The sequence below is a fragment of the Serratia sp. Res13-Sevr-LER1-36-b genome (genome assembly GCF_015673035.1).
GTDB lineage: Bacteria > Pseudomonadota > Gammaproteobacteria > Enterobacterales > Enterobacteriaceae > Chania > Chania fonticola_C.
In genome coordinates, this window is sequence record NZ_JADACK010000017.1 from 227333 (window position 1) to 340678 (window position 113346).

A 113346-nucleotide genomic window follows, 5' to 3' on the forward strand; every position below is an offset into this window, starting at 1 on the left:
ATCGATTCAGCTAATTATTCATCACTGGGTGAGGACATGCTCTGATGGAAGTAAAAGATCTGATTGCGGCCATGACGCCGGAAATCTACCAGCGGCTGGTGCTGGCTGTGGAATTGGGCAAGTGGCCGGATGGTGTGGCATTGACGCCAGAGCAGAAAGAACACAGCCTGCAGGCGGTGATGCTGTGGCAGTCGATGAACAATGCGGACCCACAGCACATGAGCATTGGCACCGACGGGCAAATCGTGATGAAAAGCAAACAGGAGCTGAAGCAGCAGTTTATGGCCGAGCCGTTGGCCAAGCTGAAGCCGCAGTAACCTGTTGCTGATAGGGCGATGCTGTCATCGCCCTCAAGGTTTTATTGCTTCTGCGGGCTCAAGCCTAAGCTTTCCGCCAGTTGATGGGCCAAGCGGTTGTTATCGTCCGCGCCATACTCCCAGAACATCGCCCCTCCCAATCCTTTGCTCTTGATGTACTCGGCCTTGATGGCTACCGAGCGTGGGTTTTCATAGCTTATCGCGAACAGCGGCTTGCCTGCGGCTGACTTCATCATCAGATAGGGCACCTTGGCCTCGTTATCCCAATGCGCGGTGAAGCGCCGTTGTGGGTCTTTCAGCATCTTGTTCACGATATCGTTGTACTTGATGTAGCTGTCTTTATCCAAATCCACGCCCAGCGACTTGAAGACGTCTTTTTCACGTGTGGTGAAATAGGGCTGGGTGACGGGATGCTTGGCCGCATCTGCCACATCCCAATCAATACCTGGCTCGGTGGCGCGTTTAGGTACTCGGCCATAGAAACCGATCCCCAGATTGAGTTGAGCAGGCTTCAGCCCGGCGGCCAGATAGTTGTTAACCACAAAGTCGGCGCTGTACTTGTCGGCGGCGGCCACGGTTGGCCACTCCTTGGAGTCATAGAGATTGGAGTTGAAATACTGGGTACCGTACGCCATGTCGTAGGTCATCAGATTGATGTAGTCCAGATAGGGCGCGATAGTCTTAACGTCGACCCATTCCTGCGGACTTTTGACGTTGGCCCCTACGGCGATGGTCAGCAGTTTTTCTTGCCCCAGCGCCTGATGCAGTTCGCTCAGTAGGGCGGTGAAATTGGCTCGGTCGGCCGGTTGGCTTTCCACCAATCCCCAGGCACCGTTAACCGGGTATTCCCAATCCAGATCGATACCATCTAGCTGATACTTGGCAATCACCTCCTGCACCGAACGGATAAACACCGCCCGGCTTTCCGGTGTGGCTGCCGCGCCGGAGAACCCACGGGCTCCCCAGCCACCAACGGACAGCAAAACCTTCAACGCCGGGTTTTGTTGGCGCAATACGGGTAAGCGCTTTAAGTCTGCTTCGACTTTTGGGGAGAGATAGATTTGGTGCAGGTGGGAGGGATCTTTCAGTGCCGGGTTGGTTTCCTCTTTTTCAGCGTTATAAATCAGGCCAAAAGAGTAGTTGAGGTGGGTGATCTGGCTGACATCCAGCTGGTTGATATCACCGCCCGGCCCGGCGGTCACGTCGCCACCACCGTTAAAGTAGCCAACAGAAAGATAAGGTGCGGCGTGCGCGATGCCCGCGCCAGCAATACCGAGTTGTACCGCTACCAGCAAGGGCAGCAGTTTACGGGTTAAAGCCATGTTGTCTCCTTTGGTCAGCAAGGCCGACCTGAACCGCCTGGGGCGGTATCAATAAAGCCGGGCTCGGTAGGCCCCGGATGCGTATAACTTATTGATGCCAATGCATCAGCGGCCATAACAACAAAAGAGATGCGAGGGGACAAGGTGAGCGCGTAGAAGAATGGTGAGAATGTGAGCAGCGTCGAAAATAAAATGTTTGGCGGAGATATGGGGCGCTAAGGTCAAGCAGCCCCAAAAACCGTTAACGCTGAGTAAATTGTGACAGTGTAACTAATTGTGCGCCAGCCGACTGCATTTCGGCTAACGCCTGTTCGCTGTCGTCGGGACGCAAATTGACACCTCGGCAGCCATCGGTAATGACCTGAGTCTGATAACCCAAACGCAAGGCATCTAACACGCTGAACTTGACACAATAATCGGTGGCTAGCCCCATCACGGCGAGATGAGTGATGCCGCGCTCCTTCAGCCAGCCATCGAGTGCCGTTTGCGCCCGGAGCCCGTTATCAAAAAAAGCACTATAGCTATCGATATCCGGGTTCTCACCCTTACGGAATATCGCTGCGATGTGCTGCTTATCAAGCTGAGGGTGAAGCTCTGCGCCAGGGCTGCCCTGAACGCAGTGCACTGGCCACCAAATCTGGGGCAGCCCTTCAAGTTCCCCAAGCGTGCCAATCTGTGCGTTGGAGTTAATGGCGAAGCTGCGATGATCCATCGGGTGCCAGTCCTGGCTGGCGACCACCGTTTCGTTACGGGCCAGGCTGGCTGCGATAGCCTGATTGGCGACGGCAATGGTGGCATCACCTTCTGCCACGCCTAAAGCGCCGCCGGGGCAAAAGTCGTTTTGCAAATCAATCAGCAGCAGTGCTGTTTTCATCAGAATTCCTACTTCGGTTAGCCCGCAGCGCTTAATTCGCCACGCAGGTCTTGTTGCATCAGGCTGCGGATCTCTTCTGGGGTTAACGGCTGGCTCAACAGATAATGCAGCTTGGTCAGCGCGGCTTCCACCGTCATATCAAAACCGCTGATCACACCAGCATGGGCCAGGGCATTACCGGTCGCATAGCCCTCCATATTGACCCGGCCGGAGATACATTGTGTCAGGTTGACCACTACGATGCCACGCTCGGAGGCGTCACGCAATTCATCCACCAGTTCGGCCTTTTGCGGCGCGTTACCGACGCCGTAAGAGCGCAGGATCAGTGCTTTGACCGGCTGCAGCAGGAAGTTACGCACCACGGCACCGGAAATCCCCGGATAAATTGTCACCACGCCGATGGGCTGTGGCGTGATGTTATGCACGATCAATTCCCCATTGCACACTGGAGAGGCGATGCCGGTCTGGCGGCGTATGTGGATACCTGCTTCCAGTAAGGGCGGGAGATTAGGGGAGGCGAAGGCATCAAAGCCGTCGGCATGTGCCTTGGTCGTGCGGTTGCCACGAAACAGCTTGTTGTTGAAGAACAGGCTGACCTCGTTCACTGGATGATTGGCGGCCAGATAGAGGGCATTCAACAGATTGGTTTGGCCGTCGGAGCGCAATTCTGCCAGCGGGATTTGCGATCCGGTGACGATCACCGGCTTATCCAGGTTCTCCAGCATGAAGGATAGGGCTGAAGCGGTAAATGCCATGGTGTCGGTGCCGTGCAGAATAACAAAGCCGTCATAGCGGGTGTAATTCTGTTTGATGTCGTCGGCGATATGCTGCCAGTCTTCGGGGGTCATATCCGAAGAGTCGATCAACGGGGCATATTCATGAATGGTGAAATCCGGCATTTCTGGCCGATGGAACTCGGGCATCAGTGCCAACTGGCGCTGAAGGTGGCCGGAAACCGGGATGTAGCCCTGTTCGGAACGCTGCATACCGATAGTGCCGCCGGTATAGGCGACGTAAATGGATTTCTTTTGCATGGCTTTGATCTTGTGGCTGTCAGATAGGCTGAATTATAGGGAGATGGCAGGAGAAAAAAAGCCCGGCGGGTGCCGGGCTAGAGATTTATTTGTTAACGGACCTCTCCGCAAGTCAGGCATATGGCATAACGATGCTGCGGATCGTTCAGGTTATTAAACAGGCCAGGCTGCTCTTTCACCGCCAGCGCCACCGATGCCAACGGGGCGGGCAGCATTGACTGGATCGCCGCAGGCAGCATAGCGTGGATAGAAACGCCAAACTGGCTGAGCAGCATATCCGTCATGCTAGGAGCATCGATAAACCAGTTGAGTTGCCACTGTGGCAGCTTGGCCAGCTCTGCCGCTTTCTTCACGGCGTCGTCAAAGTCGCCCAGTTGGTCGATCAGGCCATTTTTCTTGGCGTCGCTACCGATCCAGACATGACCCTGAGCAATTTGATCGACCTGCTCCGGCGTCATTTTCCGGGCGGTTGCCACCAGGTCGATGAAGTTCTTGTAACCGTTCTCGATGTTCAACTGCATCATCTGCGAGAACTCTGGCGGCAGTGCTTTCGTCACTGCCAGATCGGCCAGTGGTGATGTCGCGACGCCGTCGGTGTGTACCCCAACGCTATCCAGCGTGTTCTCATAGGTGTTGATCACGCCGAAGATACCAATGGAGCCAGTAAGGGTACTCGGGCTGGCAATAATGTAATCTGCTGGTGTCGACACCCAGTAACCGCCAGACGCAGCCATTCCGCCCATGGAAACCACCACCGGCTTACCTGCGGCGCGAACCGCGGCCAGCTCGGAGCGGATCACTTCTGAAGCGCTGACGCTACCGCCAGGGCTATTGACGCGCAGAATGACGGCTTTGATTTTCGGATCCAGACGTGCCTGACGCAGTTGTGAGGCAGTGGTGTCGCCACCGACCGATCCTGGCGTCTGTGGGCCATCCATGATCGCGCCATTGACGAAAATAACGGCGATCTCACCACCCTGATCCGGTGACGGTTGCGGCTGGTAATCGTAGATGCTGACCGCATTGAAGTCATTGCTCTGCTTGTCCCAACCGAAGGTTTTCACCAACTGTGTTTCTATCGTAGTGCGAGAGGCCAGTTCATCGACCAATTTGCTGTTCAGGGCGAATTGCGCGGTGTCGCCACCCGCTGCCTTTAAGCCACTGAGAATATCTGCTGCGCCTGGGAACAACTGATCTGGCGTGAGTTGACGGTTAGCCGCCACCGTATCCAGATAGTTTTGCCACAGCCCGCCGACCCAGCGGCTATCGGCTTCCCGCGCTGCCGGTGACATATCGTCACGGATCAGCGGTTCTACGGCAGATTTATAGGTGCCCACGCGGAAAATATTGGTGGTGACCTTCAGCTTTTCCAACAGGGATTTGTAGTAAAGGTTGTTGGTGGCAAAACCATGCAGATCGACGGCACCCTGAGGTGACAGGTAGATCTTGTTGGCATAGCTGGCCAGGTAGTATTGCGTCTGGTTATAGCTGTCGCCGATGGCATAGATCGGTTTACCGCTGTCGCGGAACTCGCGCAGTGCCTTACCGATGTATTGCAGGGACGGCTGATCTGCCCCGGCAAAATCATTCAGCTGCAACACCATGCCGGTGATGTTTTTATCATCTTTGGCTTTGCGAATGGTATCCACCAGGTCAAACAGTGAGTTTTCCTGCAGACGGTTGCTGGAGGCACCCAACAGTTCGCGGCCCCACTGACGAACCCGGTTGTTCACCGAAGGTTGATCGACCACCACGCCGCTGAGATCGACCAGCAGTGCACCATGCGGGGTTGCTACCGAAGAGTTGCCTTGGAGTGAGAGATAAATACCGACCCCGACCAGGATCAAGAAAATCAGGAACAAGTTCAGGATAAGTTCCCTGACAAAATTCAGCAGACGCCACGTCCATCTGAAAATGCCTGCAATAATTCGCCCCAATGTGCGCATGTGCTCTCCAACAAGAGTCTAGAATGTTCCGCTATCCTAATGAGCGGCCGAAGAAATGTCAGCTTTAAATCACCTGCCATTTACCCCCATGCAGCTTGAATGGCACCGGGTATAGACAGTATTACAGAGGCTGTAACTCTATGTAGAGCTATGTTAACGTGATTTAAACGAAAATTGTTATCAGGAGTTAATGATGGATGCACTGGATCTTTTACTGAATCGCCGTTCTGCGTCACGCCTGACCGCCCCGGCACCCGCAGGTGAAGTGCGTCAGAATATCATCAACGCCGGGCTGCGCGCGCCGGATCACGGGACGTTACAGCCGTGGCGTTTTATCCTGATCGAGGATCAGGGTCTGCAACGTTTCAGTGAATTACTGCAAGCGGCTGCCAGACACGATGAGCTAGATGAGAGTGCGGTAGAAAAGGCCAAACAGGCACCTTTTCGTGCGCCACTGATTATCACGGTGGTTGCCCATTGCAGTGAAAATCCGAAAGTGCCGCGTTGGGAGCAAGTTGTCTCTGCCGGTTGCGCGGTGCAGGCGATGCAAATGGCCGCCTTGGCGCAAGGCTTTAATGGCATCTGGCGCAGCGGTGCCTGGACAGAGCATCCTCTGGTGCGCGAAGCCTTCGCCTGCCGCGAGCAGGACGAGATTGTCGGTTTCCTCTATCTGGGCACACCGCAGTTAAAAGGTTCCACTAAAGTGGTCGCTCCGGACAGTACGCCTTTCGTCCGCTACTTCTGATCCGCCATGCGGGAACTCGCTTGAGAATGCGCGAAAACCCGCAGTTTTGTACTGTTTCTGAGCAGGTCGCACGCATAATGCCAACCTGCTCTTATCAATCCCCTCGGCAAGCGCTACCCTATATCCCATTGTGATATCCTTACGTTCGTTTGTTACCCAGAGGGAGTGGACTATGACATCGCCGGCCATTCGTTTGACCCAGTACAGCCACGGCGCTGGCTGCGGCTGTAAAATCTCACCCAAAGTGCTTGAAACGATACTGCACAGCGAGCAGGAAAAGTTTATCGATCCCCATCTGCTGGTGGGTAATGAAACGCGTGATGATGCCGCGGTGTATGACATCGGTAACGGCGTGGGCATTATCAGCACCACCGATTTCTTTATGCCGATCGTCGACGATCCGTTTGATTTTGGCCGTATTGCGGCAGCCAACGCCATCAGCGACGTGTATGCCATGGGCGGTAAACCGATCATGGCCATCGCTATTCTCGGCTGGCCGATTGCCAAGTTGCCCGCAGAGGTTGCCCAACAGGTGATCGACGGTGGCCGCTATGCTTGCCAGCAGGCGGGGATTGCATTGGCGGGGGGCCATTCTATTGATGCCCCAGAACCGATTTTTGGCTTGGCCGTGACCGGCATCGTCAAAACCGAGCTGGTGAAGAAAAACAGTGCAGCGCAGGCAGGTACCAAGTTATTCCTGACCAAACCGCTAGGCATTGGCGTACTGACCACCGCAGAGAAGAAAAGCAAACTGCTGGCCGAACATCAAGGCTTGGCTACTGAGGTCATGTGCCAGTTGAACAAGCCTGGGGCGGACTTTGCCGAAGTTGCTGGCGTCACGGCGATGACCGATGTTACCGGCTTTGGCCTGCTTGGCCACCTTAGCGAGATGTGCCAGGGTTCCGATCTTCAGGCAACCGTATGGTTCGAATGCGTGCCGAAACTGCCGGATGTGGAACGTTACATCAGCGAAGGCTGTGTGCCGGGAGGTACCGGGCGTAACTTTGAAAGCTATGGTCACCTGGTGGGGGCCATGAGCGATCTGCAACGTCAATTGCTGTGCGATCCGCAAACCTCCGGCGGTTTGCTGCTGGCGGTCTTGCCGGAAGCTGAAGCCGAAGTGCAGGCGATAGCGGCCCGACATGGCATCACGCTGAACGCGATTGGTGAACTGCAGGCCGCACAGGCGGGTAAACCACTGATCGAGGTTGTCTAGTGTCAACGGTGCAGACTCGACAGGATACGCAAGACTACCAGCGCCTTTTTCTACAGGATGTGCCGCTGATTGACGTGCGCGCGCCGATAGAGTTTACGCAGGGGGCATTCCCCTGTTCAGTTAACCTGCCGCTGATGAACGACAGTGAACGTCAGGCGGTGGGCACCTGCTACAAGCAGCATGGTCAACAAGCTGCAATCGCTCTTGGGCACAGTCTGGTCAACGGTAAACTGCGTGAGCAGCGCACGCAGGCTTGGATCGAGCAGTGTGTCCGGCAGCCGGAAGGTTATATCTACTGTTTCCGCGGTGGTCTACGTTCGCAATTAGTGCAACAGTGGCTGCGAGAGACGGGTGTTGACTACCCACGCGTGATTGGCGGCTACAAGGCACTGCGCAATTTTTTGCTCGGTGCGCTTGAGGCCGCCGCTGTGTTGCCTATGCTGATCGTTGGCGGTAATACCGGCTGCGGCAAGACGCTGCTGATTAATGAATTGGCGGCAGGTATCGATCTGGAAGGGATCGCCCATCATCGTGGCTCCTCCTTTGGCCGTACGCTGGTGAAACAGTCCAGCCAAATTGATTTTGAGAATCAGCTGGCAACGTGCATGTTGAAGAAACAGCACGGCGGTTGCCGCCATTGGGTGTTGGAAGATGAAAGTCGGATCATCGGTTCGAATAATCTACCCTTAGGGCTGTTCAATGGTATGCAACAGGCAGCCTTGGTGGTGATTGACGATCCGTTCGACGTGCGCGTGGCACGGCTGCAAGATGAGTACATCGACCGGATGCGCATTGCCTTTGAGCAAGCCTATGGCGAGCAAGACGGCTGGCGGCAATATGATGAATATCTGCATCATGGCCTGTTTGCCATCCGCCGCCGCCTGGGGCTGGAACTGTTCCAGCAGTTGACGTTGCGTCTGGAATCGGCGCTGCAAGTGCAACGGCTCAGTGGCCAAAGCGAAGCGCATCAGCAATGGCTGGTGCCGCTGTTGCAGCACTATTACGACCCGATGTATCGCTATCAACTAGAGAAGAAAACCCAACGTGTGATCTTTCGCGGTAATTACGCGCAAGTCAGAGAGTTCCTGATGACGTATAGCCAGAATAACGGTGAATAATGCGACTGTTTATAGCCGAAAAACCGAGTTTGGCCCGCGCCATTGCTGATGTATTACCCAAGCCCCATCGTCGGGGGGATGGTTTTATCGCCTGTGGCAGCAACGACGTGGTGACCTGGTGCGTTGGGCATCTGTTAGAACAGGCCCAGCCGGATGCTTACGACAGCCGTTACGCGCGCTGGTCGCTGGCTGACTTGCCGATAATTCCACAGAAGTGGCTGTTGCAGCCGCGCCCTTCGGTCAGCAAGCAGCTGAACGCGATCAAAAAGCTGTTGGCAGAGGCTGACGAAGTGATCCACGCAGGTGACCCGGATCGGGAAGGGCAGTTGCTGGTGGATGAGGTGCTGGATTATCTGGCACTGACGCAGGATAAACGCCAGAACGTGCGGCGTTGTCTGATTAACGATCTTAACCCACAGGCGGTGGAGCGAGCGGTACAGCGTCTGCGTGATAACCGTGACTTTATCCCGCTGTGCGTTTCCGCGTTAGCGCGTGCGCGTGCCGACTGGCTTTACGGCATCAACATGACTCGGGCTTATACGCTGCTAGGGCGTAACGCGGGCTACGACGGCGTGTTGTCGGTGGGGCGGGTACAGACGCCGGTGTTGGGGCTGGTGGTGCGGCGCGATGAAGAGATCGAAAACTTCGTCTCGAAAGACTTCTTTGAGGTGAAGGCGCATATTGTCACGCCGAAGGAAGAGCGCTTTGTCGCCCTGTGGCAGCCGAGCGAATCCTGCGAACCTTACCAGGATGAGGAAGGGCGCTTACTGCACCGGCCATTGGCCGAACACGTGGTTAAACGCATCGAGGGCGCACCGGCGCTGGTCACCTCGTATAATGATAAACGGGAATCAGATACCGCTCCGCTGCCGTTTTCCCTTTCCACGCTGCAGATTGAAGCGTCGAAACGCTTTAACCTCAGCGCCCAACAGGTGTTGGACGTTTGCCAACGGCTGTATGAAACCCACAAGTTGATCACCTACCCGCGTTCTGACTGCCGTTATCTGCCAGAGGAACACTTTGCCGGACGCCATGCGGTGTTGAATGCCATCAGCGTACATCAACCGGATCTCTATCCACAGCCGATTATCGATAGCGAGCGCCGTAACCGCTGTTGGGACGATAAGAAGGTCGATGCTCACCACGCGATTATTCCTACGGCGCGTGCCAGCAAGGCTAGCCTGAGCCAGGATGAACTGAACGTTTACGGTTTGGTGGCCCGACAGTATCTGATGCAGTTTTGCCCGGATGCGATGTTCCGCAAGTGCGTTATTGAGCTGGATATCGCAGGCGGCAAGTTTATCGCCAAGGCGCGTTTCCTGGCCGAAGCGGGCTGGCGCACCCTGCTGGGAAGTAAAGAACGGGATGAGGAAAACGAAGGTGCACCGCTGCCTGTTGTTGCCAAAGACGATGAGTTGCTTTGTGAGCGTGGCGAAGTGGTTGAACGCCAGACTCAACCCCCACGGCCCTTTACCGATGCCAGCCTGTTATCGGCTATGACCGGGATTGCGCGGTTTGTGCAGGATAAAGCGCTAAAGAAAATCCTGCGAGCGACCGATGGTTTAGGGACAGAGGCAACGCGCGCAGGCATTATCGAGCTGCTCTTCAAGCGGGCGTTTCTCTACAAGAAAGGGCGCTATATTCATTCCAGCGAAACCGGGCGGGCACTGATCCATTCATTGCCGGACCTGGCGGCACGCCCTGATATGACGGCGCAGTGGGAGTCTACGTTGACGCAAATCAGCGAAAAATCCTGCCGTTATCAGGACTTTATGCAACCGCTGGAGGGCACACTGCAACAGCTGATCTATCAGGCTAAGCAGAGCCGGGCCAGTATAGCGTTTCGTGGCTTGTCGCCTGCACCGTCAGCCGGGGCCAAAAAGCGTAAAAAAAGTGCCGGTAAGGCACGGGAGTAAAGTGAATGAGCCGCATACCCTTGTTGATTGGTTGTTTGGCACTGTTTTCCACTGGCGTATTGGCCAATCGCGGCAATGTCGATGTCGTCGTGCCGGTTTCCCCTGAAATATGGGGTACCGCACGTACCACGACAACGCCGCCGCCCTGCAACCGTTGCTGCATTTATCAGAATCAAAACTATTCTGAAGGTGCGCTGCTGAAAGTGGGCGACGAGATGATGCAGTGCGCGCGCGACCCTAACGTCACGGGCACCAATCCGTTAATCTGGATCCGCCTCAAGCGGTGATTTTAACTGCCTGATTTCTGTACTCACCTTAACCGTGCTGACAATTGATTTCAATTCCTGACAACGGCGCTATTACAGCGCCCTCTTACTGTGGGAGAGGGGCGGGGTGAAGCGGATATAGCTTTCCAACAGGGGAATATCGGCGGGGGCTAGCGGGTAATCTCTGGCTTGCTCGGGCGTCACCCAAGCAAATGCGCTATGGCAATGTAGCTGCAATTCCCCGCTGAAGGAGACAACCTGCCAAGCATGTAGCCGAATAATCCTCTCCTTTTGCGGCCACTGATTGCTAGCCACAAAACTCCCCACTTTGGCGATAATGCCCAACTCTTCTCTCAATTCACGGGCGAGCGCCTGGGGCTGGCTCTCAGCCATTTCGACCTTCCCGCCGGGAAACTCCCATAGGCCAGCTTGATCGCTGCTGCTATCGCGTTGAGCTAGCAGGATCTTGCCGTCTTGTTCGATAATGGCGGCAACGACATCAATGATTTTCATAGCTTGGATTCAATGTTGCCCCGACGTGCATCGGGGCAGGGAGATTACAGTGCGAATTCGGCCCAGACGGGAGCATGGTCTGAAGGCTTCTCCATGGCACGGATCTGATAATCAATGCCGGTGGCGGTACAGCGCGCAGCCAATGAGGTGTTAGCCAGCAGCAGATCGATGCGCAGACCACGGTTTTCATCAAAACCGCGCGAACGATAGTCAAACCACGAGAACTCATCGTTACGCTCAGGGTTGGCATGACGGTAGGTATCTACCAGACCCCAGTCCAGCAGGCGGCCCATCCATTCACGCTCTTCCGGCAGGAAGGAGCATTTGCCAGTGCGCAACCAACGTTTGCGGCTCTCTTCACCAATACCGATGTCCAGATCGCTTGGGCTGATGTTCATATCGCCCATGATCAATACCTGCGACTCTGCCGGCAGTTGTTGCAGATAATTTTGCAGATCTTGATAAAAGCGGGTTTTGGCTGGGAATTTGATAGGGTGGTCGCGGCTTTCTCCTTGCGGGAAGTAACCATTAATCACCGTCAATGTACCTTGTGGTGTCGCCAGGTCGGCCATGATGATACGACGCTGTGCATCTTCTTCATCAGTAGGAAAACCGCGGCGTACGGCAAGAGGTTCATCTTTAGTCAGCAACGCCACGCCGTAATGGCCTTTCTGCCCATGATAGAACACGTGATAGCCGTGTTGGCTAACGTCTTCCAGCGGGAACATATCGTCGTGAACTTTGGTTTCCTGCAGGCCGATCACATCCGGCTGATGCTGCTCGATAATTGCTGCCAGTTGATGCGGACGTGCACGCAGTCCATTGATATTAAAAGAAACAAACTTCATGAGCGCTGCCGTTTTATCCGAAAAAATGTGTTCAGATAGTAGCAGAGTTTGGCCGAAAATGTAACGCGGACCAGCGGCGGTTTGCCGCTGGTAGCCAGGGATTATTTCGCCCAGCGGTCGTAATTCTGCGGCTGATAGTCATCAAACAGCTGGATTAAGGCTGCCGGAGAATCGCTGATATGCAAGGTCTTGAGATAATCATGCCGCATAAAGCCTTGATCGGCGACATGCTGTAAAAACTGGCTTAGCGGGTGGTAAAAACCGTTAACATCCAGCAGTCCGACCGGCTTGCTGTGGTAACCGATCTGCCCCCAGGTCCAGATTTCGAACAGCTCTTCCAGCGTACCGATGCCGCCAGGCAGGGCAATAAAGCCGTCGGCCAGTTCGGCCATCCGCGCCTTACGGGTGTGCATGTCGGGGACGATTTCCAACTCGGTCAGGCCACGGTGCGCCGTTTCGGCCTCGACCAGCCGTTGGGGAATGATGCCTATTGCTTCACCACCGGCCTCTAGTACCGCGTCTGCTACCACACCCATTAATCCTTTTTTACCACCGCCATACACCAGACGCCGCCCTTGGGTGGCAAGCAGATGACCTAGTTGGCGGGCATGTTCGATATAGGCTGGATTATTGCCCTCGCTGGCACCACAAAAGATACAAATGTTGTTACGCATGACTTTCCCTTGCTGCTTTTAACGAAGCCAGTGGTATAGCGAATTGTGGGATTTAGTTCAAGGGGAATTGGTATTGCGATGGAGCTGGGAAGGATGACTTCTTACAGTCGAAACTCGTTGTCTGAGTAAGGGTGTTTTATACCGCGACACCCAAGCTTGAAGCTGGTGGGAGTCATTGCAGGTTAGCCAACCGTTGAGCGCATGGATGCGCGATTTCGGCGGTGCATGGGAGTGAAATGATGATTTTAAGTGTGGGAGGTATATAAAGAGATGGTGGTGGGGAGGATGACCGCGCAAGCGCGTTGTCCACTGTGTGGACTCGAACCTTGGTCGAAGCTTCTCATCCTTCCCAATTCGGTGGCGCATGAGAGTGAAGTGATGATTTTAAGTGCGGGATGTATATAAAGAGATGGTGGTGGGGGAAGGATTCGAACCTTCGAAGTCTGTGACGGCAGATTTACAGTCTGCTCCCTTTGGCCGCTCGGGAACCCCACCATGGTATTCATGGTTGCTAATTTTAAACAGAAAGTTGGCAAAGTCTTTCTGGTAGTGCTGATTCATCCATCTCTTTGGCCACGGTTACGGTGGTGGTGAGAAGGATTACCGCGCAAGCGCGTTGTCCACTGCGTGGACTCGAACCTTGGTCGAAGCTTCTCATCTTTCCCCCTCAGTGCTAAATGAAACTCATAACTACATTTCATTTTAGTGGTCGAGGAGAAGATGGTGGTGGGGGAAGGATTCGAACCTTCGAAGTCTGTGACGGCAGATTTACAGTCTGCTCCCTTTGGCCGCTCGGGAACCCCACCATGATGCTCATGGTTCACTACTATTTACTGGGAATCGGCTAGATCCCTCGATACTACGTAATTGCTTGCGAAACATCTGTCTCGGTAAGCGGGGCGCATCATATCAAATGAAGCGCTTGTGTAAAGCATTGAAATGCAGAAAATGAATTGTTTGTCGCTTTTTTATTCTCAGCGGTGCTTCCGTGAACGAAAGACACCGCTTTGTTAACCAATTACAGGATCACCGTGCGGTTACCGTAGACGAACACGCGTTGCGCCAGCACACGATACAGTGCGCGGCTAAGTACGTTTTTCTCCACGTCACGCCCGGCACGCATCATATCTTCTGCAGAATAAGTGTGATCGACATGAATAACGTCTTGCATAATGATTGGGCCTTCATCCAGGCTGTCGTTCACGTAGTGCGCCGTTGCCCCGATGATCTTCACGCCACGCTCATAAGCTTGGTGATAAGGGCGTGCACCGATAAAGGCTGGCAAGAACGAATGGTGAATATTGATCACCTGGTTCGGGTAATGCTGAACGAAAGCCGGGGTGAGTACACGCATATACTTGGCCAAGACCACGTAATCCGGTTGGTATTGGTCGATCTGAGCGATCATCTGTTGATCATGCTGTTCACGCGTCAGGCCCTCGTGGCTGACCAGATGGAACGGAATGTCAAAACGTTCAACCAGCGTCTGCAACGTGGTGTGGTTGCCAATGACGGCGGCAATCTCAACGTCCAGGCCGCCATAGGCGCTTTTCATCAGCAGATCGCCCAGGCAGTGGGCTTCTTTGGTGACCAGCACCACAATACGGCGGCGGCCTGCACTGTGCAGTTCGCGCTCCGAACCCTCTGGTAACGCGCCGTCCAGATCGGCCAACAGCGTCGTGTCATTGAAGATCCCTTCCAGCTCGGTACGCATAAAGAAACGACCGGTGAGGTGATCGACAAACTCATTGTTCTGCACAATGTTCAATTCGTGCTTGTAACAAATATTGGTGATCTTGGCGATCAGTCCTTTGGCATCGGGGCAGATGGTGCGTAAAATTTTTCTTTGTACGTTTTGCTGTGGCATGAGTGTGTCGATTCCGTCTGATTCTGAACCCGCAGGCTTATTGCCCGCAGCACTTTTTATATTTTTTGCCTGAACCGCAGGGGCAAACGGCATTCCTGCCCGGTTGAGGTTTGGTTCCGTCGATATAGTACCAGCGTTGTTCAAGGCGAAGGAAGCGGGAACGCTCATGCATGGCACTCTCGCATTCCCCATCGCGCGATCGGGCGATGAATTCCACAAACCCCTCATCAGCGCTATTGCCAGCGGTTTCCGCTACCACCGTCAGCCCAAGCCATTCGGTATCGCCAAAGCTGCTGCTGATGGCGCTGCGCCACTCTTCGGGGTTGCAGTCTGGGTGCCAGGTCGCAATAAGATAATCCACATCCCGTTTTACATAGGCGGAATATCTAGAACGCATTAATATGCCCGGTGACATAGCGTATTGAGTACCTGTTATATAGGGCGCACAGCAAACGCTGTAGTCCTGCCCGCTGCCGCAGGGGCATAGCTCAGTCAAAATAACGCCTCTCAGTGGTTAGCTCGCGCGATGTATAGCCACGGCTAAAATGAATTTAACGCATATGTTACCTAACATCATTCGTTGATGACAATGTACCCTGCGATTGAGTTGAGTGAATTCACCGAGCAAAGGATAGGCGAAGCATGCGGAAAGTAAAAATCGGATTGGCATTAGGGGCCGGTGCCGCCAAGGGGTGGGCGCATATCGGCGTGATTAACGCACTGCGTAAGCTGGGTATCGAAGCCGATATTGTTGCAGGATGTTCCGTGGGAGCACTGGTTGGGGCGGCGTTTGCCAGCCATCGGTTGCCAGCGATGGAGAAGTGGGTACGCTCATTCAGCTACTGGGACGTGATCCGGCTGATGGATCTCTCCTGGCAGCGCGGTGGGTTATTACGCGGCGAACGCGTATTTAACGTCGTTGGCCAAATACTGAAAATTAACGACTTTACCGACTGCTCATTGAAATTCGGTGCGGTGACCACCAACCTCAGTACCGGCCGTGAGCTGTGGATGACCAAAGGGGATATCCATCAGGCCATTCGTGCTTCCTGCAGCATGCCGGGCTTGTTGGCCCCGGTCTGGTTTGACGGATATTGGTTGGTGGATGGCGCCTTGGTCAACCCGGTTCCAATTTCATTGGCCAGGGCGATGGGGGCAGACATCGTGATTGCCGTGGATTTGCAACATGATGCGCACCTGATGCAGCAGGATCTCTTTTCGGTACGTAATGACGCTGGCGAGCAGAGTGAAACAAGCATTAGCGATGCCAATAACTGGCGCGACCGCCTGCGGGAACGCATGAATAAAATGATGCTGAAAAAAACTACCTTCACCCCCACGGCTATGGAGATCATGAGCACCTCGATTCAGATGCTGGAGAATCGGGTGAAGCGAACCCGTATGGCCAGTGATCCGCCGGATGTGCTGATCCAGCCGTATTGCCCACAGATATCTACCCTGGATTTCCATCGCGCCAGCGAGGCGATAGAGGCGGGCCGCTTGGCAGTCGAAAAACAGATAGATGTTTTGGCACCATTGATAAAAAATAAATGATTACCATTTGTTAGGGTGGAATGATGCTATTGGGCGTGTTTTCGACAGGCACAAGTGCTCATTATGAGCCACTATTACAACATCAAAAGGGAAGAGGCTGGGTCGATGGCATTACCACTGATAAGCAAGCGCATCTTAATCGTTGAGGACGAACAGGTTTTCCGTTCTGTGCTTGTAGGTTATCTTGCATCCTTGGGAGCACAAACCAGCGAGGCGGCCAATGGTCTTGTGGCGTTGAGTGCGGTTGAAGAGTTTGCTCCCGATCTGATCCTGTGCGATCTCGCCATGCCGGAAATGGACGGCATCGAGTTTGTTGAGCATCTGCGCTTGCAAGGGATAAAGATCCCGGTCTTGGTGATCTCGGCGACCGATAAGATGGCGGATATCGCCAAGGTGCTGCGGCTCGGCGTACAGGATGTGCTGCTGAAACCGTTGAGCGATCTCAACCGGCTGCGTGAAGCGGTACTGGCTTGTCTCTATCCTAATATGTTTACTTCGCAGGCGATCGAAGAGGCCGAGCTGTTCCAGGATTGGCAGGCATTAAGCCAAAACCCCTCCGAGGCCGTGAGATTACTCAAGCAGTTACAACCCCCCGTGCAGCAGTCTATTGCCGGTTGCCGTATTAATTATCGGCAATTAACCACCAGCGAAAATCCGGGGTTGGTGCTGGATATCGCGGCGCTATCGGATAAAGACCTGGCGTTTTATTGCCTGGATGTCACTCGTGCGGGAGATAATGGCGTGATGGCTGCTTTGCTATTGCGTGCTTTATTCAACGGCTTACTCCAAGATCATTTAGCCAATCAACAGCATCGTCTGCCGCAAATGTCCGCATTGTTAAAACAAGTTAACCAATTATTGCGCCAAGGCAAGTTGGAAGGCCAATTTCCGCTGTTGGTGGGCTATTATCATGCCGAATATAAGAATCTGGTGCTGGCCTCTGCCGGTTTGCATGCCAATGTAAATACAGGAGATAACCTGATTCAATTAAGTAATGGCGTACCCTTGGGAACGCTTGGCACCACTTACATGAATCAAATTAGCCAACGCTGTGATGCCTGGCAGTGCCAGGTCTGGGGTAGCGGTGGCCGGTTACGTCTGATGCTGAGTGCTGAATAAATCATCGATGGAACACCCGCTATTGCCTCTGCCTATTCTCCATTAACGTCGTTTCCATAGGTAGTTGTCTTAATTTATTGCTATTTGAGCTTGGGGTAATACTCAACGGATTTAAGCTGGTATACTTTGCGGGTTTTTCGTATGGCGGAGTAAGTGCGCAATTTGAGAGTGAAAATAGAGCTACTTAGATAGAGCGACAGGACCTCAGTAGCCATTTACGGGTGATAAGCCCGTTTGCGAGCTCTTTGACCCCTAGCGTGTCGAGACGAAAAGGCCACCCAATACGGGTAAAGAATTGTTGGTTTGGCTGCTACCTAGGGTGGCAGACAAACAGAAGTAGCTTGATAACTTTTTGTTAAATTTGAAAATTAGGACTTCCCGATGAAAGTAACCGTTTTCGGTATTGGCTATGTTGGCCTGGTACAGGCAGCCGTGCTGGCTGATGTGGGTCATGATGTCATGTGTATCGACATCGATGAACAGAAGGTCGAAAACCTCAAGAAAGGCAATATTCCGATCTTTGAACCGGGCCTGACTTCGTTGGTACAGCAAAACTATGAAGCCGGTCGCCTACATTTCACTACCGATGCGAAAGCCGGTGTTGCTCATGGCGCGATCCAGTTTATCGCCGTGGGAACGCCTCCGGACGAAGATGGTTCTGCCGATCTGAAATATGTCACCGCCGTGGCACGTACCATCGCCGAACATATGACAGACCGCAAAGTGGTGATCGATAAGTCAACCGTACCGGTAGGTACCGCTGATAAAGTTCGTGAAGTGATGACCGAAACGCTGCGCAAGCGTGGCAGCGACTTGGCGTTTGATGTTGTCTCCAACCCGGAGTTCCTCAAGGAAGGGGCAGCTGTTGCCGATTGTATGCGCCCTGAGCGCATCGTGCTGGGTACCGACAACAAAGACGTCATCGAGCCGCTGCGTGAGCTGTATGAGCCGTTCAACCGCAACCACGACCGTATGATCCTGATGGATATCCGCAGCGCAGAGCTGACCAAATATGCCGCCAACTGCATGCTGGCGACCAAAATCAGCTTTATGAACGAAATCTCTAATCTGGCAGAGATGTTGGGTGCGGACATTGAAAAAGTGCGTCAGGGGATCGGTTCGGATTCACGTATTGGCTATCACTTCATTTATCCAGGTTGCGGCTACGGCGGCTCCTGCTTCCCGAAAGACGTTCAGGCGTTAATCCGTACCGCAGAGCATATCGGTTATCAACCGAAACTGTTGCAGGCGGTAGAGCAGGTGAACAACCAGCAGAAATATAAGCTGACCCAGTTCATCAAGCATCATTTTGCTAATGATGTAAAAGGGAAAACCTTCGCGCTGTGGGGCCTGGCATTTAAACCTAACACCGACGATATGCGTGAAGCTTCCAGCCGTGTGCTGATGGAGACTCTGTGGGAGTTAGGTGCCAGCGTGCAAGCCTATGACCCGGAAGCCATGGCCGAAGCGCAGCGTATCTATGGGCAACGTGCCGATCTGAAACTGATGGGGACCAAAGAGGCGGCGTTACAGGGAGCCGATGCGTTGGTGATCTGTACCGAATGGCAGAATTTCCGCGCCCCGGATTTTGATGCGATTAAGGCAGCCTTGAAGCAGCCCGTCATTTTTGATGGCCGTAACCTGTTTGATCCAGAACGTCTGCAAGCTCGCGGCTTTACTTATTATGGTATTGGTCGCGGCGCATCGATTAAGCCGGTCATCTAAGAGGTGAGCATGAAATTCCTGGTAACAGGTACTGCAGGGTTTGTTGGTTATCACGTAACGGAGCGTCTGCTAGCCATGGGGCATCAGGTTGTCGGTATCGACAACCTGAATGATTATTACGCTGTCAGTCTGAAACAGGCGCGGCTCGACATGCTGGCTAATCAGCCAGCATTTGAGTTTATCAAACTGGATTTGGCCGATCGCAATGGAATTGCCGAGCTGTTCGCTGAACATCAGTTTGAGCGAGTCATTCACCTCGGCGCCCAGGCCGGGGTGCGTTATTCGCTGGATCACCCCTTGGCTTATGCGGATTCCAACCTGATTGGCCATTTGAACATTCTTGAAGGGTGTCGGCATAATAAGGTTGGGCATTTGCTGTACGCGTCTTCCAGCTCGGTTTATGGCCTGAATCGCAAGCTACCGTTTTCGACGGATGACTCGGTCGATCACCCAATATCCCTGTATGCGGCGACGAAGAAAGCCAATGAGCTTATGTCGCACAGCTATTCGCATTTATATGGTCTGCCAACCACCGGCCTGCGATTTTTCACCGTATATGGCCCTTGGGGCCGTCCTGACATGGCGCTGTTTAAATTCACCAAGGCGATATTGGCCGGTGAGAGTATTGATGTATATAACCACGGTGAGATGCATCGTGACTTTACTTACATTGATGATATTGCCGAGGCGGTAGTACGCTTGCAGGCCATTGTTCCTCAACCCAATGCCAATTGGACGGTGGAAAAAGGGTCTCCAGCCAGCAGTTCTGCGCCTTACCATGTCTATAATATCGGCAATAGTAGCCCTATTAAGTTAATGGAATATATTCATGCTTTGGAGGCTGCGTTAGGTATCACGGCGCATAAAAATATGCTGCCGATGCAGCCTGGTGACGTTTTGGATACCAGCGCGGATACCGAGGAGCTATACCAGACTATCGCGTTTAAACCAGAGACCAGCGTTGATGAAGGGGTTAAACGGTTTGTTGATTGGTATCGGGCGTTTTATAACGTTCAGTAACCGAGCGATAGACGGGGAAAATAAAGGGGCTTAGGCCCCTTTTTCTTTTCCTGTACATGAGAATTTTGCTAGTCAACCGGGATAACGCGCGTGAAGGTCAGGGTGAATGCCGTGGCTGCAAAGCAAAAAGGCTCCCATAGGGAGCCTTTTGAAGGTAACTAAAATGCTATTACAGCAGGAAATCGTCCAGAGATTTGCCTTGCTCTTCGATAGCTTTTTTAATCACGGCTGGAGTACGGCCCTGGCCAGTCCAGGTTTTCATTTCGCCGTTTTCGTCTTTATAGTGGTATTTAGCTGGGCGTGCAGCACGCTTGGCTTTACCAGCGGCTTTGGTAGCAGCCATAGTTTGCAGCAGTTCGTTTGGATCAATACCGTCTGCAATCAGCATTTCGCGGTATTGTTGCAGTTTACGAGTGCGCTCTTCAATTTCTGCTTGAGCCTGGCTGTCTTCTTCGCGGCGTTCGTTAACAACAACTTCCAGCTTCTCCAGCATCTCTTCCAGTGTTTCCAGGCTGCATTCTCTTGCCTGTGCACGTAGAGTACGGATGTTGTTCAAAATCTTCAATGCTTCGCTCATTGTTCTAGTCTCAAATTATATTGGTGGGGGGGCGTGACGATAATAATAGAGTGCTCCTTTCTTTTCTGCAATAGCCAAATTGAAAGAGTGACTAAATTTATCTTTAAAAAACCGATATTGAGAACTGTCCGACTAATAACATAGGGGAATCAGGCTTTAATCCCCCCCGGTTTTTATGCCAAATTCTCCAGCCGGAAGGCATAATCGCCGAGCTTAAAGTCATTTTGGCCCGCTTGACATAATTATGCTCTATAACAGTATCAGGAAGGATTTGTGTCCATAATCACTTCCCCAAAAGGACTAGTACTGTAAAGAATGGGGGTATAGTGGTAAACAGCCTGTCAGGAGCAAGTAAGTTGTTAAGCGTTCCAATTAACCGGGCAGTCATCGCTCAAAACACATTTAATTGCATGACTGGTGGGAGGGGCTGGGCAGGCTGTTTGCTCGCTGGCAGGACATATGCGTTTGAGCATTAATGAATTTAGTTAATCATTAACAATAATTAATTGTGCTTGATAAACCACAGTAATCTGTAAATAGATGTAAAAGTGTCCGCTGCGCGTGTAAAATGTTTCACATGAAACTTGGCTGATGGCTATTTTCTTAGGCCAAGATAATGTCAGCTCGCTTGCTGAGTCTGACCACGGTCTATGCTACACTGTCAACCTGCACCTTCTGACAGTATATACCCGTCGTCTCTCAGGCCGCAGCGTTGTTAACCGCAACAGACTCATCAACCGGGGGCGAATATATTCTCCCTTATTGGCAAGGGCGCAGTGAAGCGTGCCAGCAAGACCAGGGGATGAGTCAGCGGGGGGCTCAGCTGCAACCAGAAAGCCTTAGGGTATATATTTTAAACCATTGGAGTCGCGGCCACATGGCTCAGCTTTATTTTTATTATTCCGCTATGAATGCGGGGAAATCGACGGCACTGTTACAATCTTCATATAATTATCAAGAACGTGGTATGCGCACGCTGGTGTTCACCGCGGAGATCGACCACCGCTTCGGCGTGGGCAAAGTGAGTTCGCGGATTGGGTTGTCGTCGCAGGCACAGCTTTATAATAACGCCACTCAGCTGTACGCCATGATTAATCAGGAGCATCAGCAGCAGCCCGTACATTGCGTGCTGGTGGATGAGAGCCAGTTTCTGACCAAAGAGCAGGTTGAAGAACTTTGCGAGGTGGTCGACCAACTGGATATTCCGGTGCTGTGTTATGGCTTACGCACGGATTTTCTTGGGGAACTGTTTGTTGGCAGCCATCATCTGCTGGCTTGGGCCGATAAACTGGTCGAATTGAAGACCATTTGTCATTGTGGGCGTAAAGCCAATATGGTGCTGCGCCTGGGGGATGATGGCAAGGCGATGCATATGGGGGAGCAGGTGGTGATCGGGGGTAACGAAAGCTATGTTTCGGTATGCCGCAAGCACTACAAGGAAGCGATCAAAGCTCCAGAGTGATATTGCGCCATAAGCGCCGCAGAAGGCCTATGCGGCGTTTTTTGATGCCACCCTGTAGGTCAGCTGGGATTGCTGTCCAAATAGCGTGGTGCTCATTGGGTGCAATTTATCTCACGCATAAAAAAACCCGCCTTTCGGCGGGTTTTGACCATTCAGAGAACGGTTATTTCTTGGACTTTTTTTCCGCTTTAGCTGCAACCGGTGCTGCAACTACCGCCTCTTCTTCAGTCGCTTCGCTGAATTCGCGACCGTAGAAGGTATCCATCAAGATTTGCTTGAGTTCGGCAATCAGCGGATAACGTGGGTTAGCACCGGTACATTGGTCATCAAACGCATCTTCAGACAGTTTGTCGACCTTGGCCAGGAAGTCGGCTTCTTGTACGCCAGCTTCGCGGATCGAGGTTGGAATACCCAGCTCTGCCTTGATTTCGTCCAACCATTTCAGCAGTTTTTCGATCTTCTGTGCGGTACGGTCACCGGCAGCGCTCAGACCGAGGTGGTCTGCGATTTCCGCGTAGCGACGACGTGCCTGAGGGCGGTCATACTGGCTGAAGGCGGTCTGCTTGGTCGGGTTGTCGTTGGCGTTATAACGGATAACGTTAGAGATCAACATGGCGTTAGCCAGGCCGTGCGGGATGTGGAACTCAGAACCCAGTTTGTGGGCCATTGAGTGACAAACACCCAGGAAGGCGTTGGCAAACGCGATACCGGCGATGGTAGCGGCGTTGTGTACACGCTCACGAGCAACCGGGTTTTTCGCCCCTTCGTGATAGCTGGCTGGCAGATATTCTTTCAGCAGTTTCAGCGCTTGCAGCGCCTGGCCGTCTGAATATTCGTTGGCCAGTACGGAAACGTAGGCTTCCAGGGCGTGAGTGACCGCATCCAGGCCGCCGAAGGCGCACAGGGATTTAGGCATGTTCATCACCAGGTTGGCATCGACAATCGCCATGTCCGGGGTCAGAGCATAGTCAGCCAGTGGGTATTTCTGGCCGGTGGCGTCATCGGTCACAACCGCAAACGGTGTCACTTCTGAACCGGTACCTGAAGTGGTGGTGACGGCGATCATTTTCGCTTTCACGCCCATTTTCGGGAACTTGTAGATACGCTTACGGATGTCCATAAAGCGCAGCGCCAGATCTTCGAAGTGGGTTTCAGGATGTTCGTACAGCACCCACATGATTTTCGCAGCGTCCATCGGTGAACCACCACCCAGCGCGATGATCACGTCTGGTTTAAAGGAGTTCATCTGCTCGGCACCTTTACGTACGATGCTCAGCGTTGGGTCAGCTTCAACCTCAAAGAACACTTCAGTTTCAATACCGTGCGATTTCAGAACCTTGGTGATCTGATCGGCATAGCCGTTATTGAACAGGTAGCGGTCGGTAACGATGAAGGCGCGTTTTGCCCCGTCGGTAGCCACTTCTTCCAGCGCGATTGGCAGTGAGCCACGGCGGAAGTAGATCGATTTAGGAAGTTTGTGCCACAACATGTTTTCTGCTCGCTTCGCTACAGTTTTCTTGTTGATCAAGTGTTTTGGACCGACGTTTTCAGAGATGGAGTTACCACCCCAGGAACCGCAGCCCAACGTCAGTGACGGAGCGAGTTTAAAGTTGTACAGGTCACCGATACCCCCCTGAGAAGCCGGGGTGTTGATCAGAATACGTGCGGTTTTCATTTTGTCGCCAAAATACTCTACGCGTGCAGTCTGGTTATCTTGATCGGTGTACAGACAAGAGGTGTGACCGATACCGCCCATGGCGACCAATTTCTCGGCTTTGCTGACGGCATCTTCAAAATCTTTGGCACGGTACATCGCCAGGGTAGGTGACAGTTTTTCGTGAGCAAATGGCTCAGATTCGTCAACCAGTTTCACTTCACCGATCAGGATTTTGGTGCTGGCAGGCACTTTGATACCGGCCATTTCAGCGATTTTTGGTGCAGACTGGCCAACGATAGCGGCGTTCAGGCCACCGTTTTTCAGGATGATATCCTGAACGGCTTTCAGCTCTTTGCCTTGCAGCATGTAGCCGCCGTGGGAAGCGAAGCGTGCGCGCACTGCATCGTAGATGGAATCCACTACGATCACGGACTGTTCAGACGCACAGATCACACCGCTGTCGAAGGTTTTTGACATCAGGATGGAAGCAACAACGCGTTTGATGTCGGCAGTTTCATCGACTACAACTGGGGTGTTACCGGCACCAACGCCGATAGCCGGTTTACCAGAACTGTAAGCGGCTTTAACCATGCCTGGGCCACCGGTTGCCAGGATCAGGTTGATGTCTGGGTGATGCATCAACTGGTTGGACAGATCAACCGTTGGCTGGTCGATCCAGCCGATGATGTCTTTTGGTGCGCCAGCAGCAATAGCAGCCTGCAGCACGATATCTGCGGCTTTGTTGGTGGCGTTCTTGGCACGTGGGTGTGGGGAGAAAATGATGCCGTTACGGGTCTTCAGGCTGATCAGCGCTTTGAAGATTGCGGTAGAAGTTGGGTTGGTGGTTGGTACGATACCGCAAATCAGGCCAATTGGCTCTGCAATGGTGATGGTACCGAAAGTTTCATCTTCGGAGAGGATCCCGCAGGTTTTTTCGTCTTTATAGGCGTTATAGATGTATTCTGAAGCGAAGTGGTTTTTGATGACTTTGTCTTCAACGATACCCATGCCTGATTCTTCAACGGCCAGTTTAGCCAGAGGAATACGGGCATCTGCGGCGGCGAGGGCAGCGGCGCGGAAGATCTTATCAACTTGCTCTTGTGAGAAGTTGGCATACTCGCGCTGGGCTTTTTTGACACGTGCAACTAGCTCGTTCAATTCAGCGACATTCGTTACAGCCATGATGCTCTCCTGATAAATGTTAAACTCTTTCAGTAAATAAGCCGTTCGAGGAACTAGTATAGACATCTGTCAGGAAGGCGTCTGTTAGATCATGAGACATTTCCCGCAGTTAGCGACCCATACTGCTGATTTACTTAAAGAGCTTTACCAAGTGCAAGTTGGTAGTAGGCAAGCGAGACAGAAATCGGTATCCATACCTCGTACTACCTTTTGACTACGACTAAGAGCTTAACTATTCCTGAGTAGATATTTTGTGATGTACATCATAAAAATCGCAAGCTGACACCTTTCAGCTTGCGGTTGTTGAGAGTTATTATCAACAAGGTGTTTGGTGATGACCTGATGATACTGAATAACAGCAGGTAACACACAAGGAATTAACAATAGCGAATTGTTTTGTAACATTCTGTTGGGGTAGGGAAAAATGCTGGCCGGGTGGATGGATTAGCTGGCGCAATTCCATTACATTAGCGCGCATCGGCAGTGTCTCTTTTTACAGCTATTTATGCGGAGTTTTTCGTGGGCCAATCTCTGTTGGATTTTTCCGGCTACATCAAGTTCTTTGTCGGCCTGTTTGCGCTGGTCAACCCGGTAGGTATTCTGCCGGTGTTTATCAGCATGACCAGCTATCAGGCCGAGGTCGGGCGTAACAAAACCAACCTGACGGCTAACCTGTCGGTGGCGATTATTTTGTGGACCTCGCTGTTCCTGGGGGAGGGCATATTGCGTATGTTTGGTATCTCCATCGACTCTTTCCGTATTGCCGGCGGCATTTTGGTGGTGACCATCGCCATGTCGATGATCAGCGGTAAGCTGGGTGAAGACAAACAGAACAAGCAGGAAAAGTCAGAGAGCGCGATCCGTGAAAGCATCGGGGTCGTTCCCTTGGCGCTGCCGCTGATGGCCGGGCCGGGTGCCATCAGTTCGACCATTGTCTGGAGCTCTCGTTACCACAGTTGGCAGAACCTGTTAGGTTTTACCGTGGCGATCGCTTTGTTCGCTTTCTGTTGTTGGCTCTTGTTCCGGGCAGCTCCGCTGCTGGTGCGTTTGCTGGGGCAAACCGGCATCAACGTCATTACCCGTATCATGGGGTTGTTGTTGATGGCGCTGGGTATAGAATTTATTGTCACCGGCATCAAAGCCATTTTCCCTGGGTTGTTATAACCTTAATAAAGCCGCGGATAATCCTGTTTGCGGCTTAAGTTATTTTTAATTTTTCAAATTATCTCAGCTTATGCATTATTAAAGTGCATAACCTGCCTGCTTTTCATTCTATTGCCCCAGCCTGTGGCACAAATCTCACTTTATCGGTTGATAAAGCACCAAGATGTTATTTTCTCCACTTTTAAAATCCGAGTGACGGGGTTTTTGTCTCCCTATGGGTAAAATTGTTGTTAATTTAATCACATCATTCTGTAGGGCTTGTCTCCGTTTCACACAGGTGTTATTAGTGATTAACCACGCATAGGCAGGTGTTTATTCTCTGAACGGCATTTTTGTTAACTGAATGTTTCTTTTGAGTGGTTTTTTTCATCCTGGAAGAAAAGGTTAAAAGTGAAGCCGCTATTTATCCAATAAAATCATGGCATTAATCGTTGTCTAAGCAGGTGGGAAGGCTAGGTGTCTGTAGGGCTATGGGATAATAAAAGAGAAATGCTTAACATTTCTGTAAAAATTATTAGCTATGAATTTTTGCTTCTGCTAATTTCCGAGCAACTTATCAGAAGGAAAAATCTTATCTTTGGCGCGCCAAGTAGGAATGATTTTTGCTGGTATCCGTATATTTAGCCCGCTTGATAACTATTTCACAATTATTGCTTAGCCGTGAAAAGGAGCCTGTACTATGCCGCAAACCACGAAGCATCAACCGTTGACCGTTATCATCGCCGCCGTGTTGGGGATGATCGCCAGCCAAAACCTGCAGGCCGTTGAGGTTCCGGCCGGTGTGCAATTGGCACCACTGCAGCGCATGGTGATCAACAACGGTTCAGAAGTCGCTTCGTTGGATCCGCATAAGGTCGAAGGAACGCCTGAAAGCAATATTATCCTCAACCTGCTAGAAGGGTTGGTCAGCACCGATGCCAATGGCCATCTGGCCCCTGCGGTGGCGGAAAACTGGGAAAATACCGATTACCAGACGTGGACTTTCCACCTGCGTCCAGGGGCGGTATGGAGTGATGGCTCTCCGGTGACCGCGCAGGATTTCGTGTATAGCTGGCAGCGGCTGGCGGATCCTAAGACCGGTTCCCCTTATGCCAGCTATCTGCAATACGCCCGAATTGAACATATTGACGCTATTCTTGCCGGTAAGAAACCGCCTGAATCGCTGGGTGTCAGCGCCATTGATGAGAAAACGTTGAAGGTGACGCTCAGTGAGCCGGTGCCCTATTTTGTCAGTATGCTGTCCCATACCTCAATGAAGCCGGTCAAACAGTCGGTAGTCGAGAAATTTGGCGATAAGTGGACACTGCCACAGAACTACGTGGGTAACGGGGCATATCGCTTATCTGAGTGGGTCGTCAACGAACGTATCGTGCTCGAACGCAGCCCGAGCTACTGGAATAACAGCAAGACGGTGATCGAGCAGGCCACGTTCCTGCCGTTGTCCTCCGAGGTCAGCGACATTAACCGCTACCGCAGCGGTGAAATCGATATTACCAATAGCGCCATCCCGCCGAATCTGTATGCCAAAATGAAACGCGAGATCCCAGAACAGCTGCACGTTAACCCTTACCTGTGCACCTTCTATTACGAGATCAACAATCAGCGTGCGCCGTTTACCGACGAGCGCGTACGTGCGGCAGTCAAGTTGACGCTGGATCGCGACATTATTGCCAACAAGATCATGGGCCAGGGCCAAATCCCCGCCTACAGCTTTACGCCAACCTTTACCGAGGGGGGTAACTTCAGCCAGCCTGAATGGGCAGGGTGGACGCAGGAAAAACGCAACGAAGAAGCGAAGAAGCTGCTGGCGCAAGCAGGGTTCAACGCTGAGAAACCGCTCAAATTTACCCTGTTGTACAACACCTCCGATCAAAATAAGCAGCAAGCCATCGCTGCTGCCTCAATGTGGAAGAAGAACCTTGGCGCCCAGGTCACATTGCAAAATCAGGAATGGAAAACCTCGCTGCAGAGCCGCCATGAAGGGCAATTTGATGTGGCCCGTGCCACCTGGTGTGGTGATTACAATGAACCGAGCGCGTTTCTGAATATGCTGCTTTCCAACAGCAGCAATAACACCTTCTTCTATAAAAGCCCGGCGTTCGATGCGCTGATGGCCAGCACCCTGCAAGCGCCTGACGCTGCTGCACGCGGGGCCATTTATCAGCAGGCGGAGACCTTGCTGGACAAAGATTCTGCGCTGATCCCGGTTTATTATCGGGTCAGTGCGCGGCTGGTCAAACCTACGGTTGGCGGTTTCACCGGCAAAGACCCGCAAGACTATATCGATCTGAAAAACTTTTACATCATCAAACAGTAATCAAGGGTATTTCCGGCGGTGATAGCAGCCGGTAATACACAGGAAAGGCAGCGCCGTTTCGTTCCACGGCGTCCAGCCATAGCAACCCCCGGTTAACGGGCAACGCAACTCCCACGACGGAGTTGTGATAATAAAAACTGGAGTTTATACACATGACCAACATCACGAAGAAGTCCCTGCTGGCAGCAGGCATTATTGCGGCGCTAGGCTTGACGGCGGCAGGAACTGCTTTTGCGGCCGATGTGCCAGCGGGCGTTCAACTGGCAGACAAGCAGGAAATCGTTAAGAACAACGGTTCCGAAGTACAATCCCTTGACCCGCACAAGATCGAAGGCGTGCCTGAAAACAACGTCACTCGCGATCTGATTGAAGGCCTGGCGAATAACAGCGTGGACGGTTCAGTGGTGCCGGGTGTCGCAGAAAGCTGGGATAACAAAGATTTTAAAGTGTGGACCTTCCACCTGCGCAAAGACGCCAAATGGTCGAACGGTGAGCCGGTAACGGCACAAGATTTCGTGTATAGCTGGCAGCGTTTGGTTGATCCGAAAACGGCTTCTCCTTATGCCAGCTATCTGCAGTATGCCCATGTAGAAAACGTAGATGACATTATCGCCGGTAAAAAAGATAAATCGACCTTGGGCGTGAAGGCCATCGACGATCATACCTTCCAGGTGACGCTGACCGAGCCGGTTCCATATCTGGTGGAAATGACCCCGCACTACGCCATGAAGCCGGTGAATAAAGAAGCGGTAGAGAAGTTTGGTGAAAAGTGGACCTTGCCAGAGAACTACGTGAGCAACGGCGCATACAAGCTGAAAGACTGGGTGGTAAACGAACGTATCGTGCTGGAACGTAACCCGCAATACTGGGATAACGCCAAAACTATCATTAATAAAGTCACCTTCCTGCCGATCGCTTCAGAAGTCACCGACGTCAACCGCTACCGCACCGGTGAAATCGACATGACCTATAACAACATGCCGATCGAACTGTTCCAGAAGCTGAAAAAAGAGATCCCGAACGAAGTGCACGTTGATCCCTACCTGTGTACTTATTACTATGAAATCAACAACCAGAAAGCACCGTTCACCGATGCTCGCGTACGTGAAGCGCTGAAGCTGGGGATGGATCGCGACATTATCGTCAACAAGGTGAAAAACCAGGGCGATCTGCCAGCTTACAGCTTTACTCCTCCTTACACCGACGGTGCCAAGTTGACCCCGCCAGAGTGGTTTGGCTGGACGCAGGAAAAGCGTAACGAAGAAGCCAAGAAACTGCTGGCCGAAGCCGGTTATGGCCCGGGTAAACCGCTGACCTTCTCGCTGCTGTACAACACCTCCGATCTGCACAAGAAGCTGGCCATTGCAGCTGCGTCTATCTGGAAGAAAAACCTGGGTGTGGACGTGAAGCTGGTGAACCAGGAGTGGAAAACCTTCCTGGATACCCGCCATCAGGGCACTTATGACGTGTCACGTGCTGGCTGGTGTGCGGACTACAACGAACCAAGCTCCTTCCTGAACATGATGCTGTCTGACAGCAGCAGTAACACCCCGCACTATAAGAGCGCAGAATTCGACAAGCTGATGGGCAACGTCTTGACGGCGAAAACCAAAGAAGAGCGAGCCGATCTGTATCAGAAAGCCGAAGTTCAGCTGGATAAAGACTCTGCTATCGTTCCGCTTTATTACTATGTGAATGCTCGCCTGGTGAAACCTTACGTGGGAGGTTATTCAGGCAAAGATCCACTTGATAACGTTTACGACAAAAACCTGTACATCATCAAACATTGATGCGGCAAGGGCTGGCTGCACAGGTCGCCAGCCCATTTCAAGACAATAAGCCGTTATCAGGCTGAAGCACAGGGCTAGGGCAATGCTTAAATTTATCTTTCGTCGCCTGTTAGAGGCGATCCCGACACTATTTATACTCATCACCATCTCTTTCTTTATGATGCGCCTCGCACCCGGCAGCCCGTTTACCGGTGAGCGTGCTCTGCCACCTGAAGTGTTGGCCAACATTGAAGCCAAATATCACCTTAACGATCCGATCTGGAAACAGTACGGGCACTATTTGGTGCAGCTGTCGCAGGGTGATTTTGGCCCTTCATTCAAATACAAAGATTATTCGGTTAATGACCTGGTCAAGGCCTCGTTCCCCGTTTCAGCCAAACTGGGATTTGCCGCTTTCGTTCTTGCGGTGGTGCTGGGGGTGAGCGCAGGGGTTATTGCCGCGTTGAATCAGAACACCAAGTGGGACTATACGGTGATGGGGTTCGCCATGACAGGTGTGGTGATCCCCAGCTTTGTTGTCGCCCCCTTATTGGTGCTGATATTCGCCATTACCTTGAAGTGGTTGCCCGGTGGGGGCTGGAACGGTGGGGCGCTGAAATTTATGATCCTGCCGATGGTGGCGCTGTCTTTGGCCTATATCGCCAGCATCGCGCGTATCACCCGTGGCTCGATGATTGAAGTGCTGCATTCCAACTTTATCCGTACCGCCCGCGCCAAAGGTTTGCCGATGCGCCGCATCATTCTGCGCCACGCGTTAAAACCTGCGTTGCTGCCGGTGCTGTCCTATATGGGGCCAGCATTTGTTGGGATTATCACCGGTTCGATGGTGATTGAGACCATTTACGGCCTGCCAGGAATTGGTCAGCTATTCGTTAACGGTGCGCTGAACCGTGACTATTCGCTGGTGTTGAGCCTGACCATTCTGGTCGGTGGCTTGACCATCCTGTTTAACGCGATCGTCGACGTGCTGTATGCCGTGATCGATCCCAAAATCCGTTACTAAGCTGGAGCACGCAAGATGTTGACGAAAAAGAACAGCGAAGCTCTGGAAAACTTCAGCGAACAGCTGGAAGTTGAAGGGCGTAGTCTGTGGCAGGACGCTCGCCGCCGCTTTATGCACAACCGTGCGGCGGTGACCAGCCTGTTTGTGTTAGCGCTGATCACCCTGTTTGTGATCTGTGCCCCCTGGCTGTCGCAGTTTGCTTATGATGACACCGATTGGGCAATGATGTCTGCCGCGCCTAACCTGGAGTCCGGGCACTATTTCGGTACCGACTCCTCAGGGCGTGACCTGCTGGTGCGCGTGGCTATTGGTGGACGTATCTCGCTGATGGTGGGGGTAGCTGCGGCGCTGGTGGCCGTAGTGTTGGGCACTTTGTACGGTTCCCTGTCTGGCTATCTGGGCGGTAAGACCGACTCGGTGATGATGCGCTTGCTGGAGATTTTGAACTCCTTCCCGTTCATGTTCTTTGTGATCCTGCTGGTGACCTTCTTTGGGCAAAACATCCTGCTGATCTTTGTGGCGATCGGCATGGTGTCGTGGCTGGATATGGCGCGTATCGTGCGCGGGCAGACGCTCAGCCTTAAACGTAAAGAGTTTATCGAAGCGGCGCTGGTGTGCGGCGTATCGACCCGCAATATCGTCCTGCGGCATATCGTGCCAAACGTACTGGGCGTGGTGGTGGTATACGCCTCGCTGCTGGTGCCGAGCATGATCCTGTTTGAATCCTTCCTCAGCTTCCTGGGGCTGGGCACTCAGGAGCCGTTGAGCAGTTGGGGCGCATTGTTGAGCGATGGTGCCAACTCGATGGAAGTCTCGCCGTGGTTGCTGCTGTTCCCAGCCTGTTTCCTGGTTATCACTCTGTTTTGTTTCAACTTTATCGGCGATGGCCTGCGTGATGCCCTCGACCCGAAAGATCGTTAAGGAGTGCAACCATGAGCATTAATTCTCAACTACAAAACGGACTGCTGCTGGACGTCAAAGATCTGCGTGTAACGTTCGGTACGCCAGACGGTGATGTGACTGCGGTGAACGATCTCAACTTCGATCTGCGCGCGGGTGAAACCTTGGGCATCGTCGGGGAGTCGGGTTCCGGCAAGTCACAGACGGCATTTGCGTTGATGGGCCTGCTGGCCAGCAATGGCCGCATCGGCGGCTCGGCAAAATTCAACGGACGTGAAATTCTCAACCTGCCAGAAAGCCAGCTCAACAAGCTGCGGGCCGAAGAGATCTCGATGATCTTCCAGGACCCGATGACCTCATTGAACCCTTATATGCGGGTTGGTGAGCAGTTGATGGAAGTGCTGATGCTGCATAAGAAAATGAGCAAAAGCGAGGCGTTTGAAGAGTCGGTCCGCATGCTGGATGCGGTCAAAATGCCGGAAGCCCGTAAGCGTATGCGTATGTATCCGCATGAGTTTTCCGGCGGGATGCGCCAGCGTGTGATGATCGCCATGGCGTTGCTATGTCGGCCAAAACTGCTGATTGCCGATGAGCCAACCACGGCGCTAGACGTTACCGTGCAGGCACAGATCATGACGCTGCTTAACGAACTGAAGCGTGAATTCAATACGGCGATCATCATGATCACCCATGATTTGGGCGTTGTTGCCGGGATCTGTAACAAGGTCTTGGTGATGTACGCTGGCCGCACTATGGAATACGGCAGCGCCCGCGATGTGTTTTATCATCCGAGCCACCCCTATTCTATCGGGCTGCTCAATGCGGTGCCGCGTCTGGATGCCGAAGGTGAAGCGTTGATGACCATCCCTGGTAACCCGCCGAACCTGCTGCGTTTGCCAAAGGGCTGTCCGTTCCAACCGCGTTGTCCGTATGCGATGGAGCAGTGCGCGAGTGCTCCGCCATTGGAGCAGTTTGGTGAGGGGCGCCTGCGCGCCTGTTTCAAGCCAGTGGAGGCGTTGGTATGACCGCAACCGATAAAAGAGTGCTGCTGGAAGTCGCAGACCTGAAAGTTCACTTTGATATTCATGATGACAAGCAGTGGTTCTGGCAGGCACCTAAAACGCTGAAGGCAGTGGACGGTGTCACCGTGCGCCTGTTTGAAGGCGAAACGCTAGGGGTGGTAGGGGAGTCAGGCTGCGGTAAATCCACCTTCGCACGGGCAATTATCGGCCTGGTGAAGGCGACCAGTGGCCGCGTTGCCTGGTTGGGCAAAGATCTGCTGGGTATGAGCGATGCCGACTGGCGCAAGACGCGCAGCGATATTCAGATGATTTTCCAGGATCCGCTGGCCTCGCTGAACCCGCGTATGACTATCGGTGAGATCATCGCCGAACCGCTGCGTACCTATAATCCGAAAATGCCGCGTCAGGAAGTGAAGGATAAGGTTAAAGCGATGATGTTGAAGGTGGGCCTGTTGCCGAACCTGATCAACCGTTATCCGCATGAATTCTCCGGCGGGCAGTGCCAGCGTATTGGCATCGCCCGCGCCTTGATCCTGGAACCGAAACTGGTGATTTGTGATGAGCCGGTCTCCGCCTTGGACGTGTCTATTCAGGCGCAGGTGGTGAATCTGTTGCAGCAGTTGCAGCGCGAGATGGGGTTATCGCTAATCTTTATCGCTCACGATCTGGCGGTGGTTAAACACATTTCCGATCGGGTGCTGGTGATGTATCTGGGCCATGCGGTGGAGCTGGGCACTTATGATGAGGTCTATCATAACCCGCAGCACCCCTATACCAAGGCGCTGATGTCGGCGGTTCCGGTGCCGGATCCTGACAAGGAGAAGGAAAAGCAGATCCAACTGCTGGAAGGGGAGCTGCCATCACCGATCAATCCGCCTTCGGGCTGTGTGTTCCGCACCCGCTGTCCGATTGCCGGGCCGGAATGCGCTAAAACGCGTCCATTGCTGGAAGGCAGCTTCCGTCATGCGGTATCGTGCCTGAAAGTCGATCCGTTGTAATGGGTTGATTAATAATAAAAAAACCTGCCATTTGGCAGGTTTTTTTATACCGTTAACCGGCTTATTCTTTCCACAAAATGTGGCACAGCTTGTTATCTTTCTCGCGACAGATCAGTACGCGGGCAAAGACATCGTTGATAGGCTCGCCATCGCTGTCCGCCAGGCCGATCACTACCTCGGCAAAGAAGTCCGGATTCAGATCGTAATCCACGTGCTCTTGCCAGTCTTCTGCCGGATCGTACAGCTCGGCACCGCCACGCTCTTCAAACTGTAAATTGAACAGCAGAATATCCGCGGGATCCAGATTGTCGCCGGCCAGCTCCAGGAAGATGTCGTAGGCTTGTTCCAGCGTTTCATCTTCGGTAAGGCGATTATTCAAGTCCATATAAAAATCCTGATAACAAATGATTTGAGGTTATTAAACCATGCTCGTTGCCGCTTTTACAGCAACGGGCTGAAAAAGTAAAACAGGCGTTCGACCAGGCGGTGCCAGTACGGGCGCTTTAACCATTGCTTGGCGTCCAACAGCTGCGAGCGGGCGATGTAATCATCTTGCACACAGGCCAGATCGGCACCAAAGCCGCTGTCGTCAATCACCAGGGTGATCTCAAAGTTCAGCCACAGGCTGCGCATATCCAGATTGACCGTGCCGACCAGGCTGAGCTGGCCATCGACCAACACGCTCTTGGTGTGCAACAGCCCGCCTTCAAACTGATAAATCTTCACGCCCGCTTCCAGCAGCTCCGAGAAGAAGGCACGGCTGGCCCAGCGCACCATCATTGAGTCGTTGTCGCGCGGAACGATAATGCTGACGTCAACGCCACGCAGCGCTGCCGTGCAGATGGCGTGTAGTAAATCGTCGCTTGGAACCAGGTAGGGAGTGGTCATGATCAACTGCTCACGCGCGGAATAGACCGCCGTCAACAGTGCTTGATGGATCATCTCTTCCGGGAACCCCGGGCCGGAGGCAATAACCTGGATGGTGTGGCCGCTTTCCTGTTCAAACGGCATGATATTCACGTCTGGCGGCGGTGGTAGAATGCGCTTGCCGGTTTCGATCTCCCAGTCACAGGCGTAAACAATACCCATCGTGGTTGCCACCGGGCCTTCCATACGTGCCATCAGGTCGATCCATTGACCAACCCCGGCATCCTGCTTGAAGAAGCGCGGATCGACCATATTCATACTGCCGGTGTAGGCGATGTAATTGTCGATCAGCACCACTTTGCGATGTTGCCTCAGGTCCATACGCCGCAGGAATACACGGAACAGGTTAACCTTGAGTGACTCAACCACTTCAATACCGGCGTTACGCATCATGCTGGGATAAGGGCTGCGGAAGAACTGTACGCTGCCAGCCGAGTCCAGCATCAAACGGCAATGTACGCCACGGCGTGCGGCGGCCATCAATGATTCGGCGACCTGATCGACCAGCCCACCTGGCTGCCAGATGTAAAACACCATCTCGATATTATGGCGTGCCAGTTCGATATCCCGCACCAGCGCATTCATCGTTGAATCGGTGGTCGTCAGCAGCTGTAGCTGGTTGCCTTTGACGCCATCGATACCCTGGCGGTGGTGGCAAAGCTGGAACAGCGGGCGGGCCACTTCACTGTACTCGGTAGCAAAAATCCGGCTGCTTCCTTTAAGCTCATTCAACCAGCGAGCGGTTGAGGGCCACATGGCCTTGGCTCTCTCTGCGCGGCGCTTGCCAAGGTGCAGTTCGCCAAAGGATAAATAAGCAACGATACCGACCAATGGCAGAATATAGATCACCAGCAGCCAGGCCATGGCCGAAGGCACGGTGCGTCGTTTCATCAGAATACGCAATGTGACCCCGGCGATAAGCAGCCAGTAGCCAAACACCAAGAGCCAACTAATTACGGTATAAAAGGTTGTCATAAAGGCAAAAATTTCCGTTCGTAAGCCACCAATAATGAGTGTACGCACAGAACAACAAAGGTGAAACCTTTTCTCGGTAGTTAAGTTACATAAAAATGATTGACGAAAGGGACTTGCTGAAAATAAAAACCGTACTTTCTGTCGCCTGTGAGAGGGATACGGTGATGAACGCACGACTTGGATCGCGCGTTGAAAGGGCTATAATGCCCGCGGTTGGCATTGATGGGTAACGTAAAATGAGACGCAGTAGAAATGAAGTGGGCCGCTGGAGGATGTTACGGCAGAGCCAGCGGCGCAGGCATCGTTGGCTGGAGCGCCAGTCGTGCAGCAATCGGCATATCATTCGTGTTCGCCGTCGTTTGGACGATCAACACCGCAGAGCCTTATTGTTCGTTGTGGCTTACGAGTGGTAAAACAAGAACAGCCCGTTATGGGCTGTTCTGCTATTGGCTGGACCAGGGTTATTTACCCAGATAGGCGTTCAGCATCCACACCTGTTTTTCCTGCTCTTTGATGTAATCACTCATCAGCGAAGAGGTACCCTCGTCACCGGCCTCTGCGGCCAGCGTCAGCAGTTCGCGCTGCTGTTGCAACAAAATGGCGTAACCTTCCAGCAAGCCGCGCAGGGTGCCTTTATCGTCGGTGACATTGGTGTCTTCCTTGATATCCGCCGTTTTCAGATAGTCACTGAAGGCATGGCGAGGCTGGGAACCCAGCGTCAGAATACGCTCTGCCAGTTCATCCACCTTGGTCAGCAGGTCATTGTAGGTTTCTTCAAACTTGACGTGCAGTTCAAAGAAGTGCGGGCCGGAAATATTCCAATGGTAGCCGCGCACGTTCATGTACAGCACCTGGTAGTTAGCCAGTAGGGCGTTTAGTGCTTCAGAGAGTTTTGCTGATTGTTTGGTGTCCAGGCCGATATGAGTCTTGGTCGCTTTCTTTGCCGTTGCCATAATAATCTTCTCCTGATTATTTGTTTCGATTATCTAGATTGATATCCATACAAAACAGGTTAACCGGATCTATCATAAGGTTAAAGTTGCTACTAAGCATCAATTCAATCGCTCAAACCAATTTACCCGTCGTCTTTCAAGTTGCTTAAATTCATCAATTGGCTAGTCGGGTAGGGGCGCTGCTGCGCCCACTTAACCTCATCGATTAAATTACACCTGCGCTCTTTTGCGCAAAGCAAATTTTAGCACACCGGCGCTCAGGCTGGTGAGCAATGCGGCGGCGATCAGTACGGCAATAAAGGCCTGATCAAAGGCACCTCTAGCCAGCTGGATCAGCCTTTCTGCGCTGTCCGCGCCCATATTTCCGGCTAACCGTAACGCCTCATCAATGCTGTCATAAGCGAGATCGCCTGCTGGAAGATTGGCAGGCAATACCAGGCTGTGGCTATAGACCGCCGTCATCAACCCGCCCAACAGCGTGACGCCTAACACGCCACCCAACTCCCACGAGACATCTTCAATGGCGGCGACCATGCCCGCCTTGTCTTCTGGGGCGTTGAGCATAATAGCCGTTGAGGCGGCGGTGATGGCACCACCGAGGCCAAAGCCCACCACAAACAGGCAGACCAACTGCATAATGACGTTGCCTTGATACCACAGGGCGACACCCGCAATGCCTAAGGCGGTGAGAATAAAGCCGCCCACCAACATGGAGCGTTCGCCGTAACGCGGTAGTAAGGCCCCGGCCAACGGGCCAGCCAGAGCAGAGGCTACTGGAATGGGTAGAATAAACAATGCGGCCAGCAGCGGCGTCATGCCTAGCACCAACTGTAACCGTTGGCTTAACACCAGTTCGACCCCGATCAGCGCGATCATTGAAACGATCGCTACACCGACACCGCTGGCAAACAGGCGATTACGGAACAGTGAAAAATCGATCATGGGGTATTGCGCCCGTTGCTGACGGCGGACAAACAGGGTCAGGAACAGCGTACCGAGCGCTGCCGCAATGGCGAAGTCACTCAGGGAGAACGCGGGTTTGCTCAGCTCTTTCAGCGCATAGATCGACGCCACCAGGCCGAACATGATCTGTAGCGAGCTAATAAAGTCGCAGGGGCGTTGACTGTCTCCACCGCAACGAGGGATCAGATAGACCGCCAGCGGCAGGACCAGCATCACCACCGGCACGTTGATCAGAAATACCGAGCCCCACCAGAAATAGGACAGCAGAACGCCGCCTACCACCGGGCCAAGCGCGGCGGCACCGGAAGCCACAGCGGCCCAGATGCCAATCGCTAGCGCACGTTCACGCTCATCGGTAAAGACGTGGCGCACGATGGATAGCGTGGCCGGCATCATCATCGCGGCTCCGATGGCCAGGAAAGCCCGTGACGCAATCAGCAGTTCGGCACTGGGTGAGAACGCCGCGCACAGTGAGGCCAAGGCAAAGACCGGCAAACCGGCGATAAACATTTTCTTGTGGCCAAGACGGTCGCTTAACATGCCAGCGCCGGGCAGCAGGCCAGCAACCACCAACGGGTAGGCGTTAACGATCCACAGTTTTTGTGAGGCTGTGGCATCCAATGACTGGGTCAGGCGCGGCAACGCAGTGTAAAGCACCGTCATATCGGTAATGATTAAAAATAGCGCACTGGAGATCATTGCCAGGATCAGCCAGCGGTTTTGGGCGTGCATAAAGAGTATCCTAGTAAACCGATGACGCGGCTGCGTCACCTTACGGTAACCACCCGGTAGCACCGGTGGTATACTGCTATAATATAAATCCATACGTACGTATTGAAAAGGGGCTTTCTCAATGGGGCGTCAACGAAGTATCGATCGTGACAAGGTGCTGGATACCGCAGAAGAGATTGTGGCGACCCAAGGTGCGGCAGGGTTAACCATCGATTCGGTGGCTAAAGCCATGGGGATCTCCAAGGGGGGCGTGCAATATTGCTTTGGTAGCAAAGATGCGCTCATCGATGCGATGTTTGACCGTTGGGGCAAGGTTTATGAGCAGGTTTTTGACGATATTGCGGGCAGCGATCCGGACCCTTTAACCATCGTCCAGGCGCATATGCAGGCTACACGCAGTTCCGATCAGGCTTCCAGCGCCAAGGCTGCCGGGTTGATGGCGACGTTAATTCAGACGCCAGAACATCTGGACAGTACGCGAGAATGGTATCGCAGCCGCATAGCAGGTTTGGATCTGACCACCGAAGCGGGAAGAAAGGCGCGGCTGGCCTTCTTGGCTACCGAGGGAGCCTTCATGCTGCGCTTCTTCGGCTTCATGGATATTACTCAGCAGGAATGGGAGGCGATGTTTGCCGATTTACAAAAGTGGGTTCTTACCGATACGGCTCGCAATGGTTGACCTATTGCAGTGATAGATGGCGGTCACCTCGCTCGGCGAGTATGTTTAGCGAATAAAGATATTCCCTCGAAGAACCCACTTTTAGCCAGCCACCTCCGTGCTGGCTTTTTTTTGCTTAAAATACCTGCTTGAACGGTTTCACCGTGACTTCGCCGTATACGCCAGCGTCTACGTACGGGTCTTGTGCAGCCCAGGATTTTGCCGCCTCCAGCGAAGGGAACTCGGCGATCACGGTAGAACCGGTAAATCCAGCCTGGCCCGGATCGTTGCTATCAATAGCCGGGTTAGGGCCAGCGACCACCAACCGGCCTTCATCACGCAGCGCTTGCAGGCGAGCCAGATGGGCGGGGCGAACGGCCATGCGCTGTTCCAGCGTGCCAGGTACGTCTTGTGCGTAGATCAGATAAAGCATATTTCACCTTTAAAATCATTGCCATACAACGGTAATCACAAAGTAGCGCAAAACCTGTGACAAGGGAATGCCAATCCAGATAAAAATTCATTACCGAGCTGAGGATAGTTGTGTGTGCTGCGATTGACGGGTGAATGGACATATTGGTTAACAATCCGTATGCAAAGCTCAATAAAAGGCTAATTAAACGTTAATATCCCTATGAGTTTGCTGGTTTTAGCGCCTAATGATGCCGATTAAAGCGATAGTTTGTCTTTCGTTATTGAATATGATTGCTATTTGCATTTAAACTTGGCGCACCAGAGGAAACAGAATCATTATGCCGCTAAACAAAATGTTCCTTATTCGCCGAATTTCCGTGCCAATTGTCCTCTCCGTTGGTTTGCACAGTGCCCTGGTGGCCGCCTTGCTCTACGCTTCCGTCAACGAAGTGTTGGAGTTGCCGAAGCAGGAAGATGCCCCTATCAGCGTCATGATGGTGAATATGACCGCGTTGGCAGAACCGCCACCGCCGGCAGCGGCGGAACCGGAGCCGCAGGTAGAACCTGAGCCAGAACCAGAACCGATCCCGGAGCCCGAGCCGCCACCGCCGGTACCGGTAGCCATTCCTAAACCGGAGCCGGAGAAACCCAAGCCGAAGCCAAAACCGAAGCCGAAGGTAGAGAAGCCGGTCAAGCGTGAAGTGAAGAAGAGCGAACCGCGTGAACCCTCGCCGTTTGACAGTCAATCCGAAGCCAAGCCGATCGACAAGGCACCGGTTAAACAGGCACCATCAGCACCCGCGCCGGGAACTTCCCGTGAGTTGGGGCCGAAAGCTCTGAGCATCGGCAAGCCGATGTATCCACCGCGCGCCCTGGCGTTGCAGATTGAAGGCAAGGTCAAGGTTCAGTTCGATGTTGATAGCGACGGGCGGGTGACTAACGTGCGTATTCTGTCGGCGGAACCACGTAATATGTTCGAACGTGAGGTGAAGCAGGCAATGCGTAAATGGCGCTATGAAGCCAAAACCGCGCAGAACCTGACGAAGACCATCGTCTTCAAAATGGAAGGTTCGACGGTCGAGTAAGCAATAAAAAAGGTCGCGTTTGCGACCTTTTTGCTATCTGGCGTAGGCTTACTCGCCAACGCGGAAGTTCATCTTGCCGTCTGGCAGGGCGCGAGGGCTACCGCCGTCATCTACCGCTACATAGGTAAAGACCGCTTCCGTGGCACGGTAGCGCTGGCCGATTGGGGCAGAAGACACCTTCTTGACCCAAACTTCCACATTGATGGTAATCGAGCTGCGGCCACTGCGGATACAGTTGGCATAGCAGCACACCACGTCACCCACCGCGACCGGTTTGAGAAAGGTCATGCCGTCTACCCGCACGGTTACCACGCGCCCTTCGGCGATCTCTTTGGCCAGGATCGCGCCGCCGATGTCCATTTGCGACATCAGCCAGCCGCCAAAGATATCGCCGTTGGCATTGGTATCTGCCGGCATGGCCAGCGTGCGCAGCACCAGCTCACCGCTAGGCAAAGGTCGTTGTTCGGTCATTATTTCTTCTGCTCTTCTGGCATATGACGGTAAATATAGATACCGCTCAACAGGGTGAAGACCAGCGTCAGCACGGTCAGGCCAAATACCTTGAAGTTAACCCAAACGTCCTGCGGCATCCAGAATGCCACATAGATATTGGCCAAGCCGCAGGCCAGGAAGAACAGGGCCCAGGCAATGTTAAGGTGGTTCCAGACGCTGTCCGGCAGGGTCAGCTCTTTACCCAGCATGCGTTGGATCAGCGGCTTTTTCAGTATCAGTTGGCTGATCAGCAGCGCCAGGGCAAACAAGGTGTAGATGACCGTGACCTTCCATTTGATAAACAGGTCGTTGTGAAACACCAGGGTCAAGGTGCCGAATACGGCGACCATAGCAAAGGTGATCAGCGTCATCTTCTCTACCTTGCGATATTTCAGCCAGGTAAAGACCAGTGCCAGGGCGGTGGCGACGATCAAGGCACCCGAGGCGACGTAGATATCGTAAAGCTTATAAAAGGCAAAAAAGACAATCAGGGGTAGAAAATCAAGAAACTGCTTCATAAATCAATCCATCATAGGTTCATCGGGCGACTATACCGGATTTGGCCCGTTCTGTGTATCGCACTAAAGGGCAGATTATCGGTGTTCGTCCGGTAGATTGCTGCTGTAAACACCAGAATTTGCATAAACTTACGATTGTTACCGTCGGTTATTTGCAAGCGCAGGGTGTACGACGCATATTAAGCATAATAATAGCCGCATAATTTACCATGGAAAATAGCTATGCAGTGGAAGTCTCTGCGGGCGTGGACGCCCGGTTTGACGCATTTGTTAGGATATGAACGCAGTTGGTTAAAACCGGATATTCGTGCGGGGTTATCGGTCGCAGCGGTAGCTTTACCGGTGGCGATTGCCTATGCCGAATTGGCCGGTGTCAGCCCGGTGGTCGGGCTTTACTCCTGTATTTTACCGATGATCGCCTATGCCATTTTTGGCTCGTCGCGGCAGTTGATTGTCGGGCCGGATGCGGCAACCTGTGCGGTGATTGCTGCCGTGGTGACTCCGCTTGCAGCAGGAAGTATGGAGCTGCACTGGCAGCTCACCATCATGATGACCGCCATGACGGGGGGGTGGTGTTTGCTGGCCAGCCGCTTCCGGCTCGGGGCCTTGGCAGACCTGCTTTCGCGCCCGATCCTCAGCGGATTGCTGAACGGCGTGGCGGTCACCATCATCGTCGATCAGATCGGTAAAGTGCTGGGGTTCGGTACGCCACCGGCGCAGCTGATTGAACGTATTTATGCCTTGCCCGGCAACATTCTGCACAGCGATTGGCCGACGATGGGCATTTCATTGCTTACGCTGACGATGCTGGTGGGGGTTAAAAAGTTGCGGCCTAACTGGCCTGCGCCGTTGTTCGCCATCGTGTTGGTCGCCTTTATCACCTGGGCGGGTAATTTGCAGCAGCACGGTATTATTACCGTTGGGGGCTTCAGCGGCATGCTGCCTATCGTCCAGTGGCCGGATTTTCAGCCGGGCTTACTGCGTGACATGGTGATACCGGCGCTCAACCTGGCGGTGGTCAGTTTTGTCAGCATGATGCTCACGGCGCGCAGCTTTGCGGCGAAAAATGGCTACGAGGTTAATGCTGATGCGGAGTTCCGTGCGCTGGGGCTGGTAAACATTGTTTCCGCGCTGTCGCAAGGGTTTGCCATCAGCGGGGCCGATTCGCGTACGGCGGTAAACGATGCCAATGGCGGCAAGAGCCAGCTGGTATCAATTATTGCCGCCATCGTCATTGGCATTGTGCTGCTGTTCCTGACTTCGCCGCTGCAATTTATTCCGGTGGCCGGATTAGGCGTGGTGCTGATGTACGCAGCCTGGTCGTTGATCGACATTCGCGGCATCTGGATCCTGCGCAAGCGCAATGCCCAGGCGTTCAGGCTGGCGGCTTTCACCTTCGTCAGCGTGCTGCTGGTGGGGGTGATCAGCGGCATTGGCTTGGCGGTATTGCTTGGCCTGATGCAGTTTCTCCGCACCGTGTTCCGCCCTACGGAGCAATTGCTGGGGGTCAATGAGGAAGGCATGATCCACTCAATGGGCAACAACAACGGGGTGAAGGCGGTGCAGGGGGTGATGATGTACCGCTTTAACTCCCCGCTGACCTATTTTAACGTGGCCTACTTCAAACGGCGCATCCTCAATCTGGTCGACAGTACGCCGTTCCAGCCGCGTTGGGTGGTGGTTGATGCGGTGGCCAGCTTTACCCATGCAGATATCAGCGTGCTGGCGGCCATTGACGAGCTAAAACGTGATTTGTTACAGCGTAACGTAAAACTGGTGCTGGCCGGGCGGCGCACCGAGTTAACACGCTGGTTCCGTATCAATCAGGTGGGGCGTGATAAGGATCTGATCCTGGTGCCCGACCTTTATCTGGCACTCAAGCTGATACAAAGTAAGGAACAGGCCGAACCAGGTACGGCACAGTAAATAAAAAGGGCACGCTAAAAGCGTGCCCTTAAACGTCAACAGACCCTGTTTATCTTTTATCCAGGGACACGCCAGAAGCGGGCGCTGTGTCACGCAGTAGCATATACAGCCGGAACAGATAAATCAGCAGTAGGGCAGAAACCAGATTGCTTAAAGCCGTCAGCACTATGCTGGCAACGTGTGGCGTCAACACAGACAAATGACTGACCATAAACAGCACCAGCAGCTTGGCCGCCAACCACAGCATCATCGCCGGTACGATCACCCGCGCGTTGGCAAAGGCCAGCTTGCAGCTTAGCTTCAGTGAGGCAAACATGCCTTTCCCATCGGCCACAGAAATCACCGGGGCCAACGAGAACGAGATCGCCATGATTACCCCGGGCACGACGAACAGCGTCAGGCCAAGCTGAGTCAGCAAGGTGCAGACAAACAGCAGCAACAGTAAACGCGGCAATAGCGGGGCAGATATCCCGATAGCCCGCAGCGCACTGGTACGCTGGCCTTCAGAAACCAGGCGGATCAGCGTCAGCATGCCCCCCACCAGCAGCACGTTACCCACTAAAGCGGAAATCGTGGCGGCGGCGGACACTTTCAACAGCACCATCTGCTGTTCAGGCGTCATTTGCTGAATAATTTCCTGGATCCCCATGCCGGCACCGGCGTTGGAGGCCAAATCACTTTCCGTCGCGGTCAGGATCTTCAACTGCTCGATATCGGGACTAAACGCCTGATTAAGCAGCACAGAAATGAATGCGGTCAGCAGTGCCAACAGCACAATGCTGGCAACCTGATTACGGAAAAAGTTAAAACTGTCTCGGTACAACGTGTTGGCCGTAATTGGCATGCTTGGCATGCAGACTCCTTGGCGTCGGGAACGTAGTTAAATCAGTGGGCGATTGTACCCTGTTCCGCGCCGCTGTGGCACCCCGCGAATGGCACTGTGCTGATTTCTTGGGCGATTATGGTCTCTGACAATGATAATGGCAGGGGAACCGGCAAGGGCGGCAGGCCGTAGCGCTCACGGGCTCGATCGCAGGCCTCATTGCGCAGGCCGTTTTCCCCGGATTGATCGAATTCGCGGCAGGGACTAGGGCGATTGGGGTAGATCGAACAGGACACCGCCTGACCAATCACACCCACCAGCGAGGTGCAGCGCGGGGACTTGCTGTTGGTCCCCTGCATACAGCGCAGAAAGGGGCTCAAGGGTTCAGTCAAGGATATAGGTACCACGCCGCCGCCATCTTCTGCTTCGGCCCAATAGAATGATACTCGGAAATAACCGCAGCAGGCGCCGCAGCTGGTGCAGGGATTTTGAATTTCGCTCATCTTGATTGCCACCGACTCCTTACCGGCCCAACCAAAACCAACAGGAATGATGAAATTACGCAGAGGCATTTTTTTTAGCAACTTTTTTTGGTAACAGAAATGTAAACATGCATAAAATTTGCAACAAAAGGCGTTTATTGATTCAGATCAATTATCGATTTATTAACACCTTAGGTGGCTTTGTTTTTGGTGGGAATTTAAATTTTTACACTTAAGATGTGATCTCGATGGGATCATAAATACCTGTTAATAGGTATATTCATCGGGACTGTAAACCACACAAATGGAATGGATAATGAAAAAGACAACTCTGGTGGTGTTAGGGGCTCTGATGGCTCCTATGGTAGCAAGCGCGCATCAAGCGGGTGATTTCCTGTTCCGGGCAGGGACTGCAACAGTTCGTCCTAATGCAGGTTCGGACAACGTTTTAGGCCAAGGATCTTTCAACGCCAATAACAACACCCAGTTGGGTCTGACTTTTGGCTATATGGTGACGGACAATATCGGCGTCGAATTACTGGCTGCAACACCGTTCCGCCATAAAGTGTCTCTGGGTGGCCCAGCGGTCAACGGGAATATTGCAACCGTTCGTCAACTGCCACCAACGCTGATGGCGCAGTATTACTTTGGCGAAAAGCAGGACAAGCTGCGCCCATACCTGGGTATTGGTGTGAACTACACCATGTTCTTCGACGAGAAATTCAACGACAACGGTAAGGATGCAGGTTTAAGCAACTTGGATCTGAAAAATTCCTGGGGTGTTGCCGGGCAGGCAGGTCTGGATTACAACCTGGATGAGCACTGGATGCTGAACATGTCGGTCTGGTGGATGAATATCGAGACCAAGGTTCGCTTTGACGCGGGCGATCAACATCAGAGCGTTGATACGCGTCTGGATCCGTGGGTGTTTATGTTTGGTGCGGGTTACCGCTTCTAAGCCAGCAATAAAGGAGGCGCTGTTCGGCGCCTCCCTCTTCAGTTATTTAATGCGCATATCGTTTTCGACGGATTTAACTCCTGCCACGCCGCGTGTCACCTGAATGGCACGGTTAGCATCGGCACTGGAGCTGACAAAACCGCTCAACTGTACCCGGCCCTTAAAGGTTTCAACGCTAATCTCGGTGGATTTGATGGTTTTATCCGCCAGCAGTGCTGACTTCACTTTGGTAGTGACGACCGTATCGTCAATATAGCCGCCAGTCCCTTCTGATTTTGCCGTTGGAGCACAGGCAGAAACTGCCATAGCCAAAATAGCCGCCATGCACAGCGCTGAAAGGGTTTTAAATAGCTTCATAAATGACTCTCCTTGCATATGTTATTGTTGAAATTAAAGGCTGATTTCAATCAGCTAACGAAATCGTATGCACTGAACCACTGAATATTTAGCGGCAAATATGATTGTGGGGCAGGTTGCTGGTTTGTTCAAATTGTTTGCGAAAATATCTTTGGCAAGATTGAGGGTAAACAAAGTGTTATCACCGGATACTTTCATAGTATCCGGTGATTGAGGGCGGGGAGATTAAACGCGGGTAGCGGCTTTCATTTCACGTACAAACTTGCCAAGCTTGGCCAGCATTTCTGCCGGTTGCGCCTGATTTTGTTCGATGATTTTAACAATTGCCGAGCCAGAGATTGCCCCGGCGGCACCGGCTTGCAACGCATCCTTGACCTGTGAAGGTTCAGAGATACCAAAGCCTTGCAACGGCGGTGCCGCATGATATTCGCGCAGCTTATTGACCAGATGGTGCAGCGGTAACTGCGCCCGGCTTTCCGTTCCGGTTACTCCGGCGCGTGACAGCAGGTAAGTGTAGCCCCGGCCGTGGGACGAGATTTCACGCAGTAAATCTTCATCCGCATTTGGCGGGCAAATATAGATTGGTGCAATACCGTGGCGAGTTGCCGCCGCGCGGAAAGGCGCGGACTCTTCGAAAGGTACGTCCGCGATCAACACCGAATCTACACCGGCCTGCGCGCAGCGCTGATAAAATGCGTCTATGCCGCCGTGGAACACCAGGTTGGCGTACATCAGTAGGCCAATCGGAATATCAGGGTGTTTCTGACGGATCGCCGCCAGCATTTCAAAACAGTGCGTTGGCGTAACGCCAGAAGCGAAAGCACGCAGCGCTGCACTTTGAATGGTTGGGCCATCGGCTAACGGATCCGAGAAGGGGATCCCCAACTCCAAGGCATCTGCACCGTTCTCCACCAGCGTATCAATAATCTGTAACGATAGCGTCGGGTTTGGGTCGCCAAGGGTGACAAACGGCACGAAGGCGCCTTCTTTATTATTTTCCAACCGCTTGAACAGTTGCTGATAACGTTCCATCAGATTTCTCCCCGTGCTTTAAGAATGTCGTGAACGGTAAATATGTCTTTGTCGCCGCGGCCGGACAGGTTAACTACCAGGATCTGTTCTTTCTGCGGCTCTTCACGGATCATTTTCAGCGCGTGTGCGAGGGCATGGGAAGACTCCAACGCCGGGATAATCCCTTCGTGGCGGGAAAGCTCCTTGAAAGCCTCCAGCGCTTCATCATCGGTGATCGACACGTATTCTGCGCGGCCGATGCTGTTGAGATAGGCGTGCTGCGGGCCAACGGAAGGGAAGTCCAAACCGGCGGAAATCGAGTAAGACTCCTCGATCTGGCCTTCAGAGGTTTGCATCATCGGTGATTTCATACCGAAGTAGATCCCCACTTTGCCGTGTTTCAGCGGCGCACCATGCTGGCCGGTTTCGATCCCCAGGCCGGCAGGTTCAACGCCGATCAGGCCAACGCTGACCTCATCGATAAAGTCGGCAAACATGCCGATGGCGTTGGAACCACCGCCAACGCAGGCCAATACGGCATCCGGCAGACGGCCTTCACGCTCCAGCACCTGAGCTTTGGTTTCTTCGCCGATCATGCGTTGGAACTCACGCACGATGGTCGGGAACGGGTGCGGGCCTGCGGCAGTGCCCAGCATGTAGTGGGCCTTTTCGTAAGAGCCAGACCAGTCGCGCAGCGCTTCGTTACAGGCATCTTTCAGCGTGGAAGAGCCGCTGTGCACCGGGATCACTTCTGCGCCCATCAGACGCATACGGAATACGTTCGGTGACTGGCGTTCGATGTCCTTGGCGCCCATGTAGATACGGCACTTCAGACCGAGCAGGGCGCAGGCCAGCGCAGAGGCCACACCGTGTTGGCCAGCGCCAGTTTCCGCGATGATCTCGGTTTTGCCCATGCGTTTGGCGAGCAGCGCCTGGCCCAATACCTGGTTGGTCTTATGGGCACCGCCGTGCAGCAGATCTTCACGCTTCAGGTAGAGTTTGGTTTTGCTACCGGCAGTCAGGTTTTTGCACAGCGTCAGTGCCGTTGGGCGGCCCGCGTAGTTTTTCAGCAGATCGATAAACTCTGCCTGGAACTCTGGGTCACGCTGGGCGCTGACGAAGGCCTCTTCCAGTTGTTTAAGGGCTGGCATCAAAATTTGCGGCACGTACTGACCGCCAAATTCGCCGAAGTAAGGGTTAAGCAGCGTCATTATTTTTCCCGTTATTATCCGTTAAATGAGGTTCGCAATCAGTAGGCGCGCAGGGTTTGGAACACCGCCGCCAGACGCTCGGCATCTTTGATGCCGGGTTGGCTCTCTACGCCAGAGTTGAAATCGAGGCCCGCACAGCCCAGTTGGGCGGCATCTACGCAGTTGTCCGCACTCAGGCCTCCTGCCAGCATCACGTTGTCCAGCGTTTGGCCCTGCAACACCGACCAGTCAAAGCGAACTCCGGTACCGCCAGCACCATTATCCAGCAGGTAACGATCGACCTGTTGCAGATCGCGAGCGGGCAGGCTGTCCTTCACGCTCAAGGCTTTCCAGATCTGACAGGTGGCTGGCAGCTCGGCACGCAGGGCGTTGATATAAGCCTGGTCTTCCGCGCCGTGCAGTTGCACAGCATGCAGACCAAGGCGCTCGACAGTTTGCACGACCGTAGCGGTCGGCGCATCACAGAAAACGCCCACGTATTTCAACGGTGCTCCGGCGATCACTTCCCTGGCGCGGGCAATGTCCACGTTACGCGGGGAACGGCCAACGAAGATCAGACCGCCGTAGTTGGCACCTGCCTGATAAGCGGCTGCGGCATCTTGCGGCCGGGTCAGGCCGCAGACTTTGTTGTCGCCCAGGATCACGCGGCGTACCGCGCTGCGCAGGTTGGTTTCCGACATCAACGCGCTGCCGATCAGAAAACCGTTGGCATAGCGGCTGAGTTCGCGGATCTGGCGATAGTTGTTGATGCCGGACTCGCTGATCACCGTCACGCCATGTGGCACTTTAGGAGCCAGAGTGCGGGTGCGATCCAGATCAATAGACAGATCGCGCAGATCGCGGTTGTTAATGCCGATCACTTTGGCTTCGAGCTGTACCGCGCGCTGTAATTCCTCTTCGCTAATCACCTCGGTCAGCACGCCCATATTCAGGCTGTGTGCCACCGCGGCAAGTTGGCGGTACTGTTCGTCATCGAGCACCGACAGCATCAACAGAATGGCGTCGGCCTGGTAGTGACGTGCCAGATAGATCTGGTAAGGGTCGATCATAAAGTCCTTACACAGCACCGGCTGGGACACGGTTTTACTCACCAGAGGCAGAAAATCGAAGCTGCCCTGGAAGTATTGCTCATCGGTCAATACCGAGATCGCTGAGGCGAAGTCCTTATACACCGAGGCGATTTCTACCGGGTCAAAATTCTCGCGGATCAGCCCCTTGGAAGGAGAGGCTTTCTTGCATTCGAGAATAAATGCCGTTCTGGCGCCTTGTAGCGCATGATAAAAGCTACGCTCGCTTGGCACGATTTCGTTTTGAAAGCTGGCTAATGGCTGTTGTTGCTTACGTGCCGCGACCCACTGCGCCTTGTCACGAACAATCTTGTTGAGCACGGTTTCCTGCATCATTTATCCTCTTGCTGCCAAAGCAGTGACACGCTGGTAAGCCTGCCCACTGTGGATCATTTCCAATGCCTGCTGCGCGTTCTGGCGCAGGTCTTCCTGTCCGAATAGTTTCAGCAACAGTGCGACGTTGGCGGCGACCGCCGCGGCGTGCGCTGGCTCGCCTTTACCTTGTAACAACCTTGCCAGAATGTCACGATTTTCTTCCGGCGACCCGCCTAGCAGGGAGCCCAGCGGGTGGCTTTCCAACCCAAAGGATTTAGGTGTCAGCTGATAACTTTCAATTTCGCCGTCATTCAGTTCGGCTACGTGAGTGGTGGTGTGGATCGCCACTTCATCCATACCGCCACCGTGTACGACGGCGGCGCGCTGATAACCCAATACGCGCAGGGTTTGGGCGATTGGCAGCACCAGCTCCGGGCTGTAGACCCCAATCAGCGCCAACGGTGGGCGAGCCGGGTTAATCAACGGCCCGAGGACGTTGAACACCGTGCGGGTCTTCAGCTGTTGGCGTACCGGCATCGCATGGCGAAAACCGGTGTGATACTGCGGCGCAAACAGGAAACACACACCCAGTTCGTCTAATGCCTTGCGGGATTCTTCCGCAGGCAGATCCAGGCGGATCCCGAAGGCGGCCAACAGATCGGATGAACCGGAACGGCTGGAGACGCTGCGGTTGCCGTGCTTGGCCACCTTGACCCCACAGGCTGCGGCGACAAAGGCGCTGGCCGTGGAGATATTGATGCTGTTGGTACCGTCACCGCCGGTGCCGACGATATCTGCGAAGGCATAGTCCGGGCGTGGGAACGGTAAAGCATCAGCCAAGAGCGCCTTGGCTGCTCCGGCGATTTCTTCCGGGTGCTCCCCGCGGATCTTCATGCTGATCAATGCTGCCGCCAGTTGGCTAGGTTCCAGCTCACCGCGCACGATAGCGCTGAATAACTGCTGGCTTTCTTCCTGGCTCATCGACTCCGAGCGATACAGTTTTTCAAGAATAGGTTGCATAGTCGGTTCCCCTTGATTATTTCGCCAGCGCCCAGGCCAACGTCTGCTCAAGCAAACGTGCGCCTTGGGTGGTCAGAATGGATTCTGGATGGAATTGGAAACCACATACGCGGTGTTCATCGTGACGCACTGCCATCACCATGTCGCCGAAGCGAGCATTGACGGTCAGTCCTTCAGGGATATTGCTGCCGACCAGCGAATGATAGCGGGCGACCGGCAGCGGGTTAGCCATACCGGCAAACATCCCCTGGTTATCGTGAGTAATTGAAGAAGCCTTGCCGTGCAAGATCTCACCGGCCTGGCCAACGTGGCCGCCATAAGCTTCCACAATCGCCTGATGGCCGAGACAGATACCGATGATTGGCATCTGGCCGCGCAGGCGTTGCAACAGTTCGGGCATACAGCCAGCGTCGGCTGGAGTACCTGGGCCAGGGGACAGCATCAAAATAGGCTGCTTCATCTGTTGCAGGCGCGCGATGATGACCTCGGCAGCAATCTGGTTACGGTAAATCACGACCTGATGGCCGCTGGCACGCAGCTGATCGACCAGGTTGTAGGTAAAGGAGTCGACGTTATCGAGCAGTAAGATATCGGCCATTAGAAAATCTCCTTGGCCTGGTGCGCGCTGGCGATGGCACGCAGCACGGCACGTGCCTTGTTACGGGTTTCATCGGCTTCCGCCTGCGGAACGGAGTCCAGCACCACACCGGCACCGGCCTGCACGGTAGCAACACCGTCCTCAACATACGCGGAACGAATGACAATACAGGTATCGAGATCGCCGTGAGCGGTAAAGTAGCCCACTGCACCGCCGTAGCTGCCACGACGGGTGCCTTCATAGGCGGCAATCAGTTGCATGGCGCGCACTTTCGGCGCTCCGCTCAGCGTGCCCATATTCATACAGGCCTGATAGGCATGCAGCACGTCGAGATCGCTACGCAGCTTGCCGACCACGCGGGAAACCAGGTGCATCACGAATGAGTAACGGTCTACCTTGGTCAGGTCGGCCACGTAGCGGCTGCCAGCTTCACAGATGCGGGCCAGATCGTTGCGGGCCAGGTCGACCAGCATCAGGTGTTCCGCCAGCTCTTTATGGTCGGTACGCATTTCCAGTTCGATGCGGCTGTCGAGATCCAGATCCAGCGAACCGTCGGCGCGGCGTCCGCGAGGACGAGTACCGGCGATCGGATAAATTTCGATTTGGCGGCTGGTAGCTTCATATTTCAGCGCGCTTTCCGGCGAGGCTCCGAACAGCGTGAACTCGTTGTCCTGCATAAAGAACATGTAAGGGCTTGGATTGTTTTCCTTCAGCGTCTGGTAAGCCGCCAGCGGGTTAGGGCAAGGCAGAGAGAAGCGACGAGAAGGCACCACCTGGAAAATCTCACCGTGGCGGATGGCCTGCTGCAACTGGCTGACTACCGCGCCGTACTCTTCATCGCTCTGATTGCAGCTTAGCTGCATGTCTTCCAGTTTCTGATGAGGAATGGCGATTGGAGTTTGTTGCAATTGCGCCTGAAGCTGTTCGAGACGCTGCTGCAAACGCAGTGTTTCAGCGTTGTCACCGGTGAATACGCTGGCTTGCAAACGCGCCACACCGCGTTGGTGATCCAGCACCAGCAGCGTTTCCGCCAGATAGAAACAGAAGTCTGGGCAGCGCTGGTCTTGGCGCAGTTCTGGCAGGTCTTCAAAGCCAGCCACCAGGTCATAGGCAAACAGGCCGCCTAGCAGCATGGCTTCACGCTCATCGGCGGGCGCATCGACCAAAGTCAGCATTGTGCGTAACGCATCAAACACCGACAGTGAACGCAAGCGGGCATCTTCGTCTTGTACCGTATCAATTGCCGGGAAGGTCAACTCACGGCCATCAGGGCGAGCCTGGATTTGTACGTCGGCAGGCAAGGCTTCATCCAACAGTGGCAGCAGGGCTGCGCCGTTAGCGGTCAGCGCCTGAAGGCTGACCTTACGGCCCAAGGCGGTAATGCGCAGGGCACTGTCGACAATCAGCAGGCTTTTCAGGTTTTGCTTGCTGTTGATTTCCGCCGAGTCTAGCAACAGGGTGGCAGGACGGGCGCCGCACAGCTGATGAAAAATCGCCGTCGGATCGCTGCGGTAACCGGCCTGTGCCGTGAGTAGTTTGAGCTGTGGTTTGATGTTCATCTTCGGTAGTTCCAGTCAAATCTTGTCCATTAAAAAGCCCGCTATAATGAGCGGGCCTAGGGAATCTGCAGTGTCAGATGACAGGTATGCGTGATTACTCGACCCTTGATTGGGAAGTACGCCACCAGCGAAGAAGAGAAGTGTGCTTAGTCATCATGTTGCTCTCTGTATTTTCATCCAACACGGTTATTGCCGTGAACTTGTGTACTAGTTAACTGGAACGAAGGGGCAATGTCAACTCTCTTTTTGCACAATATGTTAGCGGCTAATGTGAAAACGTTAATCTGGCGGGAGCGCCATCGGCAGAATAGATTTCCGTCCGGCCAACCTTAACGGGTATGATAGAAAGCCAAGCCATCGCAGGATATCCCTTTTGACAGACAGCAGCCCACAATCCTCCGCTTTTACCCTGTACGATCTCCACAGCCACACCACCGCTTCGGACGGTTACTTAACGCCGACTCAACTGGTGCAGCGAGCCGTTGAGATGCGCGTTGGCGTGCTGGCTATTACCGATCACGACACCACCAACGGATTGGCAGAGGCTGCGGCCGCGATAGCCGATCTTGCCTTGCCCTTGCAGCTGGTTAACGGCGTCGAGATTTCTACCCTGTGGGAAAACCATGAGATCCACATTGTCGGGCTGGGGCTCGATATCGCCCACCCGGCACTGTTACAGCTGCTGATCGAACAGACCGAGCGCCGTAATCTGCGGGCGCAAGAAATCGGCGTTCGGTTAGCGAAAGCGCGTATTCCCGATGCCTATGCCGGAGCACAACAACTGGCAGGGGACGGAGCGGTCACCAGAGGGCATTTTGCCCGTTTTCTGGTGCAGCAGGGCATGGCCGCCAACATGGCGCAGGTGTTCAAGAAGTATCTCGCCAAAGGGAAAATCGGCTATGTTCCGCCACAGTGGTGTACAATAGAACAAGCCATTGATGTCATTCATCAATCCGGTGGTCAAGCGGTGATGGCGCATCCGGGCCGTTACGATCTGACGGCCAAATGGCTGAAGCGTCTGCTGGCCTATTTTGCCGAACATGGCGGCGATGCGATGGAGGTGGCGCAGTGTCAGCAAGCCCCCCATGAGCGTACGGTGTTGGCTAAATATGCGCAGGACTATCAATTATTGGCGTCTCAGGGTTCGGATTTTCATCAGCCCTGTTCGTGGATTGAGTTGGGTCGCAAACTGTGGTTACCCGGCGGTGTTGAACCGGTGTGGCGCGATTGGCCACAGCCCCAACAGAACTTAGTAGATTGATTTAACGCGGGCGTTGTTTTGCGCGTGCATCATTTTCAGGAGTTAGAGATGAGCCAGCTATTTTATATTCACCCGGACAACCCGCAGCCGCGCCTGATCAATCAGGCCGTAGAGGTGCTGCGCAAGGGCGGTGTGATCGTCTATCCAACAGACTCTGGCTACGCGCTGGGCTGCAAACTTGAAGAGAAGGCGGCTTTGGAGCGTATTTGCCGTATTCGCCAGTTGGACGGCAACCACAACTTTACGCTGATGTGCCGTGATCTGTCCGAGCTGTCGACCTATGCCTATGTGGACAACTCGTCGTTTCGCCTGATCAAGAACAATACGCCGGGCAATTACACCTTCATCCTGAAAGCGACCAAAGAAGTGCCTCGTCGCCTGATGAATGACAAGCGTAAAACCATCGGCCTGCGTGTGCCATCTAACCCGATCGCTCTGGCATTGCTGGAAGTGCTCAATGAGCCAATGATGTCGACTACGCTGATGTTGCCGGGCAATGATTTTGCCGAATCCGATCCGGAAGAGATCAGCGAACACCTTGGCAAGCAGGTGGATCTGGTGATCCACGGCGGTTTCCTGGGCCAGCAGCCGACCACGGTTATCGATCTGACTGAATCCTCTCCGGAAGTGATCCGTGAAGGGGCTGGCGATCCAGCGCCATTCCGCTAAACAGCAGGACGAAGTCAGTGCCAAGGAGGGATAAAGCCTGTATAATAAGCGGTTGGTTTTGACCAAGTGCTAATCTTTGCGGCCGTCTCTCCTTGCTGAGAGTGGCGGCAAAGTCCCCCCGACGCCTGTGAAGGCGACATTAGAGGTTGCTCAATGAGCGAAAAGTTACAGAAAGTATTAGCGAATGCTGGCCATGGCTCGCGTCGTGAAATAGAAACCATGATTGAGGCGGGTCGCATCAGCGTCGACGGCAAGATCGCCAAACTGGGCGACCGCGTTGAAGTGGTCGCCGGGATGAAAATTCGTCTGGACGGTCATGTTGTCTCGATCAAAGAATCCGAAGAAGCGGTTTGCCGTGTGCTGGCGTATTACAAGCCGGAAGGCGAACTCTGTACCCGTAGCGATCCAGAAGGTCGCCCAACGGTCTTCGATCGCCTGCCAAAACTGCGAGGCTCTCGCTGGGTAGCGGTAGGGCGTTTGGACGTGAATACCTCAGGCTTGCTGCTGTTTACCACTGACGGTGAACTGGCTAACCGCCTGATGCACCCAAGCCGCGAAGTTGAACGCGAATACGCCGTGCGCGTGTTCGGCCAGATCGACGATGAAAAGCTCAAGCAACTGAGCAAAGGTGTCCAACTGGAAGATGGCCCAGCGGCATTCCGCACCATCACCTTCCAGGGTGGCGAAGGGATCAACCAGTGGTACAACGTCACGCTGACCGAAGGCCGTAACCGTGAGGTGCGTCGCCTGTGGGAAGCCGTTGGCGTGCAGGTAAGCCGTTTGATCCGCGTGCGTTACGGGGATATCGATCTGCCAAAAGGCCTGCCTCGTGGCGGCTATACCGAGCTGGATCTCAAGGCGATCAACTATCTGCGTGAGCTGGTGGAGCTGCAACCGGAAACCGTCAGCAAACTGCCGGTGGAACGCGATCGTCGCCGTGTTAAAGCCAACCAGATCCGCCGTGCGGTAAAACGTCACAGCCAGGTTGCTCCCGGTAGCCGTCGTGGCGCACCAGGCAGCAGCAAACCGGGTAAACCGGCCAAGTCTTCCAAGCGTAGCTAAATTTATCACCGTGGCCTTGCCTTCTGGCTTGGCCACGGATTATTCAGTTACCAGTCAATGCCCTGCTGAGCCTTGATCCCCGCTTCAAACGCGTGCTTCACCGGCCGCATCTCCGTCACGGTATCCGCCAGCTCCAGCAAATCGCGATGACAGCCACGACCAGTGATAATCACCGTCTGGTGCGCAGGACGCTGCTCAAGCGCCTCCAGCAGCTCAGCCAGCTCTAAATAGCCGTAACTCACCATATAGGTCAACTCGTCCATCAGCACCATATCCAGGCTGCTGTCGGCCAACATCCGCTTACCATGTTGCCAGACGGCCTGACAGGCGGCGGTATCGCTTTCCCGATCCTGAGTTTCCCAGGTAAAACCGGTTGCCATCACCTGAAATTCCACGCCGTGCTGTTGCAGCAGGTTTTTCTCGCCGTTGGGCCACTGGCCTTTGATGAACTGGATCACTCCAGCCTTCATACCGTGGCCGACGGCACGGGTGACGGTGCCAAATGCAGCGGTGGTCTTGCCTTTGCCATTGCCGGTAAAGACCAGCAATAGGCCACGCGTTTCCTGCGCGGCGGCAATGCGGGCATCCACCTGTTCTTTGAGCCGTTGCTGGCGTTGCTGGTGACGATCTTCAGCCATGTTAAAAGCTTCCTTATTCGGCGGCGCCGGGTTTACGGTTGGGCTGAGCATCGAAGCTCATGCCGGTTTTACGGCGGCTGTCATCGCCCATCAGATACAGATAGAGTGGCATGATATCGGCCGGTGTTTTCAGCTTGTTTTTATCTTCCTGTGGGAAAGCAGATGCACGCATTTTGGTGCGAGTTCCGCCAGGATTGATGCAATTTACCCGCAAGTTACGGTTTTTATATTCATCGGCCAATACCTGCATCATCCCCTCGGTGGCAAACTTGGAAACGGCATAGGCCCCCCAGCCGGCACGGCCGGTGCGGCCAACGCTGGAGCTGGTGAATACCAACGAGCCCGCATTTGATTTTAGCAGCAACGGCAGCAGCGCCTGGGTAAGCATGAAGGTGGCATTCACGTTGACCTGCATCACTTCGTTCCACATGGTCATCGAAAGCTCGGCCATTGGGGCGATATCACCCAACAGACCGGCGTTTTGCAATACGCCGTCCAAGCGTGGCACCTTGGTGGCCAAGTCCTCCGCCAGGGTTTGGCACTGCTCTGGCGTGGTGTGTAACAAATCCAGCGTAACGATATGCGTCGGGGCGCTGGAGATGGCGGCAATTTCAGCCTGAACGGCCTGCAGTTTGCTTTCCGTGCGGCCAAGCAGCACCAACTGTGCGCCGTAACGAGCGTAAGTCAGCGCCGCTTCACGGCCAATGCCGTCGCCCGCCCCGGTCACCAGAATAATTCGTTGTTCGAGCAGATCCTGCTTAGGTTGGTAATGCACAATAGTTCCTCGCGCCTGGTTGGCGGCTCCCGCGCTATGGCTGGGAGCTTGGGTGGATTGCGGATCGCGGGCAGGAGCAGAGTTGCTCAACCACAATAGCGATCCGCTGCGAATTTTTGTCAGTAATTTGATGAATAATGTCTGTTATATGCCTGAAATGGATCGCATTTTCAATGAGTAACCTACAGAAACGGCATTCTTTTGTAACAAAAACGGTACAATAGCGGCTTGGTTACCGCTACGGGCAACCCCATAGCACGGAGGTGCGCCGCATGCTCATCAATCTGAATTTTCATTTAGGCGCGACAGCCGTGGTGCCATTTGCTAAAAAGTAGGTAGGGGCGCTGCATGCTGCTCCCGCTCAACTAACAAACTGTAATTAAGGCGGTATCTGTGGAGTTTATATCTGTTTATGGCCTTTTCCTGGCCAAAGTTGCCACGGTGGTGATTGCTATTGCCGCGCTGGCGTTGCTGGCGGTGAGCCTTGGGCAGCGCAAGAGCCAGCAGAAAGGGGAACTACAGCTTACCGACCTGGGTGAGCAATATAGTGAAATGCAACGGGAAATGCGCCTTGCCCGCATGGGGGCGGCAGAGCAGAAGGCCTGGAGCAAGCAATTCAAAAAGCAGAACAAGGCCGACGACAAGCTGAAAAAACAGCGTGCCAAGGCCGGTGCGGTAGAGGCAGTCAAACCTTGCCTGTATGTGCTGGACTTCAAGGGAAGCATGGATGCCCATGAGGTCAGCTCACTGCGCGAAGAGATCTCTGCCGTATTGGCGGTAGCTACGGCCAAGGACGAAGTGCTGCTACGTTTGGAGAGCCCTGGTGGGGTGGTACACGGCTATGGCCTAGCAGCGTCGCAGCTGGAGCGCCTGCGCAAGGGCGGTATCCGCCTGACGGTGGCGGTGGATAAGGTCGCGGCTAGCGGCGGTTACATGATGGCCTGCGTGGCCGACCGCATTGTGGCAGCCCCGTTTGCCATCATTGGGTCGATCGGCGTGGTTGCCCAGATCCCCAACTTCCATCGCCTGCTGCAAAAGAGCAACATCGATGTGGAATTGCACACCGCTGGCCAGTTCAAACGCACCTTGACCCTGTTTGGTGAGAATACCGAACAAGGGCGGGAAAAATTCCGTGAAGATCTGAACGAAACCCACGAGTTGTTCAAACAGTTTGTTCATCAGCAACGCCCTTCATTGGCTATCGAAGAGGTTGCGACCGGTGAGCATTGGTATGGCACTCAGGCGAAAGATAAAGGGCTGGTTGACGCGGTCGGCACCAGTGACGATCTGTTGATTGCCGAGATGGAAAACCATGAGGTGGTGGGGGTGCGTTATGCCCGCCGTAAACGCTTCATCGATCGCTTTACCAGCAGTGCGGCAGAGAGCGCCGATCGTCTGCTGTTGCGCTGGTGGCAACGCGGCGAAAAACCGCTGTTGTAAGCCAGCAAGGCTATGTTTACACGGGGCCAGATGGCCCCGTTTTTAATGGTTAATCCACCAGATGATATTTCTCGGAAAGCACATGGGCCAGGTGCTTAAACATATTAAATACGGCGGTGGTTTTTGCCGTTGGAAGACCCTCGGGATCTAAAAAAAACTCGCCGCGGAAAACCAACACGCTGCCTTTCTGCTCAACGTCGGTGGCCACCATGCCGTGCATATAATCTTCGTGTTGGCGGATGATGTTATTTGCTTCAGTAAGCAGATCTGCTCGTTCGATGGGTTGAGTATTGTTACGCATTTATTTCTCCTGCAAGCGAAAATTCTGAACGTATTCTAGCGCGGGTTCGCGTTTGTCCGCAAACCAGCTAAGGTTTAATTGCCGTCTGGACGGCCAGTGATTTGGCCCACCATAGCGAAATGAGGTTTTCCGCGCTAATTAAGTTGCGTCGCGTTTGTTATCAGGTAGAGTGTGGGATTTTGCGGCTTCCGGTGGAAGGATTTGTTTACGCTCAACGCAGGTCATAGCTGGCCTGGCCTCTGGGGTTCGGCGTGAACAGGTTAGGCTGGCTAAATGCGTTCAGGTTGACCAGTTAGGCAATCATTAGAAAAAAACAGGTTGATCTCTTGCCAGAGTACCGCAATATAAATAAGAGATACGAATTGCCGCGGTACGGCGAGACAAATGGCTTCTTTTTAGAAGTATTAAATTCAGGTAAAGGTAATTATGGGCAAAGCTCTCGTAATAGTTGAGTCCCCGGCAAAAGCCAAAACTATTAATAAATATTTAGGTAATGACTACGTGGTGAAGTCCAGCGTCGGTCATATCCGTGATTTGCCGACCAGTGGCTCAGCTAGCAAAAAGAGCGCTGAGTCAACCGAAGACAAAACCAAAGACAAAGCCAAAAAGAAAGTCAAGAAAGATGAAAAGACCGCGCTGGTCAATCGCATGGGCGTCGATCCTTACCACGGGTGGGAAGCGCAATATGAGATTTTACCTGGTAAGGAAAAAGTGGTCGCCGAGTTAAAGTCGTTAGCCGAAAATGCTGACCACATTTACCTCGCAACCGACCTTGACCGCGAAGGGGAAGCCATCGCCTGGCACCTGCGGGAAGTGATCGGTGGAGACGACAAGCGCTTTAGCCGCGTGGTGTTTAACGAAATCACCAAAAACGCGATCCAGCAGGCGTTCCAAGCGCCAGGCGAGCTGAATATCGATCGTGTCAACGCACAGCAGGCGCGTCGCTTTATGGACCGCGTGGTGGGCTACATGGTGTCGCCACTGCTGTGGAAAAAAATTGCCCGTGGCCTGTCCGCTGGCCGGGTGCAGTCCGTTGCGGTACGGCTGGTGGTGGAGCGTGAGCGCGACATCAAGGCGTTCGTACCCGAAGAATACTGGGAACTGCATGCGGATCTGCTGGCGAAAGGCGAAATCTCGCTGCAGATGGAAGTCACCCACGCCCACGATAAGCCGTTCAAACCGGTTAACCGTGAGCAGACTCATGCCGCGCTTAACCTGCTGGAAAAAGCCTGTTATACGGTGCTGGACCGCGAAGACAAGCCAACCAGCAGCAAACCGGGTGCACCGTTCATCACCTCCACGCTGCAACAGGCTGCCAGTACCCGCCTGAGCTTCGGCGTGAAGAAAACCATGATGATGGCGCAGCGTCTGTATGAAGCCGGTCATATCACCTATATGCGTACCGACTCCACCAACCTGAGCCAGGACGCGGTCAACATGGTGCGTGGTTATATCGGTGACAACTTCGGCGACAAGTACCTGCCTAAGGCGCCTAACCAATACAGCAGCAAAGAAAACTCCCAGGAAGCGCACGAAGCGATCCGTCCTTCCGATGTCAGCGTATTGGCTGAACAGCTGAAAGATATGGAAGCGGATGCGCAGAAACTGTATCAGTTGATCTGGCGTCAGTTCGTCGCCTGTCAGATGACACCGGCGCAATACGACTCCACCACGCTGACGGTGAAAGCCGACGACTTCCTGCTGCGTGCCAAAGGCCGTACGCTGCGTTTCGATGGCTGGACTAAAGTGATGCCTGCGCTGCGTAAGGGTGATGAAGATCGCACCTTGCCGTTTGTCGAAGTGGGCAGCGAGCTGGATCTGCAAAAGCTGATCCCGAGCCAGCACTTTACCAAGCCACCGGCACGTTACAGTGAAGCTTCGCTGGTTAAAGAGTTGGAAAAACGCGGAATTGGCCGTCCATCTACCTATGCCTCGATCATCTCGACCATTCAGGATCGTGGTTATGTGCGGGTAGAGAGTCGCCGGTTCTACGCAGAAAAAATGGGTGAGATCGTCACCGATCGCCTGGAAGAAAACTTCCGTGAGCTGATGAATTACGACTTCACCGCACGCATGGAAAATGGCCTGGACCAGGTCGCCAACAATCAGGCGGAATGGAAAGCAGTGCTGGACGAATTCTTTGCCGAATTCAGCGAGCAGCTGGAAACCGCCGAGAAGGACCCTGAAGAGGGCGGTATGCGCCCGAACCAGATGGTGATGACTAGCATTGACTGCCCGACCTGCGGCCGCAAGATGGGTATCCGCACCGCCAGTACCGGCGTGTTCCTTGGTTGCTCCGGTTATGCGTTGACGCCGAAAGAGCGCTGTAAAACCACCATCAACCTGGTGCCGGAAGCGGAAGTGCTGAACATCCTCGAAGGGGATGATGCAGAAACCAACGCCCTGCGTGCCCGTAAGCGCTGCCAGAAGTGCGGCACCGCGATGGACAGCTACCTGATCGACAACCAGCGCAAGCTGCACGTGTGCGGTAACAACCCGGCCTGTGATGGCTACGAAATCGAGCAGGGCGAATTCCGCCTGAAAGGTTACGACGGCCCGATCGTTGAGTGTGAGAAGTGTGGTTCCGAAATGCACCTGAAAATGGGGCGCTTTGGTAAGTACATGGGCTGTACCAACGAAAACTGCAAGAATACCCGTAAGATCCTGCGCAGCGGTGAAGTTGCTCCGCCGAAAGAGGATCCGGTCCCGCTGCCAGAGTTGCCGTGCGAGAAATCGGACGCCTACTTTGTGTTGCGTGATGGAGCAGCAGGCGTGTTCCTTGCGGCCAACACTTTCCCTAAATCGCGTGAAACCCGTGCGCCGTTAGTGGAAGAGTTGCTGCGCTTCAAAGATCGTTTGCCGGAGAAGTTGCGCTATCTGGCCGATGCACCGGTGGCCGATCCGGAAGGCAACAAGACGATGGTGCGCTTCAGCCGTAAAACCAAGCAGCAGTATGTCTCATCAGAGAAAGACGGCAAGGCCACCGGTTGGTCCGCATTCTTCGTTGATGGCAAATGGGTTGAAGGCAAGAAGTAACCCAGGCGCAAGGCAACAGCAAAAAACCAGCTCAGTGAGCTGGTTTTTTATTGGCGAAAACCGGCTGGCGGATCTATTCTTCTCTGCTTTTTCTTATTTTTATCGGCAGGATGCGGCGTTGATAATCATGCGAAAAGATCGTTATCATCTTGTGAAGCGGCTCTATACTTGGTGGCGCGACATGATATAATGGTTATATAAAAACGTTTTTTATGATTAAAGCTTATTAGCAACGGCGTTTTCATCAGCATCTGGGCGAAATCACTGTGTTTAAGGCTTGTGAGAATTAAGCATACCGGGACAACACCGAGATACCTGGCTGCGGCAGGCCGCAGTGTTTTAACCTAGGATGGTATTCAAATATGAAATTGCAGCAGCTTCGTTACATCGTAGAAGTGGTGAATCATAACCTCAACGTCTCTTCCACGGCTGAAGGTCTCTATACCTCGCAACCGGGTATCAGCAAGCAGGTGAGGATGCTGGAGGATGAGCTAGGTATCCAGATTTTCGCCCGTAGCGGTAAGCACCTTACTCAGGTGACGCCTGCTGGCCAGGAAATTATCCGCATTGCTCGCGAAGTGCTGTCAAAAGTGGAGGCCATTAAGGCCGTTGCGGGGGAACATACTTACCCGGACAAAGGTTCGCTGTATGTGGCAACCACCCATACCCAGGCACGCTATGCCTTGCCCAATGTGATCAAAGGCTTTATCGAGCGTTATCCGCGCGTGTCGCTGCATATGCACCAGGGCTCGCCAACGCAGATTGCCGAAGCGGTTTCCAAAGGCTCGGCAGACTTTGCCATCGCTACCGAAGCGCTGCACCTGTATGACGATTTAATCATGCTGCCGTGCTACCACTGGAACCGGGCGGTAGTAGTGAAGCCCGATCATCCTTTGGCGGGCAAGAGCCATATCACCATTGAAGAGCTGGCCGAGTATCCTATCGTCACCTATACCTTCGGCTTTACCGGGCGCTCAGAGCTGGATACCGCGTTTAACCGGGCGGGGTTGACGCCGCGCATCGTGTTTACCGCTACCGATGCTGATGTGATCAAGACTTATGTACGCCTGGGGCTGGGTGTTGGCGTGATCGCCAGCATGGCGGTCGATCCGGTGCAGGATCCGGATTTGGTGATGGTGGATGCCCGCGATATCTTCACCTATAGCACCACCAAGATTGGTTTCCGTCGCAGTACCTTCCTGCGCAGCTATATGTACGACTTTATCCAGCGTTTCGCACCGCATCTGACGCGCGACGTGGTCGATACCGCCGTGGCTTTACGTACCAATGACGAGATCGAGGCGATGTTCAAGGACATCAAGTTGCCGACAAAATAAGCGCTAACGTGAGCCGCATTAAACAATTTAAACCGTCGAAAGGCGGTTTTTTGTTGTCTGATGCCTGCTAACTCATTGACCTACCAGTAGCTTCCCGCCTTTGATTGTTCCTGCCTATCGTTATGATCAATACGTGTTGTTATCAAAACGTTACATGGCGTTTGTGTTATCTTTAAATAACACCTCAGAAATCACCCTGGTTTGACATAATAAAAAATGGAGGAGCTATGTCGTCCGATCTTCGTAAAACGAGTATGGATAAGCTGGTAGCACTGGGTAGTGAGTATCACTATTACAGTTTGCCACTGGCGGCCAGACAGTTAGGGGATATTGACCGGCTGCCGAAATCGATGAAAGTGTTACTGGAAAACCTGTTGCGCCATGTGGATGGTGATACGGTACAGGTTGACGATCTGAAGGCGATCGTAGGCTGGTTGCAAACCGGCCATGCCGATCGTGAAATTGCTTATCGCCCGGCGCGGGTGCTGATGCAGGACTTCACCGGCGTGCCTGCCGTGGTGGATTTGGCGGCAATGCGTGAGGCCGTTCTGCGCCTGGGCGGAAAAGTCGATCAGGTGAATCCGCTGTCACCGGTCGATTTGGTCATTGACCACTCTGTCACTGTCGATGAGTTTGGTGACGATGACGCCTTTGGCGAAAACGTGCGTATCGAAATGGAGCGCAACCACGAGCGCTACACCTTCCTGCGCTGGGGGCAAAAGGCCTTCAACCGCTTCCGCGTGGTGCCACCCGGCACCGGCATCTGCCATCAGGTGAACCTGGAGTATCTGGGGCAAACCGTTTGGCATACCGAAGAGAACGGCCAACGCATCGCTTACCCCGATACCCTGGTGGGGACCGACTCCCACACCACCATGATTAACGGCCTTGGTATTCTGGGCTGGGGCGTTGGCGGTATTGAGGCCGAAGCAGCCATGTTGGGCCAGCCTGTCTCCATGCTGATCCCGGATGTAGTGGGCTTTAAACTCAGCGGTAAGTTATCCGAGGGTATTACAGCCACCGACTTGGTGCTCACCGTTACCCAAATGCTGCGTAAGCACGGCGTCGTCGGTAAGTTTGTTGAATTTTATGGTGATGGGTTGGCTGATTTGCCGTTGGCAGACCGGGCAACCATTGCCAACATGTCGCCAGAGTTCGGGGCAACCTGTGGCTTCTTCCCGGTGGATGACGTGACGCTGGGCTACCTGCAGTTAAGTGGTCGTAGCGCTGAGCAGATCGCATTGGTGGAGGCCTATGCCAAGGCTCAGGGGATGTGGCGTAATCCAGGCGATGAACCGGTGTTTACCAGCACGCTGTCGCTGGATATGTCGACGGTTGAGGCCAGCCTGGCAGGGCCGAAACGCCCGCAGGACCGCGTCGCGCTGCCGCAGGTGCCAACAGCATTCACCGCCGCGACCGAGCTGGAAATTGGCGGTCAGAAAGATAAGCAGGAAGTGAAAAGCTTCACGCTGGGTGGCAAAAACCTGGAGCTAAATACCGGCGCGGTGGTGATCGCAGCCATTACCTCCTGTACCAACACCTCCAACCCGAGCGTGATGATGGCCGCTGGCCTGTTGGCGAAAAAGGCCGTTGAAAAGGGCTTGAAGACCAAGCCTTGGGTAAAAACCTCACTGGCACCGGGTTCCAAAGTGGTGACCGAATACTTCGACCGCGCCAAACTGACGCCGTATCTGGAGCAATTGGGCTTTAACCTGGTTGGCTACGGTTGTACGACCTGTATTGGTAACTCTGGCCCGTTGCCTGAGCCGATTGAGCAGGCGATCAAGGAAGGGGATCTCACCGTAGGGGCTGTGCTGTCCGGTAACCGTAACTTTGAAGGGCGCATCCATCCGCTGGTAAAAACCAACTGGCTGGCTTCGCCGCCACTGGTGGTTGCCTATGCGCTGGCAGGTAACATGAAGGTTGACCTGACCAAAGATGCGTTGGGGGTAGGTCGCGACGGGAAACCGGTGTATCTGAAGGATATCTGGCCTACCAGCCAGGAGATTGCTCAAGCCGTGGCCGAGGTAAGCACCGAAATGTTCCATAAGGAATATGGTGCAGTGTTTGATGGCGATGCCAGTTGGCAAGCGATCCAGGTGACCGGTTCCGCAACCTACGAATGGCAAGTCGATTCTACCTATATTCGCCATCCACCATTCTTCAGTACCATGAAAGCGCAACCGGATCCGGTGCAGGATATTCACGGCGCACGTATTCTGGCAATCCTGGCAGACTCGGTGACCACTGACCATATCTCGCCTGCGGGCAACATCAAGCGCGACAGCCCGGCGGGGCGTTATCTGAGCGAGCGTGGTGTCGAGGTGAAAGAGTTCAACTCTTACGGTTCGCGCCGCGGTAACCACGAAGTGATGATGCGGGGCACCTTCGCCAACATCCGTATCCGTAACGAAATGGTTCCGGGCGTGGAGGGGGGGTATACCCGCCATCTGCCTTCGCAGAATCAGATGGCGATCTATGATGCCGCCATGCAGTATCAGCAGGAGCAGGTGCCACTGGCGGTGATCGCCGGTAAAGAGTATGGCTCCGGCTCCAGCCGCGACTGGGCAGCCAAAGGCCCTCGTTTATTGGGGGTACGAGTGGTGATCGCGGAATCCTTTGAGCGTATCCACCGTTCCAACCTGATCGGTATGGGCATCTTGCCGCTGGAATTCCCGCAGGGAATAACGCGCAAAACGCTGGGTTTGACGGGGGAGGAACTGATTGACGTGAGTGGTTTGCAGGCGTTGCAACCCGGCCAGACGGTTCCGGTTAATATCACCTATGCCGATGGCCGGAAGGTGGTGGTGAATACCCGTTGCCGCATTGATACCGGCAATGAGCTGACTTATTACCAGAACGACGGCATTCTGCACTACGTTATCCGTAAAATGCTGTAGAGAGAACAAGGGCGCCAAAAGGCGCCCTTGTTGCTATTTTTTGTCCAGCAAGTGGCCCATTTTAGCGGCCTTGGTGGCCAGATAACGCTCGTTCTTCGGGTTACGGCCAACGATCAATGGCACGCGCTCGGAGATATTAATGCCCGCTTCGCTCAGGATCTTGACCTTCTTCGGGTTATTGGTCAGCAGGCGCACCGCATCCACCCCCAGCAGTTTGAACATATCGGAGCACAGTGTGAAGTCTCGCTCATCGGCGGCAAAGCCTAGCTGATGGTTGGCTTCCACTGTGTCCGCCCCTTTATCCTGCAAGGCATAGGCGCGTATCTTGTTCAACAGACCGATATTACGGCCTTCCTGGCGGTGGTACAGCAGAATGCCACGGCCTTCCTCGGCGATCTGTTCCAACGCGGCTTCCAGTTGAAAACCGCAGTCACAGCGCAGGCTGAACAACGCATCACCGGTCAGACATTCGGAATGAACCCGTGAGAGGACCGGTGTTTCGCCGGTAATATCGCCGAAAACCAGTGCCAGATGATCGTGCCCGGTGGCCAGTTCTTCGAACCCCACCATCAGAAAATCACCCCATGGTGTTGGCAGTTTGGCTTCCGCCACACGTTTAAGCTGCATGTCACTCTCCAAAAACACTACCTGTCAAATCGCTGCGTGCATCCTACGACTGGAACAGGGGACTGACCAGCATTAAAACAGACGGCGACGATCGCTATTTCATTCTTTACCGGCTATTTTGCCATAACTTGTGGCCGAGCGGTGCTCAGCAAAGCAGCATATGGCGTTTTACCGCTCCTATTGTTGCAATAGGTCATGTAAAATTAAACCCTTATATATCATATTACTACATGTAACAGGTCACTATTACTCACTATTCAGTCATAAAAAAATTAAACCATCACCCATTTTTCGCTGCGTTCATCATGATATCTGGCGGTCATTTCGGCGGATTTGTGACCAAGCATATGCTGAGAAAACTCCTCGCCATTTTCATTTTTGTGCAGCCTTGCGGACAAACTGCGCAGTTCATGAAAAGAAGGGGGAGAGGTTTTCCATTCAAGCCCAGAAGCATCCCTGCTGTCTTTGAATGCCTGGGAGATCGTCTTCGCTGCTAAAGAGCCACCTGATTGACCAGCGATTATGTTAGAGCAATCTGCGTAATGCTGATGACAGCGCGTAAGAACATCGCTCAAGCGCAACTGAGCCTGAGTGAGTTCAATGTCTGTTGAGATCGACACATGCGCCCCTGTTTTTTCCTGCACAATCCACATCCTGCCATCGTGTACATCCCCCCATTTTAGTCTGCTGATATCCCCCAACCGCTGACCCGTTAACAACGCTAGTTCCATGCTTAATCCAACCCATGCAGCCATGCTGTCGGCCGCGGCGCGGATCTTGAGGTAATCCTCTATGCTCAGACGTTCGCGTTGCACTGGTGCCTTTGGGTTGCGTGTAGCATCAACAGGGTTGAACTGAATATGCCCGTCGGCAACCGCCTCTTTGAAAATATCGTTAAGCGTTGAACGTAATAATTTTGCACGCATGTTTTTCCCCTGGCTCACGTAATCGTTGAGAAATTCAGCGATATCTTTTGTCGTCAATGTGCTGATTTCTGCATCAGCGATCCCTGTACGAATTGCGCTAACTCGGTTGATGTAGTCGTCCAATGACGTTTTCTTGAGGCCTCGGACCTTGATGATTTCCTCGTACCTTTCCAGCCATGCATGAAACGTTACCCGCCAGCGGTATATACGCAGCTATGCGAGAAAACGCCGTTCACCGGTACCACGTTCGTCGATGCCGTCATTGCACTGCAGGTGGCGCAAAGCGAACTTGATGTGTGCGCCTCTCGGATTGAGGGGCTGATTAAGTGGCTGCGGGGAAACAGTCAGTAAGTCGACATTCCAGAGCCTCTATACACGATGGGGACTCGATAATGCTAGTAATCTATTTATTGCCTAGTGCATTATTAGCCCAATCGAAAACATGTAATGCGAGCCTCTTATGTCCCTTAAGAACGAGTACAAAGGTTTCATAATTGAAATGGATGCCGAAGAGGAGCCAGGAGCATGGATTGCCTTTGCTGATGTTAAAGAGTTAAAAGGTGATGTTATGGTTAATGTGTTCCCTCAGATTAAGAAAGTATTCCCTCGTCCAGGGAGTGGGTTCATCAACGCATTGGCCTATGTGAGAAAGAGGGCCATGTCTAAAATTGATAGATATCTTCTGCGTAAAAAATTGATAAGTATATTTATGTGTAAAAAGTGCAAATAGAAGGCGGTGTGGTTGAAGAGTAGCATTACAGGTGGCATTCACAGAGAGTGTCATCGACAATGCACAACAACCAAGAACCTGGCATGAGCGAAGCCGCCAGGCTGATCCGCCGCCTCATCACCACCAAAGTAACCTTCGGTCACGATAACCATTGAAAAAACATTGTTAATCCCCATTTATAATTTGTTACCTGTCATATCGGCAGGCAAGGAAATGGGGTTTGGCATGACTTACTTTGAGATTGTGAAAACTATTTATCTGAATAATGGCTCGGATGAGCTTCTCAAATACGAACTATTATCGAATGGGACTGAGGAAGTTACTGTTGCAACAGCTTATGTAGAGATTAAGACAACATGCGACAACTTGCCCTGCTCTGTGTGGTCAAAACTGGCTGATATCACACTTGACCATCTAGGCGCCAAGCGCCAAGGGTTCCAAAAAATGGTTGAAATGGATCAGCGTCCTGGTAAATCAATCTCTTCTGCAATTGACGAGTGTAAAAAGCATCGTGCGCACTGGCGCAGATAAAAATATTCACTATTGTCAAAACGGAGAAGAGAATGAAAAGTTTCGCAAATGAAGTTGACTCAGCGCTGAGGAATGCGGAAGCGCAGGGTGGTCTAGGTAGTTCGGCAACGGCAAACGCAATTCTCGCTTGCGCGAAGAAGCATTACTCTTCAGCGGATGGTGAGGGTAAAGCTGCAATCATTGCAAAAATAAATGCGTTAAGTAAGGAGCCCGGAGTGCCTTTCCCTTCTAACTATTTAACGATTCTTGAAGGGTAACGAAACAGTTTTCACTAAGGTCGCTTTGGCGGCCTTTTTTTATCGCACTACAGAGCGGTCTTTCGAGACTGCTGCGTAATGCGCAAGCAAAGCCATCAGCAACACCTACCGGCTACCCTGGCCACGGTTGCTAATGGCTTTTTTATTTTACGGAGATCGCTATGACAAAGCCGGATGAGGGAGGCCTCAAGCGCGACTACTGTGCTGGTCAACTTTCTCTCCGCGACATGGCAGAGATATACGGTATCAGTGAGGGGGCGATAAGAAAGCGCGCCAAAAAAAACAACTGGGTACGCGCTGATAAGGCTGGTACGCATAAAGGTACGCAAAGGCGGTACGCATAAAGACAAGGTGCGTACCAGCACCAAAGCGAGCGCTAAGCACCTGGTTCCAGATAGCGAAAGGCCTCCGATTCCTGAATGTGTGGATGGTGAGGAACCAGCGTTAGATCCGCACAAGTACGGGCTCAACGATTTGCAGTGGCGCTTCGTAAACGAATACCTCATCGACATGAATCGAACTGCGGCATACAAGCGAGCTGGTGGCAAAGGTGAAGGCAACACGGCGTACGTAAGCGCAAGCAGGATGTACAGAAATGCTAAGGTCAGCCGAGCCATTGTCGACGCACTGGAAGCTAGGGAGCGCAGAACGCTGATCACCCAGGATGAGGTTTTGAAACTGTGGTGGGACATTGCCACTGCCGACGCCAACCAGATCACCGAATACCGCCGGTTATGCTGTCGTTATTGCTGGGGCTTCGGATTCCAGTATCAATGGCGCGATGCTGTGGAGCACGAAGAGGCTGCAGAGAAAGCCAAGGCAGCAAAGAAACAACCACCAAGGGACACCGGCGGCTACGGCTTCGACGCCACACTGGATCCGAATCCCGACTGCCCACGCTGCAATGGCGCCGGTGAGGGGCGTGCCCATTTTCACGATACGCGTGATTTAAAAGGGGCTGCTCGCCGCCTGTTTGCTGGCATCAAAGAAGGAAAATTTGGCATCGAGGTGATCACCCGTAATCAGGACGACGCTTTGAAGATGGTTGCCCAACATCTCGGCATGATAAAAACCAAGACTGAATTAAGTGGGCCTGATGGTGGCCCGGTTAAAACCGAGAGCGTTAACATGACGACAGAAGAGGCGGCGGAGTTTTATCGGAAAATGATGGGGTAAACCGCCAAAGATATGGCGGTTTTATAGAGAATAAATTATCCCTGAGGCCTTGGCCGAGACATGCGACCAAGCGCCTTTGCTGCAGCGATTTTTACATCGTTGTTCAAATCATGACTTAACTCTAACAATCTTGCTGAGATGGCAGGCAGCGCAACGCCTCCTTCACCAAGCGCGTAAATAGCTGCAATCTTGACCTGATTATCCATCGCGCGGGTTAACTCCAAAAGCCTCGCACTAACACTCGGTATCATACATCCTCCATTGATTAATAAGCACAATTAATATGTGATTTTAATCGATGAAGTACAAGAAGCATGGATCACATTATGCCAATTCCATTCCCGTTCGACTTCAAAAACCCGGACTACACCCAGGTGTTCGAATGGCGGATGGAACGCCTGCAGCGCATCAGGGAAAACCCGGCGGCAGTTCCAGCACTGAAAGCCTTCTACAAGGACAACCCAGCCCAGTTCATCATCGACTGGGGGATGACGACCGACCCACGAAATATTGACTACGGCTTGCCTGTTACCATTCCGTTTCTGCTTTTCCCTAAACAGGAAGAGTGGATCCACTGGATCATGAATCGCCGGGAAAATATGGAGAATGGCATCACCGAAAAGAGCCGAGAAATGGGTTTGAGTTGGACGGCGATCGGCATGGCTTGTTCGCTTTGCCTGTTCAACAAGGAAATGGTGATTGGTTTCGGTTCCCGTAAAGAGGAGTACGTGGACAGCACCGGTGATCCGAAGGCGCTGTTTTGGAAGGCGCGTAAATTTGTTGAAACGCTGCCAGTGGAGTTTCGCGGAAGTTGGAATGACAAGAAACACGCACCCTATATGCGCGTTGAGTTCCCCGATACGGGTGCAGTGATAAAAGGGGAGGCTGGCGATAACATCGGGCGCGGTGACCGTACAACGCTTTATCTGGTAGACGAGGCGGCATTCTTGCAGCGTCCACTGCTGATTGATGCAGCATTATCCCAGACGACGCGCTGCCGCATTGATCTCAGTTCGGTTAATGGCATGGCTAACCCGTTCGCTCAAAAGCGGCACAGCGGGAAAATCCCGGTTTTTACATTTCACTGGCGCAGTGATCCGCGCAAGGACGATGCCTGGTATCGGAGGGAATGCGACAAAATCGACAACCCGGTAGTGGTAGCGCAGGAACTAGACCTGAACTATAGCGCCTCGGCAGAAGGTGTGCTTGTCGGCCTGTTCGTTGCGCATTACATGGCGCTTTATGCTGCTGATATGCGCGGGGTTGCGGTAGGTTCAGCGGGTGGGGCCAATAGTGGGGTGCAGACTTCAAAATCGGTGGACAAGGTCTCTGTCAGCTATGACGCCAGCGTGACTTTGAACCCTGATGCTGGTTTCTGGAACAACACCCGCTACGGATCTGAGTTCTGGGAATACCTGATGATATTCGGTGCCGGGGCAATTCAGCTGGGAACGCCATAATGGGTATAAAAAGTGGGCTCAAGGTCAGAGGTGATAATGCCGCAGCGGTATTGGAGGCATTAAAGGCACTGACCAAAAAAGAGGTGCTGGTGGGCATTCCGTCCGATCGGGCGGAGCGCGGCGAAGGTGACGCGCTAAACAATGCCGAGCTGGGCTACATCCAATCGAATGGCGGCACCATCCAGGTGCCAGCCCGAACCACTGCAGTGAACCGGAGGATCCGGCCTGATGTCACCTTTGCCAACGGTGGCCGGTTCGTCAAAGCCAGTAAAAGCAACTTCACCACGATCCACGCCGTCAAGGCTTACACGGTGACAATTCCGCCGCGGCCGTTTTTGGAGCCGGGGGTCGAGGAAGGCAAAAAGGACATTGTGGGGCACTTAAAAAATGCTGCACAAGCAGCGCTATCGGGGAATATGGCCAGCGCCGAGGTATCCCTGGGGCGCGCGGGGATTGTGGCATCCAACAGCGCCAAAGGGATCATTCAGGCTGGTGACAAGCTTTCTCCGCTGGCCGAGTCCACAAGGCGCAGCCGCCTCTCCAAGGGTAAGAGTGATAAGCCTCTTTATCTCACGGGCAGATTGCTGCGGGCCATTACCTACATCGTGAGGAATAAAGATGCCTCTTCTTGACGTAACAGACGTGTTATTCGACCCGGATTTTTGCGACACGACGCTGACCTACAAGCGCCGCACCGTGGTGGTTGATGACGATGGCTATGCGGAAACGGTGATCGCCTCGTTTCCTTTTTCTGGTGTGGTTACGGTGGACCGGTCAATCGAGGCGCAAATCCGGATGTCTGGGCAGGCGGTCACCGGGAACATCCTGATCGTCACCACTGAACGGCTGACTTCTGGTGGTACCGGCATGCTGGGTGACATCGTGACGTATCAAAATCGCGAATACCTGGTGAAGTCTGTAGACCTCTATACCGCGTACGGTGCCGGGTTCGTCCAGGCCCACTGCGAACTGAACCCTATCGATAGAGGAACCGCCATTGAGCAATGACAGCACACAAGCTGGCTGGCTCACTCCCACTGTTGACGATACCGATTATGACGAGGCGCTAGAGCGGAATTTATCCCGCTGGATCAGCGCCGTGTCTGGTCTGCCTGGCAAGATGATGTTTCCCCGCTGGCAGCCGCAGGAAAAAACCAGAACGTTGCCTGATGCCAATGCAAATTGGTGCGCCTATGGCGTGCTGTCAGTTACTGCTGATGACAACCCGGCGTTTACCAACACCACGGACACAGGCACGGAACTATGGCGCCATGAAACGCTGGAGTGCCTCATCTCGTTCTATGGTCCTGCAGGTCAGCGCTCATCCCTGCAATTTCGGGACGGGATCACCCTCAACCAGAACAATGACGAGCTAACCAAGCTGCACCTTTCCCTTGGCGACTACGGGCGGATTATGGCGGTTCCTGAGTTTCTCAGCGAGCAGTGGATCCGCCGGTACGACATCACCGTCCGCCTGCGCCGCAAAATTATCCGCGAATACGGCATCAAGTCGATCGCAGAAGCACCGGTTCAATTCTTCGGAGAATAACCATGTCACAGGGTTTACCTGTATCTAACATCGTCAGCGTGACGGTGAATATGGCCTTGCGCGCTGCGCAGGGCCGAAACTTCGGGGCGCTCCTGATTGTTGGCGGTACCCCGGTGATCGACGGCAGCCAGCGCATGCGCACCTATACCAGCATCACGCAAGTCGGTGACGATTTCGGGATGGATGCGCCGGAGTACGAGGCCGCGAAGCTTTACTACCAGCAGGTGCCACAGCCGCGGGCATTGTTCATTGGTCGCTGGATCAAGACCGACCAGGCCGCGTTGCTGCGCTGCGGAATTTTGACACCGGCGCAGATGGCGATCAGCACCTGGGCGACGGTCACCGATGGCTCGATGAAAATCACCATCGATGGCACAGTCAAGACGATCACCTCCGTGGATTTCTCCGCGGAAACCAACTTGAACGGTGTGGCCGCTCGGATCACTGACAAGCTGACCACTGCGGTGGTGACGTGGGATGCGGCAAACAGCCGGTTCATCATCACGTCAAAATCTACCGGCGCGTCGTCAGCCGTCGGCTACGGCTCGGCAAACACCACCGGTACCGACATTTCCGCCATGATGAAAGCGGGCCAGAATGCCGGTGCCTTGGCCATCCCTCGCGCAGCTGCTGAAAATATTCAGTCCTGCGTCTACAAGCTGGCGGACATGTCCACAGGCTGGTATGGGCTGCAAATCGCTGATACGTCGCTCGTTGATGATGATGTCGTGAGCATTGCGGCGTTTATCCAGTCTGATGATATTTCCCGCATCTTCGGCTACACGACGCAGAACACCGCAGCCATGGATCTGGATATCACGGACGACATCTGCAGCAAGCTGAAAGCCGCGAAGTATGGCCGGACGTTCACGCAGTATTCCAGCGCCAGCCCGTACGCCACCGCGTCAATCTTTGGCCGGGCCTTCACCGTCAATTTCCTGGGCAACAACACCACAATCACCCTGAAATTTAAGCAGCAGCCGGGGATCGCCGCTGAGACGCTGACCCAGACCCAGGCCAACACCCTGACCGCGAAAAACTGCAACGTGTTCGTCAACTACGACAACGACACGGCGATTATTCAAGAAGGCCTGATGTGCAACGGCGATTTCTTCGATGAGCGCCACGGCCTGGACTGGTTGCAGAACTACGCGCAGAACAATCTCTATAACGTGCTCTACACCAGCACCACCAAGGTGCCGCAGACCGACCCGGCATCACTCGCCAGCTGACCAGCGTTAATAAATCGCTTGATCAGGGTGCGGATAATGGACTGATAGCGCCGGGCGTCTGGGGGGGTGTTCCGTACATCGCTATCGATAGCGAGGTTGCACAGTCTCAGGGGCGATTGAGTGAGACAGACCAGAATGGAAATCGGGTAGTTTTAGGCTCTCTCCAGCAACCAGCCAGCGTGGCTACTGATGGCGTGTATATCGTGAAAGCGATCGACTATACTGGCGACACAAGGGGGCAGGCTTGGTACATGGATATGATGTGTTTTGCGCGCGGGTCTGCAGATTTACAAACTAGCTCTACCGTTAACCGGACTACTTAACCGTATGAATATCAATAAACTTGTATTTATATATATAATATGTCAATCACTGGCAGGATGCGGATTGGCACAAAGGATGGAGTTAGATAGACAATATAAAGAACAGCAAAAAGAAACTGCGCTCTCTACTCCAGGAATGAAGGCTATTGAGTACCTTATAAAAGATGACAAGATGGTAGCAACCGAGGGTGGGAAGTCATTATGTCCAAGTGGTTGTTCAATTAAAGATGTAATAGATAAGGCAAATGCTACCCCCTTAGGGATAACTGCATTTTATGTTGCAGTACATAATTATAGTTGGCAAGCACCATCGCTGAATGATATAGGTGATCCAGAGATTCGAAGTACAACAGTAGCGGAAATACTAAATCGATATACTTTGATTTTTGGTACTGAATATTTATCTGATTCATCTCATGTTTCCGATTTGTATCGTGATTTCAGTATGAATCATGAGTATATTGGCCTTAAAAATGTAAGCGAATTAGACTTTAAAAAATCAGTCGGTGAATTATATAGGAAAAGGAGTGATCTAGTTGTCATGATTAACTCCATGAGAGATGAGGCGATAAATAATGCTAGGCAGATTCAAAACAAAAAAGTACAAGTTTACGATAAGGCTTATCCAGAGGTTCCCGTAGCTGGTATAGGTAATCTTGTATATAGTGAGAAGTCACCAGCGTTTAGAAAAGCACTTAACAGCATGCCATTTGTAACACGAGCACCAGGTACTAATGATCTGAGTCAAATTTATGCAAAGGTTGGGAGATACCATCTCACCCTAAGTCAAGTAATGATCTCAATAAAAGAGCAGTTAATGGAATGTCGACGCATTTCTGCATACTCAGGTTATGATTTGGAGAACCTCTGTTCCAATCAAATATCCAATGGGATATCGGTTTTTGTAAAAGCTATCAAGGATAAAAACACCCCGGACATGACAAAAAAAGCTGCTTTGGGGGAAGCTAAATTTGGTGGGTATATTGATTTCGAGCATGCTGCACGATTAATGGTTATGCATAACAAGCTATGCGAACAACAAGGCAATATGGGATATGTAACAATGGTAACCGTTGATGCTCCATGCAGAGATTATAAAGGTGCTGGCATCAATTAGCTTTTGCTTAAGAAACAGCATCACCACAACATTCATCAAGTAACCCGCTTCGGCGGGTTTTTTTATGGGGAAAGTTCATGCCCGTATCACTCCAATCTCAGATCGGCGGTAAGCAGCAGGCCGATCAAGCATTAGCCGAATCCATTTCTTCAAAAATACGCGTAGCCATCCCCGGCGTGATCCAGTCCTTCGATCCCGATGCCGCTGTACTCAAACGTTTGACTGCCGTCACTCAGGAACCGGGCACTGCAAGAACGCCGGGAACATCTGAGTCGACCAATGGTGCGCTTTTAACTTAACGCCGCCTCGGCGGTTCCTCGAAGCCGTAGTCCCTTACGGCTTTATTATTAAGCAGTTGTCGGTAATGATTTTAAATTAAATATTCTCTTATTAATAAGCATTGATGGTTTTTCTATTGTCTTGAAGCTTAAATATGCCATTGCGCTGGAAATAAGTATTGATATTAATATGTTCATGTAAGGTGAACTAGAATATATAGATGCGACAATTTGTTGAGTAGGAAATGCCCATAGGTATATCCCGTAAGATATGTCATGCTTAATTTTGATTTTTTGTAGCAAACTAATTGATGCGAAATAAAGTAGCGATACTGTGAAAAACAAATAAAATAAAGCTGTTTTAAGCTTCTCATCATTACATGTAAAGAATAAAAGTAATGATAAACCAGAAATGATAAGTAGTGAGTTTGTCGTAGCTTTGTCTTTTAAAATTGCAATAAGGCACCCTATCGAGAAGAACGGGTAAAGTAGATATATGCTAGGGTCATTTGATTTTGAAATCAGAATGCCTTTGAATGGTGTGAATGGCTCAACGAGTATAGCCAGTGAAACAAGGCCAATGAATATCTTTTTATATGGACCAAAAACCAAGCTGAAAAGATAAATCAGTAACAAATAAAAATATGCTTTTATTTCCATAGGTATGGTCCACAGCGAACCATTTACAGCATTTATATTATTGTTTTCAAAAACACCAGGAAGCGTGTATTGCACATCCAATTTTAATGTTCTCAAAACGTATAACCAAACATCTCTTGATGAAAAATAATCAACAAAGCTAAGGTTACTTAACCATGGGCCAATTAGCAGTGCTGTTATGATAATTGTAATAGCATATGCTGGGTACACTCTGAAAAAACGAGATCCAATATAATTAAGTATTTTACCGTTAGATAAAATGCTATTGGTAACAAGTAGTCCACTAATTAAAAAGAATGTCTTTACAGCAACTCCACCAAATGAAACGTAACTCAATAAAGTTAACTTGTATAGAATGTCATTTTCGCCAATGGCAGGAGAAATGACAAATGAATGAGAGTAGATGACGAAATACGCGCATAATATTCTAATTAAGTCGAGGTTGTTATTACCTCTATTTAAAAACTGGCCAATAGTGTTTGAGGTCATTAAAAGTATACTCATAGCATTTTTATACAAGTAATATTATCACCTGAAAAGCCTAAAAGAAACAGCCGCTGCGATGAGCCGTGATTTATCTCTTCTTTGGTGGCTCTCCGCAGCCGTAGTCTTTTATGGCTTCGAACACTTCTTCAAAGTTTGCGAATGGCTCTAGTAATGCCCGGTGCCATTCCCGCTTGTAGAAGACATCCAGCCAATACTGACCCTCGTCATCGAGTCACACGCAGAACGATTGACTTGAGTCAGGATCGGGAGACGGATAGGCCTCGTTTTCGTTCATGAAGAGAATGGCCAGTCCCATAATGGTTATCTTGCGCGTGCGCGGATCCCGATCAACCTGCGAATTGTAGCATCTGGGTGAAGTTTTCTCTGCTCGCCATCGCCATGCTACATTGAATGGAAATACCAGCAGAAAGTGAGCTCACTATTCTTCGTAACCATCTGATTTAATTGATGTGTATTATAGTGGTTTGTCGCTAATTGCTGTGTTATTTTTGATCTAAAATAACTATAATTAATTGATTTTAATTGTTATTGTTGTTAACTCTTTAGCTATTGTTGCAATAAGTCATTTATCTATCTAATTTCTCTTGTTTTGCTGAGTTAGCAAGATTGTTACACTGCGGGTTAACCACAGTGGAAGGATAATGGGATGTTAAAGATAGCAAAACGCACGGCGGGCGGAGCGATTGTGCTGATGTTGTTGCCGCTGGCGGTCTGGCTTTTTGGCTGGCACTGGCAACCCGGCGGTAATGACGGCCTGTTAAAAGCGCTGTTCTGGGTGACGGAAACCGTCACTGCGCCCTGGGGTATTCTCACCAGCCTGATCCTGTCGGCCTGGTTTCTGTGGTGTCTGCGCTTTCGGCTGAAAGCGGCGGTGGGGCTGTTCATCCTGTTGTCTGCGGCGATCGGGATTGGCCAGGCGGTCAAATCCTCCATCAAAGAGCAGGTACAGGCACCGCGGCCGTTTGTCGTGTGGCTGGAGTCGACCCATCAGATTGATGAAAAATACTTCTACTCGTTGGACAGGAAGCAGCGTAGCGCCCTGGTCAAAGAGCAGTTGCTGGACCAGGCGCTGGTGCCTGAATGGTTGAGCAAACACTGGCAGTTTGAAACCGGCTTCTCGTTCCCTTCAGGCCACACGATGTTTGCCGCTATGTGGGCATTGCTGGGGATCGGGCTGTTGTGGCCACGACGGCATTATAAAACCGTCGCGGTGTTGATGATTTGGGCGTTTGGTGTGATGGCGAGCCGCCTGATGCTCGGCATGCATTGGCCGCGGGATCTGGCGATGGCGATTGTCATTAGCTGGCTGCTGGTTACCCTGGCCAGTTGGCTGACTCAGCGTTGGTTTGGGCCACTCACCATTCCCCCGCAGGAGCAGCAGGAAATCGGCGAGCGGGAACGCGAAAATTGATTTCGCAGAGAAGGCGATGAAAACTTATCGTGACATTGTCACAAATCGCGGCTCCAACTCGGGGCCGCATCAACGCTGGTTTTTACCCTGCATTGCAATCTGTTCTTTCGCCCCCATATCTTATCAAACCCGTGTTTTTGAGAAGCTTTCTCATTAATTTGCTCAGGCGCTGCATTTCTTGCTGAATATCCCAGCAGATCTACGGTTTTATCGTCTGCCAGGGTTTCCCTGCTACGACGGGAAATGCTAACTTAAGTCATAGGGACGCCACTTAGCGGCAATTACCCGTGGGCTGCAAACCCTGTATTGGGTTCCGGTTTGTGGCCTTGAGGGTAGAGTTCATCCGATTCACTCGGCATTGCGGGAAAGAATGTGAAATATTTACTGATTTTTTTATTGGTTCTGGTGATATTCGTGGCTTCAGTCACGCTGGGCGCGCATAACGACCAGGTGGTGACGTTTAACTATTTGATTGCTCAGGGCGAATATCCGGTATCAACCCTGTTGGCCACCCTGTTTGGTGCTGGCTTTGTGCTGGGTTGGATTATTTGTGGGTTATTTTATCTGCGCACACGTATCGCTCTTGGGCGTGCAGAGCGGAAAATCAAAAGGCTGGAACTGCAACTCGAAGCACCTGTCGAGCCGGCACCGTTGCCCGCAGTCAGCAAGGAATAATCTGTTATGTTAGAGCTGCTGTTTCTGTTGCTGCCTGTAGCTGCCGCGTACGGTTGGTACATGGGGCGCAGAAGTGCTCAGCAGGATAAACAACAGGAAGCCAACCGCCTGTCGCGTGAATACGTTGCTGGGGTTAACTTCCTGCTTTCCAACCAGCAGGATAAAGCGGTCGATCTGTTTCTCGACATGTTGAAAGAGGACAGCAATACCGTTGAAGCCCATCTGACGTTGGGCAATCTGTTCCGCTCTCGTGGTGAAGTCGATCGCGCCATCCGCATCCATCAGGCCTTGATGGAAAGCGCTTCTCTAACCTTCGAACAGCGTCTGCTGGCGATACAGCAGCTGGGGCGTGACTATATGGCTGCCGGGTTGTATGACCGCGCCGAGGACATGTTCAGCCAGTTAATCAATGAAGAAGACTTCCGTGTTTCCGCGCTGCAGCAATTACTGGTGATCCACCAGGCCACCAGCGACTGGCAGAAAGCCATCGAAGTAGCAGAAAAGCTGGTCAAGCTGGGTAAGGAAAAGCAGCGCATAGAGATCGCACATTTTTATTGTGAGCTGGCCCTGCAGGCGATGGGCAGCGATGACCTGGATAAGGCGATGGGCCTGCTCAAGCGCGCGGCCTCGGCGGATAAACAGTGCGCTCGCGTGTCGATCATGGTTGGGCGTATCTTCATGGCGCAAGAGGAGTATGCCAAGGCGGTAGAAACGCTGACGCGCGTATTGGATCAAGACAAGGAGTTGGTCAGCGAAGCATTGCCGATGCTGCAGGAATGCTACCAGCACTTGCCTCAACAAGAGCAAGACTGGGCAGACTTCCTCAAACGTTGTGTGGCGGAGAATACCGGTGCCACGGCGGAGTTGATGCTGGCGGAAGTGATCGAGCAGAAGGAAGGGAGCGATGTGGTGCAGGTGTACATCAATCGCCAGTTGCAGCGCCATCCGACCATGCGCGTGTTTTATCGCCTGATGGATTATCATCTGGCTGATGCAGAAGACGGGCGCGCCAAAGAAAGCCTACTGTTGCTGCGGGATATGGTGGGCGAGCAGATCCGCACCAAACCGCGCTACCGCTGCCACAAATGCGGCTTTACCGCCCATTCACTTTACTGGCATTGCCCTTCGTGCCGGGCCTGGTCTTCGGTTAAACCTATACGCGGGCTAGATGGGCAATAATTGCGCCTCATCCCAACTCGGTCGGTTCCCTCTCCCTGTGGGAGAGGGGTAGCACTGAGTTAATGCTCATCGCCCACAAATTCATTTCGCCTTATTTTTTCTTGCTGCCTTTCGCGCCGCCTTTCAGCAGTTGGCGCAGCTTCTTCAGCTCTTTCTGGCTAAGAGGTTGTTCAACCTCCTCTTCGGTACCTTGGTTATCGATATCGTCATGATGCAACGGAGCTGCTTTCTTGCTGGCTTTGGCCGGGACTTCGAAGCTATGTTCCAGCCGTTGGCAAACCTCTGCACTCAATGAAAGCTGGTTCTCCAAGGCAACCGCCTTGATTTGCTCTTTCAGTGCCAGAGGGATCTTGATGGTCAGTGTCGATATCTCGCTCATTTTGCTGCCTTTTACGCGGGAGGTTACCATCAAGCTAAGTCAGCCGTGCAGATCTGTCTAGTGTGTAATAAAAATTTAATAATTTTGTAACACAAGTGAGCTACACAAACGCGCCACGCTTTCCTCATTTATCTGGTCGAGATACTATGAGCCATGACTGAACCCGATCTCAATTTACTTATCGCCCTTGATGCGTTGCTTGCTGAAGTCAGCGTGGCAGGTGCTGCGCGTCGTCTTGGTTTAAGCGCTTCGGCCATGAGCCGCACGCTCACCCGGCTACGCACCGTTACCGAAGATCCCTTGCTGGTGCGTGCAGGGAGGCACATGGTGTTGACGCCTTACGCTGAAGATCTGCGGGAACGTACGCAAAATGCCTTATTTGCGGCGCGCTCGGTGCTACGCCCTTCGGCCACAGAATTGAACCTAGCCACGCTGGAACGAACCTTTATCATTCGTGCCAATGAGGGGTTTGTGGAGGCATTTGGAGCTTCACTGATTGCGGCAGCGGCGAAGGCAGCGCCTTTGGTGCGCCTGCGTTTTTCGCCCAAGCCAGAGAAAACCTCAAAGCATCTGCGTGAAGGTCTGGTTGATCTTGAGATTGGTGTTTTGGGGAGCATGGGACCAGAAATACGCCTGCAGGCGCTGTTCAGAGATCGCTTCGTTGGTGTGGTGAGAGCGGGGCATCCGTTGACGCGGGAACCAGAGGTGACGGCCAGCCAGTATGCCGCTTTGGGCCATGTTGTCGCTTCCCGACGGGAACGTACCTATGGCCCGGTAGACGAAGCATTGGCTGAACTAGGTTTGCGGCGCAACATTGCTGCCGTGGTACCGAGTTTTCCAGCTGCCTTGGCCGTAGCTCAGGAGTCTGATTTGGTGGCGTTGGTGCCTGCCTCATTCCTGATCAATCAACCGGTGACCACTATTGATGGAGGCGTAGCGACACTCTGGGCTTTTGAACTGCCGGTAACCACCAGCCCGATTACGATATCGCAGCTGTGGCACCCACGTGCCGAGGCGGATCCGGTTCATCGTTGGCTGCGGCAATTGGTACTGAATGTCTGCCGCAAGTTGGTACCAGAATAAAAACAGATGGGATGTGGTTTCGTAGGGGATGGGCGCCGAATGCAGCGCCCGTTCAGATAATCTAGAGGGTGGCTCGAGCTTATTTATAGATGACCGCGTTGCCATGCAGCATGTTGTTACCACCGGCGGCGACAATACGGTAGCTGCTGGCGCCTTGGGCTTCGGCTTTGGCCGCCAGCTTGGCTTCCAGGCTGCTCAGCGTGGTAACACCGCTGGCAGAAACTACGCCAACTTCGGTCAGTTTCTGTGCCTGTTGCTGGCTGACCGGCTCAGCGGCAACGCTGGCAAATGAGGTTAGGGCCAGAACGGTAGCTGCTGCAAAATATTTGATGCCTTTCATGAGTATCTCCAATTTAGTTTTGAGGGTGAAAGTGTTTCCGCTTTCGATGTATTGAATAATAGAGCATTTATAAACGGATGAAATCGGATAGGCTTGAGCATGTTAATCAAATTATTTGATTAACAATTTACGCTTCTTTACCGCGTTTTACTCACCCTGAGTTAAGGGCGCAGGGGGTTATTGACAGTCGATGACCAACGCTGCGTTAACATTACGTAACGGCAACGGGTTGCGTGACTGGGATTTCCGCTGTCTGGCATGTAGAATGCGGCGGTCAGTTTTGCTGGCGGCTTACTCATCATGTCCATTTCACACAAGGTAGAAGCTATGAAGTCTGAAAATAATTCAAATAACAATGACTTAAAATCATCGCCCATCATCGTGGCATTGGATTACGCTGACCGTTCCGCCGCATTGGCCTTTGCCGACCGCATCGATCCGCAAGATTGTCGGCTAAAAGTGGGTAAAGAGATGTTCACCCTGTTCGGGCCTGAGATCGTTCGCGATCTGCATCAGCGCGGATTTGAGGTTTTCCTCGATTTGAAATTCCACGATATTCCTAACACCACGGCACATGCCGTAGCCGCTGCGGCGGAGTTGGGCGTATGGATGGTGAACGTACATGCCAGCGGTGGTGCTCGCATGATGAACGCGGCCAAAGAGGCGCTGCTGCCTTATGGCGCGGATGCACCGCTATTGATTGCCGTAACCGTTCTCACCAGCATGGAGGCGGAAGATCTGCGCGCTATTGGTATCGAACTCAGCCCGGCAGAGCAGGCGGAAAGATTGGCTCGCCTGACGCGCGACTGTGGCCTGGACGGCGTGGTCTGTTCTGCACAGGAAGCTTCACGCCTGAAAGCAGCCTGTGGCAATCAGTTCCAACTGGTTACCCCTGGTATTCGCCCTGAAGGCAGTGCCGCAGGCGATCAGCGCCGCGTGATGACGCCGGTGCAGGCCCTGGCCGCTGGAGTTGATTATATGGTGATTGGCCGTCCGATTACGCAATCCGCCGATCCAGCGGCAGCGCTCAGCGCTATTCGAGCCTCATTGGCGTAAGGAACCCAGCATGAATGATGATAATAGCCGCCTGGTGTACTCCACCGACAGCGGGCGTATCAAGCAGGAAGAAGCCAAGCCGGAGCGCGCCAAAGGCGATGGCATCGTGCGTATTCAACGCCAGACCAGCGGCAGAAAAGGCAAGGGGGTTTGCCTGATCACCGGTGTCGATCTGGATGATGCGGCACTGGATAAACTGGCTGCTGAACTGAAAAAGAAATGCGGCTGTGGCGGCTCGGTGAAGGATGGCGTGATCGAGATCCAGGGCGACAAACGCGACCTGCTTAAGCAACTGCTGGAAGCCAAGGGGATGAAGGTGAAACTGGCTGGTGGTTAATAATATGGATAAACGCTGCCGTAGTGAAGTTACTGCGGCAGCGCTCGTCAAAAACAACGTGTTAATAGACCTGAAAGTATTTTCGATTAGACGTCAAAGCATCAAGCTTTTGCTAGCCTATTGGCAGAGGTATCAGCAAGCCGCGGCTTATTTACTCACCTGGTGACCGATGATGCCACCAACAGCGGCACCGCCGACGGTCCCCAACGCGCTGCCGTTAGTCAGCACCGCACCGCCTACCGCACCTGCACCAGCACCAATCGCCGTGTTGCGGTCACGTTTAGACATATTCGAACAGGCACTCAGCGACAGAGCCAGGGTAATCACCACTGCGGCAGTGGCAAAACGTTGATTAATGATCATAATAAATTCTCCTTAAAATCGGCTATATGGAACGACTTAACTGGCATAGCACAGCTTTAGTATAGGCAGTAATCAGCAAACTGGCCTGAGACTGTCTTCCAGACGACCTTGAAATAAAAAATGGCATTTATTGCACAAAACAGGGCAATTAAAAAATCAGGGCGGTTTTTTCGCCTTGTTTCAGTATAAATCTCTGACGAGGGATAAATAGGGAAATAGTCTTAATTTAGCCCGGGTCGGCAGGCGATTATTCCGAATCAGCCGCCACACATCTTTGTGTATCCAGCAGAACTCTACGTGGTCTTTAGCGATCTATCCCATACCGCCCAGTGGCATGCCTGCTGACAATAGTCGCAGACCAAGCCACAAGGACAAGATCATGCTCAACGAACTGAAACAACAGGTGCTGGAAGCCAACCTTCAACTTCCGCGCCATCATCTGGTGACCTTTACCTGGGGCAATGTCAGCGCCGTAGACCGCCAGCAGGGGCTGATGGTGATCAAACCTTCCGGCGTTGAGTATGATGCCATGACCCGTGAGGATATGGTGGTGGTGGAACTGGAGAGCGGCAAGGTGGTGGAGGGGAGTAAAAAGCCTTCTTCCGATACGGATACCCACCGGGTGCTGTACCTGAACTTTGCTGCCGCGGGTGGGATTGTTCACACCCACTCGCGCCACGCCACCATTTGGGCACAGGCCGGATTAGCCATCCCCGCCTGGGGAACGACACATGCAGACTACTTCTATGGTGATATTCCCTGTACTAGGCTAATGCGGGACGAAGAGATCAACGGCCGTTATGAATGGGAAACCGGGCAGGTGATCGTCGAAACCTTCAAAGAGCGCGGGTTGGATGCTGCCCAGATACCTGCGGTGCTGGTGCATTCCCACGGTCCATTTGCCTGGGGAAAAGATGCTGACAGCGCGGTGCATAACGCCGTCGTATTGGAAGAGTTGGCCTATATGGGGATCTTTTCGCGCCAGTTAGCGCCTGGGTTGGGCAATATGCAGCAGACCCTGCTGGACAAGCACTATCTGCGCAAGCACGGTGCGCATGCCTACTACGGGCAGTAACCTCACCACGGGGCCGAAGGGCCCCGCAGCCGTTATTCGTTAACCAGATCCAACTTGATACCTTGCCGTTTGAGCAATTGCTGGTAGTCGTTGGCGATGCGTGAATCGGTGATCACCCGCCCAATCTGGCTCATTGGCTCCAATGGATTAGGTTGGATCTGGCCAAATTTTGACGAGTCGGTCAGCACAATGTTCTCTACGCCTTTGGCTAATACCGCATTGACCACGTCGGCACGCATCATATCCCGGCCGGTGAAGCCAGTTTCCGCGTGATAGCCATCCACCCCGATAAACGCCTTGCTGAAGTGCACCTGCTGGATACACATGCGGGTTAACGGGCCAACCACGGTTTCACTCTTTTTCTGATACATGCCGCCGAGTACGATCACATCGCAGTCGGTCTCTTTAAGCAGATGGGCGATGTAATGGCTGACGGTGATCAGCGTGACGCGCTTGCGCTCGGCCAGATAGCGGGCCAGTAAGGCGTTGGCACTACCGCTCTCGATAAAGATGGTTTCGCCATCGTTGACCAGCGATGCAGCATATTGTGCCAGCTTCTGCTTAAGCGTGAAGTTGGACATCATGCGGGCATCAACGTCGTCGCTTTCCAGCGCAACGGCAGAACCGTGAACGCGTTTCAGATAGCTGCGTTTTTCTAACAGATTAAGATCCTGGCGGATCGTCACCTCAGAAACGCCAGAGGCGCGCGCCAGCTCGCCAACGCTGATGCGCCTGCGGTCATTCACCAACTGCAAAATGGTTTGTTGTCTTGAATTCATAGCGGCCTGATAGGCGGCCACCAAAGGGTGACCGCAACGATTCACTGGTTAAAGAGTATGTTCGGTACGCGCGATAATGTCATCCTGCGCATCTGGGGATAATGCGGTAAAGAAGGCAGAATATCCAGCTACGCGTACCACTAAATCGCGATATTGGTCAGGATGTTGCTTGGCGGCCAACAGCGTTTCCCGTGACACAATATTATACTGCACGTGCCAGCCATGGTAAGCCTCGAAGAAAGTGCGCAGCATCAGCATCAGCTTTTCGCGGTCACGCGGGTTCTCCAGCGTGGACGGGTTCAGCTTCTGGTTCAGCAACACGCCACCCAGAATCGACTCGGTGGGCAGTTTGCTCAGCGAGTTGAACACCGCCGTTGGGCCTAGATGGTCGGTGCCGGAGGCCGGGCTAGCCCCTTCTGCCAATGGCGTATGCGCTTTACGGCCGTCTGGAGTAGCCATGGTGGCAGCACCAAACGGAACGTTGGCCGAAATGGAGGAGGTGCCCGCATAGTAGGTACCACCGATCGGGCCACGGCCAAAGCGGGTGTTGTGATACTGCTTCAGTTCGTCGATATAGGTCTGATAGGCACGTACCAGCAGCTGATCGACATCATCCACATCGTTGCCGTATTTTGGTGCCGCGTTGATCAAGCGTTGGCGCAGTTGTTCGCCGTCCAGGCCAGCAAAATCGTTAGCAAGAGCCTGAGCCAGCTGTTGCTGACCAATAATCCCCTGATCGAACACCAGCTTGCGTACCGCTTCCAGGCTGTTACCCAGGTTGGCGATCCCAACTTGCAGGCCGGACACCCAGTCATATTTCGCACCGCCTTGTTTGACGCTCTTGCCGCGCTCGATGCAATCATCTACCAAGGCCGAGCACACGATGTCGTGGGCATTTTCTTCCAGTACGGTATCGACTACGCACTCAATCTCAATCGATTTGCGGGTGTAGTAGCGGATCTGCGTATCCCAGGCCTCCAGCACCTGGTCAAACTGGCTAAAGTTGCCCTGAGACAGCCCCAGCTCCTGCGGTAGGAAAATCTTGCCGGAGGTGGCGTCACGCCCTTGCTCCAGTGCTGCCAACATCACGCGGGCAAAGTTGATAAAGCTCATCCCGGTACAGCGATAGCCCCACTTGCCGCCAACGGCGGTTTCGATACAACCGATAGCGGCATAATCGTAGGCATCCTGTGGTTCGACGCCCAGCTTGATAAACTCGGGGATCACGATCTCATCGTTGTTAAACGCCGGCATGCCGAAGCCGCAGCGGATCACCTGCACGCAGGCGTCGAGGAAATCATTACTGATCCCGGCGTGATAGCGCACGCTGAGGTTAGGCTGCGTTGAACGCAGACGGCCACAGGATTCCAGAATGGTGTAAGAGAGTGGGTTGACCGCGTCACAAGGCTGGTCATTGACCAACTTCTGGCCGCCGATGGTGACGTTCTGGTACAGCGGGCTACCGGCGGAAGCTTTGGAGTGCGAGCCGGAGCGGATCTTGTTCACTTCCAGCAATTTCAGCCAGCAGCTGTGCAGCATCTCGATGGCTTTTTCGCGCGGCAGGCTTTGCTCCAACTCCACGTCACGGCGATACCAAGGATACAGATATTGGTCGAGGCGGCCAAAGGATACGGAGTGACCGTTGGATTCGATCTGCAGGAACAGCTGAATGAAGTAACACAGTTGCAGCGCCTGCCAGAAGGTCTGTGGCGGTTGATGGGCGATCAGTTCGCAGTTGGCCGCCATGGTTAACAGCTCTTCACGCCGCCAGATGCGTTGCTCTTCCTGGGCCATTTCACGGGCCAACTGGGCAAAGCGCAGGATATGCTCGCTGAGGGCGTCTAGCGAGATGTCGATGGCCTTGAGGAACTGTTCCTTATGCAGGTCGTCCCAGTCCGTCAGGTGCAGGCGCTCACGGCGCTCAGATACTTTCTCACGCAGGCCATCCAGACCTTTTTCCAGCAACAGCGGGAAGTTGACCGCCAGGTGCGCATCGCCAGACGTCATGTTACCTTCGGCCTTGATGATCCCAGTAGCCAACAGGGCTTTCTGCTCATCTGTGAACATACCATAACAGCGATCCTGCACGGTCTGACCACGCCACCATGGACACAGGGTGTGCAATATCTTTTTATCCTGTTCGCTGACGGAGAAACCAGCGCCGGGGCGATCGGCCAACTCGTCAATTTCGCTTTCGATCCAACTGACGGTGTATTCCGGGAAGATCGGCGCGGCGCGAAGCTGGCTAGCCTGGTTACCGATAATCAGCTCATCATTCTTGATCCAGATGCTCCGTTTGGCCAAGTGGTTAGCCAACGCCATGGCACGCCTTACCGGCAGCGGCTTATCCTGATGCTGCTGGTATGTTTCGGTGTAGTGCTGGGCGCGTTCGGTGCAGACCGGTGGCTTGACGATATGGATCAGCGCGTTTTTATGCGCTAGCGTGCGTTCGGTCAGGGTAGTCAGATCCAGCGTTGTCATGGTGTTATCCTCGCAAAATGGCGGTCAGACCTTTGGCGCTGGCGTAATCTTCGGCATAGGCCAGCAGTTCGGGGTCGTCTAGTGGGGTACGGGAAGCGTAGTAAGGCGCGCCGAGCAGATGGTATTTATTCATCCCCAGCGTGTGGTACGGTAAAAAATGGATCTCTTTGACACCGATTTCATCGGCGGCAAAGTCGGTAATGGCGCGGATCGAGTCGCGATCGGCGTTGAATTTGGGGATTAACGGCACCCGCACGGTGATTTGAGTGCCAGCGGCGGCCAAGCGGCGGAAGTTATCCATCACCCGTTTGGCGGAGCCTTCGGTCCATTGCTTGAAGCGAACCTGGTCGACGTGCTTCAGATCTGCCAGCAGCAGGTCTAGCCAGGGCAGAGATGGCTCGATATAGGACCAAGGTGTATGCAGGCAAGATTCTACAGCGGTATGGATACCGGCCTCTCGCCCGCGTTTGAGCAGTTCAGCCGCAACCTCTGGCTGCATAAACGGCTCACCGCCGGACAGCGTCAGGCCACCGCCGGTGCGCAGATAGTAAGGCTTATCGCGCATCACTTCGGCCATTACCGCATCAAGGTCGAGCGCCGTACCGCAGACGCTCAGCGCGCCGGTTGGGCAACAGCCGTTTAATGCGTCATAATCGGCGGCAGTAAGTAACGAACGTTGCAGGCTCAGAGTCTTGTCGTCGACGCGGGTGATCGCGTGCGGGCAACTCTCACTGCACAGGGTACAGGCCGCCAGACACAGGCGCTCATCAAACAGCAGCTCCTGCTGGCGCGAACGGCTTTCCGGGTTCTGGCACCAGCGGCAGCCAAGTGAGCAGCCCTTAAGGAATACCACGCTGCGGATGCCTGGGCCGTCATGTGTTGAGTAGCGCTGTAGATTGAAAAGCATTCGTCACCTGTGAAGTTTGAAATTTTCTTACGTAAATTAAATAGGTTTCGAATGAAAGTTGATTTGATTTTAATCAAATGATGAGGGCTTTTTTCGCTTATTATGTTCAGAGTTTGAATCTGCCCACAAAAGAATCAGGAGAAGGTTATGGAACTGTATCTCGATACTGCCGACGTCAGCGCAGTGAAACGTTTGGCGCGCGTCTTGCCGCTGCACGGTGTGACCACCAACCCAAGCATTGTTGCCAAAGAAGGCAAGCCGATCTGGGAGGTTCTCCCGGCCTTGCGTGATGCGTTAGGCGGTACCGGCAAGCTGTTTGCCCAGGTGATGGCCAACGACGCGGAACGTATGGTTGCCGAAGCTGTCCTGCTGAGTCAACGCGTGCCGGGCCTGGTAGTGAAGATCCCCACCACTGCAGAGGGGCTTGCGGCAATCAAGAAGCTGAAATCCATGTCGATCCCAACCTTGGGTACCGCCGTTTACGGCGCTGGTCAGGGGCTGCTGGCGGCGTTGGCAGGGGCAGAGTATGTAGCACCTTACGTTAACCGTTTGGACGCACAGGGTGGCGACGGCGTTGAAATGGTGCACGAGTTGCAACAGCTGTTATCGCTGCATACTCCTCATGCCAAGGTGCTGGCGGCCAGCTTCAAAACGCCACGTCAGGCGTTGGAGTGTCTGTTGGCAGGCTGCCAGTCGATCACTTTACCGGTGGATGTGGCTGAACAGTTTATTTCCACCCCGGCGGTTCAGGCGGCGGTAGAGAAGTTTGAACAGGATTGGCTAGGGGCTTTCGGCACGACGCTGATAAGCTAAAGTGCATTGAAAAGGGCGGCACCTGGCCGCCCTTGTAGTTATTCGATGAGCCAGTTTCAACCGGCTCATCCTGTAGGGCACCCGTTCAGTTAGATACGCCCGGTTTCCTCACGCAACACGATCGTGCTTTCACGAACCGTAGGCGTTTTGGAACTCAACGCGCGGCGCACCACGAAGAAGGCCGAAACCAGCATCGTCACCGCAACCAGCATAAAGAAGGCGCACAACGCGGCGTTAATCTGATTGGCAAACACGATGGTCTGCATATCCGCAATGGATTTGGCCGGGGCGATAACCGTGTTCGATTCAATCCCGGCAGAGAATTTCTTCGCCTGCGCCAGGAAGCCGATGCTGGGTTTCTCATGGAAAATCTTCTGCCAGCCCGCCGTCATTGAGGTGATAAACAGCCAGATGGTCGGCAAAATGGTCACCCAGGCGTAACGCTGTTTCTTCATTTTGAACAGCACCACGGTGCCCAGGATCAGCGCCATTGAAGCCAGCATCTGGTTGCCAATGCCGAACAGCGGCCACAGCGTATTGATCCCACCCAACGGGTCAACGACGCCCTGATAAACGAAGAAGCCCCAACCAGCGACGGCCACGGTGGTGCCGGCCAGGTTGCCGAACCAGGAACGGTTGTTCGCCAAGCGCGGAATGGCGACGCCAACCAGATCCTGCACCATAAAGCGACAGGCACGGGTGCCTGCATCCACCGCTGTGAGGATAAACAGAGCTTCAAACAGGATGGCAAAGTGATACCAGAAGGCCATCATCGCCCGGCTGTTAAACACCTCGCTGATGATATGGGCCATGCCGACGGCAAAGGTTGGTGCGCCACCCGCCCTGGACAGCACCGACTTCTCGCCCACATCATGGGCAATCTGCGTCAGCGTTTCCGGAGTGACCATAAAGCCCCAACTGTTGATCATCTGCGATGCGCTCTCCACCGTGGTGCCGATCAGCGCCGCCGGTGAGTTCATGGCAAAGTAGACGCCTGGGTCGATCACGGAAGCGCAAATCAGCGCCATGATGGCCACGAAGGACTCCATCAGCATGCCGCCGTAGCCGATAAAGCGAATATGGCTCTCACGCTCAACCAGCTTCGGCGTGGTGCCACTGGAGACCAGGGCGTGGAACCCGGAAATCGCGCCACAGGCAATGGTGATAAACAGGAACGGGAACAGTGAACCGGCAAACACCGGGCCGCTGCCATCGATAAAGCGTGACACCGCCGGCATTCTCATTTCCGGCATCGCGAACACAATGCCTACCGCCAGCCCCACGATCACACCGATTTTCAGGAAGGTAGAAAGATAGTCACGCGGAGCCAGCAGCAACCACACCGGCAGCACTGAGGCGACAAAACCATAAATCACCAGCACCCAGGTCAGGGTGGTGCCGTGCAGGGTAAAGAACGGCCCCCAGTATGGGTGCATGGCGATATTGCCACCGTAGACGATCGCCATCATCATCAGCACAAAGCCGATCAACGAAACCTCTGCAATCTTGCCTGGGCGGATAAAGCGCATGTAAACGCCCATAAACAGCGCAATCGGGATGGTGGCAGCAATGGTGAACAGACCCCAAGGGCTGTCTGCCAGCGCTTTAACGACCACCAACGCCAGCGCCGAGAGGATGATGATCATCACCCCAAGTGCGCCCAGCATGGTAACCACACCGGCAAAGGCGCCTAACTCCTGCTTGGCCATTTCCCCCAGCGAGCGTCCGTCGCGGCGGGTGGAGATAAACAGGATCAGGAAATCTTGCACCGCACCAGCCAGCATCACCCCAACCAATATCCAGATGGTGCCAGGCAGGAAGCCCATCTGCGCTGCCAGGATCGGCCCTACCAGCGGGCCAGCACCGGCAATGGCGGCAAAGTGGTGACCAAACAGCACCCATTTGTTGGTGGGTACATAGTCCAGGCCATCGTTATGGCGCTCCGCTGGCGTTAACCGACGGTCATCGAGTTCAAAGACGTTCTTGGCAATAAACCGGCTATAGAAGCGGTAGGCAATGCTGTAGCAGGCGACGGAGGCCACCACCAGCCAGACAGCGTTGACGTGCTCCCCACGGCTCAAGGCCAGCATGCCGAAAGCGAAGGCACCGACCAGCGCCACCGCGAGCCAGATTATGGCCGACTTGACGTTTTTCATGTTCCGCAACTCCTTGTTGTGCAGAGGTAGAAAGGTGATTTTTTTAGTTTGTGAGTACGTCAAAAAGTTAACGACCCATTAAACGTAGGAGGTTTAAACGCGGACGGTGGCTGGTCGGATCAGAAATGTGAACTCAGTTGGAGTTTGCTGAAAGAAGCGTGCCATACGGGGGCAGAATAGGTTATTGCAGGCATAAAAAAAGGCGATACCGAAGTATCGCCTTGATCGAACAAGGATAACGTTAGGCTACCGGTCTGGCGATTACGCTGCGGGTTTCCATACGCACTTCGGCAATGTTGACCTGCAAACTATCGCTTTGGCGATAGATGACTTCGCCCTTCACCTGCACGGTGCCGGTCTCTTGGCTACACACCATCTCGTCGCGAACCGCGTGGATGAACGGGGCAGGGATAAAGGCCATCGCGCCGTTGTCCAGCAGGCGTACGCGCAGGCCACCACGGGTCACGTCGATGATCTCGGCGTTGAAGCGCTCATCGGTTCCAGCCTTATCCTTGAGGAAACGGGCATACAACCAGTCACCAACGTCTCGCTCTGCCATGCGGTTCAAACGGCGGCGCTCGGTCAGTTGCACGGTGACGTCGTCCTGCGGTTTTTCCGCCACCTGCTCGCTGATAATGGCTTTCAGCAGACGATGGTTGACCATATCGCCATACTTACGGATCGGAGAGGTCCAGGTGGCGTACGCTTCCAGCCCCAGACCGAAGTGCGGGCCCGGCGTGGTGCTGATCTCGGCAAAGGTCTGGAAGCGGCGGATGCGGCTGTCCAGGAACTGGGTTGGCTGCGAGTCGAGGTGACGGCGCAGTTCACAGAATCCTTCCAGGGTCAGCAGCTTCTCGGCATCGGCTTCAACGCCGTTGGCCTGCAATACGGCGACCGCTTGCTCAACCAGAGCCGGATCAAAGCCGTTATGCACGTTATAGATGCCAAAGCCCAGACGGTCGCGCAGCACGAGGGCGGCACAGACGTTCGCGGCGATCATGCACTCTTCAACGATACGGTTGGCGGTGCGGCGTTGTTCGGTAATGATGTCCAGCACTTCGCCTTTCTCGCCGAGGACAAAGCGGTAGTCAGGGCGATCCTTGAACACCAGCGCATGCTGATGGCGCCAGGCGCTGCGTGCATCGCAAACCTGTTTAAGCAAGGTGATCTGTTGTGCGATGCTCTCGCTCGGTGGTTGCCAGCCTGCGACGCCGTCCAACCAGTCAGAAACCTCGTCATAAACCAGTTTGGCTTTGGATTCGATTTCGGCGGCGAAGAAATGGATATCGTTGCCTAGCGCACCGTCTGTGGCGATAGTCACGCGGCAAGCCAACACCGAGCGTCGCTCATTCGGGCGCAGCGAGCACAGGTTGTCGGACAGATCGCGCGGCAACATCGGAATATTGAAGCCCGGCAAGTAGTTGGTAAACGCGCGCTTGCGGGCGATATCATCCAGTTTGCTGCCTTGCTCGACATAGGCGGTAGGATCGGCAATGGCGATGGTCAACAGCAGCGAGCCGTCACCGTTGTCTTGCACGTGCAGCGCATCGTCCATATCTTCGGTGCTGGCGCTATCGATGGTGACGAAGTCCAGCGCGGTCAGGTCCTCACGGACCAGCGAGGTCTCTTGTTCGGAGATCGCGACCATGTCTGGTGCTTCTTTTTCAAGATTATGACGAGCCAGCGTGACCCACCACGGCGCGAAGTGATCTTCACCGTCGGTGATGAACTGAGTCAGATCGGCATTGAAGGTGCGATCGCCTTTTAGCGGATGACGACGCATTTCTGCGACGGCCCAGTCACCGGCCTGGAAGTTATGGGTGACTTCACGCGCCGGACGGCATGGGATCGCGTCTTTCAGCAACGGATGATCGGGGATAATCGACAGGCGATCGTCTTTTTTCTGCACCCGGCCAACAAAACGCGACAGGAAAGGCTCAACCAGGTTTTCCGGTTCAGCGATTTCGCGCTCTTTTTCGGTATGCAGGGTGGCGACGATACGATCCCCATGCATGACTTTTTTCATGTACGGCGGCGGAATAAAGTAACTTTTCTGCCCGTCGACTTCTAAAAAGCCAAAACCTTTCTCAGTCCCTTTTACTACGCCTTCAACACGCGGGGTTTGAGAGTGAAGTTGCTGTTTAAGCTGCGCCAGCAGCGGGTTATCTTGAAACATATCGTCCAGTGAATGGGTTGTGAGTGGCAAGATTTGCGGCTGACAGTTTTACGCGAATCACTCCTTGCGGGCAAGCCAAACGTCACGCTTTTCCGACGATGGCTCGCGATAATTATTCAGTCCGCAAGAAAAAGCCGTAGTGCAAAGGCCGTGGGTGTTACCTTCATCAGACTACTAAGGGTAAGGAGGGAGCATGAGAGTACAAGAATCAATCCAATCAGGGTTCGGTAAGTTAACTACCGCTGTTGATGTTCTTTCCGGTCTTAATCTCAAGGGTAAGACGGCACTAATTACAGGCGGGCACTCAGGCTTGGGTTTGGAAGCGACAAAAGCGCTTTCTTCCGCAGGTGTGCACGTTTTTGTGGCTGCTCGCGACGTCGAGAACGCATCAAAAGCGCTCAATGAGCTTGCCAATATTACAGTATTGCCGATCGAGCTTTCAGACCTTTTATCGGTCAGAAATCTGGCCTCTATCATTGCTGCTAACGGCTATGCTTTTGACTATGTCATTTGCAATGCAGGTATTATGGCCTGTCCAGAACGTCGAGTCGGCCCGGGGTGGGAATACCAGTTTGCAACCAACCACGTTGGACACTATGTTCTGGTAAATCTCATTTGGAATAACATACGTCCCGGGGGCAGGGTGGTTTGCGTTTCATCCGCAGGCCATCATAATTCACCCATCCGATGGGACGATATTCAGTTCACTAAAGGTTACGACAAATGGCTCGCATATGGTCAGTCAAAAACGGCCAATATTCTATTTGCGCTTCAACTGGATAATTATGGTAAAAGCCGGGATATTCATGCTTTCTCACTGCACCCAGGTAAAATATTCACTCCACTGCAGCGTCACCTGACAAATGAGGAAATGATCGGGGAAGGTTGGCTGGATTTGGAGGGTAACCCCATCGATCCCAGTTTTAAGTCCCCAGCACAAGGGGCTGCCACTGAGGTATGGGCTGCTACAAGTCCTTTGCTGGACGGTCTCGGAGGACTTTACTGTGAGGATTGTGATGTAGCCGGTCTGGCATCTGATTATGATGAGCCATTTGTGGGCGTTTGCGAATATGCGATTGATCCTGCAGAGGCATTAAAATTATGGTCCTTAACGGCCAAGCTTACCGGCGTGAATGCATTCCCTGAGCGTTAGCTATTGTTTCATTTAAAAGTGAACATTTTCAGTCTCAACCATCTGATGAAGTAGGGTTGAGACTTAGTATCTAGAGCTTTTCTTAATAAACTAAACAATACGCAATGTAGGTGTCTGAGCGCAGCGGCGGATGGCGACGGGAACCGATTTGGAGGTCGGCGTGCCGGTGCCATCACCAAAACTTGCCAGCGGCACCAGCGGGTTGGTTTCAGGATAGTAGGCTGCCAGATTACCGCGTGGGATATCGTAGCTGACCAGCTTGAAGCCGCTGACCTTTCTGGTTACGCCATCGTTCCATAAGGTTTCGATTTCCACCAACTCCCCATCTTGCAGGCCAAGATCGGCCAAATCTTCGGGGTGAATAAATAACACCTCGCGCTGGCCGTAAACGCCGCGATAGCGATCGTCCAGTCCATAGATGGTGGTGTTGTACTGATCGTGTGAACGCAGGGTTTGCAGCACGAACGGCGCTTTTTCCTCCCCGATTTGCGGGAACAGCGTCTCGGGTAGCGGAGCGGCACTGAACTCGGCTTTGCCGCTTTGAGTTGCAAAGCGCAATTCGGCAGCGGCGTTGCCCAGATAGAACCCTCCTGGTTGCTCACAGCGCTGGTTAAAATCGTCAAAGCCGGGAATGGTGGCCTGGATATGCTGGCGGATCAGTGAATAATCGTCGGCCAGCTCCAGCCAATCCAACTTTTGGTTGCCCAGCACCGCGTCGGCAATGCCGCAGACAATCGCGGTTTCAGAACGCTGGGTGTCTGCCAGCGGTTTGCCGATGCCCTCGGAAGCGTGCACCATGCTGAAGGAATCTTCCACCGTGATGTATTGCGGGCCGCTGGCCTGCATATCCAACTCGGTACGCCCCAGCGTCGGCAAGATCAAAGCATCTTTACCGGTGATCAGGTGGCTGCGGTTCAGCTTGGTGCTGATATGCACCGTCAAATCACAACGGCGCAGGGCTTGAGCGGTACGCTCGGTATCCGGTGCCGCTGCTGCCAGGTTGCCCCCGAGCGCAATCAGCACCTTGACCTCACCCCGCAGCATCGCTTCAATGGCTTCAACCGTATTGTGGCCCATCTCGCGGCGGGGGCTAAAGCCAAAATGCTGCTCCAAACTATCCAGCAGCGCCTTGGGCGCTTTCTCATCGATACCCATGGTGCGGTTGCCTTGCACGTTGCTGTGGCCGCGTACCGGGCACAGGCCCGCGCCTGGCTTGCCCAACTGGCCGAACAACAACTGCAGGTTGGTGATCTCGCGCACCGTTGGTACAGAGTGCTTATGCTGCGTGACGCCCATCGCCCAGGTGCAGATAACACGCTCTGCGCCTTGGTAAATCGCAGCCGCATGGCGCAGTTGGGTTTCACTCAACCCGGATTGCGTGGTGATCTGTTGCCATGAGGTAGCATCCACCTGAGCCAGATACTCTTCGGTGCCCACACAATGCCGCTCGATAAACGGCTGGTCGAACAGACCTGGCTCATTGGCGGCTATCCGCTGGCGGTGGGTTTCCAGTAGCGCCTTCACCATGCCGCGCACCGCCGCCATATCGCCACCCAGATTGGGCTGGAAGTAGGCCGAACTGATGGGCGAGGACTTGGGCGTCAGCATCTGGATCGGGTTTTGCGGATCGGCAAACCTTTCCAACCCGCGTTCGCGTAGGGTATTGAAACTGACGATACGCGCGCCGCGGCTGGCCGCGTGTTTCAGGCTGTGCAGCATGCGTGGATGGTTGGTCCCGGGGTTATGGCCAAACACAAAAATCGCGTCGGCATGCTCGAAGTCATCCATACGGATAGTGCCTTTGCCGACGCCGATGCTCTGCTTGAGGCCAACGCCACTGGCTTCGTGGCACATATTGGAACAGTCCGGGAAGTTGCTGGTGCCCAGCATCCGGCCAAACAGCTGATAAAGGTAGGAGGCTTCATTGCTGGCGCGGCCTGAGGTGTACAGCTCAATCTGGTTAGGGTTATCCATTGCCTGGATATGGCTGGCGATAAGTTTTAAGGCATCCGGCCAGGTGATGGGCTGATAGCGATCGGTCTTGGCGTCGTAGCGCATCGGGTGTGTCAACCGGCCTTGATACTCCAGAAAGTAGTCGCTTTGCTCGCGCAGGGTACTGACGCTGTGGGCCGCAAAGAAGGCAGGTTCAACCGCATTGCGAGTGGCTTCCCAACTGACGGCTTTGGCTCCGTTCTCGCAGAAGCTGAAAGTGCTGTGGTTGTCATCACCCCAGGCACAGCCGGGGCAGTCGAAACCGCGCGCCTTGTTAACGCGCATCAGGTTGCGCAGATTTTTCAGCGCCTGTTTGCTGTCGAACACATAGCGGGTGGTGGCTTCTAATGAGCCCCAGCCGCCCGCCGCGCCGCGATAAGGCTTGATTGACGGTTTAAATTTCATGATTTTCTTCGCAGGTGATTAATGTAGCTAAAAGGTAAATGCTTTTTTAAGCATTTTGAGTATTTATGTGGCAAGTCTAGGGGGGGAAAGGCCTGGCGTCTAATCGAATAGAGCAATGATGGGATAGACGACACTTATCGCCGCTGCCAGCAAGGCTGTAGCAAATGATATACTTCACGCAGAAACCATTTTCCGGGCCAATACATGGATATTAAGCAACTGATCTACCTGTGTAATCTTGAACGGGAACGCCACTTTGGCCGCGCCGCAGAGGCCAGCTTTGTCAGCCAGCCGACCTTATCCATGCGGTTGAAAAACCTGGAAAAAGAACTGGGTGTCTCGCTGATCAACCGTGGCAACAATTTTGAGGGCTTCACCGCCGAAGGTGAGCGGGTCTTGGCCTGGGCACGGGAAATTGTTTCCGTTTATCAGGGGCTGAAGCTGGAAGTGGAGTCGCTGAAACACGGGTTGAACGGGACGTTGCGTATCGGCACCGTGCCGCAGTGCAGTATTTCGTTAGCGCAGATGTTGAAGGCGGTCAGCGAGCGTTACCCGCAGTTGGACTATCGCGTAGCGGTATTGAGCGCCGATCAGTTGTTGGAAGCGCTGACTGCACACACGGTGGATATCGGCATCGGTTTCTTTGAGCTACCAACGCTCAAGGAACTGCATTTTCAGTCGCAGTCTTTGGCTGACAGCGGCATTGACCTGGTATTTCATCCGCAGCATTTCCCTGAGCTGGTGGGGGAAAGCCCACTCACGCTGGCAGCCGTGGCGGAGTTGCCATTATGCCTGGCAGAGCCGACGCGTTACTTCCGCCGTTACCTGGATCAACAATTTCGTGAGGTGGGCTTGACGCTGCATACCCGGATGGAAACCACCTCGATCTTCCAACTGCTACAGGGGATTTTTGTCGGCTTGGGTTGCGGGTTATTCCCCGGCGGTAACTTGCAGATGGAAATGATGCCGCAGCTGCAACGGCGCAGCGTTGCCATTGCGCCGATGTCTCGTCATGCCGCCTTGGTGATCGCCGAGCCAGCAAGAGCCACGCCGCTGGCGCAGCACTTTTTTGATGCGGCTCAGGCATGGTTATTGCGCTAAATCGGCTGCCACCGTATCGCCAAGACTGTATCGCAGCCGGTTTTCCCAGGCATACAGCGCGCTGGTTAAAATCACGTCCAATGCCTGCGACCGATCCAGCCCGCTGTTGAGCAACGGCTGCACGCTTTGTGCCGTAAATTTCTCAGGTGTTCGAGTCAGTTCGGCCGTCACGCCTATCACGGCTGCGGTCACCGGATCGTCGGCCACCTCAAGCGCGTTATCAATCCCAGCCACTAATGCCAGTGCCAACTCCCGATCGGCAATGTTATTGGCTAGCGTGGCGGCACAATAATGGCTGCCATTAATGCGTGATGTCGCCAGAGCAACCAAAGCCTTCAGGTGTGGGGATAGCCCGTCAGCGTGGCGGGTAATGTTGTTAAATACCGCATTGCGCTCATGCAGGGCAGGCGCGTCGTGGGCCAACAACAGGTAATAAGACTCGCTGCGGGCGTCCGGGTGGCTTTGGTCCAGAATGTCGAGCTGCCGAGCCTGGGCCTGCTCGATAACGATCTCCGGCAGGCGAGTTTGCCATAAGCGTGTCGCACAGGAAAATCCTGCCGGATCGGCATCTTCGATTTGGGGAAAACCGGGTAACACCACGGCGGGTCTGCCTGCCAGCGCGGCAATACCGGCGACCACCCGTGCCTGATAGCTAACGAAACCGATGATTTGCGAAAAGGTCACAATATCTTGCGTGCTCAGGCCAACTTCGCCGAGCTGTTGTAAAGCCTTGCGGCAAATCAGGGTCGGTTGGCTGGCGAGTTGGCGGGCGTATTGGGTGATTTGTGCCAGGCGGACATTGCTTTCCCGCGTAGCATCCGGGCTGTCCAGAGGGGCGAGGCGAGCAGCGTAATGGCTACAAAGCGATTGCACGCCGGTGACCTGCGCCACCGTCAAGGCCGTCGACAGACGATCGTAAGGTGACAACGTCACTTCGCGCGAAACGCTGACCCGATCGGGGAACAGTACCGGATAGCAGGCCGAAGACGCGGTAAAAACGTCAATACGATCGCTGAGGGCGGCATTCAATCCCTCGTCGGTAAATGAGCCCAGGCCTAACAAAAAACGCTCCCGCAAGCTTGCTGCGGCAGGCTCAAGTGGCGAACTGTCGCCTGAGCTTCGCTGGGTTTCGTGGTACCACTGGAAAGGGGTTAGGCGATGTTCCATCGGATAAAATCCTTCATCAATACAACAAGCCACCGTTACAGTTGGCAACGGCGGCAAGGTAAAAAAACCGCGAAGCAGGCGTCAGTCATGGCTGCATAGACCATGACCATAAATAGCGAAGCCGGCGGCAAGGATAAGCATCAGTTGCGAGAAGCGTTGGTGGTGGGCGTTGTTCATCAGCGCGATATCCTGTTGTTTGCATGGCTCAACGTAGCGGATATCCTCACCGATTCGATTGACGAGATAAAATAATGTTAAGTGCTAATTAATAACGTAAAGGAATAAAATATGCTTTCATATTGCAAGAATGTGATATGCATTTGCTGCTAGTGGGGAAGAAGCCACTAGCAGCTTACAAGCAAGTGGCTATAGTCTTAATTACCGAAAATGGGATTGTTACTCGTATTATTTGAGCTGCCACCATTGGGGAACATGGTTGATGAATTTGTCCCAGGTGCCCAACAAGTACCGTTAGCATCAATATAAGAACCTTTGTCTGAGCCTCTTTGATCGATGACGTTAGTAGATTCGCGCATACCGTCTAATTTCATGCTGCCGCAGATTAAAGTGATTTCTTCTGTACTGAGGTTTCTCATTACTGTCTCCTTATCAATTTAACATCCATCAATTTTGATTGAATCATATACTTCGCTAAATTTCACCTTTCTTAAGATGTCTCCTTTTAGCATGGTGATATCTTGGTTTAAAATCTTGCTAAGCGCCGCTGAAGACGGAAGTTCCCGACCCAGCTTTTTCAAACCGCAGATTGCGTAGAGCTTACTTTCTGGGGTTGACGTGCTGGATATTGCTAGACGCATAAAGATATCACCGCCATTATCTTGTTGTAATATAGCAAGATATAGCTTTTCAGCTTCGCTGATAGAGCCAATGAACCCATTGTTGCCGAGAGAGAATGTACTTTGCATACTTAGTTCACTCTCTGTGTGGGATGGCGCTTTGGCGAATGATGTTCCGCTGAAAAATAGCGACAATATAATTAGGATACCGCCTAGTCTTACTTTATCTGCAATCATATAGCGTCCAACACGAATTATTTGGATTTATTAAGAATTAAAAACCGGAGTTACATTGATATTATGAATGGATAATCCCGGTATGTGGTTAAAGATAAAGCCCAGTCCTTTGGCTATTTTATGCACCTTATCATTGCTTAAAAAGACTGTCAATTATCCTCATGGAAGTGTCAGGTTATTTATTGGGCATTGAGCACTAATTAGTAACTGGATGGAACACCAGTTATCGCTATCTCCCTTCACTCTGAGCCTTCTCCTTTAAAAAGAGAGGGCCCAGAGTGGTGATTAGATATAGGTGCAAATATGAAGCACGTTAGGTCCCTTTTTCTTACGGAGAAGGGGCGTAATCTAGCCAGCAAAGATAGTTAACTAAAACCTGCCGCCGTCACGTCGCCAGGCATCGGCGGTGAGCGCTTCGCCAAAGTGGCTGGCGATCAGCCGCTTGGTGAGATCGTGCAGCGGTGCGGCCAGCACTTCGGCGGTACTGCCACGTTCCACAATTTCCCCTTCATGCATCACCATCACCTGGTCGCTGATATGCTTCATCATGCCCAGATGCTGCGTCACATAAATATAGGCAATCCCGTGTTTTTCCTGGAGCTCCAGCATCAGGTTGATGATCTGCGAACGCATCGACATATCCAGCGAAGCCAGCGCTTCATCGGCAACAATCACCTTTGGCTGCAGGATCAACGCCCGTGCCAGCGCCACGCGCTGTTTCTGCCCGGAGGCCAGCATGTGCGGATAATAATAAGCGTGGTCCGGCAGCATCCCCACCTGGCGCAGGGTCTGATTGATCCGTACCTCGCGCTCTGCGGCTTCCAACTCGGTATTCAAACGTAGCGGTGCATCAAGCAACTGACCGATGCGCTGACGTGGGTTGAGTGAGGTGCTCGGATCCTGGAAAATCATGCGGATACGCTGGCTGCGGTAGCGATAATCGCCATAGGCTAACGCATGGTCGTCGATCAGCACTTCACCCGAAGAGGGTTCCACCATGCCGGAAAGCATCTTCGCCAGAGTTGACTTACCCGAGCCGTTCTCACCGATGATCGCCAGCGTCTGGCCCTCACGCAGGGTAAAGCTGACAGACTTGACCGCCTCGACATGCTGGCGGCGGAACAGCCCGGTGCGATAGCGGTAGGTTTTGGTCAGGTTGCGCACTTCCAATAGCGTTTCCATGTTATTGCTCCTCCATGTTCAGCGGGAAGTGGCAGGCGAACAGGTGATTTTTCACCGGGCGCAGGCGCGGGGTTTCAATGCATTGCTTTTGCGCATACGGGCAGCGTGGCCCCAGGCGGCAGCCGATCGGCAGATGCTCCAATGAGGGGATCGCTCCCGGCAGCGTATTCAGGCGGCTCTTATGTGGCAGTGAGCGGCCAAAGTCCGGCATGGCGCGGATCAGCGCCTGGGTATAAGGATGATGAGGGGCGGCAAGCAGATCTTCACATTGCGCGCTCTCCACCGTCTGGCCGCAGTACAGCACGTTAACCCTGTCAGCCCATTTGCTCATCATCTGCAAATCGTGGCTGATCAGTAGGATGGTCGTGTTGTTGTTTTGGTTCAGGCGTGCCAGCAGGCGGAAGATCTGCGCCTGCGTGGTGGGTTCCATGGCGTTGGTTGGCTCATCGGCAATCAGCAATCTTGGCTGATTGGCCAACGCTATGGCGATCATCACTTTCTGGCATTCCCCTTCGGTGAGCTCGTAAGGGAAGCTGCCCATGATATCGAGGTGATCCTTGATACCGACGCGGTGCAATAGCTCAATCGCCCGCCGTTTGCGCCAGTTAAAGCGCTGCCACCAACGGCCCTTGTAAGTCCAGCCGGGAATGGCCTGAGCCAACTGGCGGCCAATGCTTTCGGAAGGATCAAGACAGGATTGTGGCTCCTGGAAGATCATCGAAACGTTATGCCCCACCAGTTTGCGCCGTTCACGCGGGCTGAGCTGCAACAGGTCGATGTCGTCAAAGCGGAAGCGGTCGGCGGTGACGCGCCAGTTATCTTTGGTCACGCCGCATATGGCTTTGGCGATCAGGCTTTTTCCTGAGCCGGATTCGCCTACCAGGCCGCGCACTTCACCTTCGGCCAGCGTCATGCTGACGCGATCGACGGCCTTCACCGGCCCTTCGGCGGTCATAAATTCAATCGTCAAATTGCGGATATCGAGTAACGGCATTATTCCACTCCCGCATTGATCGCGCGGCGTATTCCGTCGCCCAACAGGTTAACCAGCAGCACGCTGATCAGAATAGCAGCACCGGGCAGCATCACGGTCCAAGGTGCGACATACACCAACTCCAACGAGTCGCCTAACATGGCTCCCCATTCCGGGGAAGGCAACTGCGCCCCCAGATCGAGGAAGCCCAACGCCGCGATGTCGAGAATGGCCATCGACAACGCGCGGGTGAATTCAGTGATCAGTACGGCGGCAATGTTCGGCACCACGGCGTACCACAGGATCTGCATCGTCGAAGCGCCATCCAGACGGGCTGCGACCACGTACTCTTTTTCCAGCTCATCGTGCACTGCGCTGTAGATGGTACGCACCATCCGTGGCAACAGCGCCAGCCAAACGGCCAGCATGGCGTGTTCCAGCTTCGGCCCGAGGAATGCCACCACGATAATCGCCAGCAGCAGTGAAGGGATGGAGAGCAGGGTATCGAGAATATGGTTGAGCATCGCAGACAACAGACCATGGGTGACCCCGGCAAACACGCCCAGGATCACGCCACAAAGGGCGGCGGCGATGGTCACAATCAGTGCCGAACCATAGGTGGCGGCGGTGCCGGTCAGCAAGCGGCTGAGGATATCGCGGCCCAGATCGTCGGTGCCCAGGAAGAACGACACGTTGCCGTAGCGTGACCAGGAGGGCGGTAGCAACTGATATCCCAAGAATTGCTGATCGAGGGCGTAAGGTGCCAGCAGGCTGCCGAACAGGGAAAGCAGCAGCAGGCCGATCACCCCATAAAAACCAATCATCGCCAAAGTGTCGCCATAGAAAATCCGCCAGGTATAGAGCAGCGGGCTAGGCATTTTCTTTTCGCGGTATACGTTATCGAAGGGCATACCATTCCTTATGTTTCAGCGGGTTGGTCGCCGCGCCCAGAATGTCGGCCAGCACGTTAATGGTGATCACCAGCGTGCCGATCACCATCACGCCTGCGGAGATGGCCGCGTAGTCCTGTTGGCGGATGGCATTGATCAGCCAGCGGCCCAGCCCTGGCCAACTGAACACCACCTCGGTGATCATGGCCAGCGTGAGCATGGTAGAAAATTGTAGACCGAGCTTCGGGATGATCGGCGGTAACGCGTTGTGCAGCACGTGACGGCGGATAATGGTAAAGCGCGACAGGCCACGGGTTGCGGCAGCCTTGATGTAGTTCTGGCTGAGAACATCGTCGGTGCTGATGCGCATCAAGCGGATCACCTCGGTGATTGGGGCCACTGCCAGAGCGGCAATCGGCAGCACCATATGGCGCAGCGCACTGGCAATCATCTCGTTGCGATAAGGTGAGTCAGACAGCCAGGCGTCAACCAGCGCCAAACCGGTGACTTGCTTGACCTGATACAGCAGATCGAAACGGCCCGACACCGGCAGCCAGCCAAGATGCAGTGAAAAATAGAGCATCAACAGCAGCGCCAGCCAGAACACCGGGATGGAAAAGCCCAGCAGGGCGAAGGTACTGATGGCGGTATCCTGCCACTTGCCGCGCATTACACCGGCAATAATGCCCAGCGGAATGCCGATAAACAGGGCCAGCGTAAAGGCTAAAATGCACAGTTCCATGGTGGCAGGGAACACTTCGCGCAGCTGTTCGCTGATCGCCTGGCCATTGATGCTGGAAACGCCAAAGTCCCAGTGCAGCAGGCTGACGAAATAGAACTGGTAGGCGTCCAGCAAGGCGGCACCGTTTAGCGGCGCGCGTGGGGTAAAGTAGCTCAGGCTGAAGCTGACCAGCGTCAGGAAGAACAGCGTGATCAGCAGCAACAGAATGCGGCGTAAGGTAAAGATAATCACTTTTTCGCGGCCTCCGCCGGTTCACGGTACACCCCGGCAAATGATGAGTTGCCGAACGGGCTCAACACCAGTCCTTTAATATCATAACGGTAGGCCTGCAAACGCAAGGAGGAGGCCAGCGGCAATACCGGCAACTGCTGTTCGAGGATCTTCTGCGCCTGCTGATAATGCTCGATACGCTGTGATAACTGCTGTGACAACAAGGCGTCCTGCAACTGTTCATCAAAAGCGGGATCGCACCAGTGAGCATAGTTGGTTTGCGAACGGATTGCCGCACAGCTGAGCAGCGGGCGGAAGAAGCTGTCCGGATCGTTACTGTCGGTTGACCAGCCGGTGAGCGTCAGATCGTGGTTCATCTCCATCAGCCGGGCTTCCTGGAAGCGGCCCTCTACCGGCACGATGGTGACATTAATGCCGACCTGAGCCAAATCCGCCTGTAGCAGCTCCGCCGTTTTCAACGGGCTGGGGTTATAGGATTGTGATGCGGTAGGCACCCACAGCTTCAGGTTCAGCGGCCCCACGCCAGCTTCGCGCAGCATTTCTCGCGCCTTGGCCGGATCGTATTCGGTAACGTGAGCATCATTATCATAGGCCCAGGAGGCGCGCGGCAGGATCGAAGCGGCGGTCTCTGCGGTACCGTAATAGATCGATTGCATCAGGCGCTGGTTGTTAATGGCTAACGCAATGGCCTGGCGCACCTTCAGGTTATCCAGCGGTGGCTTGCGGGTGTTGAAGGCCAGATAGGCGATATTCATCCCTGGGCGCAGCGTCAGGCGTAAACGCGGATCGTCGCGCAGGATCGAAAGCTGGCTGGCGGCGGGGTAGGCCAGCACATCGCACTCGCCGGTAAGCAATTTGGACAGGCGGCCCGTGCCCCCGGCCCCCATGTCGATCACCACCTGCGGCATGCGCGGTTTCCCTTTCCAGTAAACGTCATTGCGTGCCAGACGGATGTATTGCCCGGAACGGTATTCGTTCAACAAGAATGGGCCGGTGCCGACCGGTTCACGATCGATCATTTCCTGGGTGCCATCCAGCGTCAGGTTGTCGGCATATTCTGCCGATAGCACCGGCGCATAATGGGTCGCCAGATGCCACAGGAAGGATGCATCCGGCGCCTGCAAGCGGAACTCGACGGTGTATTGGTCCAGTTTTTTCACGCTTTGCACGGAGTCGGCAAACTGCAAACTGTCGAAGTACGGGTATTCACCGCCGTTGACATTGTGGAACGGATGCTTCTGGTCAAACACCCGCTGGAAGCTGAACACCACATCGTCGGCGTTCATTTTGCGGGTGGGTTGGAACCAGGCAGTGGTCTGGAAAGGCACGTCCCGGCGCAGGTGGAAGCGGTAGGTGGCACCGTTGTCCAGCACTTCCCAGCTTTCCGCCAGCTCTGGGATCAGGCGGTAAGTGTAGGGGTCGACATCCAGCAGCCGATCGTAAAGCTGGGCGGCCAGGGTATCGACCGTCAGACCGCTGCTGGCCATCTGCGGATTGAAGGTGTTCAGAATGCCGCTGACGCAATAGACAAAGCCGCTCTGGCGGATGTCTGCTGGCGGTGGTGCTGCGCTGGGCACAGCCGGTGTCGCGGCCAGGGCAGACGTTGCCAGGCAGCCGAGCGACATTATCCAAAGAGGTAAACCACGCATAGACGCTTCATGGGTTATTAAGCAATAACGTTAGTGTATCGCACTCTGACCAACAGCCCAATTCCTTGAGCAAAATGGCTGAAATTTCGGCGGTTTGGTTAAGCTTGCCGCTGTTTTCTGGCGAGCTGGCCTCCGCCTGAAATCACTGCTGGTGGATAATTACCCATGCTTAGTGTGGTAATGAGAAAAATTCTCAACAAAGTACTTTACAGATGATACTGAGAACCATTATCATCATTTGGCAGTTCACGGAAGGCCACGCCTTGTGGCCCTTTGTGGAAGGCACGACATTGCTCACATTGCTTCCAGTGTTTACTTAGCCAGCTCGGGTGCTGGCTTTTTTTTTGCCTCTATTTCAGGTGAACCGCAAAGCCGGAGCGACCAGGGGCAATGTCTTCTCGCAGCGTTAACTGTGGAATAACATAATCGCCAAAATTTTGCTTACGGAACGGCAAAGGCTCGGTACTGGCCAGCGCGTCCAGCCGTTTCCCCAGCGCCGAGCATAGGTCGGGGAATTTTGCCTCGTCGAAGCGATCGGTGCGGTACGCCACAAACGGTGGTAGCACATCAAAACCGGGGTAATACAGCATGCCATGGTGAATAGGGAACAGAATATCCTCTATCGGGCCGTTGATACCGCGCGGGCTGTAATGAGACTCCCAACCGCCAGCGGTAACCAGCAACATAGCCCGTTTCCCTGCCAGAGTACCTTCGCCATAACGATCCCCCCAATGTGTATCGGAATGCTCGCCAACGCCGTAAGCAAAGCCATAGGCATACACGCGTTCTACCCACCCCTTGAGGATGGCCGGCATGGAGAACCACCACAGCGGGAACTGGAGGATCACGGTATCCGCCCAGAGTAACTTCGCCTGTTCCAATGCAATATCTGCGCTCTGCGTCCCTTGTTCAAGCGCTATTCTGGAATCCAGTACCGGGCTGAAGCGGTTAGCGCTATCCCGATCCGTACGGTCGTCGCCATCTAAAGAGGCTTTCCATTTCATGGCGTACAGATCGGAGACCTGTACCTGATGCCCGGCGTCCTGCAGATGTTTGACCGCAAAGTTTTTTAGTGAGCCATTAAGCGATTGGGCTTCTGGGTGAGCGTAGACCAGTAGAATATTCATCATTGAGTTCCATTGCTGAAAAAGAGAGCAACAGAGTAGGTTAGCGTCAGGTATAGTTAAAATTGATTTAGATGATTACAGGTATTTGTATGAGTAATTTCGGTAGGCTGGATCTCAATCTCCTGGTGACGTTGGATGTGCTACTGATGGAATTGAACGTTACACGCGCTGCGGAGCGGTTGTCGCTGTCGCAGCCTTCGGTAAGCGCTCATCTGGCCAAGCTGAGAGCGTTTTTCGACGATCCGCTGTTGTTACCGGGCCCAAGAGGAATGCGGCCAACGGCCAGGGCGGAGGCTTTACGTGAACCTTTGCGGCAGGCATTGGAAGTGCTTGAGCACACTGTTTCACCTATCAGCCCTTTTGAGGCGGCTAGCGCGAATATCACCTGGCGGGTTGCCGCATCTGATTATGGCGAGTCCACGGTACTGTTGCCTACATTGGCACGGCTTCGTCAGGCCGCCCCCAACAGCAGGTTGGCGGTGTTGGAACTGGTACCGACCAGGATTGCCCGGCAGGCGGAGATGGGGGAGATCGATCTGGCCTTTCACACTCAGGACTGCGCACCATCAGGGATGCGTCAACGCGTGTTATTCAAGGAGAGGTATGTGTTGGTGGGCCGTATCGGTCATCCTGCGTTGACGGCTCGCCCGACGCTGGCGCAATTTAGCCAACTGGAGCACGTGGTGGTTTCGCCAAACGGCGGGGGATTTAGTGGCATCACCGATCACACGCTGGAGCAGGTTGGGCTTTCGCGGCGGGTGGTGCTTTCCGTCCCGCATTTTCTGTTTGTGAAATCGGTGATCGCCAAGACGGATCTGGTTGCTATGCTGCCCGAACGCCTGGTACGCGGCAGCCCTGAAGTACAGATTGCCGAGCCGCCAGTGGCGATCCCAGGCTATGAACTGGCTATGCTGTGGGATGAGCGTTTGCATCGCGATCCCGCCCATCAATGGTTACGCGAATTGATCGCCCAGTCGGTTTAACTTCCCTCTGGTTCACTACCTTGCAGCAGTGCATGCTTTTTCAACATGCCGCGTAGCTGATGATAAGTCAGCCCCAGCAAATCGGCAGCTTTGCGCTGATTGAAACGGCCCTGTTTCAAGGCCATCTCCAGCAGGGTTTTCTCCTGCTGATGCTGCCAGCTTTTAAAATCCAGCGGCAATGCAGGTAAATCACTGGTCGGCGCGGTTGCCTCATCATCAAGCGGCTCTGAACGCTTGGCAAAGGGGTTAATGATGATCTCATCCAACTCATCCTGGCCTGAACCATGGCGGTAAACGGAACGCTCCACCACGTTTTTCAGCTCACGTACGTTACCCGGCCAGGAGTAGCCAAGCAGCGCCGCCCGAGCATGTTCACTAAAGCCGGGGAACAACGGCAGTGACAGCTCGCGGCACATCTGAATGGCGAAATGCTCGGCCAATAGCATGATGTCTTGCTGGCGCTGGCGTAGCGGTGGCAGTTGCACCACGTCGAACGCCAGGCGGTCCAGCAGATCGGCACGGAATTTACCGGCGGCGGCCAGCGCGGGCAGATCGTCATTGGTGGCGCACACCAGCCGGACATCCACCCGCAGCGGTTGGCTGCCTCCAACACGTTCCAGATGGCCGTATTCAATCACCCGCAGCAGCTTTTCTTGCACCAGCATTGGTGCAGTTGCCAATTCATCCAGAAACAGGGTGCCGCCATCGGCACGTTCAAAGCGGCCAAGGTGGCGTTTTTGTGCGCCGGTAAACGCGCCAGCCTCATGGCCAAACAGCTCCGAGTCCAGCAGGTTTTCATTCAGCGCCGCACAGTTGAGGGAGATAAACGGCCCTTGCCAACGATTGGAAAGATAGTGCAACCGGTGGGCGATCAGCTCCTTACCCGTGCCGCGCTCACCGATCACCAGCACCGGTTTGTTGAGCTTGGCCAACTGTGAAACTTGCTCCAGCACTTCCACAAAGGCGTTGGCCTCGCCCAACAGGTTCTCTAACGGTTCGCTCATGATGAAATTCGCCAATGTTTGGTGAAAACACTCACTCTACAGCAAGCGTGGCGAGTGTCAAAAATAAATAGTCTTTGTATTTCAATGAAATAAAAGTTGGCACGCTTCTTGATTAACTCTTTGGGCAAGTTGTATAACTTAACTCGGCGCTTCAGACGCCTTCAGAACCAAGAGGAAGTAAATTATGGGTATCTTTTCTCGTTTTGCCGACATCGTGAACGCCAACATCAATACTCTGCTCGATAAAGCAGAAGACCCGCAAAAGCTGGTGCGTTTGATGATCCAGGAAATGGAAGACACGCTGGTTGAAGTGCGCTCCACTTCAGCGCGTGCCCTGGCAGAGAAAAAGCAGCTGCTGCGCCGCATTGAACAGGGTGAAAACCAGATCAATGACTGGCAGGACAAAGCCGAACTGGCGCTGCGTAAAGATAAAGAAGATCTGGCCCGTGCGGCGTTGATCGAAAAACAGAAAGTGGCCGATCTGCTTGCTACGCTGAGCCAGGAAGTGGCTACCGTAGAAGAGACGCTGGCCCGCATGAAGAGTGAAATTGGCGAGCTGGAAAACAAGCTGACCGAAACCCGTGCACGCCAGCAGGCATTAACGCTGCGCCATCAGGCGGCTTCTTCTTCACGGGATGTGCGTCGCCAGCTGGACAGCGGTAAACTGGATGAGGCGATGGCGCGTTTTGAACAGTTTGAGCGCCGTATCGACCATATGGAAGCCGAAGCGGAAAGCGTCAGCATTGGCAAAAAGAAAAGCCTGCATCAGGAGTTTGCCGAACTGCAGGCAGACGATGCCATCAGTGAGCAACTGGCGGCAATGAAAGCCAAGATGAACCGCCCGGAATAATGCTTAAGCGGCCACCCAGCGTGGCCGCCACACTACGGCCAATAAGAAGGAATTGAGATGAGTGCTCTATTACTTGCCATCCCGTTGACAATCTTTGTGTTGTTTGTCGCACCGATTTGGCTTTGGTTGCATTACAGCAACCGGCAACAGAGCGGCGTTCAACTGAGTCATCAGGAGATGCAACGTCTGACGCAGCTGGGGGAGCAGGCCACACGCATGCGCGATCGTATTCAGGCGTTGGAAGACATTCTTGATGCGGAACACCCGAATTGGAGGCAGTCGTAATGCGTAGAGACCAGGACAGAGGAAAGTATGGCGATCGTCGCGATCGTTCTTACTACAACGACGACAGCGGTTCATACAAGGGCAACACCTTAGGCAGTAAAAAACTGTACCGTGTGCCTGAAGAAGGCATGCTGAAGGGCGTTTGCGCTGGTCTTGCCCACTATTTTGACGTGCCCGTGCGTTTGATCCGGGTGATTGCCGTGTTGTCGCTGTTCTTCGGGCTGTTTTTCATTACGGTGGTCGCCTATATCGCCTTGGTCTTCGTGCTTGAGGAGGCTCCAGCCAGCCGTTATCAGGATGAACATCAGGCCACACCGCGCCAGTTGCTCGATAAACTGGAATATGAATTGAGCAGTGGAGAGCAGCAGTTGCGCAAGGTCGAACGCTACGTCACGTCTGACACCTTTGGCGTGCAGAGCCGCTTTCGCCACCTGTAACCTCTCTTAACGATGCACGGGCCTGCGTACGCCGCAGGTCAGGCATTGCACCGACTTTTACCCCAACATATGCCAGAGGGCAGCGACCATGAGCAAAACCTATGCGATTAATGCCCCAAAAACCGCTTCACCAAAATGGGGAGTAGGTGCATTGTTGAAGACCTTGTCGAAAATCATCATCATAGCGCTAATGAGTTATGGCCCGGCGGGGGCAACCGCGTGGTTGCTGAAAACCGTCAGCCGCAAACCGCTGCGTTACGTGTTGGCCCTGTTGCTGGAACCGCTGTTTCGCAAAGGGCTGAACAAGGCGTTCGGGCGCTATACCAAGGAGAACAATGAAACGACTGCAAAATGAGTTAACTTCGCTGGTCAATCGCGGAATGGATCGCCATCTGCGTCTGGCAGTAACCGGCTTGAGCCGCAGCGGTAAGACGGCGTTTATCACCGGATTGGTCAATCAATTACTCCATGTTCACAGCGGCGCGCGTATGCCGCTGTTTTCCCCTGTGCGGGAAGAAAGGCTGTTGGGTGTGAAACGCATTCCTCAACGCGACCTCGGTATCCAACGTTTCACCTACGATGAAGGCCTGGCGCAGCTGTATGGCAATCCGCCAAGTTGGCCAACGCCAACCCGTGGCGTCAGCGAAATCCGCCTGGCGCTGCGCTACCGTTCCAATGATTCACTGCTGCGCCATTTTAAAGAAACCTCCACGCTGTATCTGGAAATCGTCGACTATCCGGGCGAATGGCTGCTGGATTTGCCGATGCTGGAACAGGACTACCTGGCCTGGTCACGTCAGATGGCTGGGTTGTTGCAGGGCGACCGCGCGCGCTGGGCTGAGCCTTGGCTGGCATTGTGCAAAGATCTCGATCCGTTGGCCCCGGCGGATGAAAACAAGCTGGCGGCGATCGCCCAGGCTTATACCGACTACCTGCTGCGCTGTAAGGC

Annotated in this window: 112 protein-coding genes, 2 tRNA genes, 2 pseudogenes and 1 other annotated feature (1 of these 117 running past the window's edge); of the genes and pseudogenes, 61 read left to right on the plus strand and 55 right to left on the minus strand. The window is 53.6% G+C overall.

What is annotated here, in order from left to right; all coding sequences use genetic code 11:
• Window positions 1-44 precede the first annotated feature (44 nt).
• Window positions 45-317, plus strand: a complete 273-nt coding sequence (locus tag IMQ33_RS11060; RefSeq protein ID WP_021181206.1) for a YeaC family protein — start codon at window positions 45-47, stop codon at window positions 315-317.
• Window positions 318-358: 41 nt separating this feature from the next.
• Here the strand turns inward: IMQ33_RS11060 and IMQ33_RS11065 are convergent, their stop codons facing one another.
• From IMQ33_RS11065 to sppA, 4 genes are all read right to left on the minus strand, one after another.
• Complete coding sequence (locus IMQ33_RS11065; protein ID WP_196062444.1) at window positions 359-1639, minus strand: glycoside hydrolase family 18 protein; 1281 nt, start codon at window positions 1637-1639, stop codon at window positions 359-361.
• A 241-nt stretch (window positions 1640-1880) separates the two neighbouring features.
• Window positions 1881-2513 (minus strand): bifunctional nicotinamidase/pyrazinamidase, encoded by a 633-nt coding sequence (pncA, locus tag IMQ33_RS11070; protein WP_024528776.1) that lies wholly within the window; start codon window positions 2511-2513, stop codon window positions 1881-1883.
• 17 nt (window positions 2514-2530) lie between these two features.
• The gene (gene ansA, locus IMQ33_RS11075; RefSeq protein ID WP_024528777.1) at window positions 2531-3547 is read right to left on the minus strand and encodes an asparaginase; all 1017 of its coding nucleotides are present in this window, start codon (window positions 3545-3547) and stop codon (window positions 2531-2533) included.
• 92 nt (window positions 3548-3639) lie between these two features.
• Window positions 3640-5493 carry a signal peptide peptidase SppA gene (gene sppA / locus IMQ33_RS11080; protein ID WP_196062443.1) on the minus strand — a complete coding sequence of 618 codons (1854 nt, stop codon included), beginning with the start codon at window positions 5491-5493 and terminating at the stop codon, window positions 3640-3642.
• A 193-nt stretch (window positions 5494-5686) separates the two neighbouring features.
• On the opposite strand from sppA, the gene IMQ33_RS11085 reads away from it, so the two are divergent.
• From IMQ33_RS11085 to IMQ33_RS11105, 5 genes are all read left to right on the plus strand, one after another.
• Complete coding sequence (locus IMQ33_RS11085; protein WP_098930929.1) at window positions 5687-6238, plus strand: NAD(P)H nitroreductase; 552 nt, start codon at window positions 5687-5689, stop codon at window positions 6236-6238.
• A gap of 172 nt (window positions 6239-6410) precedes the next feature.
• A complete protein-coding gene (selD, locus tag IMQ33_RS11090; protein ID WP_021806611.1) occupies window positions 6411-7454 on the plus strand; it encodes a selenide, water dikinase SelD in 1044 nt (347 codons plus the stop codon).
• Window positions 7454-8572 carry a tRNA 2-selenouridine(34) synthase MnmH gene (gene mnmH / locus IMQ33_RS11095; protein ID WP_196062442.1) on the plus strand — a complete coding sequence of 373 codons (1119 nt, stop codon included), beginning with the start codon at window positions 7454-7456 and terminating at the stop codon, window positions 8570-8572. The genes selD and mnmH overlap by 1 nt, the downstream gene beginning before the upstream one ends.
• Complete coding sequence (locus IMQ33_RS11100; protein WP_196062441.1) at window positions 8572-10488, plus strand: DNA topoisomerase III; 1917 nt, start codon at window positions 8572-8574, stop codon at window positions 10486-10488. The genes mnmH and IMQ33_RS11100 overlap by 1 nt, the downstream gene beginning before the upstream one ends.
• A 5-nt stretch (window positions 10489-10493) precedes the next feature.
• Complete coding sequence (locus tag IMQ33_RS11105; protein ID WP_024528782.1) at window positions 10494-10775, plus strand: DUF1496 domain-containing protein; 282 nt, start codon at window positions 10494-10496, stop codon at window positions 10773-10775.
• A 72-nt stretch (window positions 10776-10847) separates the two neighbouring features.
• Here the strand turns inward: IMQ33_RS11105 and IMQ33_RS11110 are convergent, their stop codons facing one another.
• From IMQ33_RS11110 to IMQ33_RS11140, 7 genes are all read right to left on the minus strand, one after another.
• Window positions 10848-11267, minus strand: coding sequence for a pyrimidine (deoxy)nucleoside triphosphate diphosphatase (locus IMQ33_RS11110; RefSeq protein ID WP_065685681.1), 420 nt, complete (start codon window positions 11265-11267; stop codon window positions 10848-10850).
• A 44-nt stretch (window positions 11268-11311) separates the two neighbouring features.
• A complete protein-coding gene (xthA, locus tag IMQ33_RS11115; protein WP_065685682.1) occupies window positions 11312-12115 on the minus strand; it encodes an exodeoxyribonuclease III in 804 nt (267 codons plus the stop codon).
• Between the two features lie 101 nt (window positions 12116-12216).
• Complete coding sequence (locus tag IMQ33_RS11120; RefSeq protein ID WP_196062440.1) at window positions 12217-12789, minus strand: TIGR00730 family Rossman fold protein; 573 nt, start codon at window positions 12787-12789, stop codon at window positions 12217-12219.
• 410 nt (window positions 12790-13199) lie between these two features.
• Window positions 13200-13284 (minus strand) — tRNA-Tyr (locus tag IMQ33_RS11125).
• Window positions 13285-13510: 226 nt separating this feature from the next.
• Window positions 13511-13595 (minus strand) — tRNA-Tyr (locus IMQ33_RS11130).
• Between the two features lie 212 nt (window positions 13596-13807).
• The gene (gene purU, locus IMQ33_RS11135) at window positions 13808-14656 is read right to left on the minus strand and encodes a formyltetrahydrofolate deformylase (protein WP_021181219.1); all 849 of its coding nucleotides are present in this window, start codon (window positions 14654-14656) and stop codon (window positions 13808-13810) included.
• A gap of 37 nt (window positions 14657-14693) precedes the next feature.
• Window positions 14694-15152 carry a YchJ family protein gene (locus tag IMQ33_RS11140; protein WP_196062439.1) on the minus strand — a complete coding sequence of 153 codons (459 nt, stop codon included), beginning with the start codon at window positions 15150-15152 and terminating at the stop codon, window positions 14694-14696.
• Between the two features lie 146 nt (window positions 15153-15298).
• Here IMQ33_RS11140 and rssA point away from each other — a divergent pair, with 146 nt between their 5' ends.
• The 4 genes from rssA (at window position 15299) to IMQ33_RS11160 (ending at window position 20074) form a co-directional block, all read left to right on the plus strand.
• Window positions 15299-16210, plus strand: a complete 912-nt coding sequence (rssA, locus tag IMQ33_RS11145) for a patatin-like phospholipase RssA (protein WP_024486672.1) — start codon at window positions 15299-15301, stop codon at window positions 16208-16210.
• 105 nt (window positions 16211-16315) lie between these two features.
• Complete coding sequence (gene rssB, locus IMQ33_RS11150) at window positions 16316-17329, plus strand: two-component system response regulator RssB (RefSeq protein WP_037376114.1); 1014 nt, start codon at window positions 16316-16318, stop codon at window positions 17327-17329.
• 381 nt (window positions 17330-17710) lie between these two features.
• A complete protein-coding gene (locus IMQ33_RS11155; RefSeq protein WP_046808297.1) occupies window positions 17711-19054 on the plus strand; it encodes a UDP-glucose/GDP-mannose dehydrogenase family protein in 1344 nt (447 codons plus the stop codon).
• Window positions 19055-19063: 9 nt separating this feature from the next.
• Window positions 19064-20074, plus strand: a complete 1011-nt coding sequence (locus tag IMQ33_RS11160) for an NAD-dependent epimerase (protein ID WP_186580430.1) — start codon at window positions 19064-19066, stop codon at window positions 20072-20074.
• A gap of 169 nt (window positions 20075-20243) precedes the next feature.
• Here the strand turns inward: IMQ33_RS11160 and hns are convergent, their stop codons facing one another.
• Window positions 20244-20651 (minus strand): histone-like nucleoid-structuring protein H-NS, encoded by a 408-nt coding sequence (gene hns, locus IMQ33_RS11165; protein WP_024486694.1) that lies wholly within the window; start codon window positions 20649-20651, stop codon window positions 20244-20246.
• Between the two features lie 877 nt (window positions 20652-21528).
• On the opposite strand from hns, the gene IMQ33_RS11170 reads away from it, so the two are divergent.
• The gene (locus tag IMQ33_RS11170; RefSeq protein WP_024528791.1) at window positions 21529-22113 is read left to right on the plus strand and encodes a thymidine kinase; all 585 of its coding nucleotides are present in this window, start codon (window positions 21529-21531) and stop codon (window positions 22111-22113) included.
• Between the two features lie 163 nt (window positions 22114-22276).
• On the opposite strand, the gene adhE is transcribed toward IMQ33_RS11170, so the two are convergent.
• Window positions 22277-24952, minus strand: coding sequence for a bifunctional acetaldehyde-CoA/alcohol dehydrogenase (adhE, locus tag IMQ33_RS11175; RefSeq protein WP_065685687.1), 2676 nt, complete (start codon window positions 24950-24952; stop codon window positions 22277-22279).
• A 519-nt stretch (window positions 24953-25471) separates the two neighbouring features.
• Between adhE and IMQ33_RS11180 the strand changes: the two genes are divergently transcribed.
• The 7 genes from IMQ33_RS11180 to oppF all read left to right on the plus strand — a co-directional run bounded on the left by IMQ33_RS11180 (window position 25472) and on the right by oppF (window position 34146).
• Window positions 25472-26116, plus strand: a complete 645-nt coding sequence (locus tag IMQ33_RS11180) for a YchE family NAAT transporter (RefSeq protein ID WP_021181228.1) — start codon at window positions 25472-25474, stop codon at window positions 26114-26116.
• A 679-nt stretch (window positions 26117-26795) separates the two neighbouring features.
• Complete coding sequence (locus IMQ33_RS11185) at window positions 26796-28433, plus strand: ABC transporter substrate-binding protein (RefSeq protein ID WP_065685688.1); 1638 nt, start codon at window positions 26796-26798, stop codon at window positions 28431-28433.
• Between the two features lie 152 nt (window positions 28434-28585).
• Window positions 28586-30223: an oligopeptide ABC transporter substrate-binding protein OppA gene (gene oppA / locus IMQ33_RS11190; RefSeq protein WP_065685689.1), complete on the plus strand. Its 1638-nt coding sequence runs from the start codon at window positions 28586-28588 to the stop codon at window positions 30221-30223.
• Between the two features lie 82 nt (window positions 30224-30305).
• On the plus strand, window positions 30306-31226 hold the full coding sequence (gene oppB, locus IMQ33_RS11195; protein ID WP_021181231.1) for an oligopeptide ABC transporter permease OppB: 921 nt from the start codon (window positions 30306-30308) through the stop codon (window positions 31224-31226).
• Between the two features lie 15 nt (window positions 31227-31241).
• Window positions 31242-32147, plus strand: coding sequence for an oligopeptide ABC transporter permease OppC (gene oppC, locus IMQ33_RS11200; protein ID WP_021181232.1), 906 nt, complete (start codon window positions 31242-31244; stop codon window positions 32145-32147).
• 11 nt (window positions 32148-32158) lie between these two features.
• Window positions 32159-33151: an ABC transporter ATP-binding protein gene (locus IMQ33_RS11205; protein ID WP_161711949.1), complete on the plus strand. Its 993-nt coding sequence runs from the start codon at window positions 32159-32161 to the stop codon at window positions 33149-33151.
• Window positions 33148-34146: a murein tripeptide/oligopeptide ABC transporter ATP binding protein OppF gene (gene oppF, locus IMQ33_RS11210; protein WP_021181234.1), complete on the plus strand. Its 999-nt coding sequence runs from the start codon at window positions 33148-33150 to the stop codon at window positions 34144-34146. The genes IMQ33_RS11205 and oppF overlap by 4 nt, the downstream gene beginning before the upstream one ends.
• A gap of 61 nt (window positions 34147-34207) precedes the next feature.
• Here oppF and IMQ33_RS11215 read toward each other — a convergent pair whose 3' ends face one another.
• Both IMQ33_RS11215 and cls read right to left on the minus strand, forming a co-directional pair.
• Entirely contained in the window at window positions 34208-34531 is a 324-nt protein-coding gene (locus tag IMQ33_RS11215) for an HI1450 family dsDNA-mimic protein (protein ID WP_021181235.1), read from the minus strand.
• A gap of 56 nt (window positions 34532-34587) precedes the next feature.
• Window positions 34588-36048: a cardiolipin synthase gene (cls, locus tag IMQ33_RS11220; protein WP_024487022.1), complete on the minus strand. Its 1461-nt coding sequence runs from the start codon at window positions 36046-36048 to the stop codon at window positions 34588-34590.
• A gap of 236 nt (window positions 36049-36284) precedes the next feature.
• Between cls and IMQ33_RS11225 the strand changes: the two genes are divergently transcribed.
• A complete protein-coding gene (locus IMQ33_RS11225) occupies window positions 36285-36461 on the plus strand; it encodes a YciY family protein (protein ID WP_004945296.1) in 177 nt (58 codons plus the stop codon).
• A 48-nt stretch (window positions 36462-36509) separates the two neighbouring features.
• Here IMQ33_RS11225 and IMQ33_RS11230 read toward each other — a convergent pair whose 3' ends face one another.
• Together IMQ33_RS11230 and IMQ33_RS11235 are read right to left on the minus strand one after the other, a co-directional pair.
• Window positions 36510-37001, minus strand: a complete 492-nt coding sequence (locus IMQ33_RS11230) for a Dps family protein (protein ID WP_021181236.1) — start codon at window positions 36999-37001, stop codon at window positions 36510-36512.
• 210 nt (window positions 37002-37211) lie between these two features.
• The gene (locus IMQ33_RS11235; protein ID WP_196062438.1) at window positions 37212-38696 is read right to left on the minus strand and encodes an MFS transporter; all 1485 of its coding nucleotides are present in this window, start codon (window positions 38694-38696) and stop codon (window positions 37212-37214) included.
• Window positions 38697-38817: 121 nt separating this feature from the next.
• Between IMQ33_RS11235 and IMQ33_RS11240 the strand changes: the two genes are divergently transcribed.
• The gene (locus IMQ33_RS11240) at window positions 38818-39375 is read left to right on the plus strand and encodes a TetR/AcrR family transcriptional regulator (RefSeq protein ID WP_065685693.1); all 558 of its coding nucleotides are present in this window, start codon (window positions 38818-38820) and stop codon (window positions 39373-39375) included.
• A gap of 115 nt (window positions 39376-39490) precedes the next feature.
• Here IMQ33_RS11240 and IMQ33_RS11245 read toward each other — a convergent pair whose 3' ends face one another.
• The gene (locus tag IMQ33_RS11245; RefSeq protein ID WP_021806591.1) at window positions 39491-39787 is read right to left on the minus strand and encodes a YciI family protein; all 297 of its coding nucleotides are present in this window, start codon (window positions 39785-39787) and stop codon (window positions 39491-39493) included.
• Between the two features lie 319 nt (window positions 39788-40106).
• Here IMQ33_RS11245 and tonB point away from each other — a divergent pair, with 319 nt between their 5' ends.
• A complete protein-coding gene (gene tonB / locus IMQ33_RS11250; protein ID WP_186580426.1) occupies window positions 40107-40853 on the plus strand; it encodes a TonB system transport protein TonB in 747 nt (248 codons plus the stop codon).
• A gap of 48 nt (window positions 40854-40901) precedes the next feature.
• Here tonB and yciA read toward each other — a convergent pair whose 3' ends face one another.
• Together yciA and IMQ33_RS11260 are read right to left on the minus strand one after the other, a co-directional pair.
• A complete protein-coding gene (gene yciA, locus IMQ33_RS11255) occupies window positions 40902-41324 on the minus strand; it encodes an acyl-CoA thioester hydrolase YciA (RefSeq protein WP_021181241.1) in 423 nt (140 codons plus the stop codon).
• A complete protein-coding gene (locus IMQ33_RS11260; protein WP_021181242.1) occupies window positions 41324-41863 on the minus strand; it encodes a septation protein A in 540 nt (179 codons plus the stop codon). The genes yciA and IMQ33_RS11260 overlap by 1 nt, the downstream gene beginning before the upstream one ends.
• A 222-nt stretch (window positions 41864-42085) precedes the next feature.
• Between IMQ33_RS11260 and IMQ33_RS11265 the strand changes: the two genes are divergently transcribed.
• The gene (locus IMQ33_RS11265) at window positions 42086-43789 is read left to right on the plus strand and encodes a SulP family inorganic anion transporter (protein ID WP_024529247.1); all 1704 of its coding nucleotides are present in this window, start codon (window positions 42086-42088) and stop codon (window positions 43787-43789) included.
• A gap of 49 nt (window positions 43790-43838) precedes the next feature.
• Here the strand turns inward: IMQ33_RS11265 and IMQ33_RS11270 are convergent, their stop codons facing one another.
• Together IMQ33_RS11270 and IMQ33_RS11275 are read right to left on the minus strand one after the other, a co-directional pair.
• The gene (locus IMQ33_RS11270; protein WP_024529248.1) at window positions 43839-44633 is read right to left on the minus strand and encodes a YciC family protein; all 795 of its coding nucleotides are present in this window, start codon (window positions 44631-44633) and stop codon (window positions 43839-43841) included.
• A 41-nt stretch (window positions 44634-44674) separates the two neighbouring features.
• Window positions 44675-45115, minus strand: a complete 441-nt coding sequence (locus IMQ33_RS11275) for a YkgJ family cysteine cluster protein (RefSeq protein WP_186528877.1) — start codon at window positions 45113-45115, stop codon at window positions 44675-44677.
• A 295-nt stretch (window positions 45116-45410) separates the two neighbouring features.
• On the opposite strand from IMQ33_RS11275, the gene ompW reads away from it, so the two are divergent.
• Window positions 45411-46052, plus strand: coding sequence for an outer membrane protein OmpW (gene ompW, locus IMQ33_RS11280; RefSeq protein ID WP_098930951.1), 642 nt, complete (start codon window positions 45411-45413; stop codon window positions 46050-46052).
• Window positions 46053-46094: 42 nt separating this feature from the next.
• Here the strand turns inward: ompW and IMQ33_RS11285 are convergent, their stop codons facing one another.
• The 7 genes from IMQ33_RS11285 to IMQ33_RS11315 all read right to left on the minus strand — a co-directional run bounded on the left by IMQ33_RS11285 (window position 46095) and on the right by IMQ33_RS11315 (window position 53190).
• Window positions 46095-46409, minus strand: coding sequence for a BON domain-containing protein (locus tag IMQ33_RS11285; protein WP_024529251.1), 315 nt, complete (start codon window positions 46407-46409; stop codon window positions 46095-46097).
• A 225-nt stretch (window positions 46410-46634) separates the two neighbouring features.
• Entirely contained in the window at window positions 46635-47441 is an 807-nt protein-coding gene (gene trpA / locus IMQ33_RS11290) for a tryptophan synthase subunit alpha (protein ID WP_024529252.1), read from the minus strand.
• Window positions 47441-48631 carry a tryptophan synthase subunit beta gene (gene trpB, locus IMQ33_RS11295; RefSeq protein WP_024529253.1) on the minus strand — a complete coding sequence of 397 codons (1191 nt, stop codon included), beginning with the start codon at window positions 48629-48631 and terminating at the stop codon, window positions 47441-47443. Before trpB ends, trpA begins: the two co-directional genes overlap by 1 nt.
• Before the next feature lie 38 nt (window positions 48632-48669).
• Window positions 48670-50031, minus strand: coding sequence for a bifunctional indole-3-glycerol-phosphate synthase TrpC/phosphoribosylanthranilate isomerase TrpF (trpCF, locus tag IMQ33_RS11300; RefSeq protein ID WP_196062464.1), 1362 nt, complete (start codon window positions 50029-50031; stop codon window positions 48670-48672).
• Between the two features lie 3 nt (window positions 50032-50034).
• Complete coding sequence (gene trpD, locus IMQ33_RS11305; protein WP_065685698.1) at window positions 50035-51033, minus strand: anthranilate phosphoribosyltransferase; 999 nt, start codon at window positions 51031-51033, stop codon at window positions 50035-50037.
• A gap of 16 nt (window positions 51034-51049) precedes the next feature.
• The gene (locus tag IMQ33_RS11310; RefSeq protein WP_024529256.1) at window positions 51050-51631 is read right to left on the minus strand and encodes a gamma-glutamyl-gamma-aminobutyrate hydrolase family protein; all 582 of its coding nucleotides are present in this window, start codon (window positions 51629-51631) and stop codon (window positions 51050-51052) included.
• Window positions 51631-53190 (minus strand): anthranilate synthase component 1, encoded by a 1560-nt coding sequence (locus tag IMQ33_RS11315; RefSeq protein ID WP_196062437.1) that lies wholly within the window; start codon window positions 53188-53190, stop codon window positions 51631-51633. The genes IMQ33_RS11310 and IMQ33_RS11315 overlap by 1 nt, the downstream gene beginning before the upstream one ends.
• A gap of 28 nt (window positions 53191-53218) precedes the next feature.
• Window positions 53219-53323 (minus strand) — a sequence feature (Trp leader region).
• A gap of 240 nt (window positions 53324-53563) precedes the next feature.
• On the opposite strand from IMQ33_RS11315, the gene IMQ33_RS11320 reads away from it, so the two are divergent.
• From IMQ33_RS11320 to rluB, 3 genes are all read left to right on the plus strand, one after another.
• Complete coding sequence (locus tag IMQ33_RS11320) at window positions 53564-54451, plus strand: PHP domain-containing protein (RefSeq protein ID WP_065685701.1); 888 nt, start codon at window positions 53564-53566, stop codon at window positions 54449-54451.
• A gap of 48 nt (window positions 54452-54499) precedes the next feature.
• Entirely contained in the window at window positions 54500-55120 is a 621-nt protein-coding gene (locus IMQ33_RS11325; protein WP_024529259.1) for an L-threonylcarbamoyladenylate synthase, read from the plus strand.
• Between the two features lie 153 nt (window positions 55121-55273).
• Window positions 55274-56182 carry a 23S rRNA pseudouridine(2605) synthase RluB gene (rluB, locus tag IMQ33_RS11330; RefSeq protein ID WP_024486388.1) on the plus strand — a complete coding sequence of 303 codons (909 nt, stop codon included), beginning with the start codon at window positions 55274-55276 and terminating at the stop codon, window positions 56180-56182.
• 47 nt (window positions 56183-56229) lie between these two features.
• On the opposite strand, the gene cobO is transcribed toward rluB, so the two are convergent.
• Both cobO and IMQ33_RS11340 read right to left on the minus strand, forming a co-directional pair.
• A complete protein-coding gene (gene cobO / locus IMQ33_RS11335) occupies window positions 56230-56820 on the minus strand; it encodes a cob(I)yrinic acid a,c-diamide adenosyltransferase (RefSeq protein ID WP_024486387.1) in 591 nt (196 codons plus the stop codon).
• A 13-nt stretch (window positions 56821-56833) separates the two neighbouring features.
• Window positions 56834-57595 carry a YciK family oxidoreductase gene (locus tag IMQ33_RS11340; RefSeq protein ID WP_059200952.1) on the minus strand — a complete coding sequence of 254 codons (762 nt, stop codon included), beginning with the start codon at window positions 57593-57595 and terminating at the stop codon, window positions 56834-56836.
• A gap of 393 nt (window positions 57596-57988) precedes the next feature.
• Here IMQ33_RS11340 and sohB point away from each other — a divergent pair, with 393 nt between their 5' ends.
• Window positions 57989-59035 (plus strand): protease SohB, encoded by a 1047-nt coding sequence (sohB, locus tag IMQ33_RS11345; protein WP_196062436.1) that lies wholly within the window; start codon window positions 57989-57991, stop codon window positions 59033-59035.
• 49 nt (window positions 59036-59084) lie between these two features.
• Here the strand turns inward: sohB and IMQ33_RS11350 are convergent, their stop codons facing one another.
• The gene (locus IMQ33_RS11350) at window positions 59085-59336 is read right to left on the minus strand and encodes a YciN family protein (protein ID WP_021181261.1); all 252 of its coding nucleotides are present in this window, start codon (window positions 59334-59336) and stop codon (window positions 59085-59087) included.
• A gap of 426 nt (window positions 59337-59762) precedes the next feature.
• On the opposite strand from IMQ33_RS11350, the gene topA reads away from it, so the two are divergent.
• The 3 genes from topA (at window position 59763) to acnA (ending at window position 66609) form a co-directional block, all read left to right on the plus strand.
• Window positions 59763-62372 carry a type I DNA topoisomerase gene (topA, locus tag IMQ33_RS11355; protein ID WP_173409219.1) on the plus strand — a complete coding sequence of 870 codons (2610 nt, stop codon included), beginning with the start codon at window positions 59763-59765 and terminating at the stop codon, window positions 62370-62372.
• A 362-nt stretch (window positions 62373-62734) separates the two neighbouring features.
• Entirely contained in the window at window positions 62735-63709 is a 975-nt protein-coding gene (cysB, locus tag IMQ33_RS11360) for an HTH-type transcriptional regulator CysB (protein ID WP_021181263.1), read from the plus strand.
• A 227-nt stretch (window positions 63710-63936) separates the two neighbouring features.
• Window positions 63937-66609: an aconitate hydratase AcnA gene (acnA, locus tag IMQ33_RS11365; RefSeq protein WP_196062435.1), complete on the plus strand. Its 2673-nt coding sequence runs from the start codon at window positions 63937-63939 to the stop codon at window positions 66607-66609.
• Window positions 66610-66642: 33 nt separating this feature from the next.
• Here acnA and ribA read toward each other — a convergent pair whose 3' ends face one another.
• Window positions 66643-67236, minus strand: a complete 594-nt coding sequence (ribA, locus tag IMQ33_RS11370; RefSeq protein ID WP_065685705.1) for a GTP cyclohydrolase II — start codon at window positions 67234-67236, stop codon at window positions 66643-66645.
• 272 nt (window positions 67237-67508) lie between these two features.
• Window positions 67509-68375, minus strand: coding sequence for a tyrosine-type recombinase/integrase (locus IMQ33_RS11375; protein WP_196062463.1), 867 nt, complete (start codon window positions 68373-68375; stop codon window positions 67509-67511).
• Here IMQ33_RS11375 and IMQ33_RS11380 point away from each other — a divergent pair.
• From IMQ33_RS11380 to IMQ33_RS11400, 6 genes are all read left to right on the plus strand, one after another.
• Complete coding sequence (locus tag IMQ33_RS11380) at window positions 68343-68513, plus strand: lytic transglycosylase (RefSeq protein ID WP_196062434.1); 171 nt, start codon at window positions 68343-68345, stop codon at window positions 68511-68513. The two genes, IMQ33_RS11375 and IMQ33_RS11380, sit on opposite strands and share 33 nt — an antisense overlap.
• Before the next feature lie 109 nt (window positions 68514-68622).
• A complete protein-coding gene (locus IMQ33_RS11385) occupies window positions 68623-68892 on the plus strand; it encodes a hypothetical protein (protein ID WP_196062433.1) in 270 nt (89 codons plus the stop codon).
• 225 nt (window positions 68893-69117) lie between these two features.
• Window positions 69118-69423 carry a hypothetical protein gene (locus IMQ33_RS11390; protein WP_196062432.1) on the plus strand — a complete coding sequence of 102 codons (306 nt, stop codon included), beginning with the start codon at window positions 69118-69120 and terminating at the stop codon, window positions 69421-69423.
• A gap of 32 nt (window positions 69424-69455) precedes the next feature.
• Window positions 69456-69680, plus strand: coding sequence for a hypothetical protein (locus tag IMQ33_RS11395; protein ID WP_196062431.1), 225 nt, complete (start codon window positions 69456-69458; stop codon window positions 69678-69680).
• Between the two features lie 161 nt (window positions 69681-69841).
• Window positions 69842-70024, plus strand: coding sequence for a hypothetical protein (locus tag IMQ33_RS26165; RefSeq protein WP_230327530.1), 183 nt, complete (start codon window positions 69842-69844; stop codon window positions 70022-70024).
• 67 nt (window positions 70025-70091) lie between these two features.
• On the plus strand, window positions 70092-70856 hold the full coding sequence (locus tag IMQ33_RS11400) for a terminase small subunit (protein ID WP_370572638.1): 765 nt from the start codon (window positions 70092-70094) through the stop codon (window positions 70854-70856).
• A 35-nt stretch (window positions 70857-70891) separates the two neighbouring features.
• On the opposite strand, the gene IMQ33_RS11405 is transcribed toward IMQ33_RS11400, so the two are convergent.
• Window positions 70892-71107: a HEAT repeat domain-containing protein gene (locus IMQ33_RS11405; protein WP_196062430.1), complete on the minus strand. Its 216-nt coding sequence runs from the start codon at window positions 71105-71107 to the stop codon at window positions 70892-70894.
• A 903-nt stretch (window positions 71108-72010) separates the two neighbouring features.
• Here IMQ33_RS11405 and IMQ33_RS11415 point away from each other — a divergent pair.
• The 8 genes and pseudogenes from IMQ33_RS11415 to IMQ33_RS11445 all read left to right on the plus strand — a co-directional run.
• Window positions 72011-72316, plus strand: a complete 306-nt coding sequence (locus IMQ33_RS11415) for a DUF4054 domain-containing protein (RefSeq protein ID WP_370572636.1) — start codon at window positions 72011-72013, stop codon at window positions 72314-72316.
• The gene (locus IMQ33_RS11420) at window positions 72316-72948 is read left to right on the plus strand and encodes a hypothetical protein (protein WP_230326772.1); all 633 of its coding nucleotides are present in this window, start codon (window positions 72316-72318) and stop codon (window positions 72946-72948) included. Before IMQ33_RS11415 ends, IMQ33_RS11420 begins: the two co-directional genes overlap by 1 nt.
• A complete protein-coding gene (locus tag IMQ33_RS11425; RefSeq protein WP_196062429.1) occupies window positions 72935-73324 on the plus strand; it encodes a head-tail adaptor in 390 nt (129 codons plus the stop codon). Before IMQ33_RS11420 ends, IMQ33_RS11425 begins: the two co-directional genes overlap by 14 nt.
• Complete coding sequence (locus IMQ33_RS11430) at window positions 73314-73865, plus strand: hypothetical protein (protein ID WP_230326771.1); 552 nt, start codon at window positions 73314-73316, stop codon at window positions 73863-73865. The genes IMQ33_RS11425 and IMQ33_RS11430 overlap by 11 nt, the downstream gene beginning before the upstream one ends.
• A gap of 2 nt (window positions 73866-73867) precedes the next feature.
• Window positions 73868-75097, plus strand: coding sequence for a DUF3383 domain-containing protein (locus IMQ33_RS11435; protein WP_230326770.1), 1230 nt, complete (start codon window positions 73868-73870; stop codon window positions 75095-75097).
• Window positions 75098-75183: 86 nt separating this feature from the next.
• Window positions 75184-75420, plus strand: a pseudogene (locus IMQ33_RS26170) (hypothetical protein); the annotation flags it as partial.
• Window positions 75421-75424: 4 nt separating this feature from the next.
• A complete protein-coding gene (locus IMQ33_RS11440) occupies window positions 75425-76537 on the plus strand; it encodes a hypothetical protein (RefSeq protein ID WP_196062428.1) in 1113 nt (370 codons plus the stop codon).
• A 77-nt stretch (window positions 76538-76614) separates the two neighbouring features.
• A pseudogene (locus IMQ33_RS11445) lies at window positions 76615-76773 on the plus strand (translation initiation factor IF-2); the annotation flags it as partial.
• 111 nt (window positions 76774-76884) lie between these two features.
• On the opposite strand, the gene IMQ33_RS11450 reads toward IMQ33_RS11445, so the two are convergent.
• The gene (locus IMQ33_RS11450) at window positions 76885-77979 is read right to left on the minus strand and encodes an acyltransferase (RefSeq protein ID WP_196062427.1); all 1095 of its coding nucleotides are present in this window, start codon (window positions 77977-77979) and stop codon (window positions 76885-76887) included.
• A 649-nt stretch (window positions 77980-78628) separates the two neighbouring features.
• On the opposite strand from IMQ33_RS11450, the gene pgpB reads away from it, so the two are divergent.
• From pgpB to lapB, 3 genes are all read left to right on the plus strand, one after another.
• On the plus strand, window positions 78629-79393 hold the full coding sequence (gene pgpB / locus IMQ33_RS11455) for a phosphatidylglycerophosphatase B (RefSeq protein ID WP_196062426.1): 765 nt from the start codon (window positions 78629-78631) through the stop codon (window positions 79391-79393).
• 372 nt (window positions 79394-79765) lie between these two features.
• Window positions 79766-80068: a LapA family protein gene (locus IMQ33_RS11460; RefSeq protein ID WP_196062425.1), complete on the plus strand. Its 303-nt coding sequence runs from the start codon at window positions 79766-79768 to the stop codon at window positions 80066-80068.
• 6 nt (window positions 80069-80074) lie between these two features.
• Window positions 80075-81247, plus strand: coding sequence for a lipopolysaccharide assembly protein LapB (gene lapB / locus IMQ33_RS11465; protein WP_196062424.1), 1173 nt, complete (start codon window positions 80075-80077; stop codon window positions 81245-81247).
• Window positions 81248-81338: 91 nt separating this feature from the next.
• Here lapB and IMQ33_RS11470 read toward each other — a convergent pair whose 3' ends face one another.
• Window positions 81339-81626, minus strand: coding sequence for an Arc family DNA-binding protein (locus tag IMQ33_RS11470; RefSeq protein ID WP_065685714.1), 288 nt, complete (start codon window positions 81624-81626; stop codon window positions 81339-81341).
• Between the two features lie 153 nt (window positions 81627-81779).
• Between IMQ33_RS11470 and IMQ33_RS11475 the strand changes: the two genes are divergently transcribed.
• Window positions 81780-82709 carry a LysR family transcriptional regulator gene (locus IMQ33_RS11475; RefSeq protein ID WP_161711938.1) on the plus strand — a complete coding sequence of 310 codons (930 nt, stop codon included), beginning with the start codon at window positions 81780-81782 and terminating at the stop codon, window positions 82707-82709.
• A gap of 79 nt (window positions 82710-82788) precedes the next feature.
• Here IMQ33_RS11475 and IMQ33_RS11480 read toward each other — a convergent pair whose 3' ends face one another.
• A complete protein-coding gene (locus tag IMQ33_RS11480; RefSeq protein ID WP_098930971.1) occupies window positions 82789-83049 on the minus strand; it encodes a YdgH/BhsA/McbA-like domain containing protein in 261 nt (86 codons plus the stop codon).
• Between the two features lie 327 nt (window positions 83050-83376).
• Here IMQ33_RS11480 and pyrF point away from each other — a divergent pair, with 327 nt between their 5' ends.
• Both pyrF and yciH read left to right on the plus strand, forming a co-directional pair.
• Window positions 83377-84105, plus strand: a complete 729-nt coding sequence (gene pyrF, locus IMQ33_RS11485; RefSeq protein WP_024487003.1) for an orotidine-5'-phosphate decarboxylase — start codon at window positions 83377-83379, stop codon at window positions 84103-84105.
• Window positions 84106-84115: 10 nt separating this feature from the next.
• Window positions 84116-84442 carry a stress response translation initiation inhibitor YciH gene (gene yciH, locus IMQ33_RS11490; RefSeq protein ID WP_024529279.1) on the plus strand — a complete coding sequence of 109 codons (327 nt, stop codon included), beginning with the start codon at window positions 84116-84118 and terminating at the stop codon, window positions 84440-84442.
• 147 nt (window positions 84443-84589) lie between these two features.
• Here yciH and osmB read toward each other — a convergent pair whose 3' ends face one another.
• Window positions 84590-84808: an osmotically-inducible lipoprotein OsmB gene (gene osmB / locus IMQ33_RS11495; RefSeq protein WP_024529280.1), complete on the minus strand. Its 219-nt coding sequence runs from the start codon at window positions 84806-84808 to the stop codon at window positions 84590-84592.
• 376 nt (window positions 84809-85184) lie between these two features.
• Between osmB and araD the strand changes: the two genes are divergently transcribed.
• Complete coding sequence (gene araD, locus IMQ33_RS11500) at window positions 85185-85880, plus strand: L-ribulose-5-phosphate 4-epimerase (RefSeq protein WP_046808285.1); 696 nt, start codon at window positions 85185-85187, stop codon at window positions 85878-85880.
• 32 nt (window positions 85881-85912) lie between these two features.
• Here araD and IMQ33_RS11505 read toward each other — a convergent pair whose 3' ends face one another.
• The 3 genes from IMQ33_RS11505 to IMQ33_RS11515 are packed head-to-tail and all read right to left on the minus strand — an operon-like array spanning window position 85913 to window position 90047.
• Window positions 85913-86659 (minus strand): DNA-binding transcriptional regulator YciT, encoded by a 747-nt coding sequence (locus tag IMQ33_RS11505; RefSeq protein WP_024486514.1) that lies wholly within the window; start codon window positions 86657-86659, stop codon window positions 85913-85915.
• 48 nt (window positions 86660-86707) lie between these two features.
• Window positions 86708-89140: a formate C-acetyltransferase/glycerol dehydratase family glycyl radical enzyme gene (locus IMQ33_RS11510; RefSeq protein ID WP_196062423.1), complete on the minus strand. Its 2433-nt coding sequence runs from the start codon at window positions 89138-89140 to the stop codon at window positions 86708-86710.
• A 4-nt stretch (window positions 89141-89144) separates the two neighbouring features.
• Window positions 89145-90047 carry a glycyl-radical enzyme activating protein gene (locus IMQ33_RS11515; RefSeq protein ID WP_196062422.1) on the minus strand — a complete coding sequence of 301 codons (903 nt, stop codon included), beginning with the start codon at window positions 90045-90047 and terminating at the stop codon, window positions 89145-89147.
• 147 nt (window positions 90048-90194) lie between these two features.
• On the opposite strand from IMQ33_RS11515, the gene fsa reads away from it, so the two are divergent.
• Window positions 90195-90860 (plus strand): fructose-6-phosphate aldolase, encoded by a 666-nt coding sequence (gene fsa / locus IMQ33_RS11520; RefSeq protein ID WP_196062421.1) that lies wholly within the window; start codon window positions 90195-90197, stop codon window positions 90858-90860.
• 89 nt (window positions 90861-90949) lie between these two features.
• On the opposite strand, the gene IMQ33_RS11525 is transcribed toward fsa, so the two are convergent.
• Window positions 90950-93016: a carbon starvation CstA family protein gene (locus tag IMQ33_RS11525; RefSeq protein WP_098930979.1), complete on the minus strand. Its 2067-nt coding sequence runs from the start codon at window positions 93014-93016 to the stop codon at window positions 90950-90952.
• 241 nt (window positions 93017-93257) lie between these two features.
• Complete coding sequence (locus IMQ33_RS11530; protein WP_196062420.1) at window positions 93258-95192, minus strand: exoribonuclease II; 1935 nt, start codon at window positions 95190-95192, stop codon at window positions 93258-93260.
• A 193-nt stretch (window positions 95193-95385) separates the two neighbouring features.
• Here IMQ33_RS11530 and IMQ33_RS11535 point away from each other — a divergent pair, with 193 nt between their 5' ends.
• Window positions 95386-96345 (plus strand): SDR family NAD(P)-dependent oxidoreductase, encoded by a 960-nt coding sequence (locus IMQ33_RS11535; protein WP_196062419.1) that lies wholly within the window; start codon window positions 95386-95388, stop codon window positions 96343-96345.
• Between the two features lie 90 nt (window positions 96346-96435).
• Here IMQ33_RS11535 and IMQ33_RS11540 read toward each other — a convergent pair whose 3' ends face one another.
• Window positions 96436-98742 (minus strand): FdhF/YdeP family oxidoreductase, encoded by a 2307-nt coding sequence (locus tag IMQ33_RS11540; protein ID WP_196062418.1) that lies wholly within the window; start codon window positions 98740-98742, stop codon window positions 96436-96438.
• A 204-nt stretch (window positions 98743-98946) separates the two neighbouring features.
• Here IMQ33_RS11540 and IMQ33_RS11545 point away from each other — a divergent pair, with 204 nt between their 5' ends.
• Window positions 98947-99843 carry a LysR family transcriptional regulator gene (locus tag IMQ33_RS11545; protein ID WP_098930983.1) on the plus strand — a complete coding sequence of 299 codons (897 nt, stop codon included), beginning with the start codon at window positions 98947-98949 and terminating at the stop codon, window positions 99841-99843.
• Here IMQ33_RS11545 and IMQ33_RS11550 read toward each other — a convergent pair.
• Entirely contained in the window at window positions 99832-101010 is a 1179-nt protein-coding gene (locus IMQ33_RS11550; RefSeq protein ID WP_196062417.1) for a peroxidase-related enzyme, read from the minus strand. The two genes, IMQ33_RS11545 and IMQ33_RS11550, sit on opposite strands and share 12 nt — an antisense overlap.
• Before the next feature lie 102 nt (window positions 101011-101112).
• On the opposite strand from IMQ33_RS11550, the gene IMQ33_RS11555 reads away from it, so the two are divergent.
• Entirely contained in the window at window positions 101113-101262 is a 150-nt protein-coding gene (locus tag IMQ33_RS11555) for a hypothetical protein (protein WP_158006226.1), read from the plus strand.
• 122 nt (window positions 101263-101384) lie between these two features.
• Here the strand turns inward: IMQ33_RS11555 and IMQ33_RS11560 are convergent, their stop codons facing one another.
• The 8 genes from IMQ33_RS11560 to IMQ33_RS11595 form a co-directional block, all read right to left on the minus strand.
• A complete protein-coding gene (locus IMQ33_RS11560; protein WP_121606966.1) occupies window positions 101385-101606 on the minus strand; it encodes a hypothetical protein in 222 nt (73 codons plus the stop codon).
• Between the two features lie 18 nt (window positions 101607-101624).
• Window positions 101625-102044: an MchS3 family protein gene (gene mchS3 / locus IMQ33_RS11565; RefSeq protein WP_196062416.1), complete on the minus strand. Its 420-nt coding sequence runs from the start codon at window positions 102042-102044 to the stop codon at window positions 101625-101627.
• Between the two features lie 369 nt (window positions 102045-102413).
• Entirely contained in the window at window positions 102414-103226 is an 813-nt protein-coding gene (gene sapF, locus IMQ33_RS11570) for a putrescine export ABC transporter ATP-binding protein SapF (protein ID WP_024529292.1), read from the minus strand.
• Window position 103227: 1 nt separating this feature from the next.
• Window positions 103228-104220, minus strand: coding sequence for a putrescine export ABC transporter ATP-binding protein SapD (gene sapD / locus IMQ33_RS11575; RefSeq protein ID WP_196062415.1), 993 nt, complete (start codon window positions 104218-104220; stop codon window positions 103228-103230).
• Window positions 104220-105110, minus strand: a complete 891-nt coding sequence (sapC, locus tag IMQ33_RS11580; RefSeq protein ID WP_024486758.1) for a putrescine export ABC transporter permease SapC — start codon at window positions 105108-105110, stop codon at window positions 104220-104222. The genes sapD and sapC overlap by 1 nt, the downstream gene beginning before the upstream one ends.
• Complete coding sequence (gene sapB / locus IMQ33_RS11585) at window positions 105097-106062, minus strand: putrescine export ABC transporter permease SapB (RefSeq protein WP_021806550.1); 966 nt, start codon at window positions 106060-106062, stop codon at window positions 105097-105099. Before sapB ends, sapC begins: the two co-directional genes overlap by 14 nt.
• The gene (sapA, locus tag IMQ33_RS11590; protein WP_065685723.1) at window positions 106059-107711 is read right to left on the minus strand and encodes an ABC transporter substrate-binding protein SapA; all 1653 of its coding nucleotides are present in this window, start codon (window positions 107709-107711) and stop codon (window positions 106059-106061) included. Before sapA ends, sapB begins: the two co-directional genes overlap by 4 nt.
• 350 nt (window positions 107712-108061) lie before the next feature.
• On the minus strand, window positions 108062-108838 hold the full coding sequence (locus IMQ33_RS11595; RefSeq protein ID WP_196062460.1) for an NAD(P)H-dependent oxidoreductase: 777 nt from the start codon (window positions 108836-108838) through the stop codon (window positions 108062-108064).
• An 89-nt stretch (window positions 108839-108927) separates the two neighbouring features.
• On the opposite strand from IMQ33_RS11595, the gene IMQ33_RS11600 reads away from it, so the two are divergent.
• Complete coding sequence (locus tag IMQ33_RS11600; RefSeq protein ID WP_196062414.1) at window positions 108928-109821, plus strand: LysR family transcriptional regulator; 894 nt, start codon at window positions 108928-108930, stop codon at window positions 109819-109821.
• Here the strand turns inward: IMQ33_RS11600 and pspF are convergent.
• On the minus strand, window positions 109818-110825 hold the full coding sequence (gene pspF / locus IMQ33_RS11605; RefSeq protein WP_161711929.1) for a phage shock protein operon transcriptional activator: 1008 nt from the start codon (window positions 110823-110825) through the stop codon (window positions 109818-109820). The genes IMQ33_RS11600 and pspF overlap by 4 nt on opposite strands.
• Before the next feature lie 184 nt (window positions 110826-111009).
• On the opposite strand from pspF, the gene pspA reads away from it, so the two are divergent.
• The 5 genes from pspA to IMQ33_RS11630 all read left to right on the plus strand — a co-directional run.
• Window positions 111010-111675: a phage shock protein PspA gene (pspA, locus tag IMQ33_RS11610; protein ID WP_021182065.1), complete on the plus strand. Its 666-nt coding sequence runs from the start codon at window positions 111010-111012 to the stop codon at window positions 111673-111675.
• Window positions 111676-111732: 57 nt separating this feature from the next.
• Window positions 111733-111960, plus strand: coding sequence for an envelope stress response membrane protein PspB (pspB, locus tag IMQ33_RS11615; RefSeq protein ID WP_065685727.1), 228 nt, complete (start codon window positions 111733-111735; stop codon window positions 111958-111960).
• Window positions 111960-112397, plus strand: a complete 438-nt coding sequence (pspC, locus tag IMQ33_RS11620) for an envelope stress response membrane protein PspC (protein ID WP_074423379.1) — start codon at window positions 111960-111962, stop codon at window positions 112395-112397. Before pspB ends, pspC begins: the two co-directional genes overlap by 1 nt.
• A gap of 88 nt (window positions 112398-112485) precedes the next feature.
• Window positions 112486-112752 carry a phage shock protein PspD gene (gene pspD / locus IMQ33_RS11625; protein WP_196062413.1) on the plus strand — a complete coding sequence of 89 codons (267 nt, stop codon included), beginning with the start codon at window positions 112486-112488 and terminating at the stop codon, window positions 112750-112752.
• Window positions 112733-113346, plus strand: partial view of a YcjX family protein gene (locus IMQ33_RS11630; RefSeq protein WP_021806545.1) — the beginning only. 784 nt of this gene lie beyond the right edge of the window; the window shows 614 of its 1398 coding nt (coding positions 1-614); the start codon lies at window positions 112733-112735; the stop codon falls past the right edge of the window. Before pspD ends, IMQ33_RS11630 begins: the two co-directional genes overlap by 20 nt.

Excerpts from the sequence above, each read along its gene's own strand:
- IMQ33_RS11060 (WP_021181206.1), top strand. The coding sequence starts at position 45 with ATGGAAGTAAAAGATCTGATTGCGGCCATGACGCCGGAAATCTACCAG.
- IMQ33_RS11065 (WP_196062444.1), bottom strand. The coding sequence starts at position 1,639 with ATGGCTTTAACCCGTAAACTGCTGCCCTTGCTGGTAGCGGTACAACTC.
- pncA (WP_024528776.1), bottom strand. The coding sequence starts at position 2,513 with ATGAAAACAGCACTGCTGCTGATTGATTTGCAAAACGACTTTTGCCCC.
- ansA (WP_024528777.1), bottom strand. The coding sequence starts at position 3,547 with ATGCAAAAGAAATCCATTTACGTCGCCTATACCGGCGGCACTATCGGT.
- sppA (WP_196062443.1), bottom strand. The coding sequence starts at position 5,493 with ATGCGCACATTGGGGCGAATTATTGCAGGCATTTTCAGATGGACGTGG.
- IMQ33_RS11085 (WP_098930929.1), top strand. The coding sequence starts at position 5,687 with ATGGATGCACTGGATCTTTTACTGAATCGCCGTTCTGCGTCACGCCTG.
- selD (WP_021806611.1), top strand. The coding sequence starts at position 6,411 with ATGACATCGCCGGCCATTCGTTTGACCCAGTACAGCCACGGCGCTGGC.
- IMQ33_RS11100 (WP_196062441.1), top strand. The coding sequence starts at position 8,572 with ATGCGACTGTTTATAGCCGAAAAACCGAGTTTGGCCCGCGCCATTGCT.
- IMQ33_RS11105 (WP_024528782.1), top strand. The coding sequence starts at position 10,494 with ATGAGCCGCATACCCTTGTTGATTGGTTGTTTGGCACTGTTTTCCACT.
- IMQ33_RS11110 (WP_065685681.1), bottom strand. The coding sequence starts at position 11,267 with ATGAAAATCATTGATGTCGTTGCCGCCATTATCGAACAAGACGGCAAG.
- xthA (WP_065685682.1), bottom strand. The coding sequence starts at position 12,115 with ATGAAGTTTGTTTCTTTTAATATCAATGGACTGCGTGCACGTCCGCAT.
- IMQ33_RS11120 (WP_196062440.1), bottom strand. The coding sequence starts at position 12,789 with ATGCGTAACAACATTTGTATCTTTTGTGGTGCCAGCGAGGGCAATAAT.
- purU (WP_021181219.1), bottom strand. The coding sequence starts at position 14,656 with ATGCCACAGCAAAACGTACAAAGAAAAATTTTACGCACCATCTGCCCC.
- rssA (WP_024486672.1), top strand. The coding sequence starts at position 15,299 with ATGCGGAAAGTAAAAATCGGATTGGCATTAGGGGCCGGTGCCGCCAAG.
- rssB (WP_037376114.1), top strand. The coding sequence starts at position 16,316 with ATGGCATTACCACTGATAAGCAAGCGCATCTTAATCGTTGAGGACGAA.
- IMQ33_RS11155 (WP_046808297.1), top strand. The coding sequence starts at position 17,711 with ATGAAAGTAACCGTTTTCGGTATTGGCTATGTTGGCCTGGTACAGGCA.
- IMQ33_RS11160 (WP_186580430.1), top strand. The coding sequence starts at position 19,064 with ATGAAATTCCTGGTAACAGGTACTGCAGGGTTTGTTGGTTATCACGTA.
- hns (WP_024486694.1), bottom strand. The coding sequence starts at position 20,651 with ATGAGCGAAGCATTGAAGATTTTGAACAACATCCGTACTCTACGTGCA.
- IMQ33_RS11170 (WP_024528791.1), top strand. The coding sequence starts at position 21,529 with ATGGCTCAGCTTTATTTTTATTATTCCGCTATGAATGCGGGGAAATCG.
- adhE (WP_065685687.1), bottom strand. The coding sequence starts at position 24,952 with ATGGCTGTAACGAATGTCGCTGAATTGAACGAGCTAGTTGCACGTGTC.
- IMQ33_RS11185 (WP_065685688.1), top strand. The coding sequence starts at position 26,796 with ATGCCGCAAACCACGAAGCATCAACCGTTGACCGTTATCATCGCCGCC.
- oppA (WP_065685689.1), top strand. The coding sequence starts at position 28,586 with ATGACCAACATCACGAAGAAGTCCCTGCTGGCAGCAGGCATTATTGCG.
- oppB (WP_021181231.1), top strand. The coding sequence starts at position 30,306 with ATGCTTAAATTTATCTTTCGTCGCCTGTTAGAGGCGATCCCGACACTA.
- oppC (WP_021181232.1), top strand. The coding sequence starts at position 31,242 with ATGTTGACGAAAAAGAACAGCGAAGCTCTGGAAAACTTCAGCGAACAG.
- IMQ33_RS11205 (WP_161711949.1), top strand. The coding sequence starts at position 32,159 with ATGAGCATTAATTCTCAACTACAAAACGGACTGCTGCTGGACGTCAAA.
- oppF (WP_021181234.1), top strand. The coding sequence starts at position 33,148 with ATGACCGCAACCGATAAAAGAGTGCTGCTGGAAGTCGCAGACCTGAAA.
- IMQ33_RS11215 (WP_021181235.1), bottom strand. The coding sequence starts at position 34,531 with ATGGACTTGAATAATCGCCTTACCGAAGATGAAACGCTGGAACAAGCC.
- cls (WP_024487022.1), bottom strand. The coding sequence starts at position 36,048 with ATGACAACCTTTTATACCGTAATTAGTTGGCTCTTGGTGTTTGGCTAC.
- IMQ33_RS11225 (WP_004945296.1), top strand. The coding sequence starts at position 36,285 with ATGAGACGCAGTAGAAATGAAGTGGGCCGCTGGAGGATGTTACGGCAG.
- IMQ33_RS11230 (WP_021181236.1), bottom strand. The coding sequence starts at position 37,001 with ATGGCAACGGCAAAGAAAGCGACCAAGACTCATATCGGCCTGGACACC.
- IMQ33_RS11235 (WP_196062438.1), bottom strand. The coding sequence starts at position 38,696 with ATGCACGCCCAAAACCGCTGGCTGATCCTGGCAATGATCTCCAGTGCG.
- IMQ33_RS11240 (WP_065685693.1), top strand. The coding sequence starts at position 38,818 with ATGGGGCGTCAACGAAGTATCGATCGTGACAAGGTGCTGGATACCGCA.
- IMQ33_RS11245 (WP_021806591.1), bottom strand. The coding sequence starts at position 39,787 with ATGCTTTATCTGATCTACGCACAAGACGTACCTGGCACGCTGGAACAG.
- tonB (WP_186580426.1), top strand. The coding sequence starts at position 40,107 with ATGCCGCTAAACAAAATGTTCCTTATTCGCCGAATTTCCGTGCCAATT.
- yciA (WP_021181241.1), bottom strand. The coding sequence starts at position 41,324 with ATGACCGAACAACGACCTTTGCCTAGCGGTGAGCTGGTGCTGCGCACG.
- IMQ33_RS11260 (WP_021181242.1), bottom strand. The coding sequence starts at position 41,863 with ATGAAGCAGTTTCTTGATTTTCTACCCCTGATTGTCTTTTTTGCCTTT.
- IMQ33_RS11265 (WP_024529247.1), top strand. The coding sequence starts at position 42,086 with ATGCAGTGGAAGTCTCTGCGGGCGTGGACGCCCGGTTTGACGCATTTG.
- IMQ33_RS11270 (WP_024529248.1), bottom strand. The coding sequence starts at position 44,633 with ATGCCAATTACGGCCAACACGTTGTACCGAGACAGTTTTAACTTTTTC.
- IMQ33_RS11275 (WP_186528877.1), bottom strand. The coding sequence starts at position 45,115 with ATGAGCGAAATTCAAAATCCCTGCACCAGCTGCGGCGCCTGCTGCGGT.
- ompW (WP_098930951.1), top strand. The coding sequence starts at position 45,411 with ATGAAAAAGACAACTCTGGTGGTGTTAGGGGCTCTGATGGCTCCTATG.
- IMQ33_RS11285 (WP_024529251.1), bottom strand. The coding sequence starts at position 46,409 with ATGAAGCTATTTAAAACCCTTTCAGCGCTGTGCATGGCGGCTATTTTG.
- trpA (WP_024529252.1), bottom strand. The coding sequence starts at position 47,441 with ATGGAACGTTATCAGCAACTGTTCAAGCGGTTGGAAAATAATAAAGAA.
- trpB (WP_024529253.1), bottom strand. The coding sequence starts at position 48,631 with ATGACGCTGCTTAACCCTTACTTCGGCGAATTTGGCGGTCAGTACGTG.
- trpCF (WP_196062464.1), bottom strand. The coding sequence starts at position 50,031 with ATGCAGGAAACCGTGCTCAACAAGATTGTTCGTGACAAGGCGCAGTGG.
- trpD (WP_065685698.1), bottom strand. The coding sequence starts at position 51,033 with ATGCAACCTATTCTTGAAAAACTGTATCGCTCGGAGTCGATGAGCCAG.
- IMQ33_RS11310 (WP_024529256.1), bottom strand. The coding sequence starts at position 51,631 with ATGGCCGATATCTTACTGCTCGATAACGTCGACTCCTTTACCTACAAC.
- IMQ33_RS11315 (WP_196062437.1), bottom strand. The coding sequence starts at position 53,190 with ATGAACATCAAACCACAGCTCAAACTACTCACGGCACAGGCCGGTTAC.
- IMQ33_RS11325 (WP_024529259.1), top strand. The coding sequence starts at position 54,500 with ATGAGCCAGCTATTTTATATTCACCCGGACAACCCGCAGCCGCGCCTG.
- rluB (WP_024486388.1), top strand. The coding sequence starts at position 55,274 with ATGAGCGAAAAGTTACAGAAAGTATTAGCGAATGCTGGCCATGGCTCG.
- cobO (WP_024486387.1), bottom strand. The coding sequence starts at position 56,820 with ATGGCTGAAGATCGTCACCAGCAACGCCAGCAACGGCTCAAAGAACAG.
- IMQ33_RS11350 (WP_021181261.1), bottom strand. The coding sequence starts at position 59,336 with ATGCGTAACAATACTCAACCCATCGAACGAGCAGATCTGCTTACTGAA.
- topA (WP_173409219.1), top strand. The coding sequence starts at position 59,763 with ATGGGCAAAGCTCTCGTAATAGTTGAGTCCCCGGCAAAAGCCAAAACT.
- cysB (WP_021181263.1), top strand. The coding sequence starts at position 62,735 with ATGAAATTGCAGCAGCTTCGTTACATCGTAGAAGTGGTGAATCATAAC.
- acnA (WP_196062435.1), top strand. The coding sequence starts at position 63,937 with ATGTCGTCCGATCTTCGTAAAACGAGTATGGATAAGCTGGTAGCACTG.
- ribA (WP_065685705.1), bottom strand. The coding sequence starts at position 67,236 with ATGCAGCTTAAACGTGTGGCGGAAGCCAAACTGCCAACACCATGGGGT.
- IMQ33_RS11380 (WP_196062434.1), top strand. The coding sequence starts at position 68,343 with ATGAAACGTTACCCGCCAGCGGTATATACGCAGCTATGCGAGAAAACG.
- IMQ33_RS11385 (WP_196062433.1), top strand. The coding sequence starts at position 68,623 with ATGTCCCTTAAGAACGAGTACAAAGGTTTCATAATTGAAATGGATGCC.
- IMQ33_RS11390 (WP_196062432.1), top strand. The coding sequence starts at position 69,118 with ATGACTTACTTTGAGATTGTGAAAACTATTTATCTGAATAATGGCTCG.
- IMQ33_RS11395 (WP_196062431.1), top strand. The coding sequence starts at position 69,456 with ATGAAAAGTTTCGCAAATGAAGTTGACTCAGCGCTGAGGAATGCGGAA.
- IMQ33_RS26165 (WP_230327530.1), top strand. The coding sequence starts at position 69,842 with ATGACAAAGCCGGATGAGGGAGGCCTCAAGCGCGACTACTGTGCTGGT.
- IMQ33_RS11405 (WP_196062430.1), bottom strand. The coding sequence starts at position 71,107 with ATGATACCGAGTGTTAGTGCGAGGCTTTTGGAGTTAACCCGCGCGATG.
- IMQ33_RS11420 (WP_230326772.1), top strand. The coding sequence starts at position 72,316 with ATGGGTATAAAAAGTGGGCTCAAGGTCAGAGGTGATAATGCCGCAGCG.
- IMQ33_RS11425 (WP_196062429.1), top strand. The coding sequence starts at position 72,935 with ATGCCTCTTCTTGACGTAACAGACGTGTTATTCGACCCGGATTTTTGC.
- IMQ33_RS11435 (WP_230326770.1), top strand. The coding sequence starts at position 73,868 with ATGTCACAGGGTTTACCTGTATCTAACATCGTCAGCGTGACGGTGAAT.
- IMQ33_RS11440 (WP_196062428.1), top strand. The coding sequence starts at position 75,425 with ATGAATATCAATAAACTTGTATTTATATATATAATATGTCAATCACTG.
- IMQ33_RS11450 (WP_196062427.1), bottom strand. The coding sequence starts at position 77,979 with ATGAGTATACTTTTAATGACCTCAAACACTATTGGCCAGTTTTTAAAT.
- pgpB (WP_196062426.1), top strand. The coding sequence starts at position 78,629 with ATGTTAAAGATAGCAAAACGCACGGCGGGCGGAGCGATTGTGCTGATG.
- lapB (WP_196062424.1), top strand. The coding sequence starts at position 80,075 with ATGTTAGAGCTGCTGTTTCTGTTGCTGCCTGTAGCTGCCGCGTACGGT.
- IMQ33_RS11470 (WP_065685714.1), bottom strand. The coding sequence starts at position 81,626 with ATGAGCGAGATATCGACACTGACCATCAAGATCCCTCTGGCACTGAAA.
- IMQ33_RS11475 (WP_161711938.1), top strand. The coding sequence starts at position 81,780 with ATGACTGAACCCGATCTCAATTTACTTATCGCCCTTGATGCGTTGCTT.
- IMQ33_RS11480 (WP_098930971.1), bottom strand. The coding sequence starts at position 83,049 with ATGAAAGGCATCAAATATTTTGCAGCAGCTACCGTTCTGGCCCTAACC.
- pyrF (WP_024487003.1), top strand. The coding sequence starts at position 83,377 with ATGAAGTCTGAAAATAATTCAAATAACAATGACTTAAAATCATCGCCC.
- yciH (WP_024529279.1), top strand. The coding sequence starts at position 84,116 with ATGAATGATGATAATAGCCGCCTGGTGTACTCCACCGACAGCGGGCGT.
- araD (WP_046808285.1), top strand. The coding sequence starts at position 85,185 with ATGCTCAACGAACTGAAACAACAGGTGCTGGAAGCCAACCTTCAACTT.
- IMQ33_RS11505 (WP_024486514.1), bottom strand. The coding sequence starts at position 86,659 with ATGAATTCAAGACAACAAACCATTTTGCAGTTGGTGAATGACCGCAGG.
- IMQ33_RS11510 (WP_196062423.1), bottom strand. The coding sequence starts at position 89,140 with ATGACAACGCTGGATCTGACTACCCTGACCGAACGCACGCTAGCGCAT.
- IMQ33_RS11515 (WP_196062422.1), bottom strand. The coding sequence starts at position 90,047 with ATGCTTTTCAATCTACAGCGCTACTCAACACATGACGGCCCAGGCATC.
- fsa (WP_196062421.1), top strand. The coding sequence starts at position 90,195 with ATGGAACTGTATCTCGATACTGCCGACGTCAGCGCAGTGAAACGTTTG.
- IMQ33_RS11525 (WP_098930979.1), bottom strand. The coding sequence starts at position 93,016 with ATGAAAAACGTCAAGTCGGCCATAATCTGGCTCGCGGTGGCGCTGGTC.
- IMQ33_RS11530 (WP_196062420.1), bottom strand. The coding sequence starts at position 95,192 with ATGTTTCAAGATAACCCGCTGCTGGCGCAGCTTAAACAGCAACTTCAC.
- IMQ33_RS11535 (WP_196062419.1), top strand. The coding sequence starts at position 95,386 with ATGAGAGTACAAGAATCAATCCAATCAGGGTTCGGTAAGTTAACTACC.
- IMQ33_RS11540 (WP_196062418.1), bottom strand. The coding sequence starts at position 98,742 with ATGAAATTTAAACCGTCAATCAAGCCTTATCGCGGCGCGGCGGGCGGC.
- IMQ33_RS11545 (WP_098930983.1), top strand. The coding sequence starts at position 98,947 with ATGGATATTAAGCAACTGATCTACCTGTGTAATCTTGAACGGGAACGC.
- IMQ33_RS11550 (WP_196062417.1), bottom strand. The coding sequence starts at position 101,010 with ATGGAACATCGCCTAACCCCTTTCCAGTGGTACCACGAAACCCAGCGA.
- IMQ33_RS11555 (WP_158006226.1), top strand. The coding sequence starts at position 101,113 with ATGACCATAAATAGCGAAGCCGGCGGCAAGGATAAGCATCAGTTGCGA.
- IMQ33_RS11560 (WP_121606966.1), bottom strand. The coding sequence starts at position 101,606 with ATGAGAAACCTCAGTACAGAAGAAATCACTTTAATCTGCGGCAGCATG.
- mchS3 (WP_196062416.1), bottom strand. The coding sequence starts at position 102,044 with ATGATTGCAGATAAAGTAAGACTAGGCGGTATCCTAATTATATTGTCG.
- sapF (WP_024529292.1), bottom strand. The coding sequence starts at position 103,226 with ATGGAAACGCTATTGGAAGTGCGCAACCTGACCAAAACCTACCGCTAT.
- sapD (WP_196062415.1), bottom strand. The coding sequence starts at position 104,220 with ATGCCGTTACTCGATATCCGCAATTTGACGATTGAATTTATGACCGCC.
- sapC (WP_024486758.1), bottom strand. The coding sequence starts at position 105,110 with ATGCCCTTCGATAACGTATACCGCGAAAAGAAAATGCCTAGCCCGCTG.
- sapA (WP_065685723.1), bottom strand. The coding sequence starts at position 107,711 with ATGCGTGGTTTACCTCTTTGGATAATGTCGCTCGGCTGCCTGGCAACG.
- IMQ33_RS11595 (WP_196062460.1), bottom strand. The coding sequence starts at position 108,838 with ATGAATATTCTACTGGTCTACGCTCACCCAGAAGCCCAATCGCTTAAT.
- IMQ33_RS11600 (WP_196062414.1), top strand. The coding sequence starts at position 108,928 with ATGAGTAATTTCGGTAGGCTGGATCTCAATCTCCTGGTGACGTTGGAT.
- pspF (WP_161711929.1), bottom strand. The coding sequence starts at position 110,825 with ATGAGCGAACCGTTAGAGAACCTGTTGGGCGAGGCCAACGCCTTTGTG.
- pspA (WP_021182065.1), top strand. The coding sequence starts at position 111,010 with ATGGGTATCTTTTCTCGTTTTGCCGACATCGTGAACGCCAACATCAAT.
- pspB (WP_065685727.1), top strand. The coding sequence starts at position 111,733 with ATGAGTGCTCTATTACTTGCCATCCCGTTGACAATCTTTGTGTTGTTT.
- pspC (WP_074423379.1), top strand. The coding sequence starts at position 111,960 with ATGCGTAGAGACCAGGACAGAGGAAAGTATGGCGATCGTCGCGATCGT.
- pspD (WP_196062413.1), top strand. The coding sequence starts at position 112,486 with ATGAGCAAAACCTATGCGATTAATGCCCCAAAAACCGCTTCACCAAAA.